This window comes from Achromobacter sp. FW305-C-30-7, from assembly GCF_058783105.1.
The window spans coordinates 1235313-1345751 of record NZ_JBYSYI010000001.1; the positions used below are offsets into that span (position 1 = coordinate 1235313).

Here is a 110439-nt window from a genome sequence, read left to right on the forward strand (position 1 = left end):
GGTGCGCTCCAGGTAGAACGCGCGGGTGATGCGCACGGCATGCACGGGCGCTTCGTCGGACAGCTGGGCGTAGCGGTCTTGCGGATATAGCGGATAGGCGCGCGCGAGCGTCTCGGGCGCCTCGTCGCTGCCCATCTGGAAGGTGCCGGCGGGCACGCGGACAAAGGTCATGCCTAGCGAATTTTCGATTACGGCGGGCGGTTCAGCCGCCCAGGAAGGCGCCGATATCAAGGTGCAGAGCAAAGCCAGGGCGGTGCGTATGCGCATGGGATTCCGGGTGACGGAGCATGAGGGTGCGCAATAGTAGAGCCGCCGCGTCCGGCCGGCCAGACGCGGGGAACCCTCATTCCGGAGCGGTTGTTCAGCCGGCGCGGCGGATGGTGAAGTTGATGCGCTGGCTGCCCAGCCGCGGGTGCGGCAGATCCTTGATGGGCATGATGCCGTGGTAGCGCAGGCGGTCGACGCCGCCCCACACGACGACGTCGCCATGGAACAGCGGCGTGCGGCTGGCCTTGTCGGTGCGTTGGTCGCCGCCGAAGAGGAACATGGCGGGCATGCCCAGGGATACGGAGACGATGGGCGCGCCGTAGTCGCGCTCGTTCTTGTCCTGATGCAGCGACAGCCGCGAGCCGGGCTCGTAGCGGTTGACCAGGCAGGCGTCCGGCTCGAAGCCGGGAAAGCCGGCTTCGGCCGCGGCGGCCTGCGCCAAGCGCAAAAAGGCCTCGGGCATGGCGGGCCAGGGCTGGCCGGAGAGCGGGTCGATGCGCGCATAGCGATAGCCGCGCGCGTCGCTGGTCCAGCCCAGCTGTCCGCAATTGGTCAGCGCGACGGACATGGTGTAGCCGCCCGGCGTGTCCATGTGGCGGAAGGGCGCTTGCGCAGTCACGGCGTCGACCCCGGCGAGCAGGGCGTCCACCACCGGCAGGGCAAAACCGCGCAGCACCACGGCTTGCGGGCCGAGCGCGACGCGTCCGCCTTGCGCCGCGCCATCGTCGCCAAACAGGTCCAGGTTGGTCGCCATGTCAGCCTACAGCAGCGGTTCCAGCGGCAGCAGCGACACGAACCATACCGATAGGCGCTGCCACACCGTGGTGCCGGGTTCGGTGTCGTGGCGTATGGTTTCGCCGTTGCGCTGTTCCAGCCAGTAGAGCTGGCCCTTGTCATCCAGGCAGACGCGGTAGGCGGACTTGGGTATGTCTTTCTCGAAGGCGTCTGCAATGTGCCGCGCCAGCGTGGGGCTGTCTATGACGAAGCCCAGTTCGGTGTTGAGCTTGGCCGAGCGCGGGTCGAAGTTGAAGGAGCCGACGAAGATGCGCTTGCCGTCGACGGCGAAGGTCTTGGCGTGCAGGCTGGAGCCTGAGCTGCCGAACGGACCCATGCTCTTGTTGCGCTCGACCTCGCCGCCCTGGCGCTTCATCTCGAAGAGCTCGACGCCGGCGGCCAGCAGGTCCTTGCGGCGCTTGGCATAGCCGGAATGCACCACCGCCACGTCTGTGGCTTCGAGCGCGTTGGTCAGCACCTTGACCTTGACGCCGCTTTGCGCCATCTGCGCGAAGGACTGGGTGCCGACCGCGGTCGGCACGAAGTAGGGCGATACCAGTTCCAGGTCGGTGCCGGGCGTGCCCAGGATTTCATGCAGCTGATGCGGCAGCATTGCCTCCGGCGGGGCGGTGCCCAGCGTTTTGCGCGGATCGTCGCTGACCATGCGGGTGTCGGCCCATTCCAGCGTCAGGTCGCCGCGCAGCAGTTGCTGGATGAAAGGCAGCTTGCGCATGGCCTCGGCGTAAGCGGCGGCTTCGGGAGAGCGCTCGACCTGGGCGGCGGCCTGCTCCAGTTCGTCCAGCTCGCCGGGGGCGGTTTTCTTCAGGATGCGGTCTACCGGATAGGCCGAGTCGCTGGCCCAGTAGCGGTCGAAATCCACCGACACGTCATTGACCGCGGCGCCGATGGACAGCACGTCCAGGTCGGTGAACAGCACGCCGCTGGCCGCGCCGAAGTACTCGTCGCCGATGTTGCGGCCGCCGATGATGGTGGCCTGGTTGTCGGCGGTGAAGGACTTGTTGTGCATGCGGCGGTTCAGGCGGCTGAAGTCCGTGACGTAGCCCAGGGGCTTGGGCCAGCGCAGCACGAAGGGGTTGTACAGCCGCACCTCGATATTCGGGTGCGCATCCAGCGCCGACAGTTCCTGGTCCAGCCCGGAGGTGCCGTTGTCGTCCAGCAGCAGCCGCACGCGCACGCCGCGGTCGGCGGCTTCATGCAGGGCCTCCAGCAGCATGGTGCCGGTCATGTCCTTGTGCCAGATGTAGTACTGCACGTCCAGGCTGCGCTCGGCGGCGCGCGCCAGCAGCATGCGGGCGGCGAAGGCGTCGTAGGCGTCGGGCAGGGGGTGGATGCCGGATTTGCCGGGATGTGCGGCGGCCAGCGGCGCGATGGCCCGGCCCAGGGCGGTATCCTGCGCCGCCTCGGGCGTCAGGGCGCGGGATTCGCTGCGGTTATCCAGCGGCGGCAAGCCGCAGCCGCTCAAAAGGCTCAGGCAGAGTGCGGTCATCATCAGGGGTTTGGCCAGGTACATGACCCGTATTGTGCCGAAATCGCGCAACGCGCTGGTTTCGGCTCCTGTCTTCCCATGGGGCTTGACGATTTTCCATATTTGAGAGAAATTCTCTTATATGGAAAACAATGCTATCCCCGAAGCCGATCTGGACCGGCGCATTGCCGGCCGGCTCAAGGCGCTGCGCCAGGAGCGCGGCTGGTCTCTGGACGAGCTGGCCGGCCGCGCCGGCCTCAGCCGCGCCACCTTGTCCCGCCTGGAAAACGCCGAGGTCAGCCCCACCGCCAGCGCGCTGGGCAAGCTGTGCGGGGCTTATGGCCTGACCATGTCGCGCCTGATGCTCATGGTCGAGGACGATTTCGCGCCCTTGGTGCCGCAGCAGGCGCAAGCCGTGTGGGTGGATGCCAGCGCCGGCTTTCGCCGCCGCTCGGTGTCGCCGCCGGCGCAGCGGCTGGCGGGCGAGGTGCTGGCCTGCGAACTGGCCGCCGGCGCGCGCATTGCCTATGGCAGTTCGCCCCGGCCGGGGCTGGAACATCATCTGCTGATGCTGGAAGGCGAGCTGGCCATCACGGTCGACGGGCAGGCGCATAGCCTGTCCCAGGGCGATTGCCTGCGTTATCAGCTGTTCGGCGCCAGCGAATTTTCAACCCCGCCGCATTGCGGCGCCCGCTACCTGCTCTTCATTGTCTGAGCCCACCATGTCCCATCCCAATCCCGAATTGATTCTTCTGTCGGCGGATGCCGCCGACGCCCTCGTGCCCGAGCTGGCCGAACTGCTGCGCGCCTGCGTGCAGGACGGCGCCAGCGTCAGCTTCGTCCTGCCGTATTCGTCCGAGGAGGCGCAGGCCTTTTGGCGCGCCAAGGTGCTGCCGGCGATCGCTGGCGGCAAGTCGGCGCTGTGGGTGGCACGGCAGGAGGGACGCATCGCGGGATCGGTGCAGCTGGATTGGGACACGCCGCCCAACCAGCCGCACCGCGCCGAGGTGCGCAAGCTGCTGGTGCATCCGGATTTCCGCCGCCGCGGTATCGCCCGGGCCTTGCTGGCCGAGACGGAAGCCATGGCGCGGCGCCAGGGCCGCAGCCTGATTACGCTGGACACGCGCACGGGCGACAGCGCCGAGCCGCTGTATGCGTCGCAGGGCTATCAGACCGTGGGAGTGATACCGGGTTTCAGCCGCGACCCGCACGATGCCGCCAAGCTGGACGGCACCACCATCATGTACAAGCAGCTGTAGGGGACGCTGCCGCCGCGGGCGGCAGCAGGGCTCAGGCCAGGGGCTTGATGCCCACGCTGTACGGCGGAGCGTTGCCGCGCGCCGGGGCCTTGATCTTCAGCATCGAGCCGCCGGGCGTGAATTCGAATTCCTGGTACGGCACTTCGAACCACTGATGAAAACTGGTGCGGGAGAATTCCGGCACCCAGACCTTGGCGCGCTTGGGATCGCAGTGGAACTCGACCAGCGTGCGGTCTATGCCCAGCGGACGCGTATTGCCGATGCGGTAGCTGACTTTCAGCTCGGCGCGCTCGGTCGAGCCGGGGCGCCAGGCCAGGCCGATGGATTCCATGAATTTTTCGATCGCCTCGATACCGCGATGCATGACTGACTCCGAATGCGGGCGGGCGCAAGGCCCGAAAAAAGTGCTGTTTCCCGCAGCGCCGCGGAAAACACCCGAATTATCCGTCATTCCGGCCCCGGGCGTCTCCCGGCTTGCATCCCGTCAATCGGCGCCATTGAACAAAGCAAATGGACGGCCGGCGGGCAAGCCCGCACCATGGCATCCATGTCCTCTATAAGACCTGCGCGGCCCGCGCTGGTCCGGACGCGAAATCCAAGGAGTCATCATGGCAAATTTCATACTGGCATTGGTCAACGCGGAACTTTCCCTTTTCGGCGTCGAGACGCCGGGTGCGGTGGCGCAGGCGCCAGCCGCGCCGCAGGCGGCCAGCGCGCCCGCCTTCGACAGCGAGCACTACCGCAGCGCGCTGGGCTGAGGCCTGTGCAAGGCTCCATGCAGTGTGCAGGGGCCGGGCTGGCGCGGAACACAGCGTTGCAGGAATAGGCAGGTTTCACGCAAGAACGAGCCTGTACGCGCAGACTCGCGATTCTTACCATCTCTTCCAAGGTCGGGGCGGCGCATTCATTGCGGATGCGCGGGTTCCGCCGGGCTGCCGGGCGCGTTGCCGGCAGCGTACGCAAGGGAAGGGAATCGCATGAATACCGAAAAAATCTGGTTGGTGACGGACGCTTCCGCGGGGTTGGGTCTGGTCCTGGTGAAGATGTTGCTGGATAGGGGTCATAAGGTGGCGGCGACGTCGCCGGATGGCGATGCGCTGCTGGACGCCGTGGGCGCCAAGCTGGAGGGGCAGTTCCTGCCCCTGACGGTGGATCTGGCCGATGCGCGCAACGTGCAGCGCGCCGTGGATGCCACGGTGACGGCCTTCGGCGGGCTGGGCGTGGTGGTGAACAACGCCGGCCATGGCCTGCGCGGCGCATTGGACAGCCTGCCGGACGAGGACCTGCGCGGCACGTTCGACATCAATGTATTCGCCACGCTGAACGTGATCCGCGCTGCCCTGCCGCGCATGCGCGCGCAGCGCAGCGGCCACGTGTTCAATATTTCTTCGATCCTGGGCTTCGATGGCGGCCGCGCCGATTGGGGCGCCTACAGCGCCGCCAAGTTTGCCGTCAGCGGCCTGACCGAAGCGCTGGCCGCCGAGGCCGCGCCTTTCGGCATCCGGGTGTCGCTGGTGTATCCGGGGGCGCTGCGCGCGCCCCGGGCCACTAGCGGCGAGCCGACGCCGGAACTGGCGGCGCGCAATGCGCAGGCGCGCGATGCGGAGGGCGATCCGGCCAAAATGGCCCAGGCGCTGATCAATGCGGCGCAGGCGCAGTACGCGCCCCTGCACCTGTTCCTGGGGCGCGACGCCTTCGATCAGGCGCGCGCCAAGATCCAGTCGGTGCAGCAGGAACTGGCCCGCTGGCGCGAAATGTCCGTGTCGATCGGCTTCGTGGACGAAAGGCGCATGGCGGCCTGACTGCCGGGCTCAGGCCGTCCAACCCTGGACGGCCTGGTAGGCGCCCAGCAGCGCCAGGCTCACCATGAAGCAGCGCTTGAAGGCTTGCTGCGACAGCTTGCCGCGCAGCCATGTGCCCAGCGCCATGCCGATCAGCGCGGGCAGCAGCATCAGCACGGACGCGCCGGCGGTTGCGGACGTATAGCCGCCATTGAGGCCCAGGCCGGCCGCCAGCGCCACGGTGGACACGGTGAACGAGATGCCCATGGCCTGGATCAGGCCATCCTTGCCCAGGTTCAGGGCCTGCAGATAGGGCACCGCAGGGATCACGAACACGCCGGTGGCAGCGGTGATCACGCCGGTGACGGCGCCGACCGCGGCGCCCGCCAGCCCTTGATGCCGCTGCGGCGCCTTGGGCGGCGAGCCGAACAGGCCCCAGGCGGCATAGGCCACCAGCGCCAGCCCCAGACACAGGCTGGCCAAGTGTCCCGAGGGCGGCCCCAGCCACAGCGCGCCGCCTATCGTGCCTGCGCAAATGCCCGCCTGCATGGCGCCGATGCGGCGCAGCATCGTGGGCAGCGTGGGCCATGGCTGCGCTTGCCAGAGATTGGTGATCAGCGACGGCACGATCAGCAGCGCCGCGGCCTGCGCCGGCGCCATGATCAGCGCCAGCATGGCCATGGAAATGGTGGGCAGGCCCAGTCCGACCACGCCCTTGACCACGCCGGCCAGGATGAAGACGGACACGGCGATTGCAAGCAGCGCGGGCGTGCTGCCGGGAAACAGATCCGGAAGCGTCATGCTGGCTCGCAGTGGGCCGTGAGGCCGGCGCGGGGGCGGCCGAACAAGGCATAGGCGACGTCGTCAGTACCCGCGCCGTCCTGGCGCGCCGCGCGCAGCAGCCATTGCCGCCCTTCGCACAGGTCGGCGCGCAGGGACTCCCCATACAGGGCCGGGCCGCCGAGCAGCGCAATGCCCAGCATGCGCTGCGCGGGCGCATGGCCGTCGCCCGCGGCGGCGCGCAGCCACTGCGCCATGGCGGCATAGTCGCCCTGGGTCTGGGCTTCCAGCGCCAGCGCGTATTTCTGCGCCGGCGTGGTGTGCGGATCCAGGCTGCCGGCTTCGGCCATGCCTGAGCCATGCAGGGTCAAGGCCAGCAGGGCGAGGGCGGGCCAGTGAACGGGGGCGCGCCGTGGTTTGAGGATATTCATGGATTTTTCCCGGATTGAAAGGGCTGGGACTTCATTTTGGTCCCCTGCGTCCTTGAACCTGTATCGGGATCTCGCGTAGCGATCCTATGGCTCAGCCTGAGGGTCGCCGTGCTACGCTTTTCGCATGCGATTCGACCTTACCGATCTGCGGCTATTCCTCAATGTGCAGGAAACCGGCTCCATCACGGCCGGGGCCCGGCGTTCCCACATGACGCTGGCGTCGGCCAGCGAACGCATCCGCGGCATGGAGGACACGCTGGGCGTGCCGCTGCTGCTGCGCGAGGCGCGCGGGGTCGAGCCCACGCCGGCGGGCCGCACCCTGGCGCACCACGCGCGCGTGGTGCTGGCGCAGATGGACCGCATGCGCGGCGAGCTGGACCACTACGGCCTGGGGTTGAAGGGGCACGTGCGCGTGCTGTGCAACACCACCGCGCTCAGCGAGTACCTGCCGCCGGTGCTGGGCGCCTTTCTCAAGGACCATCCGCGCGTCTCCGTGGACCTGGAAGAACGGCTGAGCCACGAGATTGCCGATGCGCTGCGCGCGGGGACTTGCGACATCGGCGTGCTGGCCGATACGGCCGATCTGCACGGCCTGCACACGCAGACCTTCCGGCACGACCCCTTGACGCTGATCGTGCCGCCGGACCATGCGTTGGCGGGCCGCGCGTCGGTGCTGCTGGCCGACGTGGCCGACCAGGAATTCGTGGGGCTGGTCGAAGGCAGCGCCTTGCAGGAGCACATCGCGCATCACGCGCGCCGCGGCGGCAAGGCATTGTCGTACCGGGTGCGACTGCGCAGCTTCGACGCGGTGTGCCGGATGGTGGGGCAGGGCGTGGGCATCGGCATCGTGCCGCGCGTGGCGGCGTTGCGCTATGGCCGCGCGGCGGGCGTGCGGCGCGTGGCCCTGGCCGACGACTGGGCCGCGCGCGACCTGGTGCTGTGCGTGCGCGACACGCTGCCGGCCTATGCGGCCGAACTGGTGGAGTACGCGTTGCGCGACGCGCCCGCGTCCTGAAGGCACTGCGCGACGTTCCAGCCTGCTGAGAAGATGTTGCGTGCGCGCGCATCCGCGGCGCGGGCAGCTATGAACGCGCGAACAGCCGGCGCTTGCGCAACGGCGCGCGTTCGAACCAGGAGCCCGACGCGACGGCGCCCAGGATGACCAGGCCGTAGACGCACATCGCCACTGCCGCGACCGCGAAGAACAGGCTCAGCGATCCCGTCAGGCGCAAGGCGATGCCGCCGGCGCCTATGGCAATCAGCAGGCGCAGGACCCCCGCGATCAGCGGCCATTTCAGGCGGCCGGCACCCTGCGAAGCGAAGTACATCGAGAAGCCCAGGGCAAAGAAGCCGTAGACCGGACCGACGGTGCGCAGGTAGTTGGCGCCGGCTTCCAGCATGTGGTCCTGCGCGCCGAACAGGCGCAGCCAGGCCTCGGGAAAGAACGCGGCCGCCAGGCCGATGGCCTCGGCCAGCACAAAGGCCATTGCGCCGCCGGTCAGGGCGATGCGCAGGGCGCGTTCGGGCTGGCCCGCGCCGATGTTGGACCCCACCATTGCCACCATGGGCGCGCCCAGGCCGAAGGCGATGGGCATCAGCAGGTATTCCAGGCGTACGGCGATGCCGTAGCCGGCGACCGCCGCGGTGCCGGCATAGGCGCCGACCAGGGCTGCCGTCAGCGCTACCAGCGCATTGGTCAGGAACGGGTTGATGGTGGCCAGCGCGCCCACGCTGAGGATGTTGCGCATCAGGCCCGGGTACAGGCGGCTGGGGACCAGCCGCGCCGCATTGCGTCCGCTGGCGCAGTACAGGCCCAGGATCAGCGCGCCCACGGCGTAATAGATCACCAGCGCCCAGCCGCCGCCGGCCACGCCCAACGCGGGGAAAGGCCCCCAGCCGAAGATCAGGCAGGGCGACAGCGGGATCAGCAGCAAGGCGCCGCCGCAGATCACGGCGCCAGGCACCAGCATGTTGCCGGTGCCGCGGATGGCGCTGGCGAACGCGTTCATCAGCCACATCAGGACGATGCCGCCGAAGATGACGTCGGAATAAGCCAGGGCTGCCACCAGCGCCTCGCCCTCGGCGCCCAGCTTGCGGTACAGCCACGGACCGCCCAGTAACAGCAGCGCGCAAAAGGCCAGGCCGAGCAAACCGTTGAGCACCACGGCATGCAGCACCAGCTGGTCCGCTTCGCGTTGCCGGCCGCCGCCCAGCGCCCTGGCCACCGCGGCCGAGATGCCGCCACCCATGGCGCCCTGCGACATGTTCTGCATCAGCATCAGCACCGGCACCACCAGGGCCACCCCTGCCAGCACCGGTGTGCCCAGGCGCGCCAGGAACCAGGTCTCGATCAATCCCGTGGACGATTGCGCCAGCATCATCAGGATGTTCGGCCACGCCAGGCGCGCCAGCGTGGGCGCGATGGGCGCGTGCAACATGGCCTGCAGGCGCGCGTTGGCGGGGCGAGGAGCAGCGGGCGCGGACATAGGGAAGGAACCCGTGGATGGCGTTGAGATATTTACGTGCATATGCCAATAAAAGTCAAGAATGGGCTAGACTCGGACCTAACCCGGCGGTAGCGTTGAGTCCTTGCCGTCCTCCACTTTTTTTGCGCCTCTCATGTCTGACGAACAGCCTGCCGCTACAGCCGCCCCGATTGCGCCCGATCCGCTCATCTGCAACGGCGCGGCGCTGCGCAAGGCCACCCGGCGCGTCTCGCAGCTGTACGACACGGTGCTGGCGCCTTGCGGCCTGAAGGTGTCGCAGCATTCCATCCTGGTGCACATCGCGCGCGCCGGCACGCCGTCCATGACGGACCTGGCGCGCATCATGGTGCTGGACCGCTCGGCGCTGGCGCACAACCTCAAGCCCCTGGAGCGCGACGGCTACGTGCAGATGTCACGCGACCCCTTGGACGGCCGCAGCCGCCGCGTGGCGCTGACCGAGGCGGGCCGCGCCAAGCTGGCCGAGTCCAAGCGCCTGTGGAAGGACGCGCAGCGCCGCTTCGAGGCCGCCTATGGCGCCGAGCGGGCAGCCGCGTTGCGGCGCTCGCTGGCTGATATTTTTTCCGACGAGTTCGCGCTGGCGTTCAGCCGCGGCTAGGGCCTGTGTGAGCTTGCCGGCCGTGGCGGGGAGCTTCGGGTCCGGCGCTTGGCGGCTTGCCGCGCGAGCGGACCCCGGACCAGCCCAGCGCCACCACCGCGCCCAGCACGCACGCCATGCCCGCCAGTTGCGCGGGAGCCAGGGATTCGCCCAGCAGTCCGGCGGCCAGCGCCACCGCCGATACCGGTGCAAGCGCGGTGAACAAGGCGGCTTCGGCGCCGTTGACGCGGGCCGCGCCCGCATACCAGAGCAGGAAGCCGCCTACCGTGGGCACCAGCGCGTAATAGGCTACCGCGGCCAGGGCCGGCGCGGGCAGGCCCAGGGTCCAGGGTGCTTCCGCCACGCTGGCCACGGCCGAGAACGCCAGCCCGAAACCGGTCATGAGCGTGGATAGCGCCAGCGGCGCCACCGGCTGGCGCAGCCGCTTGTTCAACAGGATGAACAGTCCCTCGCACAGCACTGCGCCCAGGATCAGCGCATTGCCCACCAACGAGCTTGCGCCGTCCGCGCCGGCCGAATGGCGCATCATCAGCCAGACGCCGAAGGCCGCCGCGACGATGGCGGCCAACGTGGCTTTGCCGGGGCGTTCGCCCAGCAGCAGCATAGCAATGGCGGCGGACACCAGCGGCAAGGTGCCCAGGATGATGCCGCCGTCCACCGCCGATGCGCGCTGCAGGCCGGCGATCAGCAGGGTGGTGTAGCCGACGCTGCCGGCGGTGGCCTGGGCCACCAGCAGCAGCCAGTCGCGCCGGTCCAGCCGCGGCAGGCGCGCGCCGGTCAATGCCATCAGCAGGACGAAGCAGGGCAGGGCGATCGCGAAGCGCAGGGCGGTCGCGGTGAAGGGGGGCAAACCCGTTCCGATGATTTTGCTGGCGGCCACCGTGCTGCCCACCAGCACCATGGCGGCTGCCAGATAGCAATAGCCCCGCATCCGATTGTTCATGACCCGATCCACGCCTTTGTGAGAGCAAGGCGCATAGGCTAAGCCGGTCGGCAAGCCCGGGTCTTGAACGAAATTGCAGCGCTCAGCTGGCGGCCAGCGCGTATCGCCGCGGCGATACGCCGTAGGCGCGCACGAACAGCCGCGTCATGTGGCTTTGGTCGGCGAAACCGACCGCGGTTGCGGCATCGGCCAGGGGCGAGCCCTGTCGGATCAGGCTGCGCGCCAGCAGCAGCCGGCGTTGCACCTGGTAGGCGTGAGGTGTGAGGCCGGTGTCGCGGGCAAAGGCCCGCAGCACCTGGTAGCGGCTGAGGCCGCTGGCCGCGGCCAAGTCGGCCAGGGACAGCGCGGCAGCCGGGTCGTCGTCGATCAGGGCGCGGGCATGACGGATGGCGTCGGGAGCGGCGCGCGGCGGCCGGGCCAGGCGCGCTGCGTCGCGGTCGCGCGCCTGCGCCAGGATGCGCAGCAGCAGCGCGTCGCAGGCCAGGGGCGCCGCGCCGGCGGTGGCCTGCGCATACAGCGCCAGCACGTCGCGCGCCAGCGCCGGGCGGTCCTGCGCCGGGTGTTCGAATTCGTAGCTGGCCCCGCTTGCACCCAGTTCGGCCGCGGCCTGGGCCACCACTTCGGCATCCAGGTACAGCATCTGCCAGGCGCGCCCGCCGTCGCCGATGGGGGCGCCGTCATGCACTTCTCCGGGGTTCACCGTGATGACGTGCCCGGGGCCGGCCTCGACCTGGCCGCGGCCGCTGGCCGAGACCTGCGCGCCCTGGCGCATGACGCCGATGCCGAACTGCTCGTGCGTGTGGCGCGCGAACGCGCGCCGGCTGTGCGCGGCCACGGCCTGCACGCCGGCGAGCGCACTGCGTTGCATGACGAACTGGCCTGGGCTCATGGGGAATGGAGAGGAAAGGGCTTGCGGGCAGTATCGCCCGCCGGCCCTGGGAGGAGCAAGCGGCAGGCGATCCTGCGGCAGGCGCTCCTGCGGCAGGCGACCCTGCGGCGGCGCTCCTGCGGTCCGCGCGTGGGCGCTCAGCCGTTCACGCTATTGCAGCCCGTTCCAGCGCGCCACCGCGGGCTCGGCCGCGGCCCACTTCCATTGGCCGCCTGGCTGCTGGCAGATCATGCTGGCATAGGCGGGCGCGGGCGCGTCCTTCTGCTCCACCGTGAACAGCACTTCGCGGCAATGGGTCAGTGGCGTGGCGATGTCGCGCACCACCTGGATGCCGCCGCGCTCATTGCCCACGGACAGCGGTTGGCGGATTTCCCATTGCCGCACCTGGCCGATGGGCAGGGCGCCGGCCGCATTGGCCATGACGTTCTGCTGGTCGTTCTTCCATTCGCGCAGCACGTACTTCACCGTGGCGTCCACCGCCGCCTGCACCGTGACGCCGATGGCATAGCCCGCCACCGGATTGGCGGTGGCGGCGCCGCTGATGGTGCCGACCACGGCGCCGGTGGCGCCGCCGATGGAAGAACTCTGGCAACCGGCCAGGCCCAGGCAGGCGGCCAGCGCCAGCAGACTTGCGGCGCGCCTCACTGCAGGGAACCCCAGCGGGCGGTGGCGGGCTCGGCGCTGGCCCAGCGCCAGTGCTCGCCGTCGCGGCAGACGGTGGTGACGTAGAACTCGCGCAGCGGATCGGCGCCGGCCTTGTCGGCGGGCGTGTCGATGGAGAAGACCACTTCCTTGCATTCCAGGTTCACGCCGCCGATCAGCCGGCTGACGGTGACCTGGCCCTGCGCATCGCTCTCGATGGGCAACTGGTGCTTGACCTGCCAGTTGGCGACCTTGCCCACTGCCAGCGGACCGGCGGCCATGGCGATGGCGTCCTGCTCTTCGCCGCGGGTCTTGCGTTGGGCATAGGCCAGCGCGGCCTTGGCGCCGGCCTGCACGCCCAGGCCGATGCCGGTGGCGACGGTGGCATTGTCAGTGACCTTGTTGGCGATGGCGGTGCCGGCGATACCGGCTGCGGCGCCCGTGCCTTCGCTCAGCAGCGAACTGCAGCCGGACAATCCGGCGAGCGCGGCCAGAGCGATGAGGGCAATCGCGCCGCGGCCCGGGTTGATAGGCGGAAGTGTGAACAAACTGCGTGCCCTCCTGCTTGTTGCTTGGCGCGGGAAGTATAGGAGCGCGCGCCGCCGCGGCGCGAGCGTATTTGCATTTGTTGGCAATTCTCTTGCCGCGCGCGGTTCAGACGGACGCGCGCGCACCCTTGGTGTAGGCCTCGCGCAGCGCGGCGGCGAACAGCGCGTCGACGTTGCGACGCAAGTCTCCGGCGCGCGTGAACAGGGCAATAGGCGGCAGGGTCCAGTCGAAGGAATACGGCACGATGGCCGCGCCGGCAATGCGCACCAGTTCGTCGGCGATGTCGGCGGGCAGGATGGCGACGGCGCGGTCGCTGGCCACGATCATTTCGCCGATCAGCTTGGACGAATCGCTCTGGACCGACGGCGTCGGGGGCGCCAGCCCGGCCCGCAGGAAGATCTCGGACACCTGCTCGCGGATCGGGCTGTCCGGCGTGCCCAGGATCCAGTCCAGGTCGGCCAGCCGGTTCCATTCCAGCTTCGATCGGCCCAGGCGGGCGGCCAGCCGGCGGCTGGCGATCAGGCGCGGCTGCTGGTGGTACAGCACTTCGAAACCCAGGTTTTCCATGTCGACCGAGGGCGTGGCCCAGCCCACCACCATGTCCAGGGTGTGGTCGCGCAACTGCCGCAGCAGCGCTGGCCCCTGGCCTTCGTGGATGGTGGCGGTAATGCGGCGGCCCTGGGGCAGGGTGCGGCTGATGGCGGACGACAGCATCTGTCCGGATACGAAAGGGATGACGCCGATATGCAGATGGGCGGCGTGGCCAGCCGCCACGGCCTCCATTTCCTGGACCAGATGGCCCAGGTCGTGGACCAGGGCGCGGGCCCGCGCCAGCACCACCGCGCCCAGGGGCGTGGGCGTCATGCCGCGCACTGAGCGTTCGAACAGGGGCACGTCGAACATGCTTTCCAGTTCCGCCAGGGCGTTGGTCACGGCGGGCTGGCTGGTGGCCATGTGCTCGGCTACCCGGGTCAGTGAGCCGTGCTGCTCGATCTGCAGCAGCAGCACCAGGTGGCGCATCTTCAGCCGCGAGGTCAGTTTCCGGATAACGAGGTCCGGATCAAAGGCTGTCATAGGCAATGCATAAGATAAAGATTATGGAACGATATTAAAAAGTAATGATCTGCTTATGTATTGAAGCCTAGAATTTTTCCTATATCAAGACAAGGAGGCTCTGCCCCATGAATACGCAATCGGACCGCCAGGCAGCACTGGACTATCACGAGTTCCCCACCCCGGGGAAGATCTCCGTCGTGGCGTCCAAGCCGCTGGTCAACCAGCGTGACCTGGCCCTGGCGTACTCGCCCGGCGTGGCGGCAGCCTGCGAAGAAATCGTGGCCGATCCGGCCAATGTGTACCGCTACACCGGCCGCGGCAACCTGGTGGGCGTGATCACCAACGGCACCGCGGTGCTGGGCCTGGGCAATATCGGCGCGCTGGCCTCCAAGCCGGTGATGGAAGGCAAGGCGGTGCTGTTCAAGAAGTTCGCCGGCCTGGACGTGTACGACATCGAGATCAACGAGACCGACCCGGACAAGCTGGTCGAGATCATCGCCGGCCTGGAAGCCACCTTCGGCGGCATCAACCTCGAAGACATCAAGGCGCCGGAGTGCTTCACCGTGGAGCGCAAGCTGCGCGAACGCATGAAGATCCCGGTCTTCCATGATGACCAGCACGGCACGGCCATCACCGTTTCGGCCGCCTTCATCAACGGCCTGAAGGTCGTGGGCAAGGACATCAAGCAGGTCAAGGTGGTGACTTCCGGCGCAGGCGCTGCCGCGCTGGCCTGCCTGGACCTGATGGTGGACCTGGGCCTGCCGCTGGAAAACGTCTGGGTCACCGACATCGAAGGCGTGGTCTACGAAGGCCGCACCGTGCTGATGGACCCGGACAAGGCGCGCTTCGCGCAGAAGACGGACGCGCGCAAGCTGGCCGAGGTGATCCAGGACGCCGACGTGTTCCTGGGCCTGTCGGCCGGCGGCGTGCTCAAGCCCGAGATGGTCGCGGCGATGGGTCCGCGCCCGCTGATCCTGGCGCTGGCCAATCCCACGCCCGAGATCCTGCCGGAAGTGGCGCAATCGGTGCGCGACGACGTCGTCATGGCGACCGGCCGTTCGGACTATCCGAACCAGGTCAACAACGTGCTGTGCTTCCCCTACATCTTCCGCGGCGCGCTGGACGTGGGCGCCACCACCATCACCCGCGAAATGGAAAAGGCGGCGGTCTACGCCATCGCCGAGCTGGCCGAGGAAGAGCAGAACGAAGTGGTGGCGGCGGCCTATGGCACCTACGATATTTCGTTCGGCCCTGAGTACCTGATTCCCAAGCCTTTCGATCCGCGCCTGATCGTGCGCATCGCCCCTGCCGTGGCCAAGGCCGCGATGGAAGGCGGCGTGGCCACGCGTCCGCTGGCGGACCTGGAAGCCTACGAAGAACAGCTGCAGCAGTTCGTGTACCACTCGGGCGCCTTCATGAAGCCGCTGTTCTCGGCGGCCAAGCGCATCGTGCGCGAAGGCGGCAAGGCGCGCATCGTGTTCACGGAAGGCGAGGACGAGCGCGTGCTGCGCGCGGTGCAGGTGATCGTGGACGAAGGCCTGGCCCGTCCCATCCTGGTGGGCCGTCCCGCGGTCCTGCTGTCGCGCATCGAGAAGTTCGGCCTGCGCCTGCGCCTGGGCGAGGACGTCGAAGTCACCAACCCGGAATACGACGAGCGCTTCCACCAGTACTGGACCACGTACTGGGAACTGATGTGCCGCCGCGGCATCACCAAGGAAATGGCGCGCGTGGAAATGCGCCGCCGCCTGACCCTGATCGGCGCGATGATGGTGCACCTGGGCGATGCCGACGGCATGGTCTGCGGCACCGTGGGCGCGTATCACGACCATCTGCGCTTCGTGGACGAAGTCATCGGCCGCCGCCCTGGCCACAACGTGTACGCCGCCATGAACATCCTGCTGCTCAACGAGCGTACGGTGGTGCTGGTGGACACGCACGTCAATGACGAGCCCTCGGCCGAGCAGATCGCCGAGTTCACGGTGATGGCGGCGCAGGAAATGGCCCGCATGAACCTGGCGCCCAAGGTCGCGCTGCTGTCGCGTTCGAACTTCGGTTCGGGCAGTTCGGCGTCGGGCGCGAAGATGCGCCGCGCGCTGGAACTGGTGCGCCAGGCCGCGCCGGACCTGGAGATCGACGGCGAGATGCACGGCGATTGCGCGCTGGATGAAGCGCTGCGCATGCGTATCCTGCCCTCGTCTTCGCTCAAGGGCCAGGCCAACCTGCTGGTGTGCCCGAACGTGGACTCGGGCAACATTGCCTACAACCTGTTGAAGACCGCGGCCGGCGGCAACGTGGCGGTGGGGCCGTTCCTGCTGGGCGCCAATGCGCCGGTGCACATCCTGACCTCCAGCTCCACCGTGCGCCGCATCATCAACATGACCGCGATGACCGTGCTGGACGCCAACCGGAACGAAGCCTCGGCTTGATCCTGTTCTTGCGTGCGCCTATTGGGCGCGCGCGCGGACACGGCGCAAAAAAGCGTGCCGCTCCATGATGGAGCGGCACGCTTTTTTTGCGCTGGCGCAGAAGTTGATTTTGCGCTGGCGCAGAAGTTGGTTTCGCGCTGGCGCAGAAGTAGGTCTCGCGCCGGAATTCAGCGCAGCGCAGCCTTAGTTGCTGCTGGCCTTCCAGGTGCCGTCAGGCTGCTTGCAGAACCAGAACTGCCACTTTTCCGTGGTGGCGCCGCGGGCGAAATCGCCGACCAGGAAGCGGCAGAGGCGATCATCCTTGACCTTGCTGGTCTGCGTGGGCGTCAGCTGCACGGTGATGGGCGGGGCCTTTTTAGGCTGGTGCGTGCTGCTCCACTGGGTGCGCTGGCCGTCGGCCGAGCTGTTCAGCGACTGCGCCACGGCTTCGTGGAACGAGGGCTGATCGCCCTTGGGGATCTGCGTGATGATGGCATTGTTCAGCATCACCGGAGGCGCGGCGAGCGCCGGCGCGGCGATGCCGCAAGCCACCAGCAAAGAGGCGAGAACGCGGGTGTGTTTCAAGATGGGCTCCCTGTTGAGTCGTAGTGTTATGCCTGATCTTGGGGCGATAGTACGCGAACAGATGGAACAGTGCTTTGCGCGACGGACTGAAACTGGCGGTTTTTGCCTTGAGGCCACACTGCGAGGCAGAAAGAGCGGTGTCATGCAGCACGGCAGCCGCCTTTCATACAGACGAAAAAAAGCCGCCAGATGCTGGCGGCCAAGGTACAACAAGGGGAGGGGTAAATCCGCGTGCGCTCAGTTGGCGTGGTAGACGCCTTGGAAGGGCACGTTGTTCGGTTCCACATCGGCCATCTGGCCGGCGGCGCGGGCGGCAGCCAGTTCGGTGCGCACTTCAGCGCGAGTCTTGCCGGTGGCGGGCGTACCGTAGACGCCTTGGAACGGCACGTTGTTCGGTTCCACTTCGGCCATCTGGCCGGCAGCCTTGGCGGCAGCCAGTTCGGCTTGCACCTGGGCGCGGGTCGGGCCTTCATACGGCGTGCCGTAGACGCCTTGGAACGGAACGTTGTTGGGTTCGATGTTGGGCGAGGCGGCGTAGGCGCCGGCGCTCAGCGCGGCCAGGGACATCATCAAAGCGGTAGCGAGGGTCTTCATGGTAAATCTCCGATTTCAAGAGCTTTGGGAGCGAATCGGCGGCCTATCCGTCTGGTTCGTTGCTGTTTCCCGATGGCTCAATAGTGCGCTGAATCGGAGTAGGGATAAACCCTTGTATTGGTAAAAGATATTCCCATCAGTGGAAAGATAGACGTTTTCTTAGGATATATCTTCCATAGATGGAATCAGGGACGCTTTATCCAGGCGAACGAAGGCCTGGAACGCGGTAGTTCCCTGAGGTTTTGGATGCAGGACGGGAAGACCGGCGCGGCGGGCGCGGCCGGTATCAGTAGTGCGGCGGTATTTCGTCGCGCAGGCTGCGGAAGGCGGCGCCGCCCTCGGGCGTCTGCTGGCGCAGGTCGGCCACTTCACGCATCAGCCGGTCTATCTGCTGTTGCTGGCGCACGATGATCTGGTTGAGCTGTTCCAGCATGTCGTCCGAGAAGCTGGCCTTGACCTCCAGCTCCAGCAGGCGGCGTTCGATGTCTTGCGAGTTATCCATGGCGGGTATTAGAACCGATTCCCGCCGCGGCCCCTACAGGAGGCGTGTTTGGCGCAGCGGCAGTGGTGGCTTACGGGCATGGGGCGTTGGGCCGTGCATGGCCTGCTGGCCTCGTTTCCAGCGGGGGCCGCCTGGGCGCAGGAGGCGGAACCGCTGATGCCCGCGGTGGTGGTGACGGGGACGCGCCTGGGCACCTCGGTGCTGGACACGCCGGCCTCGGTGAACGTGGTGGAAGGCGCGGCCATGCGTCTGCAGCAGCCGGGCATCAACCTGTCCGAAGGCCTGGCCGGCGTGCCCGGGCTGCAGATCCAGAACCGCCAGAATTACGCGCAGGACCTGCAGATATCCAGCCGCGGCTTCGGCGCGCGCTCCACCTTCGGCGTGCGCGGCGTGCGCCTGTACGTGGACGGCATACCGGCCACCATGCCGGACGGGCAAGGGCAGACGTCGAACATCGACATCGGTTCCATCGGCCGCGTCGAAGTGCTGCGCGGCCCGTTTTCGGCGCTGTACGGCAATTCCTCGGGCGGCGTGATCCAGGTGTTTACCGAAGACGGCGTGGAACCGCCGTCGCTCACGGCCAGCGGCTGGGGCGGCAGCTACGGCACATGGCGCTATGGCGCCCGCGCCAACGGCGCCAGCGGCGGACTGGACTACGTGCTGGACCTGACGCGTTTCACCATCGACGGCTACCGCGACCACAGCGCCGCGCGCAAGAACCTGGGCAATGCCAAGCTGGGCCTGCAACTGGACGACGCCAGCCGGCTGACCATCGTGGCCAACAGCGTGGACCTCAAGGCGCAAGATCCGCTGGGTTTGACGTACCAACAATTCCAGGACGACCCGCGCGCGGCTCCCCTGGCCGAACAGTTCGACACCCGCAAGACGGTCAGGCAGACCCAGGGCGGGGCGGTCTACGAGCGCATGGTGGACAGCCGCAACACCTTGCGGGTGATGGTCTATTACGGCCAGCGCGACACCACGCAATTCCAGGCGATCCCCCCTGCCGCGCAGATGGCGCCGACCCAGGCTGGAGGCGTCATCGACCTGAAACGGCAATACGGCGGCGCGGACCTGCGCTGGACCTCCGAGCTGGCGATGGCGGGCAGGCCGCTGACCCTGATCGGCGGCTTTGCCTACGATTCCATGCGCGAAGACCGCAAGGGCTACCAGAACTTCAGCGGCGAGGGCGCCAACCGCCAACTGGGCGTGCAGGGCGCGCTCAGGCGCGACGAAACCAATACCGTCTACAACGCCGATCCTTACCTGCAGGCCTCCTGGCAGATGTCAGAGCGCTGGACGCTGGACGCGGGTCTGCGCTACAGCACCGTCAGCTTCGATTCCAACGACCATTACATCGTGTCCGGCAATGCCGACGACAGCGGCGACGCGCGCTATCGCAAGGCTTTGCCGGTAGCAGCCATCCGCTATGCGCCGAATTCCGACCTGAGTTTTTACGCGTCGTATGGCCGGGGGTTCGAAACGCCCACGCTCAACGAGATCTCCTACCGTCCTGGCGGCCAGCCGGGCCTGAATTTCGGCCTGGCGCCCGCGCTCAGCACCAATCTGGAAGCCGGCGTGAAGGCCAGCATGGCGGGCGGCCTGCTGACGGCCGCCGTGTTCCATACCGGCACCGACGACGAGATCGTGTCCGCGGGCAGCACGGGCGGACGGACCACCTACCAGAACGCCGGCCGCACGCGGCGCGACGGCGTGGAACTGGGCTGGTCGGGCGAATTCGCGCGCCATGGGCGCGCGCAGCTCGCCTATACCTGGCTGAATGCGCGCTACGCCGACGACGGGCCAGGCGATATCCGCGCCGGTAACAAGATCCCCGGCATCGCGCGCCAGGCCGCCTATGCCTCGCTGGCTTGGGCGCCGCCCGAAGGCTGGCAGGCCTCGGTGGAAGGGCGTTTCCTCAGCAAGATCTATGTGAACGACGCCAACGACGGCGATGCGCCTGGCTACTTCGTGGCGGCGCTGAGCGCGGGCTACGTGCTCAAGGCGGGGGCCTGGGAGCTGAACGCCTACGGGCGTGTGGATAACCTGTTCGACCGGCGCTATGCCGGGTCCGTGATCGTCAACGAGACCAACGGACGCTATTACGAACCGGCGGCCGGACGCAGCCTGGGAATGGGCGTAGGCGCGACCTACCGGTTCTGAAGCTGGCGTTCAGTCCGGCATGTCCGGATAGCAGAAACCGTAGTCTTCGCAGGCCGGACAGCCGGGTGCGGCGGCGGGCGGCAGGCCCGCCTGCTCACAGGCGGAATAGGCCAGGAACTGCTTCCACCGCAGGTTGCGCACATTGCGCACCACCAGTCCCGGATAGTGGCGCGCCAGCAGGAAGGTCACGTCTTCGCGGCCGGACAGGCCCAGGTCCCGCCACAGATGGTCGGGCCGCAGACAGGCGTGCGCCAGCACGCTGCTGACCCAGGGCGTGGTGCTTGCGCCGGGCGCGGCCCAGGTGTCCAGCAGCGCGCGCAGCAGAGGCATGAATTCCGCCTGGGCCGCATCCATGTTGCGGGCGGGGTAGATGGCGGCCTGCTCGCGCAAGGCGGCCAGCGCGGAATCATGGCCCGTCAGCGCGCCGGGAAAGAGGCGCGCGATCAGCCCTTCCAGTTCCCGCGACGACAGGCCGCTGCGTCCCAGGTCGCCGCAGGCCAGGCTCTTGCCGATGACGGTGGCAAAGAACCCCGCGTCGGGATGGCCGGGCGGCGCATGGCGCAGCAGCGCGCTGGCGAACCGCAGGGTGGGTTCGGCGCTACAGGCCGGGGCGGCTGTGGGGGCGATGGAAACGGCGTGCATGGCGGAGGAGCGTTGGGCGCAGAATAATTAAGCTGTTAATGAAAGCGTTATGTTGTCGAATATATAACGAAAGTTGTCCGCAGTCTTTGCGGTAAAGCACCGATGGCGGGGCTTGCCAGATTGGCGCGGGAAGGCGCGTATCATCGGCCCCTTCCTATCCGTCCCCTGAAGCTTCCGCATGCCGCGTTCCTTCCGTCCGGTCGTTTCCCGCCTGTGCGGCGCCGTTGCGCTGGCGCTGGCCGGCCTTGCAGCCATGCCGCAGCCGGCCAGGGCTTTCGACATCGGCGCAGTCATCGAGGCCACCCGGCTGTCGCGCTATCCGCTGCAGGAACCGGAGAGGCGCGTGTGGGGCAGCGAGAGCGTCAAGGACGCGGTGCTGGTGGGCCAATTGGAGAACCGGCTGTACCTGTACCGATACGTGCGCGAGACGGGCAAGGAGTTCAAGCTGGATTTCCGTTCCGCGCCACTGGCGATAGATCCGGTTTCCTGGAAGGCGTCGCACGAGGAACGGGTGAGCGTCAGGACGCCGCGCAACGGCGAGACGCATTACTGGGTCGGCTATTCCTACAACGATGCGGACGAAGCGCGCGCCGCGGGCTTTCTGGTGGACGCGACGGGCGAGGCCTATGAGGTGGCCGCGGACGGCGCGCTTGCGGTGGTGACCGGCACCCGCCCTTGGGACGATGCGCGCAAGGTTGCCATTGCGTCCGCGCTGCGGCCGGCGTTGCTGGACTATCCCAACCGCCTGAAGACCTTTCCGGCGCAGGTGCGCTTCGAGCAGCGGACGCCGGTGGACGCGCAGGCCGGCTTTCTGGCCCTGCACCAGGCGGCGCGCGCCGTTCCGCGCGCCAAGGCTGCCGAGTTCGGCGCCGCGCTGGCCGCGATGCGCCGCTACGTGCTGCTGCAGGACTATCGCGAGATCGATCCTGCCGGCAAGGATGCGCAGGTACTGACCGCGTTGAACGACTACGGTTTCTGGCTGGCCGAGTCGGGCGAGGCGCAGGAGGCCGACCTGATCCTTGGCGAGGTGCTGCGGCGCGATCCGGCGCGCACTGCCGCCTATCTGAACCGCGCCGACGCCCGCTGGAAGCAGGCAGGACGGGCGGGCGAGAAGCGCGGCTACTTCGAGGCCCTGGCGCGCGAGGACTACCGCCAGTATTGTTCGCGCCGGCTGGTCGCGCAGGAGCCCATCCCCGGAAATATCTCCAGTCGCATCGCGGGGGCGCTGAGCGTCCCGGCCCTGGACGCGGCGGCCTGCCGGCCGCGCCTGGCCATCTTCCAGGCGATCCAGGCGGGCGATGCGACCGCGGTACAGGCCGAATTGGCGCGCGGGCAGGACCCCGACGGCGTTAACGAGAACGGCACATCGGCGCTGGCCGCGGCGGTATCGCGCAAGCAGCTCGCGATCGTGCGGATCCTGCTGGCGGCGGGCGCCAAGGCCGATGGCCCCAACAAAGGCTACCCGCTACTGGCCAGCGCGCTGCCGGACGGCCAGGACACGCGCCCGGCCGCCGAGCGCTATGCGCTGGCCGACACCCTGATCGCGGCGGGCGCGCCCGTGGATGCGGTGGACAGCGGCGGCACGCCGCTGCTGATGCGGCGCATTTCCTACTACAGCGGCGACAAGGACAATCTGCTTTATCTGCTGGACAAGGGCGCCAACCCGAACGCCCGCGAGAAGAACGGGCGCTCGTTGCTGCACGCCGCCATGCAGAGTCCGAAGAACTTCTGGTTCGCCGAGAAGCTGCTGGCCAAGGGCGCCGACATCAACGCCGCCTATGTCCGCATGTACTACGGCAACCGCGCCATGTGGGAGACGCCGCTGCTGGAAGCCTTGCGCGAATCCCTCAGCGGCGAGCTGGCGCCTGCCGTGGTTTATCCGGTCCCCGAACGGGTGAGTTTTGCGCTGGCCCACGGCGCGGACGCAGCCGTGGGCGGTTATGGCGCGGGCAAGGCGCTGGAGCGCAACGGCTTGAACGAAGCGCTGAGCCTGGCGGCGCGCTATATGCAGCCGGCGCTGGTAGACCAACTGGTCCAGGCGGCAGGCCAGCCACGAGAGCCGCTGACGCCCGAGTCGTTGTCCAGCCTGTTGAGCGTGTGGAACCAGGTCGAGATCCGCGCGGCGGTCAAACAGAACGGCCCCGAATGGGACGGGCTGCGGGCCCGGCTGCGCGTCACGGCCGCGCGCCTGCTGGCGGCCGGCGTACCGTTGACGCAGCCGTCCGACGCGACTGGCGTGCTGGCCGACCGCATTGCGCCGCTGAGCCTGCCGTGGCTGCCGGACGACTTGTACCTGGAATGGCTGCAAGCAGGCGCTGATGCATCCGATCGCACCGATCAGGGTATCCGTATCCAAGGCTTGGTGGACCCCGATGCGCTGCCGCTGGTCATCATGCTGCGGCTGGGGCAGGAAGCGAAGGCGAAGATGCTGCTGGAGCACGACGCCGGCCTGTACCGCACGCCCTGGCGCTGCGGCGCGGCCGTGGCGGACATGCTGGCCTGGCAACTGAGTCAGGACGGGAGCCCCTTGGGCCCGGCCGGCGCGCGTGCCGTCAGGCAGGTGCTGGACGGCGCCGAGGCCGCGCCTGCCTGCGACTTGAACCAGCGCTCGCGCGTGCAGCCTTTCGCGGGCCTTAGCGCAAGCGAACTTGCGCGCCGCGCCAATGTGACGTTGACGCTGCGGCCGGCGCCCTGAGGCCGCGGCGGGATCGCCGGATCGACGGCCAAAAAAACAGGCGCCCTCGGGCGCCTGTTTTTCTTGCTTCAACGGCAAGCCGTCATTACATGGCGTGACCCATGTTGACGTTCATGTTGTACAGCACCCAGGCGGAGCCGCCGACGATGATGGAGATGATCATCAAGGTGAAGACGAACGTGGCCAGGTTGTCGCGGGCCGACTTCGATGCGCCCATGTGCAGGAAGTACACCAGTTGCACCAGCAACTGGAGCACGCACAGCGCCACCACACCGGCGATGGTGATGGCGTGGGACAGCCCGCCGTTCATCACCAGGCCGAAGGAGCCGAAGGTGAGAACCAGCGAGAGCACGAAACCGATGATGTAGGACTTCAGGCTGCCATGGTCGGCGGCGTGATCGTCGTGGCCGTGTGCGGCCGCAGCGGAGTGCGACATCAGAGGGCTCCCAGAAGATAGACGAAGGTGAAGACGCAGATCCAGACGATGTCCAGGAAGTGCCAGAACAGGCTCAGGCACGCCAGGCGACGCTTGTTGATCGAATCCAGGCCATGGCGGCGGATCATGTCCAGCAGGACGATGATCCAGATCAGGCCGAAGGTGACGTGCAGGCCGTGCGTGCCGATCAGCGTGAAGAATGCCGACAGGTACGCGCTGCGGCCCGGGCCGGCGCCTTCGGTGATCAGGTGATGGAATTCATAGACTTCCATCGCGATGAAGCCCGCGCCGAACAGGAACGTCACCATCAACCAGCCCATTGCGCGGCTCTTGTTGTTGGCGTGCACGTTCAGGTTGGCCATGCCGAAGGTGAAGCTGGAGAACAGCAGCAACAGCGTTTCGACCAGCACGAACTTCAGATCGAACAGTTCCTTGCCCGTCGGGCCGCCCGCGGTGGCGTTGGACAACACCGCGAACGTGGCGAACAGCACCGAAAAGATCAGCAAGTCGCTCATCAGATAGACCCAGAAACCGAATACGGTCTTGGATCCATCGTCGTGATGCGCGTGATCGTCGTGACCCGCGTGGGGGTGAGTGGCTACGGCTTGAATCATGGCTCAGGCGGCCTTCTGCATTTTGTCAAAGTGAGCGTTTTCGATGCGTTCGACTTCCGCGGCCGGGACCCAGTAGTCGACGTCGCGGTCATAGGCGCGGACGATGAACGAACCGACCATGCCGACGAAACCGACGATGGACAGCCACCAGATGTGCCAGATCAGCGCAAAGCACATGACCAGGCCAAAGGCGCCGATAACCACGCCCATGGCGGTGTTGCGCGGCATGTGGATGTCTTCGTACTTGGCCGGGCGCTTGTAGGCCTTGCCGTTCTGCTTGTCTTCCCAGAACTGGTCCAGCGAGTCAACGTGCGGCACGTGGGCGAAGTTGTAGAAAGGCGCGGGCGAAGAGATGGCCCATTCCAGCGTGCGGCCATCCCAGGGATCGCCGGTGACGTCCTGGTTCTGCTTGCGCTGGCGAACCGAGACGAACACTTGCTGCAGCAGGAACCAGATGCCCAGCATGATCAGCGCGGCGCCAGCCAGCGCGACCAGCAGGTAGGGCTGCCATTCGGGGTTGTCGTAGTGGTTCAGGCGACGCGTCATGCCCTTGAAGCCCAGGATGTACAGGGGCATGAAGGCCATGAAGAAACCGACGAACCAGCAGTAGAACGAGTAGCGGCCCAGGCGCTCGTTCAGCGTGAAGCCGAACGCCTTGGGGAACCAGTAGGTCATGCCGGCGATGCAGCCGAACACCACGCCACCGATGATGGTGTTGTGGAAGTGGGCGATCAGGAACAGGCTGTTGTGCAGCACGAAGGACACGCCGGGGATGGCCAGCATCACGCCGGTCATGCCGCCGATGACGAACACGATCATGAAGCCCAGCGTCCACAGCACCGGCGTGGTGATGCGCAGGCGGCCGCGGTAGATGGTGAACAGCCAGTTGAAGATCTTCGCGCCCGTCGGGATCGAGATGATCATTGTCGCTATGCCGAAGAAGGCATTGACGTTGGCCCCCGCTCCCATGGTGAAGAAGTGGTGCAGCCAGACCAGGAACGACAGCACGCCGATGGCGGCCGTGGCGTAGACCATGGACTTGTAGCCGAACAGGGTCTTGCGGGCGAAGGTGGCCACGATTTCCGAGTACACGCCAAACGCCGGCAGCACCAGGATGTAGACCTCGGGGTGGCCCCAGATCCAGATCAGGTTCACGTACATCATGACGTTGCCGCCCATGTCGTTCGTGAAGAAGTGCGTGCCCAGGTAGCGGTCCATCGTCAACAGCGCGAGCGTGGCGGCCAGCACCGGGAAGGCAGCGACGATCAGGACGTTGGTGACCAGCGAGGTCCAGGTGAAGATCGGCATCTTCATCAGGCTCATGCCCGGCGCGCGCATGCGCAGGATGGTCACGATGAAGTTGATGCCGCTAAGCGTGGTGCCCAGCCCGGATATCTGGAGCGCCCAGATGTAGTAATCCACCCCCACGCTCGGACTGTAGTCCAGCCCGGACAGCGGCGGATAGGCGAGCCAACCGGTCGCGGCGAATTCGCCCACGAACAGCGAGATCATCATCAGCGCAACGCCGGCGCCGAACAGCCAGAAGCTCAGCGAGTTCAGGAACGGGTAGGCCACGTCGCGGGCGCCGATCTGCAGCGGCACCACGATGTTCATCAGCCCGGTGATGAAGGGCATCGCCATGAAGAAAATCATGATGACGCCGTGGGCGGTGAAGATCTGGTCGTAGTGGTGCGGCGGCAGGAAGCCGGCTGAGTCGGCGGACGCGACCGCCAGCTGGGTACGCATCATGATGGCGTCGGCGAAGCCGCGCAGCAGCATGATCAGGGCGACGATGATGTACATCACGCCGATGCGCTTGTGGTCGACCGAGGTCAGCCATTCCGTCCAGAGATACTTCCACTTCTGGAAGTAGGTGATGGCGCCGAAGACCGCTAGGCCTCCCAGGCACACGGCGGCCAGCGTAACCATGACAATGGGTTCATGGTACGGAATGGCCTCGAGGGTGAGTTTCCCGAGCATTGTTAGTTAATTCCTGCGATCAGATTGTTCGACGTGGGGGTGCACGTGGCGGAGTCCACGCCGGCCATCTTGGTCATGGTGCTGCCAAGAATGAAATCAAACATGGCGGGCGGCGCCGAGGAGTACTTGACGACCGGATTGCGCTCGCTGCGCTTGGCCAGTTCCGCATAGACCTCGGGGGTCAGCGCGGTCGGGGCGGCCTTGGCATCCTTGACCCAGTTGTCGAACCCTTCCTGAGACATGGCGATGGCCTTGAAGCGCATGCCGGAGAAGCCGGCGCCGCTGTAGTTGGCCGAGATGCCCGCATAGGTGCCGGCTTCGCGCGCGTTCAGGTGCAGCTTGGTCTCCATGCCCGCCATCGAGTAGATCTGGCTGCCCAGCTGGGGGATGAAGAAGGAGTTCATGACCGTGGCCGAGGTGATCCGGAAGTTGACCGGAACATCGACCGGGAAGGCGATCTCGTTGACCGTGGCGATGTCGTACTCGGGGTAGATGAACAGCCACTTCCAATCCAGGGAGACCACCTCGATGGTCACCGGCTTGTGTTCGGACACGAGCGGCTTGTAGGGATCCAGCGCGTGCGTCGAGCGCCAGGTGATCACGGCCAGGATGGCCACGATGATACAAGGGACGGTCCAGACCACGACTTCGATTGCCGTGGAGTGAGCCCACTTGGGCTGGTAGTCAGCTTTGGTGTTGGATGCGCGGTATTTCCAGGCAAAGGCCAGGATCATGACAATGACCGGAATCACGACGATGAGCATGAGCCCGGTCGTCGTGAACAGCAAAGTCCTTTCCTGGATGCCGATATCTCCCTTGGGGGAGAGGATTTCCATGTTGCAGCCGCCAAGCAGCATGACCGCGCCGACGCTGAGAATGCGCGTAAGGGTCGCAAGGAGGGGGTGTTTCACGTACAGCCTTGGATGGAAGGTGGGAAATGCTGCAAAGCAGCAGACTGGAATGCTGCTAGGCAGCAACGTCCATCCTATCGGCTTGATATCGGTCAAGCATGCGACGAATGGTCGCATTGCCTGGGAGGATTCCGCCCCAAGGGGGGCAGGTACAGGGTTTTCCTAGGGGAGCAGAGCCCTGTTGCAAGGTTCCAGGGTGCGACGATATGTCGCACTTGCACATCCGGGGCGTGCGACGTTTTGTCGCATCCGCACAAATTAGTCCACGAGGACTTCGCGTTCCGGCCCCGGTTTCTTGGCCAGCTTGCGCTGCAGGGAGCGCCGATGCATGCCCAAGAGGCGCGCCGCCGCCGAAACATTGCCGCCGGTTTCGTGCAGGGCCTGGTGGATGTGCTCCCATTCCAGGCGGTGCAAGGGCGTCATGGTGGTTTCGATCATAACGTTTTCCGGCTTCACCAGGCCCAGCGTGCGCAGGATCATGGGCGCCGTGGCGGGCTTGGGCAGGTAGTCGTCCGCGCCGCGCTTGATGGCCTCGACCGCGGTGGCCACGCTGGCGTAGCCGGTGACCAGCAGGATCCGCATGTCGGCGCGCAAGGCGCGCAGCGGACGGATCAGGGTCAGGCCGGAGTCCTCGCCCAGGCGCAGGTCCACCAGGGCGAAGGCGGGGCGGATTTCCTCGGCCACGCGCAGCGCCTCGGCGATGCCGGTGGCGGTTCGGGTTTCCAGGCCGCGGCGCGACAGGCTGCGCTGCAAGGTGCGCACATACAGTTCGTCGTCGTCGATCAGCAGGCCAAGATCGGTTGGGTTCATTGCACTCAAGTCCCGGTACTCCCCAGCGGGAGGTAAAAGCGAATACGCGTGCCGCCTTCCTCGGCGGCGGTCATGGTCATTTCGCCGCCCATCTGTTCCACCGTGGCGTGCGACAGCGCCAGGCCCACGCCCAGCCCTCCCGGTTTGCCGCTGTTGAACAGGCTGGTCGCCGGCAGCAGGGTTTGGTCAGGATCGAAACCCCGTCCGTAGTCCCTGACTTCGCCGCGCAGGGCGCCATAACCGTACTCCAGATGCAGGTCCACGCGCGGCACGTCGGCGGCTTCGCCAGCGTCCGCCGCATTGTTCAGCAGGGCCTGCAGCAAGTGGGCGATGGCCGGATCGACCCGCAGGCGGCCGGGCAGGGTGCCCGAGCGTTGCAGGTCGATGGTCGGCCGGATCAAACGCCATTGCCCCACCACGCGGACCAGATCCACCGCGGTTGGGACCGCCAGATTGCGGATACGTTCCCGGCACAGGGCCAGCAGCTGGCTGAGGGTGGAGACGTCGGCGCGCAGGTCCTCGTCCTTGACCTCGGCGGCGATCTCGTCGGCCAGCAGGGTCATGGTCGCCAGCGGCGTGTTCAGTTCGTGCGCCATCGCCGCGGCGTGGGTAGCCAGGGCGACGATGCCTTCGTTGCGGGTGAAGCGTTCGCGCAGCCGCGCCAGCTCGCGCTCGCGGTCGCGCAGGTCCGAGGCCAGGCGGGTCGAGAACACCAGCACCACTACCACGGAAATCAGGAAGTTGGCGCCCATGCCCCAGAGCAGCAGGGTATGGGTGTCGACGTCGCCGCGCAGGGGCTGGCCGAAGATCGCGGCCACGGCGTAACCCGAGATGCCCGCCACCGCTGCGGCCAGCGCCCAGTTGCGCGGCAGCGCCAGGGCCGCCAGCGCGGTCAGGATCAGGAACATCATGCCGAACGGATTGCTGATGCCGCCGCTCCAGCCCACCATCCAGGCCAGCACCGCCATGTCCACGAACAGATGGCCGAAGGCGGTGGCGTGGGACAGGTCGCGCCGCTGGCGCAGGCGCAGGCTGGCGTAGACGTTGAAGCCGATCAGCGCGCCGACGCCTATCCACAGCGGCTCGAGCGGCAGGGCCAGGCCCAGGACGCTGCTGGCCAGCAGGATGGTGGCGGCCTGGCCCGCGATGGCGAGCCAGCGCAGGCTGCAGAGGGTACGCAGGAATGAAAAGGCGGAACTACCGGGCATATCCAGACACAGAGGTGCCGGCTGGCTGCCGGCGGCTACGGGCGCCCGGCTGCGCGGAACGCTGGCATCCGGGGCGCGGCGGCGGGGCCGGCTGCCGCCGCGCCTGCGGGGAGGCCGGCGGTGGATGTGCAGGCATTGTATGGCGAATCAGGAGCCGCCGCCGGTCAGCGGGCGAATGATGCGTCCCTGATATGTGAGTCAACTGCCCGGGCCTGCCGTCGCCTCGCCTCTGTATTAGTGGATATCAGAGGTGCCGCTGTGGGCCATCGCGGGAGGAGGATAGTCTTCCTGGTCGGACGCCATCTGCCCCTGGATCTGCGCCTGCTGCAGTTCCTGTTCCACCTGGGCGCGGGTTTCGCTCTGGTGGGACATAACGGGAGGAGGATAGTCTTCCTGGCCGAACGAGTACTGGCCGTCGGCCTTGGATTGGGCCAGTTCGGCGCTGACCTGGGCCGAGGTCTTGGCGGCGGGGGCGGTGCGGGACACCTGCCAGTCACCATAGAGATCGCGAGAGTACTGCGTGGTCTGGGCCTGGACGGCCCCGGCGGCGGCCAAGCCGGCGCATAGCAATAAGGTCTTGCTGAGGGTCTTCATGAAACGCTCCTGGCAATCAAAGCTTGCGGCCGTGGAGGGCCGCGCCTTCGTTCGCGATGCTGCCTGCGGACGATTCCTGGATGCGGGAAAGCCTGGCCGGGCGCACCGCGAGGGCGCGCCGGGCCTTTTCCAATTCGACCCGGCGCGCGGCGCGGCGTTGCACCGCGGGCGGCCTTGTTGCAAGGAAGCTGTTTCAGCCGTGAAGTACTGCTGTCAAACCACTTTCATGGGGACGTTGTGGGCAGGGCCTCAGTGGCCGTGGCCGGCGGCGGGAGCGGCCGCCGCGTTCAGCGGGCGCGCCACCGCGTCCACCGCCACGCGGCGCTGGCGCTTGTCGGCGTCCTCGACGATGAGCGTCAGGGCGACATGGTCGCCGGGCGAGATCTGGCCGGCCAGGTCGATCAGCATCACGTGGTAACCGCCAGGCTTGAGTTCCACGGCCTGGCCCGCGGGCAGGGCGATGCCCGGCACCTGGCGCATCTTCATGACGTTGTCCTGCATTGCCATTTCATGGATTTCCACATGCTTGGCGGCCTGCGATTCCACGCCGACCAGGCGGCCCGCGTTGGCGGAGGTCAGGCGCATGAAGACGCCGGTGGCGTGCTGGCTGGGCACCGTGGAGCGCACCCAGGCGTCGTCCACCTTCAGGGCGGCGTCCTGGGCGAGCGCGGCGGGGTGGGCGCCCGCCAGGGCGCAGACGGCAAAGGCGGCGGCCGCCAGGGACTTGATCGCGGATTTTTTCATGATGGTTGCCTCTATATATAGGTTTGGGTCAGAGCACGGTGCGCAGGTCGTCCACGCATTCCTGCGCGCTTTGCTGGTGGCGCAGGGCGATGCGCAGCTTGCCGCTGGCGTCGATGACGTAGGTCAGCGCGGTGTGGTCCATGGTGTAGGACGAGCCGGTCGCGACCTTCTGGTAGAAGACCTTGAACGATTGGGCGGCGGCGCGCGTCTGCTCGGCATTGCCGCGCAGGCCGACGAAATCCGGATCAAAGGCCTGGGTATAGGCGCGCAGGATTTCCGGCGTGTCGCGCTCGGGGTCGACGGTGATGAAGAGGACGCGCAGCTTCTTGGCATCCGCGCCCAGCAGGCTCTTGATCTCGACGGCGCGGGTCAGCGCCGTGGGGCAGATGTCCGGGCACTGCGTGAAGCCGAAGAACAGCATGACCGGCTGGCCGGCGTAGTCGGCAAGCCGGCGTTCGCGGCCCTCGGTGTCCTGCAGCTGGAAGTCGCCGGCCGGCATGCCGGACAGATCCATGCCGTGCAGCTTGGGCGCGTCGGGGCCGCAGCCCGCCAGGGCCAACAGGGTGAAGGAGGACAGCAGCAGGCGGCGCCGCGGATCGGGCGCGTGGGCGCGCGGCGCGCCAGCGGGCGCGCGCAGAAGGGGGGAATGCATGAAAACCTCGTCGGTTGACGGTTCGTCCAGGGGCGCGGCGGGGCCGCGCGTGCAGGCGGAGTCAGGCGAGGAATGGCGGGGCGCGGGAACCGAGAGGCGGACCCGAGGCGGTCCGGACGGGGGGCGCGTCGCGCGCGGGCGCGGGCAGCGCATGCCGGCCGGCGGCCAGCAGCAGGGGAGTGAGCGCGGGAGCGGGCGCGGGCGCCACATGCGCCAGCAGGCCGAAGGGGCAGAGCGCGCCGGCCTCGGCGGTTTCGTGTCCGGCCTTGTTCTTGTCGCCGGGCGACAGCGCCAGCGTCAGGGCCGACAGGTCGCCGGCAGCCGAGCAGAACGTGACTTCCAGCCGGCCATCGTGCAGCGCCCGGGCGTCGGGCATGTAACCCGCGGGCACCAGCGCGCGCAGCGCCAGGGCCAGGAGCGCCAGCCATAGCACGCCCCGCGCGCGCGCGGCGCTGCCGAGGTGCTGGAGGCGGGTCAGGCGGGACATGGCGGTATTCTAGTGCGCAGGCAGGCCGTCAGGCTGCGTCCAAGCGCCGCACCAGCGCGATGTAGCGGCGCTGCGCCTGATCGGCTGGCAGGCCGGACAGCCGTTGCCAGGCGGCGTGCCGCACCTGGTCCAGCGGCGCCGCGTCGGGTTCGGGCGAGGCCGGCGCATCGCCGTGGCGCGCCTGCTGCTCGCAGGCGTACAGCCGGATGGCGATGGCGGCCGAAGGTTCGCGGGCCAGGGCCCGCCGCTCGATGAGCGCGGCTTCAAAGGCATCGGCCAGCGCTTCGTCAGCCAGGGCCTGGGTGTCCGCGTCGATGGCGTCGCCCTCGGGCTCCCGGCCGCTTGCGGCGGCCAGCCGGCGCCACATGGCATCGTCGCGCGCGGGGTCGTCGGCCTGGGCGTTGACCTTGGAGATGGCGTTGTTGCGCAGGCGCAGCGTGTGCGTGGCGCCGCCCATGTGCAACTGCGCGCCGTCTTGCACCTGGTAGCTCAGCGGCAGCGCGATGGAGCGGCCGGCGGGGGCGGGCGGCCCCACGCCCTGGATGGCGAAGGTATTGCGCGAGTAGTCCATCAGGCGCGAGAACAGGTCGATCAGCGCGCCCCGGCCTTCATAGACGCCGCTGATGGGGCTGTCGCCTGCCTCGTTCCAGACCACGTCCTCGGCGAACAAGGGAAACAGCAATTCGAATTTCCCAGCCAGCAGCGAACCGCGGTAGGCCTCGAGCAGGCGTTCGACGTCCTCGGCGCCCATGGGGGCGGCGCGTCCGGCGGCGCGCGCGGGTTGCGCCGCGGCGGGATCCTGGCCCATGAATTCGAGCACGTTGGCTGCGACCCGGTCGCGGTCGTTGTCCACGCAGATCATGTGATAGCTGTTGTCCAGCAGCACCAGCCGGCTGCCGGCGATCTCCTGGTGCAGCAGATGGGCCGAGCGCACGGAGGTGAGCTCGTCTTCGTGGGCGTGCACGATCAGGGTGGGGCAGCCGATGCGGTCCAGCCCGCGCCTGACGAAGCCGCGCAGCCGGTCGACTTCGCGCACGCAGGCCAGCGGCACCCAGCGGTAGTGGAAGTTCTCGCCGCGTTCGAACTTGGCCTTGACGATGGACCGGACCAGTTCGTTCTTGATGCCGTAGGGCTCTTCCTCTTCGACCCGCATGCGCGCGCCCAGGCCCGGAATGCGGTAGACCAGCTTGCGCAGGCCGCGATACCACGGCGTGCTCCAGCCGTCGATGAAGACCGGCGCGGCCAGCGATACCAGCTTGCCCTTCTTGTGGCCCACCCGCTTGCAGAGTTCGACCGCCAGCAGCGCGCCCAGGCACATGCCCATCACGTGCAGGGTGTCGTAGCGGTCGGCGATCTCATGGTATTTGGCGGTCACGGCGTCCAGCCAGGCCTCCGCGCGCACCGACACCAGGTCTTCCGGCGTGGTGCCATGCCCGGGCAGGGTCAGGCTGTGCGTTTCGATGCCGACGCGCCTGAGCACCTTGTGCATGGATCCCAGGTCGTACTGGGTTCCGCCCAGGCCATGGATCAGCAGCGCAGCGGTGCCGGAATTGTCTGGGCTAGCGGACATCGGCCGGCTCGCGCTCGATTTCTCCCAGGCGCCACATGCCCGCCACGACCGCGACGCTGCCGTCGAAGTCGGCCAGCGGCGAGCCGCGGTCGCTGACGACGCGCCAGCCTCCGTCCGCATGCGCCAGCCGGAACGGCAGCGGCGTGCGATCCTGCGCGCCCGCACGCCGCGCCGCCCAGTGCATCGACAGGCGGGCGCGATCGTCCGGGTGGGCAAGCGCCAGCAGCGAGTCCAGGTCGGCGATGGCGCCGGCGGACAGCCCGAACGCGTCCTGCAGGTCGCCCGCCAGCTCCAGCGCGCCGTCATGCGGATCGTAGCGGTACATGAGTTGATGGCTGCCCGCCAGCGCCAGGTCGAAGCGGCCGCGCCATTGCTCGGCGTCGGCCTGCGCCTGCTCGCGGGCGCTGCGCAAGGTATTGACCAGCAGCAGCAGGAGCGCCGTGACCACCAGGTAGACCTGGGTGGCCAGCAGCACATGCCAGGGATCGTTGGCCTCGACAAAGGGGCCTTCGCCCTGGGCGCTCTGGTATAGCGCCATCACCATCAAGGTGACCATCGCCAGCGTGCCGCCTTGCGGTCCCCACACCAGCGCGATCAGCACCGCGAACACCAGGGGCAGATAGGTCAGCTCGAACGACACGACGTAGGGCAGATTGCGGATCATGTCGCCGTCGAAGGTCATGAAGGTCGACACGATCATCAGCGCGTAGGCCACGGCCCCCAGCACGAAGTCGCGCAAGCGCGGACCGCCGGAGCGGCGCGGACGGAACTGCGCCCAGCCCGTGAAGGCCGGCGCCAGGATCAGTATGCCGGCGAGATAGGCCACCACCCAGGTGCGCAGCCGCAGCAGCGCGCCGGCCTCTTGCGTCAGCCACAGCCAGCCGCCGCCCAGCAGCGCGCTGCAGGCCGCGCCGGCCACGGCGCCGGCCAGCAGCGCGGCCACGAAGCCAGGCCCGTGCCTGCGCGGCGACAGCCGCTGCACCGTCCAGGCGGCCAGCATCGAAGACAGGCTGCCCGTGACCGCAAACACCACCGCGGTCAGGGGCTGGCCGCGCCAGACCAGGGTCAGCAGCAACTGCGCGCAGAAGAAGCCGAGCAGCAGCAAGGGCCAGTCGCGGCGCCGCGTCAGCAGGTAGGCGCCGACCGCCACGCCGGGCGGCAGCCACACGAACGAAGCATGGCTGACCGGGTCGTTCAGCAGATGCGAGAACCAGCCGCAAAGCAGGTAGGGGATGGCCCACAGCAGGCAGAGCGGGTTTCTTCTGGACGAGTCTTTCATTCCCATGAGGGTCCTTGCTGGCGCATTGATCCACGGCGAAAACCGTTCGCCCCGATCTGCGGGTTATACACGCTCCGCGTCGGCCCGCGAAGCGCTCGCGCCACACCAATCCGCCAAAATCTTGGTACCCTTGAACGCACTCAGATCCCGATACTCCACCTCAGTGCCCCAGGTTTCAGTGCTCTCCTTGTCCGCTCCGGCCTTGCCCGTTTCCGTTTCATCCACAGCCGCAGCGCCCGCCAGCGGGGGCTGGACAGGTCCGTCCGCCCGCCGCTGGTTGTGCGTCCTGGCGGTCGCGCTGCTGACGTTGCTGAGCGCCTGCGGCACCACCAAGGTCCAGCCCGGCTACTACCGCGTGCAATCGGGCGACACGCTGACCCAGATCGCGCGCAAGCAGGGCACCAGCGTGAGCAATCTGGTGCGCTGGAACAATCTGTCGAATTCCAATTCCATCGAGGTCGGGCAATTGCTGCGGGTCCAGTCGCCGGCCGGGCAGGCCAGCACCTCCACCGCGCCCAGCAAGGCACGTGGCAAGCCCGCGCCTTCGCCCAAGTCGTCGACCTCGAGCGCCAAGCGCCGCACCGCCCCGCCGGGCGCGATCTCGCTGGTCTGGCCCGCCCAGGGCAAGGTCACGCGCGGCTACGACGGCTCGGGCTCCAACGGCATCGTCATCAGCAACTCATCGGGCACGCCGGTGGTGGCCGCGGCGCAAGGCACCGTGGCCTATTCCGGCAGCGGCCTGCGCGGCTACGGCCATCTGGTCATCGTCAAGCACAACGCCAGTTTCCTGAGCATCTACGCGCACAACAGCAAGCTGCTGGTCAAGGAAGGACAGCGCGTCAGCCAGGGCCAGAAGATTGCCGAAATGGGCAATAGCGACAGCAAGCAGATCGGCCTGTACTTCGAATTGCGCTACGACGGCCAGGCGGTCGATCCGGCGGGATCCTTGCCGCCGAAGTAAGTCGCATGGCCCTGTGCCGTAGATGCGGGACAGGGTCCTAGATGTGCACCAGCTGCTTGAGCGAATCCAGCTTCAGGATGCATAGCTCGCCGCGCCGGTCCGAGATATAGCCCTGGCGCCGCCATTTGGCGAATATCCTGCTCAACGTTTCGGCGCGCATGCCCAGCTTGACCGCAATCTGCGAATGGCTCAGCGGCAGCACCACGGGCTGGCTACCCTGCGGCTTGCCCGCGCGCAGGATGTACTCAGCCAGGCGCTCTTCCGCCGAACTCGACGTCAGCCAATCGATCTGGTCCGTGTGATGACGGATCAGGTTGGCGCTGTGCGCCATGACGCGGCAGGCGAAGCGCGCGTCGTTCAGGCAGAGCTGGCGGAAGGCCTCGCCATTGAGCAGGCAGCCGTTGCCGTCGGTGCGCGCGCGCACGCAGTGCAGATGGCGCGGCGCGGCCTCGAACAGCGAGGACACCGACAGCCAGCCGCCCGGGCCGACATGGCCGAATACCTTGTCGCCGCCATCCGCGGTGTAGCGCAAGCCTTGCAACGATCCCGCACACACCAGCAGGCAGGAGGAAGCCGCCTGGCCTTCCGAAAAAATCGTATCGCCCGTACCGAACTCCAGCCAGCGGCTGCGCTCCGCCAGGGCGAGCAGGGCGGTATCGCCGACGCCATCGAACCACGGGTGCTGGCGCAGCGCCGCCATCAAGGGCGCGGATCGTGAATTGACAATAGTCATTTGGTCTGGGGGGCTGGGCCAATAAAATTAATGCGATTGATTCTTATTTGTGATCGTACCACTGCGCGGACCGTCGCCAACGGCGGGGCCGAGCGGCGCAACCAGCTCCCACATGACTTTCTCAGCGTATTTCCGCGCCGCCGTGGCGGCAGGCGCTCTCTTGTCGTCCGCCGCCGGCGCGACGCCCATCGTGTTCAAGGACATGCTGGACAATGCCGTCAGCCTGCCCGCCCCGACGCAGCGCGCGGTGACCCTGCCCATGCCCGCCGGATCGCTGCTGATCTCGCTGGACGGGGGCGCGGAGCACCTGGCCGGCATGCATCCCAGCGCCTACGGCCTGATGAAGGACGGGTTGCTGGCGCGGATCTTCCCGGCCACGGCCGCGGTGCGCACGGACATCACCCGTTCCGGTTTCGTGCCCAATGTGGAAACGCTGCTGCAGATGCAGCCCGACCTGGTGTGGCAATGGGGGCATATGGGCGACGACCTGCTCGCGCCCCTGCGCAATGCCGGGCTGCCGACCGCGGCGCTGGTGTACGGCACCGAGGACCGCACCCGCGAATGGATACGCCTGATCGGCCTGTCGCTGGGCCAGGAGGCCCGCGCGCAAGCGCAGTTGCGCTGGCGCGATCAAGTGCGGGCGGAGATCCGCGCCGTCACGGATGCCATCCCGGCCGGCCAGCGGCCAGGCGTGCTGTACCTGTCGCGCCATGCGCCGCAGCTGCGCGCCGCGGGCGGCAACACCAGCTTCGAGGATGACATCACGCTGGCGGGCGGACGCAACGTCTCCGCATCCATTGCCAGCGGCCAGACCGTGAACATCGAGCAGATCATGGCCTGGGCGCCCGAGGTTATCCTGCTGAACAATTTCGAGCCGGGGTTGACGCCGGAAACCTTGTACCGCGACCCGCTGTTCGCCGACATACCCGCCGTGCGCGAACGCCGCGTCTACAAGGTGCCGCTGGGCGGCTATCTGTGGGATCCCCCCAGCCAGGAATCGCCCTTGTATTGGCAGTGGCTGAGCCTGCTGCTGCACCCGGAAAAATTCTCCTGGCCCTTGCGGGACAACATCGCCCGGGCCTACGGCGAACTCTATGGCTATCAGCCCGGCGCGGACGAGATCGACGCGGTGCTGCGCCTGAAAATGAATCAAGGGGCCGCGGGCTATGAACGCTTCCGTTGAAACGGCGCGCGCGCCGGGCAGGGCGGTGTCCACGCGCCAGGGCGCATGGTCGTGGCCGTGGCTGCTGATGGCGCTGGCGCTGCCGCTTTCCGTGCTGGCGGCGCTCTGCGTCGGCCGCTATCCGCTCGCGCTGTCGCAGGTGTCCAGCGTCCTGGCCGGGCTCGCCTTGCCGGACGGCTTGGCGGCTTGGCTGCCGTCGGTCAGCGCCACGGAGCATCGCGTGGTCTTGCAGGTGCGCTTGCCGCGGGTGCTGCTGGCGGTGCTCGCAGGATCCAGCCTGGCCATGTGCGGTGCGGCGTTGCAGGGCGCCTTTCGCAATCCGCTGGTCGGTCCGCAGATCCTGGGCATTTCCTCGGGCGCCGCATTTGGCGGCTGCGCGGCGATCCTGCTGTTCTCGTCGCTGTGGGCGACGCTGGGCCTGGCGTTCGCCGGCGGCTTGCTGGCGGTGGCCATCGTCTATCTGCTGAGCCGCACCAACGGCCGCACGACCATTTTGATGCTGGTGCTGGCGGGCGTGGTGACCAGCGCCTTTTTTTCCGCGCTGATCTCGCTGACCACCTACTTCGCCGATCCGAATGACAGCCTGCCGGCCATCGTGTTCTGGCTGATGGGCAGTTTCGCCACCGCAACCTACACCAAGCTGGCGGCGGCCGTGCCGCCCGTCGTGGCCGGCATGGCGCTGCTGTACGCGCTGCGCTTCCGCATCAATGTGCTGTCGCTGGGCGACGAGCAGGCCAGCGCCATGGGCATTGCCGTCGAGCCCTTGCGCTGGCTGCTGTTGGGCTGCGCCACGCTGGTGGTCTCGGCCAGCGTGGCCGTATCGGGCACCGTGGGTTGGGTAGGGCTGGTGGTGCCGCACATCGCGCGCATGCTGGTCGGTCCCGACCACCGGGTGCTGCTGCCCGCCAGCGCCCTGATAGGCGGCACCTACATGGTGTGGGTCGATACCGTGGCCCGCAGCGCCACCAGCGCCGAGATTCCGCTGGGCGTGATTACCGCGCTGATCGGCGCGCCGCTGTTCGCATGGCTGTTGCGCCGCGCCCAGCGCGGGGGAGCGCAGCATGCTTGAGCTGAAGCAATTGGCCGTGCAGGCCGGCGGCCGCCGCCTCTTGAGCGATCTGTCGCTAAGCCTGTCCGCCGGACAGATCCTGGCGGTGCTGGGGCCGAACGGGCGCGGCAAGACCACGCTGCTGCGCACCATCCTCGGACTGAACTCGCCTGCCGCGGGCAGCGTCCGTCTGCAGGGCCACGCTGCCTATGTGCCCCAGCGCAGCGACACGCTCTATGCCTATGACGTGCTGACCATGGTCAGCATGGGCCGCGCGCGCCATCTGCGCTGGTACGCATCGCCCGGCGCGCACGACTGGCGCATCGCCCGCGAATGTCTGGGCGAAGTTGGCCTGGCGCATCTGGCGGACCGTCCCTTCCACGCCTTGAGCGGCGGCGAACAGCAACTGGCCTGCATCGCGCGCGCCATGGCCAGTGCCAGTCCCATGATCATCCTGGACGAGCCCGCGGCCGCCCTGGACCTGCGCAATCAGGACGTGGTCCTGTCGCTGCTGCGCCGGCTGGCGCGCGAACAGGGCCTGGCCGTGGTCTTCACCACGCACCAGCCGCAGCACGCGCAGCACATCGCCGACCAGACCCTGCTCATGCATGCCGATGGCTGCGAAGCCGGTCCGACCTCCGCTATGTGCGTCGACGAACGCCTGAGCCGCCTGTACGGCCTGCCGGTGCGCGTGGCCACCTTGCGCGGCGAAGCCGGCGACATCCTGGGCGTGATCCCTGTCTTCCGTTGAATCATGAAAAACACTATTGCCTACCTGAACAACTGGACCGGTGACGGCCCTGCCGCGCTGACTGGCGGCGCCGCGCCGCGCGCCGCCTGCCTGCCGCTGTATCAGCTGCATGAACGCGATCTTTCCGGCTACCGCGCGCTGTTGGTCCCGGCGCACACCGACCAGCGCTACTTGCTGGAGCACAGCGCGCTCCTGGAAGACTATCTGGAAGCGGGCGGCATGCTGGTCTTCAACGGCCATGTCGCCTATCCCTTCCTGTGCTGGCTGGCGCCCTTCGTGCCGGGATCCGGCGCAGGCATCGCGGGCCTGCGGGTGCAGCGTGCAACGCCCCATCCGGTGTTCGACGGCGTGGACCCCGAACACCTGACGTTCCGGCGCGGCGTGGCGGGTTTCTATGCGCGCGGCGGCAATCCCGCGCCGGACGGCGCGCAGGTACTCAACACGCTGGGTCCCGATGACCAGCCCATCGACTGGGTCCTGGCCCTGCCAGGAGGCGGACGCCTGCTGGTGCATTCCGGCAATGACCTGTGGATGTACGCCGGCAGCGCCGACAGCGCCGGCCGCATCGTTCCCCAACTGTTCGACTGGCTGCAGGGAGACGCGGCATGACCGCAGGACGCACCCCCGTGATCGCGGCGCTGGACGCCGGCACCTACTACCACCATCGCACCTTCCGTACGCCGGACCTGATGCCTCACATCGACCGGACTATATATCTCCGCGACCTGGACGAGGCCTCGCTGCGGGGCTGCGACGCGTTGATCGTGTCGTGCCGCAGCAATCCGGATCTGCTGGTGCCGCACCGCGATCTCTGGCGCCGCTTCCTGGCCGCCGGCAAGACCCTGGTCGCCATGGGCGAAACCCATTCCGAGCGCTGGCTGGACGGCGTGCGCTGGACCCCGTCCGAAGTGAATTTCTGGTGGTGGAAAGAGCCGGGCGCCGATTCCGGCCTGCGCCTGGCGGCGCCCGCGCATCCGCTGTTCAGCACCCTGACGCTGGCCGACGCCACCTGGCACCAGCACGGCTCCTTCGAACCGCCGCCAGGCGCGCTGTCCTTGATCGACAAGGCCGGCGCCGGATCGGTGCTGTACGAGGACAGGCACAGCACGCCGGGTCGCCTGATCGTGACCTCGCTGGACCCGATGTATCACCACGGCAGCTACTTCATGCCCGCTTCCAGCCGGTTCTTGCGTGGCTTCCTGCCCTGGCTGAGGGATTCCACGCCGGCCATCGATCAAGACCTGCCTCCCGCCTGACGAGGCGCGGACCGCCGCGCCCATTCCGATTTTGCCCCCTCTCTTGTGTGCATGTATGCAACGCTCCTATCTTTATGCCCCCTTGGTCGGCGCCGGACTGCTGACCGCCGCCATCGCCGCGCCCAGCGCCGCGGCCGACGTAGCGCAATTGCCGTCGATCCAGGTCACGGCCGACGGCCAGCCCGATGACGGCCGCCTGCGGCCCATGGGGGCCACGCCGCCCGCGGCCTCGATCGACCACAACGTCACGCAAGCCGTCAGCGTGGTCGACAGCCAGGACATCGATCGGCTGAACACGATGAGCACGCTGGACCTGCTGGGCCGCGTGCCCAACGCCACCGTCAGCCGTAGCGGCGGCATCGCCGGCACGCTGTTCCTGCGCGGACTCAATACCAACGACATGCGGGTGCCGATGTTCATCGACGGCGACCGCTTCCGCGGCCGCAACACCTTGCAGTTCATGCTCATCAGTCCGACCGAGATCGAACAGGTCGAGGTGGTGCGCGGGCCGAACTCCTCGCGTTTCGGCAGCGACGGCCTGGGCGGGCTGGTCAACTTCGTCACCAAGCGGGCGCATGGCAATCTGAGCCAGCCCTTCGGGTTGAATGGCGGCGAAGCCTCGGTCACGTACAACACCAACGGCAATGGCGTGCAGAGCAATGTGGCGCTGGAAGGCGCCGGCGACGGCTTCGACCTGCGCGTCTACGCCACCGGACGCCGCGCCAGCAACTACGACAGCGCGGCGGGCGAAGTGCCCAACAGCGACTTCCGCGGCGCGGGCGGCGGCATCGTGCTGGGCTACATGCCCGATGCGCGCCAGCGCATCGAGGCCAGCGCGCGCGTGGCCTATGTGAAGGACGGCGCGGCCGGCACGGTGCCGCAGTATCCCTTGAGCTACAGCCGCCGCGATCCGCTCAAGGTCAAGCAGGGCAGGCTGGCCTACAGCGGCGAGTTCGATGGCGTCATCAGCGCGCTCAAGGCCAGCGTCTATGTGAACGAGTTCGGCACCGTCATGGCCACGCACAACCAGACCAATCCGGCGCGCGTGGTGGATGCGCGCAGCAATGTGATCGGGCCGGTGGTGTGGGGCGGCAGCGTCGCGGCAACGGTGCCGTGGGCCGACACCAATACGACTTTCGGCCTGGACTTCATGCATGAGCGCCGTCCCGGATCGGAATCGCGCAGCGACATCACCGTGCGCCGCCCCAACGGCACCACCACGACCACCAGCACGTCCTATGCCAAGACCGGCCCTGACCAGTACCAGACCAACGTCGGCGCATTCCTGACCACCGAATGGAAGCCCGCGCCGAAATGGACCGTTACGGCAGGCGGCCGCTTCGACTGGTTCAAGTCCGACGTGGGGCTGGAGCCCTTGCCCTCGCCCAATCTGCTGCCCGCGTTCCGCGCCGCGCAGAACGCCACCGAAACCGCCACCACCGGCAGCCTGGGGCTGGCCTACCGCGCTACCGAGGTGGTCGAATTGCTGGGCAGCGTGGGCAGCTCGTTCCGCATGCCGTGGACCTCGGAAATGTTCAGCAGCGGCTATACCGGAACCAGCTACACCATTCCGAACCCCGGCCTGAAGCCGGAACGCGGCGTCACCGTGGAAGCCGGCACCCGGCTGCACTTCGAGCAGGCCACCGTCGGCCTGACCGCCTTCCGCAGCAACTACAGCGACTTCCTGGAGAACGTCACTACCTCCTATGAAGGCCTGCCCGCCACGCAGCGCCGCAACGTCGGCCGGGCGCGGATCCAGGGCCTGGAACTGGACTGGCGCTGGCAGCTGAGCCGCGAGGTCAATCTGTACGGCAACGCCAGCTACCTGCACGGCACCAACCGCACGACGGACACGCCGCTGCAATCGATCGCGCCCTTCAGCGGCCTGCTGGGCGTGCAATACATGAGCCCCAACGAGGCCTATGCGCTCAGCGGCGAACTGCAGTGGGCCAAGGGCCAGAGCCGCTACGCCGAGCGCACCGAGTATCCGGCCGCGGGCTTCGGCGTCGTGAACCTGTACGCCCAGTTCCAGCTGGATCGCCTGGGGCTGCCGCAGGCCGGCAATACCCAGGTCGTGCTGGGCGTGAACAACCTGTTCGACCGCGCCTACCGCACGGCGGCGACCTCATCCAACGTGGCCTATGCCATGACCGATCTGAATCCGCTGCTGGAACCCGGCCGCAGCTTCAGCCTGACGCTGCGCACGCGCTTCTGAATTCGCCAGCCCACCTGGGCGCGCCCTGGCGCGTCCTTCAACCCTAGACCCATCTTTGCGCCAGCGGGCCGCCATGGCGGCGGTCCGTGACCGCGCACGACACGGAGATATTCCATGACTACCCCCGAACAACGCGCTTCCTCCTTGACCGTGACGGCCGAGGAGGGGCCGCTGCCCATCTGTTTCGACGCCGTCCAGGCCTACCATGGCCACGGGGCGCTGGCCATGCTGGCGCTGACCTTCCAGGGCCTGCGCGGCGCGTTGCCGAAGCTGGAGCAGGACGGCGTGCCGGCGCCGCGCAAGGAATTGTCCGTCATTAGCGGACATCCCGGTCCGGGCGTGCGCGACGCGTTCGAATTCGTCACGCGCGCCGTCACGCGCGGCTGCTACACGGTGGACCTGACGCTGCCCGAAGCGCGCTATAGCCGCAGCGCGGACAAGTCGTATAGCTTCCATCTGCGCCGCGGCGCGCGCAGCGTCCAGGGCGTGCTGCGTCCCGGCGTGCTGCCGCCGGAATTCTTTGATTTGCTCGGTAATCCGGCGCCTGACGCGCAGCGCGTCCACGCCCAGTTGCGGCGCGACATCGCCGCGCGGGTCGTCGTCGCCGAACCGGAATCGTTGTTCGATTATGTCGTGACGGACAGCGAAAACTGAGGCGGCACGGGCGGCGGGCCGGGCGGGACTTCCGCCGTCCTACAGCGCCGCTTCCTGCGTCAAGGTCGAAATGAACGCGGCCGTGCGCGGGTCCGCCGGCTGGCTGAACAGCGTGCGCGAATCGCCGGACTCGACCACCGTGCCGTCCAGCAGGAACACCACCTCGCGCGACACGCTGGCCGCCAGGCGCAGGTCATGGGTGGCCATCAGCATGGTCATGCCTTCGGCTGCAAGCTGGCGCAGCACGTCCACCACTTCGGCCGCCAGGCCAGGGTCCAGCGCCGAGGTCGGCTCGTCGCACAACAGCACGCGCGGCGCGGGCGCCAGCGCGCGGGCGATGGCCACGCGCTGCTGCTGGCCGCCCGACAGATTGGCGGGCCAGGCGTCGCGCTTTTCCAGCATGCCGACCTTGCGCAGCAGTTCCTCGGCGCGGGCGCGCGCGCGGTCCTGCGGCCACTTCTGTACCGTCAGCAGCCCTTCCATGACGTTGCCGATGACGGTCTGGTGCGGGAATAGCTGGAAGTTCTGGAACACCATGCCGGTCTGCTTGCGCACGCGCTGGACCTGATCGCGCGAGAGCTTGCGGCCGGGCTCGAATTGCACCGTCTCCGGTCCGATCTCCAGCGTGCCGCGGTCGGGAACTTCCAGCAGGTTCACGCAGCGCAGCAGGGTGCTCTTGCCGCTGCCGGAGGGACCGATCAGGGCGGTGACGCTGCCTTCGGCGATGCTCACATCCACCTGCTTGAGCACGGGATTGCCGCCGAACGCCTTCTCTATCTTTTCCAGGCGGATCATCGGTTTTTCTCGTTAAAGACCGCATGCTGGCCGAAGCGCCGTTCCAGGCGGACCTGCGCGGCGGACAGCACGGAGCTGAACACCAGGTAGATCAGCGCGGCCTCGGTGTACAGGATCAGCGGTTCATAGGTGACGGCGGCGATGCGCTGCGCGGCCTGGAAGATCTCGGGCACGGTCAGCACCGCCGCCAGCGAGGTGTCCTTGACCAGCGCGATGAAGGAGTTGGACAGGGGCGGCACCGCCACCCGCGCCGCCTGCGGCAGGATGGTCCGGCGCAGCGCCTGCGCGCGCGTCATGCTCAGCGAATAGGCCGCTTCCCACTGGCCCTTGGTGATGGACTCGATGGCGCCGCGTATCACTTCCGAGTTGTACGCGCCGACGTTGAGGGTGAAGCCGATCAGCGCGGCGGGCAGCGGGTCCAGCACGATGCCGACGCTGGGCAGGCCGTAGAAGATCACGAACAACTGCACCAGCAACGGCGTGCCGCGGATCAGCCAGACGTAGAAGCGCACCAGGGCCACCAGCGGCGCGGGGCCGAACAGGCGGATCAGCGCCACCACGAAGGCCAGGGCCAGGCCCAGCGCGAACGACATCAACGTCAGCGGGACCGTGAACATCAGCCCCGCGTGCAGCAGCGGCCAGAACGAGTCCAGCATCAGCTGTACCCAGGCCGGCACCGCCCAGTTGCCGAGTTGCGCCAGCAGCCAGTCGGGCAGGACGGATTGCAGCCAGGGGGGTAGCGTCATGTGCGCTCCGCTCGCTTATTGCGCCGACAGGTCCGTGCCGAAGTACTTGACCGAGATGGTCTTGTAGGTGCCGTCCGCCTTGATGTCGGCCAGCGCCTTGTTGATGGCGGCCTGCAGCTCGGGGTTGCCCTTGCGGATCAGCACGCCCGAATTGCTGAATTCGGCGGTCTTGTCGGTGGCGGCGATCTTTACGCGGGCGTTGGGCTTCTGCTTCTTGAAGTCCAGGAACGACAGGTTGTCGTTCACGGTGGCCTCGACCCGGCCCGAGGTCAGCAGGTCGATGGCTTCATTGAAGCCCTGCACCGCGATCACTTCCGCGCCGTGCTGTTGCGCCAGCTTGCCGAAGTTGCTGGTCAGCGTGTTGGCGGACTTCTTGCCCTTCAGGTCGTCGAAGGACTTGATGCTGGTGTTGTCGTCCCGCACGATCAGCACCGCGGCCGACGAGATGTAGGGATCGGAAAAATCGTATTTGGCGCGGCGCGCGTCGGTGATGCCGACCTGGTTGATCACCGCGTCGTAGCGCTTGGCGTCCAGGCCGGCGATCAGGCCGTCCCACTTGCCTTCGACGAATTGCGCCTTGACGCCCAGGCGTTCGGCGATGGCGCGGCCGATGTCCACGTCAAACCCGGTAAGCTGCCCGGATGCGTCGTGGAAAGTGAAGGGGGCGTAGGTGCCTTCGGTGCCGATCTTGAACACGCCGGCGGATTTGATCTGGTCCAGTCCGGATTGGGCGTGGGCCGCGGACAAGGCGGCGACCTGGACCAGGCCGGCGACGAACAGCGTACGGAAGAGTTTCATGGCGGTGCTCCACGGATGGCAGATATCTCGGTGGAGAGCATCCGTGCCTGCAATGCCCTCCGGCGTAGCCGCACTCTAACAACGCGTCTATTTTTCCACAAAGCATAAGGAATAGTAAAAATATAGCTGCAAGTCATATGACGATACCCATGCCCCGGCGCCCGGCGACCGGGGTTCATCCAGGCAGGACTTCGATGGAGAGCGGTGTGGAACAGCAATGGAACAGGCGGGCTTTCATGATGGCGGCCGCAGGCGCGGCGGCGGCAAGCGCAATGCCCGCCCAGGCCGCGGACGGCACGCGGCCGATGCCGGGCAGCGGCAGCATCACGCAAGTGGCGGGGCTGCGGGTGGGGCACTACACCGACACGCGCCGCCCGACGGGCTGTACCGTCATCATCGCCGAGGCCGGCGCGACCGCCGGGGTCGATGTGCGCGGCGCGGCGCCCGGCACACGGGAAACCGATCTGCTCAATCCCGTGAACATGGTCGAAAAAGTGCACGCGGTGGTGCTGTCCGGCGGCAGCGCCTTTGGCCTGGACGCGGCCTCGGGCGTCATGCGCTATCTGGAAGAAAAGAAGATCGGCTTCGACGTGGGCGTGGCGCATGTGCCCATCGTGCCCTCGGCCATCCTGTTCGACCTGGGAGTGGGCGACGCCTCGATCCGGCCGGATGCGGCGGCCGGCTACCAGGCCTGCAAGTCGGCCACCGACGCCGCGCCGCAGGAGGGCAACGTGGGCGCCGGGGCCGGAGCGACGGTGGGTAAGCTGTACGGCCCCAAGCGCGCCATGAAGGGCGGCATCGGCAGCGCGTCGCTGACCGTGGCGGGCGTGACCGTGGGCGCCATTGTCGCGGTCAATGCGGTGGGCGACGTGGTGGACCCGGCCACCGGACGCATCCTGGCCGGCGCGCGCACCTCTGACGGCAAGATGCTGCTGGATACCCGAGCCGCCATCCTCGCGGGCGACCTGCCCAAGTCCATGCGGCCGGGCACCGCCACCACCATCGGCCTGGTCGCGACGGACGCCAAGCTGACCAAGGCGCAGGCGCAGAAGATCGCCGGCATGGCGCACGATGGCCTGGCTCGCACCATCAATCCCATCCACACCATGCTGGACGGCGACACCATCTTTGCGCTGGGCACCGGCACCTCCGGCAAGCCGGGCAACGTGATGCTGCTGGGCGTGATGGCCGCCGAGGCCATGGCGATCGCGGTGCAGCGCGCCATTCTCTCGGCGCGCGCGCTGGAAGGCTATCCGGCGGCGGTGGACTTCGTCGCCTGACGCCATGCCGCCCTGACCTCGGCTTGTCACACAACCGGACCATCATGGGTGGCGCCGGCGCGTGGCCGGCGGGCGGAGGGCGTGCATGTACAAGGGCGAACGATTCAACGGCGCGACGCACCTGGCCGGCCTGGCGCTCGCCGTGGCGGCCTCGGGCGCGCTGATTGCCCGCGCCGCCGAACTGAAGGTGGACACGCGGCAGGTCGTTGCCTGCGCCGTGTTCGCCGCGTCGATGATCGCGGTCTATGCCTCGTCGGTGCTGTTCCATTGCACCCGCGGCCGCCGCAAGGCGTTATGGGCCAAGGCCGACCATTGCGCGATCTACCTGCTGATCGCCGGCACCTACACGCCGCTGGCCTACGGGCCGGTGGAGCACGGCTGGGGCGCGGCCATGGGCGTGGCGATCTGGGCGCTGGCCGCGGTCGGCATCAGCCGCGAACTGTGGTGGGCGCGCGGCGCGGCGCCGGCCCTGCCGCTGTATCTGGCGATGGGCTGGTTGGGCGTGATGTTTGCAGCGCCGATAGCGGGCGCCTTGTCCGCGGCCGGGCTCGCCTGGCTGCTGGCGGGCGCGGCGGTCTATACCGCCGGCACGCTGTTCTACGTCAACGACCAGCGCTGGCCGCACGCGCACGGCATCTGGCACCTGTTCGTCATGGGTGGCACGGCCTGCCATTTCGTGACGGTGTTCGGCTTTCTGCGGTTGGGCCCGGCCTGATCGGGCCCTAGCGCCAACTGGCCAGCGGCAGCATGCCGCCGCGGTTCTTCACTTTGCGCATGACGATATGCGAGGACAGATTCCGCACGCCCGGGATCTTGCTGAGCTTGTCTTCGACGAACAGTGAGAACGCCTTCAGATTGCGCGTGCTCACTGTCAGGATGTAGTTGGACGCGCCGGTCACGATGCTGGCCTCGGTGATCTCGTCATGCAGCGCGATGCCGGCCAGGAACTCCTCGTGCCAGCCCGGGCGCGACTGGTCCAGCGACACATGGACGATGGCCTCCAGCTCGAAACCCAGCTTTTCCGCGTCCAGCACGGCGCGATAGTTGCGGATCAGTCCGCTTTCCTCCAGGGCGCGCACCCGCCGCAGGCAGGCCGAGGGCGACAACGCCACCTGCTCGGCCAGGTCCTGGTTGCTGAGGTGGCCGTCTTCCTGCAGCCGGTAAAGAATGCGCTGGTCTATGGCGTCGATCTGCATGGTGCAATCAAATTCCAAAAATACGGATTACGTGCAATTCAATGCGGAAACCTAGGGTATTCCGCGCCTGATTTTGCAATTTATCAGCCCGATCGCGCTGATAGTATGTACCCAGAATATAGCCTCTTGGAGCAGAAAATGAACACCCGCGACGCCTGCGTCAACGCCGACCGCCAGGACCCCCTGGCGCCCCTCAAAGACCGTTTCGACCTGCCGCCCGGCGTGCTCTACATGGACGGCAATTCCCTGGGTGTGCTGCCCAAGGAGGCCGCCGCCCGCGCCGCCGCCGTGATCGGCCAGGAATGGGGCACGGGCCTGATCCGCAGCTGGAACACCGCCGGCTGGTTCGAACTGCCCGCCCGCCTGGGCGACAAGCTGGGCCGCCTGCTGGGCGCGCGCGAAGGCGAGCTGGTCGTGACCGACACGACCTCGCTGAACATCTTCAAGGCGCTGGCCGCCGCCCTGCGCATCCAGCAGCACCAGCACCCGCAGCGCCGCGTCATCCTGTCCGAACGCGACAACTTCCCCACCGATCTCTACATGATTCAGGGCATGATCGACCTGCTGCAGCAGGGCTACGAAATGCGCCTGATCGACGACGAACTGCCCCTGGAAAAGGCGCTGGACGAGTCCGTGGCGGTGATGCTGCTGTCGCACGTGAACTACCGCAGCGGCCAGATGCACGACATGGCCGCCGTGACCGCGCTGGCGCATGAGCGCGGCGCGCTGGCCATCTGGGACCTGGCGCACGCCGCGGGCGCGGTGCCGGTGGACCTGAACGGCGCCAACGCCGACTTCGCCGTGGGCTGCACCTATAAGTACCTGAACGGCGGTCCGGGCTCGCCCGCCTTCATCTGGGTGGCGCCGCGCCACACCAAGGACTTCTGGCAGCCGCTGTCCGGCTGGTGGGGCCACACGCGGCCGTTCGACATGGCCGTGGCCTACGAGCCGGCGGGCGGCGTGCGCCGCTATCTGTGCGGCACCCAACCCATCGTGTCGCTGTCGCTGGTGGAATGTGGTCTGGACGTGGCGCATGCTGCCGACATGGCCGAGGTGCGTAAGAAATCGCTGGCATTGGGCGATCTGTTCATCGCGCTGGTCGAAGAGCGCTGCGCCGACCACCCCTTGACGCTGGTGACGCCGCGCAAGCACGCCGACCGCGGCAGCCACGTCAGCTTCCGCCATCCCAACGGCTTCGAGGTGATGCAGGCGCTGATCGCGCGCGGCGTGATCGGCGACTACCGCGAGCCCGAGGTGCTGCGCTTTGGCCTGACGCCGCTGTACTTCGGCTACGCCGACGTATGGGACGCCGTCGACATCCTGAAGGACGTGCTGGATACGCGCTCCTGGGACAGGCCGGAATTCAAGCACCGCGCCGCCGTGACCTGAACGCCGCAACGCAACCGTATTGCGCGGGCCGAACCGGCCCTACATCCACAAGAGAGCGCAGGACCTGGAGGAGACAATGCAACAACAGAAAGGATTCGGCCAGATCGCCGAACGCGAGCAGGGCTTGAAACGGCGGCTGACCTCGGGGCAGATGAGCATGATTGCCATCGGCGGCGCCATCGGCACGGGCCTGTTCCTGGGCAGCAAGTTCGCCATCGGCTTCGCCGGACCCAGCGTCATCATCAGCTACGCCATCGGCGGCCTGATCACGCTGCTGCTGATGGGCTGCCTGGCGGAAATGACGGTGGCGCATTCCACCTCGGGCTCGTTCGGCGCCTACGCCGAGCACTACGTCGGCCCGCTGGCGGGCTTTCTGGTGCGCTATGCGTACTGGTCCTGCGTGGTGCTGGCGGTGGGCACGGAAGTCACCGCCGTGGCGGAGTACATGAAGTTCTGGTTCCCGGACGTGCCGGGCTGGCAGTGGGTCTGCCTGTTCTCGGCGGTGCTGATCTTCATCAACGCCATGAGCGTCAAGACCTTCGGCACGGTCGAATACTGGTTCTCCACCATCAAGATCACCGCCATCGTGGCCTTCATCATCCTGGGCGCCTATGTGGTCTGGGGCAATCCGCAGTACGGCACGGCGCTGTACACCTCGCACGGAGGCTTCTTCCCGAACGGCGTCTGGGGCATGTGGATCGCCGTGGTCATCTCGATCTTCAGCTACCTCAGCGTGGAGATGATTGCGGTGGCGGCGGGCGAGGCCGAAGATCCCGAGCGCGCGGTCAAGCAGGCCTTCCGCGCCACCATCGTCCGGCTGGTGGTGTTCTACTTGCTGACGCTGGCGCTGATCCTGGCCATCGTGCCCTGGGACGAGGCCGGCAAGGGCGGCAGTCCCTTCGTCAAGGTGATGCAGGCGCTGGAGATTCCGGGGGCCGCGGGCGTCATCAACTTCATCGTGCTGGTGGCGGCGCTGTCGGCCATGAACAGCCAGCTGTACATCACCACCCGCATGATGTTCAGCCTGTCGCGCGCCGGCCATGCGCCGTCCGCCTTCGGCCGGCTGAGCCGCAACGGCACGCCGCTGAACGCGTTGCTGCTGTCGACCAGCGGCATCGCCATCGCCGCGGTGCTGAACGTGCTGTACCCCGAGACCTCGTTCACGCTGATGATGGCGATTTCGATGTTCGGGGCGCTGTTCACCTGGATGATGATCTTCGTGACCCACTACTGCTTTCGCCGCCGCTGGGCGCGCGAAGGCGGGGGCAAGCTGTCGTTCCGCATGCCGGGCTTTCCGGTGCTGACCCTGCTGGGCGCGGGCGCGATGCTGGCCATTCTGGCCACCACCTACTTCACCAGCGTCTTCAAGATGACGCTGGTGTTCGGCGTGCCGTTCCTGCTGGTGCTGGCCGTGTTGTACCAGCTGCTGTTCCGCCGCCGGGGCGAAACCGTGGCGCTGACCCCGCGCGATCAGCGCTCCTGATGTTGCCGCGCCGGGTTCGGGCGCAAGCCTAATTTGGGGGCCGAGGCGGGAGCCTCAGGCCCCCGTTTCATATGCGCGCGTCAGGCACTGGCCATGGCGGGCGCGTGCTGCTCCGCGGCCTGCTCCTGCGGCGCCGGGGCGAACACGCGCAGTCGGTGGCCGTCGGGGTCCAGCGCCACGAAGGTGCGGCCGAAGTCCATGTCGGTGGGCGCTTGCAAGATGGGCAGGCCGCGCAGGCTCCAGTCCAGGTGGCGGCGATCCAGCGCCTGCGCGTCGGGGACGGTGAAGGCCAGTTCGGTCGCGCCGCCGCGGCCGGCGGCGGCCGGTTCCACGGTGTAGCGCGACCACAGGCCCAGCATCAGGCCGGAATCCAGCCTGAACAGCGCGAAGGTCGGGGAGCTTTCGACGGGCGGACGCTGCAGCAGGGCGCTATAGAACGCGGCGCTGGCGGCGGGCTTTTCGACGTAGAAAATGACGAAATTGGTGTCTGACATGATGCGCTCCGGGTGGTAGACGCGCTCATCTTAGACAGGGGTACTGTCAGTTTTTGGCAGTAGCTTGCATCAGGATTTCTTGGGCGTATGTTCGATTGCGCGCCACTCTTTGAGCAGGGCATGCCGGCGCTTGGGATAGCGCGGGCCGGGCGTCAAGGTGGCGATGCGGTCGGTGCGGAAATGGCGGAAATCCTGGCGCAGTTCGCACCAGGCCATGACGATGCGCACACTGTCGAAGAACCCCAGCGCAAACGGCCAGATCAGGCGCGCGGAATCGGCGCCCTTGTCGTCGCGGTAGGTGATGTCGATTTTCTGTTCGCAGCGTATGGCGTGGCGGATCAGCGCCAGGTCCACCCGATCTATTACCCGCATCGAACTGGGGCCGACCAGCAGCGGTATCGCATCCAGCCCGTCGCGCAGCTCTCCCGGCAGCACCGCCCCGATCTTGGCCAGCGCATTGCTCGCAGCCTGCGCCAGGCGCGGATCGGCGCGGTCCGCCACCCAGCGGGTGCCCAGCACCAGCGCTTCGATTTCCTCGGTGCTGAACATCAGCGGCGGCAGCATGAAGCCGGGGCGCAGCACGTAGCCCACGCCCGGCTCGCCCTCGATTTCGGCGCCCTGCGCTTGCAGGGTGGCGATGTCGCGGTACAGCGTGCGGATGCTGACGCCGAGGTCGGCGGCCAACTGGCGGCCGCTGACGGGGCGGCGATGGCAGCGCAAGGTCTGCAGCAGGCCCAGGAGGCGTTCGGTGCGGGACATGGGGCGGGCGGGGAGGGCGGATCCGTAATGCTGCCATGAAATGACAGCATCAGGGGCCGCGGCGATCAGCGGATCGCGCTTTCATGCTGCGCGCCGCCCGTCGGTACGTTGGAACTTTATAGCGGGAACGGCGAGGCCGCTCCCGCAACTGGCGTTTAGGACCCGACCTTCTTGCCCGTGGCCACGTCGATGGCCGAGCCGTCCTCCAGGCTGACGCGGTAGATCTCGCGCACCACGTTGCCGGCGAAGCCGATTTCGACGATGGAGACGTCCTTGAAGGTGGTGTTGATGCCGTCGGGCAGCACGGCGTTGAACTTGTCGGACTCCTGCTTCATGGCGTCCTGCAGGCGCGTGTCGTACAAGGCCATGCTGTAGACCAGCGTGGTGTGCGGGTTGTGCGCGCGCACTTCCTTGCCGTCCTGCATGATGTTCACGCCGCTCACGCCCATGGTCTTGACCAGGTCCTTTCCGGCATCGCCCATCTTGGCGTAGACCGGGCCGGTGACGCGCGGCAGCGGGCCATCGCGCAGCGGCGCCAGGGCGGCGGTGGCGACGGTGTTGTAGCGCATCATGTCCTCGAAGCCCTGGCCGCTCTTGACCACGCCCAGGTCCAGCCACCACGGGTGGCCCGCGCCCTTGGCGGCTTCGGTCGGATAGAAGTTCTTCAGCGTGACCTGCAGCGGGGCCGGCGGCTTGGGCAGGGCCTTCAACATGCGGGCGGGCGTTTGCGGGTCGGCGCTGTGGATGTGCACCACCGTCACGTGCGGCATGTTGGGCGTTTCGGCTTCGGTCTTCAGGCCCAGCTTGAGCAGGTCGGCCTTCAGCGTGGCGTTGATCTTGGCGTCCAGGGTGGCATTGACGTCCTGGGGCAGGCGGTAGACCACGCCGTAGGTGGCCTTGTGCTCGCGGAATTCCGGTTTGTCCAGGGCGCTGTTGTCGATGGGGGCCGCGGCATGCGCGGCCGAGGCGGAGGCGAACAGGCCGAGGGCGGCCAGTTGGAAGACACGCTTGATCATGGAGATTCCTTTTGTTTGTGTAGGCCCGCGAGAGTCACCCGCAGTGTGGCCAGCGCGGATGTACTGCGTATTGCACCAAGCAAAAGAATTCCGATACCAGCCTGCGCATGCCCGATAGCTGGCGCCCGGCGGCTGATATCCGCCTACACCAGAAAGACGATGGCCACGATGGCGATGCCCAGCAGCAGGTTGATGCCGACCCAGCGGCGTATGCCCGCCATGGCTTGCCCGCCCTGCGGCCAGGCGGATGCGGCGACCGCCGCCCGCAGCTGCGGGTAGAGCACGAAGCGGATATAGGCGTAGATGGCCGTCATGACCAGGCCGCCCGAGGCCATGAGGGTCCAGCTGCGCGGCATGAAGAAAGCGCCGCCCGTTTGCGCCGCCTGGCTGGCTTCCTGGCCGATCATTGCCGCGCCGGTCGCCAGGATCAGCAGGATGGCCGCCAGCACTGCATTCAGGAACGGACCCAGCACCGACGCCATCAGCGGCAGCCGGACCGGCGGCTCCAACTGCGCGGCCGCCGGCCGCAGGAAACAGTGCGCAAACAGCATGCCCCCGACCCAGAGGATCACGGCCATCAGGTGGATGAATTTGAGCGCGGCGTAGAACATGAGGCAGGCCTGTAGGGAGGAATCCGTCCCCATCATATCCCCGTCAAGCGCGGCGCGCGGACTTGACCGGAATCATGGTTTTGCATTTAGAATGAGATTGATTTCTATTTGTGATTGTTAGTTCAGGGAGCCCTCCGTGCCGAATCCTGCGGTCGCCGCCAGCGACAACGTCCATTTGTTGTACCGCGCTCACCATGGGTGGCTGCACGGCTGGCTGCGCGCCAAGCTGGGCAACAGCTTCGACGCGGCCGACCTGGCGCAGGACACATTCGTGCGGGTGCTGCGCCACCGCCATGAACTGGACGTACTGCGCGAGCCGCGCGCCTATCTGACCACCATCGCCAAGCGCCTGCTGCTCAACCACCACCGGCGGCGTTCGGTGGAGCAGGCCTACCTGGAAGCCCTGGCGCTGATGCCAGAGGCCCTTGCGCCCTCGGCCGAGCAGCGCCTGATCATCCTGGAAACGCTACAGGAAATCGACGAGATGTTGGCGGGCCTGTCGCTGCCGGCCCGCCAGGCATTCCTGATGGCGCAGCTCGAAGGCCTGAGCCATGGCGAGATCGCCGCCCGCCTCGACATATCGCTGCGCACCGTCCACCGCTACATCGCCAAGGGATTCGAGCAATGCATCATGGCATCGATCTGAGCGCGCCGGTCGAAGCGGCGACCGAGCTGCCCGCCGTCGAACGTAGCGTGGCGCGCGAGGCCGCGCGCTGGCTGCTGCGGCTGAGTTCCGGCCGCGCCACCGATGCCGACCAGCGCGCCTGTGCGCTGTGGCGCGCCAGCAAGGCCGAGCACGAGCATGCCTGGCAGCGTGCGCAACGCGTGAACGAGCGTTTCGGGCTGATTCCGGCGGCGCTGGGCATGGCGACCTTGAACCGGCCCGAACTCAGGAACCGCCGCGCCGCGCTCAAGACGCTGGTGGCGCTGGTGGTGGCCGGGCCCGTGGGCTGGGCCGCCTGGCGCGCCGATCCGCTGGACTGGACCGCGGACTATCGCAGCGCGCCGGGCGAGCGGCGCGAAGTGGCCTTGGCGGACGGCTCCACGCTGCTGCTGAACACGGCCAGCGCCGTCGACGTAATGTTCAGTTCCACTGCCCGCCTGCTGCGCCTGCGCGCGGGCGAGATCGCGGTGCACGCCGTGGCCGACACGGCGCCGCAGGCGCGCCCGTTCGTGGTGCGCACCAGCCTGGGCGATATCGAGGCGCAGGCCTCGCGCTTCTGTGTGCGCCAGGAAGGCGGGCTGTGCCGGGTCAGCGTGCAGGAAGGGCGGGTTCGCGTTGGCAGCGCCGCGCAGCCGCGCGGCCTGGTCAGCCTGGAGGCTGGCGAACAGAGCAGCCTGACGGCCGGGGGCGTGTCGCCGCCGTCTCCCGCCGATCCGCACGCCAGCGACTGGCAGCGCGGCGTGCTGTACGCCCAGCGCATGCGCCTGGACGCCTTCGCGGCGGAACTGGGCCGCTACCGCCCCGGCATTTTGCGGTGCGATCCCGAAGCCGCGCACCTGCGCATCTCGGGTGCGTTCCAGGTGCGCGACACCGATGCGGTCCTGGCGGCGCTGCCCGCGACCTTGCCGGTGCAGGTGCGCTACCGCACGCCGTACTGGGTGACGATCACCGCGCGCGCGGCCGCCGAGGCCTGAATCCGCGCTGTTACAAAAAACTGGAGGGCCAGCTGTCCGATTCGGATTTCACGAGGGTCATGGTCAGTAGAGGCAAACGAATGCCGCCACCGTTTGGATCGAAAGGACGACCATGGCTTATCTACCCGCCGGCCGCGCAAGCGGCTCCCGACCCGCCCGAGGCCTGCAATGCCGCATGACCCGCGTCGCAGCCGCCGTGCATGCCGCGCTGGCGTTGACCACGCTGTCCGCCGCCCTGCTGCCTGCAAGCGGCGCATGGGCCCAGTCTGCGCAGCAGACCCAGGCGCGCGGCTATCGCATTCCCGCGGGCGCGCTGGCCGAGGCGCTGCCGCGCTTTGCCGACAGCGCGGGCGTGACCGTGCTGTTCGACGCGGCGCTGGTGGGACAGCGCCGCACGCCGGGTCTCGATGGCGTTTATTCCGTGAATGAAGGCTTCGCGCGCTTGCTGGCCGGCAGCGGCCTGGGCGTGCAGGAGCGCAGCGCCCGGGTCTACGTGTTGCAGGCGGTGACGGCCGCGGACGTGACGCAGCTGGCGCCGGTCCAGGTGGATGGCGACGGTGCGCCGGTCGCGCCAGCCTGGGAAACCAGCACCGACCGCAAGCGCCTGGATGACCTGCAAGTCAGGAACTGGAGCGACTTCGGCAAGCGCGCCGAACCGGGTGTGAATTTCAACCGCACGAGCAACAGCATCAACATCCGCGGCCTGGACCAGGACCGCGTACTGACGCGCGTAGACGGCATCCGCCTGCCGTGGCTGGACGACGGCGCGCGCGGCCTGAAGGGCGGCCTGGAGGCGGTGGACTTCAACAGCCTGTCGCGGCTGGACATCGTGCGCGGCGCCGACGCCAGCGGCGGCGGCTCCGGCGCGATTTCCGGGATCGCGGACCTGTACACGCTGCAGCCCTCGGACCTGCTGACCGACGGCAAGACCTTCGGCGCGCTGGCCAAGACCGACTACGACACGGCCGACAGCAGCTGGGGCGCCAACGCCGCGCTGGCCGGCCAGATCCACAGCAACACGTTCTGGCTGGTGCAGGCCGGCGTGCGCAACGGCCACGCATTGGACAACCGCGCCGACGTGGGCGGTTACGGTTCCAAGCGCAGCGAGCCCAGCCCCGAAGACTACGATCAACGCAGCTTCCTGCTGAAGTTGCAGCAGCGCGTCGAAGGTGGCCATCGCTTCGGCCTGACGGGCGAATACTTCAAGCGCAATGCCGACATCGACAATATGTTCGAGCAGGGCGCGGGCACCAGCTATCTCTACGGTGAAAACAGCACGCGCAAGGAAACCGAGCGCCAGCGCGTGTCCTTCGACTACTCGTACAAGGCGCCCGGCGAGGGCAGCCTGATCGACACGGCCACCGCGGTCGTCTATTGGCAGCGCCTGCAGCTGGACAGCTCGCTGAGCGGCGTGCGCAGCGTCGATTCCCGGGCCTATGCCAGGCCCGGCGATCCCTACTATTACGGCTATCCCAGCGGCCCCTATGGCCGCAGCAATTCCATTCGCCAGACCATGTTCGGCGCCAATGCCGAAGTCACGAAACGCCTGGCCGGCGCGACCGTGTCGCAGCTCTGGACAGCGGGCGCGGAATGGTACGGCAACAAGACCGAGCAGTACTCCAGCGGCTACGACAATTGCCCCGCGATTCCCTCCGGCACGCCGGCGCCCATGGGCCCGCGCCTGTGCGACATGCTGCACACCAACCAGGCCGACGTGCCGCAGTCCAAGGGCAATCAGTGGGCCCTGTGGGTGCAGGACGAATTCAGCTTCGCCGACGGCCGCTACACCATCATGCCGGCGCTGCGCTACGACCACTACGAACAGAAGCCGCAGTCCACCGCCAGCTACGAAAGCAACCCGAACGCGGGGGCGCTACCGCCATCCAACAGCGGCAGCCGTTTCTCCCCCAAGCTGCTGGCCACCTGGAAGGCCGCGGAAGAACTGAGCCTCTACGCCCAGTACGCCTACGGCTTCAAGGCGCCCAGCCCGACGCAGCTCTACACCAACTACGGCGGCCCCGGCACCTACCTGCGCGTGGGCAATCCCTATCTGAAGCCCGAAACCAGCAAAGGCTGGGAGCTGGGCGCCAAGATCGGTTCCGATTCCCTGGGCGGCGCGGTATCGTTGTTCGACAACCGCTACCAGAACTTCATCGACGGCGACGTGCCGCTGAACGCATCGTCGCCGCAGTGGCAGCCGGGCTGGGCCGGCCAGTATCCCTTGGGCGTGACCGGCAACGTCAACCGCGCCAAGGTGCGCATCTACGGCGCCGAAGCCAGCGCACACTGGAAGTTCTCGCCGGGCTGGCGCACCTGGGGCTCGCTGGCGTGGGCCGTGGGCAAGGATGAAGGGACGGGGCAGTACTTGAACTCGGTGGCGCCGCTGAAGGCGGTGCTGGGCCTGGGCTACGGCCGCGACGTGTGGGGCGTGGACGCGATGTTGACCACCGCCTTGAAGCGCAACAAGGTCGAGTACCCCGAGCCCACGGCCACGGCGCGCAATGCCGACTTCCAGGCGCCCGGCTATGGCGTGGTGGACCTGATGGGCTACTGGCGTCCGGCCGCGGTGAAGGGGCTGCAGGTGCAGGCAGGCGTTTTCAACCTGTTCGACAAGAAGTACTGGGAGGCCATCAATGTGCCGACCGCCGGCGCCATCGCCATTCCGCGTCCGGTCGATTGGTACACGGAACCGGGACGCAGCCTGCGCGTCTCACTGACATACCAGTATTGATCCAGACCCCGCCGCCGGTCCGGTCGATACTGGAGCGGCGGCGGTCTACGCAAACCTTAGCAACGGCCGGAGGGCCTCACGATGAGCAATACCGATTTCACGTCCCGCGCCCAGGAACTGCGCGCCCGCAACGACGCGCTGGCGGCCTCGCAACCCGCGCTGCGCGCCCGCAACCTGGCGCAGGCGCTGGGCGTGTCCGAAGCCGAATGGGTGGCGGCGGAATGCGGCGGCCTCAAGGCCGCGGCCCTGCACGGCACGCCCCAGGAGATCTTCCGCGAACTGGGTACGCTGGGTTCGGTCATGGCGCTGACGCGCAACGACTGGTGTGTGCACGAGCGTCACGGCGTGTATGAGGACATCCAGGCCGAAGGTCCGGTAGGCCTGGTGCTGGGGCCGGACATCGACCTGCGCGTCTTTTTCACGTCCTGGAAGTCGGCCTGGGCGGTCGAGCAGGACGGCCGCCACAGCCTGCAGTTCTTCGACGGCGCGGGCGTGGCGGTGCACAAGGTCTACCGCACCGAGGCCACCGACGCGGCCGCCTACGACGCCCTGGTCGCGAAGTTCGCGGGCGAGGCGCAATGGCCGGAAACCCAGTCCTATGCGCCCGCCGCCGACGCCGACCGGGTCGAGGACAGCGCGCAATGGCGCGAGGCCTGGCTGGGCATGCAGGACACGCATGAATTCTTCCCCTTGCTGCGCAAGTTCAAGGTGTCGCGCCTGGCCGCGCTGGTGGCCGCGGGCGAGGACCTGGCGCAGCAGGTGCCGGCCGACGCCGTCGAGCGCATGCTGGAATCCGCGGCGCAGTCCGGCTTGTCCATCATGTGTTTCGTGGGCAACCGGGGCATGATCCAGATCCACACCGGCCCGGTGCAGCAATTGCGGCGCACCGGCCCCTGGTACAACGTGCTGGACCCGAAGTTCAACCTGCATCTGGACACCACCGCCATCGCCTCGGCCTGGGTGGTGAACAAACCGACCTCGGACGGCTGGGTCACCTCGCTGGAGCTGTATTCCGCCACCGGCGACCTGATCGCGCAGTTCTTCGGCGAACGCAAGCCGGGCAAGCCGGAACTGGCCGGCTGGCGCGAACTGATGACCGGCTTGTGCAGCGTGCCGCTGGCCGCCTGATTCCATAAGGACGTAGCGATGAAAAAATGGCTGGCAATGGCGGCGGGCTGGGCATTCGCGTTCAGCGTGCACGCCGCGCCGCCCACCCGGGTGGTGACCCTGGGCGGCAGCGTGACCGAAATCGTGTATCAGTTGGGGCAGGGCGACAAGCTGGTGGGAGACGATCTCTCCAGCCTCTATCCCGAGGCCGCGACCAAGCTGCCGCGCGTCGGCTACTACCGGGCCGTGCCGGTGGAAGGCGTGCTGTCGCTCAAGCCTGATCTGGTGCTGGCGTCCGAGCAGGCGGGGCCGCCGGATGCGCTCAAGCGCCTGGCGGACGTCGGCTTGCGGGTCGTCACCGTGTCGGACGCGCCGTCGGTGGACTCGCTCAAGTCGCGCATCCGCGGCATTGCCGACGCGTTGGGCGTGGCGCCCGCGGGCGAACGCATGGTGGCAGAGGTCACGCGCGAACTCGCGCGCGCCGAGGCGGTGCCCGCGACGCGCGCGCGGGCCCTGCTGCTGATCAACCGCACGGGCTCGCCGCAAGGCGCTGGCCGCGATACCGCTGCCAACGAAGTCATGCATCTGGCGGGATTGGTGAACGTGCTGCAAGACCAGCAGGGCTACAAGCCCCTGTCGGCCGAAGCCTTGGGCGCGCTCGCACCTGACCTGATCGTGGTCACGCAGGCGTCGCTGGACGCGGGCGGCGGCATGGAAGCCTTCCTGCGCATGCCCGGTATCGCGTCCACCCAGGCCGCCGCAAAGCGGCGGATCGTGGTCATGGACGACCTGCTCATCCTGGGCATGGGGCCGCGCCTGCCGCTGGCGCTGACCCAGCTCAAGCAGGAGGTCGCGCATGTCATGGCGCGTTAGCGCGCCGCTGGCATTGGGCTTGCTCGCCGTGGCCTTGGCGGTCGCGGTGGTGGCCGCCACCGCCAACGGCGCGGTGGCGATTCCTTTGCGCGAGCTGCCCTCCCTGCTGTGGGACGCGCCGACGCCGGAAAACGCCTTGTGGCGCAATGTGCTGATCGACATCCGCCTGCCGCGCGTCCTGTTCGCGCTGGTGGCGGGCGCCGGACTGGCGGTATCCGGCGCGGCCATGCAGGCGCTGTTCCGCAATCCGCTGGCCGAACCCGGGCTGATCGGCATATCGGCTGGCGGCGCGCTGGGCGCGGTGGCCGCCATTGTGCTGACATCCGGCGGCTTCTGGATCACCGCGCCTTCGGCCTTCGCCGGCAGCCTGGTCGCCACGCTCTGCGCCTATGCGGTCGGCCGGCGCGTGCCGGGCGTGGCCGGGCTGCTGCTGGCGGGCGTGGCCATCACGGCCATGGCGTTCAGCCTGATCGGCCTGTTCACCTTCGTTGCCACCGACGCGCAACTGCGCGACCTGACCTTCTGGAACATGGGCAGCCTGGGCGGCGCCAACTGGAAAGTGCTGTCGTTCCTGGGGCCATGGGTGCTGCTGGTCAGCCTCTGGCTGACGAGCCAATGGCGCGTCATGAACGCTTTGCTGCTGGGCGAGCGCGAAGCCCAGCACCTGGGCTACACGCTCAAGCGCGTGCGGGCCAGGCTGGTGCTGGCCAGCGCGCTGATCGTGGGGCCGCTGGTCGCCGCCACGGGGACGATCGTCTTCGTCGGGCTGGTGGTGCCTCACCTGGTCCGCATGACGCTGGGCGCCAACCACCGCTGGCTGCTGCCCGCCACCATTCTGGCGGGAGGGCTGGCGCTGATACTCGCGGATTGGCTGGCGCGCACCGTGGTCGTGCCGGCGGAACTGCCTATCGGCCTGGTGACCGGCCTGGTCGGCGGACCGTTCTTCCTGTGGCTGCTGGCGCGCGGACGGAGGATCGGATGACGCTTTCCGCACAGAACCTGACCGTGAGCCGCGGCGGTGCGCGCATCCTCACCGATGTGTCGCTGGACATCCGGCCGGGAGAGGTCGTGGGCTTGCTGGGCGCCAACGGCGCCGGCAAATCCACCTTGCTGGGCGCGCTGTCGTCGGAACTGACGCCCGATGCCGGCCAGCTGAGCCTGAGCGCGACCCCGCTGGCCGCGCTGCCGCACCGGCAGCAGGCGCGCCAGCGCGCCGTGCTGCCGCAAAAGCCCGGGCTGACTTTCGACCTGAGCGTGCACGAGGTGGTCGCCATGGGCGCCTATCCGTTCCCGGAGTTGCCGCCGCAGGCGGTGGACGAATTGGTGACGCAGGCGCTGGGCCAGGCCGATGCGGCGCATCTGGCGGGCCGGCGCTATCCGGAGTTGTCCGGCGGCGAACAGCAGCGCGTGCAGTTCGCCCGCGTGCTGGTCCAGTGCCATGCCGCGCGCGGGCAGGGCGAGCCGCGCTACCTGTTGCTGGACGAACCCACCGCCAGCCTGGATCCCAAGCACCAGGGCGATTTGCTGCGCCGCGCCTGGGAGCTGGCCCACAGCGCCCATACGGGCGTACTGGTGATCCTGCACGACATGAACCTGGCCGCGCGCTGGTGCGATCGCCTGCTGCTGCTCTGCGGCGGGCGCGGTATCGCGCAAGGCACGCCGGCGGAGGTCCTGACGCCGGCCAATCTGTATCTGGCTTACGGCATCGACGCCCAGGTGATTCCGCATCCCCTGCAAGCCGGCCGCCTCCTGGTGCTGATGGCGTGACGCGGGCTGCCGGGTCGGTAAAATAGGCGATACGCTTGTATTCGCCTTTTTCAACATCTACCCAACAGGATCCCGTGTCATGCCTACTTTTGACGTCGTCTCCGAAGTCGACAAACACGAACTCTCCAACGCTGTCGACCAGGCCAACCGCGAACTGGCCACCCGCTTCGATTTCAAGGGCACCGAGGCCAAGTTCGAACTCGACGAGTTTGTCGTGACCCAGGTCGCTTCCAGCGCGTTCCAGCTCAAGCAGATGCTGGACATCCTGCGCGGCCGCCTGTCGGCGCGCGGCATCGACGTGCGCTGCCTGGACGTGGCCGATCCCCTCGAAAACCTGGGCGGCGCGCGCCAGAAGGTCACCATCAAGCAAGGCATCGAGCAGCCAGTGGCCAAGAAGCTCATTGCCGCCATCAAGAACGCCAAGCTCAAGGTGGAATCGCAGATCAACGGCGACAAGCTGCGCATCAGCGGCAAGAAGCGCGACGACCTGCAGACCGCCATCGCGCTGCTGAAGAAGACCGACGTCGACCTGCCGCTGCAGTTCGAGAACTTCCGCGACTGATCCGCCCCGCGCCAGGGCGCGCGGCGCCCTGCCGACCTCGAGGGGGGCCATGGGACATTCCAATGAGTTGCAGCTGGTGGTCGAACTGGTGCGCGCCGGCGGCATGTCCGCCGCCGCCCGCGAGCTCGGCGTCACGCCGGCCGCGGTCAGCAAGCGGCTGGCCCAGATCGAGGCGCGGCTGGGCGTGCGGCTGGTCAATCGCAGCACGCGGCGCCTGAGCCTGACCGCCGAAGGCGAGGTCTACCTGGAGAACGCCCGCCGCATTCTGGGCGAGATCGAGGATCTGGACCAGTTGATCGCCAGCCGCCAGGACAGTCCGCGCGGCTTGCTCAAGGTCAACGCGCCGCTGGGTTTCGGCCGCAGCTACATCGCGCCCGCGATTGCGGAATTTGCCCAAGCCTATCCCGAGGTGTCGCTGCAATTGCAGCTGACCGACAGCCCGGCGGATTTCGTGCAAGACGCCTTCGACGTGGCGGTGCGCTTCGGCGACCTGCCCGACACCCGCCTCATCGCCCGCAAGATCGCGCCCAACCGGCGTCTGGTCTGCGCATCGCCGGGCTACTTGAAGACCCATGGCGTTCCCGTCACGCCGCACGACCTGGCGCGGCACCAGTGCATTGTGTTGCGGCAGAATGAAGCCGCGTACGGCTTGTGGCGTTTCACCAAGGGCCGCCGCAGCGAGACCGTGAAGGTGCGCGGCAATCTCAGCAGCAACGACGGCGAAGTGACGCTGACCTGGGGCCTGGCCGGCCTGGGCATCCTGCAGCGCGCCGAATGGGACCTGGCGCGTTATCTGCGCAGCGGCAGGCTGGTGCAGGTGCTGGAAGACTACGCCTTGCCGCAAGCCGACATCTACGCGGTCTTTCCGGAAAGGCACCACCTGTCCGCCAAGGTGCGCGTATTCGTGGACTTCCTGGTGGCGTATTTTAGGAAGGGCGCGGACAGCCGGTGGTGATGGCCGGCCCGGCTCAGGCCGACCACAGGTGCTGCGCCGCGTAGGCGCGCCAGGGCCGCCACGTCTCGGCGCGGGCCAACAATTGCACGGGCGTGTAGGCCCGTGATTCCAGTTTCTCCAGCGCCCGTATCAACCCGATGTCGGCGGACGGGAACGCATCCGGCTCGCGCAACTGGCGCAGGGCGATGTATTGCGCCGTCCATTCCCCCACGCCGCGTATGGTGCGCAGCCGGCGCACCGCGTCCTCCAGGCCGCCGGCCGCATCGAATAGATGTTTGTCCGCCACCGCCGCCGCGGCCACCGCCGACAAGGTCGCCGCGCGGCTGCGCGGCATGCCCAACGGCGCCAGCTCGGCGGCCGCCACGGCTTCGGGCAAGGGAAACACATGCGTCAGCCCGCCTTCGGGACGCGCCATCGCCGCCCCGTGCGCGGCCACCAGCTTGCCTGCCAGGCGGATGGCCGCGACCACCGTGATCTGCTGGCCCAGCACGGCGCGCATGGCCAGCTCGAAGCCGTCCCAGGCCCCGGGCACGCGCAGGCCGGGCCGCGCTCGGATCAGCTCGGTCATGATAGGGTCGCTGGCGAATTGCGCGGCGATGGCGACTGGATCGCTGGCCAGGTCGAAGACGCGGCGCAGGCGCGCGATGATGGCCGGCAGCGCCTGCAGCCGGGGAAAGCGCACCGTGGCTTCGAGCGCATCGCCGCGGCCCGGGCGCACCGTCACCGTGCCCTGGTGGCCGTCGAGCAGGACGGTGCGCGCATAGCTGTCCTCCGTGACCTGCTCGATGCCGGGGATCGCACGCAGCCGCAGGAAGCCCAGCATCGCGTCCCAGTCGTAGGGCGGACGGTAGCGCAGCAGCAGCTTGATCTCGCCTTCTTGCGCCGCGGACACCTCGGGCTTGCCGGAACGCCGCAGGTCTCCGGGCGCGCGCGCGAACAGGTCGTGGAAGATCTCGTTGAAGCGGCGGATGCTGCCAAAGCCCGAGGCGAAGGCGATTTCCGCCATTGGCAGCCGGGTTTCGTGGATCAGCTGCTTGGCCAGCAGCACGCGCCGCGTCTGCGCCACGGCCACGGGCGAAGCGCCCAGGTGCTGGCGGAACTGGCGCCGCAGCTGGCGTTCGCCCACGCCCAGGCGCTGCGCCAGCACGTCCACGCCGTCTTCGTCCAATGCGCCCAGTTCGATCAGTTGCAGCGCGCGGGCCACGCTGTCCGGCAGTTCATGTCCAGGTCCCAGTTCGGGAGCGGTTTCCGGTCGGCAGCGCAGGCAGGGGTGGTAGCCGGCCTCCTGCGCCGCCGCCGCGGTGGCGTAGAACGCCACGTTCTTCGACAGCGGCGTGCGCGCCGGACAGACCGGGCGGCAATAGATGCGCGTGGTCTTCACAGCGGTAAAGAAGCGGCCGTCGTAACGGGCGTCGCGCACTTGGATGGCGCTGTAGCAGGCGTCGTGGTTCAGGTCCATGGGATCATGCTACTGCCGCTGCGGGCGCCGGATCTAGCGGTTTTCGGACAGTGTTGTGGATGTGGCATTCCTGTCCGAAAACCGCCAGCGCAAGTTTCGCGCGCCAGCCTATAGTGCTTTCATCGATCATCGTCGCAGGAGCCCGTCGCATGTCCGCCCGAACCCAGGCCTTCTTTCTTGAACGCGTTCCCACCCCCATCGGCCTGATGCTGGTCCTGAGTGACGAGCAGCAGCGCTTGCGCGCGGTGGACTGGGAAGACTATGAATCGCGCATGCACCTGCTGCTGCGCAGGCAGTACCGCAACCAGGCCGTGGAACTGCATGATGCCGCCCAGGCCTCGCCCGCGCGGCGCGCGCTGCTGGACTATTTCGACGGCGACGTGCGCGCCATCGACACCTTGGACGTGGCCACCGGCGGCACCGATTTTCAGCGCGAGGTGTGGCGGGCCTTGCGGGAAGTGTCGGGCGGCCAATCGGTCAGCTATGGCGCCCTGGCGCAGCGCATCGCGCGACCCGCCGCCGTGCGCGCGGTGGGAGCGGCCAATGGGGCGAATCCCATCGGCATCGTGGTGCCTTGCCACCGGGTCGTGGGCGCGGATGCTTCCCTGACCGGTTATGGCGGGGGGCTGCATCGCAAGCGCTGGCTGCTGGATCACGAGCAGAGATGGCTTGAAAATTCTTGTGACAGGGCTGAATAGATTTGTAGCGTGTTAAGCATCTGAAAGGCATATCATCCGTCCCCTTCAGAGCAACCCGCAACAGGAAACAAAGATGTTTATGCCGCGCCCCTTGCGCATGTCCGCCGTTCTGGCCGTCACGCTGGCGCTTGCCGCGTGTGGCGACGATAGCGCCAAGAAGGAAGCGAAAGCGTCCGAGCCGACCACCGCCCAGGCCGAGATCATCAAGTACAACCAGTACGTCGACACCGCCAATGGCCTCTCCACGACTTTCGAAGAGGCGCTGGACCGCTACCAGACGCGTGTCGTCCCGGCGCTGAAGGATGGCAAGCCGCTCAAGGATTTCTCCATCAGCAACGATTCCAGCATCCAGCGCACCAAGGAAAAACTCGACGGCGCGCTGGCGATGAAGACGCCGATTGCCGAGATCGATGCGCCTGCCAAGGAATTTTCGGACGCGCTGGGCAAGCTGGCGCCGCTGAGCAACGAATTGCAGAACTACGCGGCAGCCAAGACTTTCCTGTCGGACAACGGCGCGCTGGCCCGCGAGAAGAGTCCGGCCTACGTCGCGGCGCTGACCGAAGTGGTGAAGGCCGAAAACGGCTTCTATCGCGGCATTTCCATCAGGGACACGGCCAATACCAAGGCAGCGTTCGAGAAGGCCGAGAAGGACACTGTCGCCTATTACCGCGCCGGCCTGGTCTATTACGGCAAGGCCACGATGGACAAGGCGTCGGGCGTGTTCGACGGCACGGGCCTGGGCGCCGACCAGGAGGCGTTCAAGCAGGAGCTGGACAAGATGAACGAGATGGCGCTGGGCTTTGACAAGAAGACCCGCGAGGCCGATCCCAAGGGCTGCTCCAGCATGATGATGAACGTCAACAGCTTCCTGGCTTCCGGCCGCAAGATCCTTGAAAACACCAGCAGCGGCCGCTACAAGGAAGAAGCGGCGCGCACTGGCGCATTCAAGATGATCCGCCTCACCATCGAGATGGACGCCGGCAGCCTGCGCCAGAACTTCAACAACATGATCTCTACCTTGAACGTCGGCCGCTGCTGACGGCAGCGCCCGCCAGCGGCCGCGACATGGCCGCAGCCCGAAACAGCGCCCCATGCGGGCGCTGTTTTATTTGCGCGTTCAAATCGGCGCCTGCGCATTCCACCTTCAACTCCAGGTAAAAGATGTTTTGAATTCCACTGCGCCCGCCGCCCTCGGGCGTCAGTACAGTGCCGACAGCATCTCACCAGCAAGGAGCCCAGTCGGCCCATGAAGACCTATCGCATCGCAACCATCCCCGGCGACGGCATCGGCAAGGAAGTGATTCCCGCCGGACAGCGCATCATGCAGGAACTGGCCCGGGACGGCGGCCTGAGCTTCGAATTCGAGGACTTCGACTGGGGCGGCGATTATTACCGCCAGCATGGCGTCATGATGCCGGCCGACGGCCTGGACGCGCTGCGCGGCAAGGATGCCATCCTGTTCGGTTCGGCGGGCGACCCGCATATTCCCGACCACATCACCCTGTGGGGCCTGCGGCTGAAGATCTGCCAGGGCTTCGACCAGTACGCCAACGTGCGCCCGACGCGCATCCTGCCGGGTATCGACGCGCCGCTCAAGCGCTGCGCGCCGAGCCAGCTGGACTGGGTCATCGTGCGCGAGAACTCCGAAGGCGAATACTCCGGCGTGGGCGGCCGGGTGCACCAGGGCCACCCGCTGGAAGCTGCGACCGACGTCTCCATCATGACCCGCGCCGGCGTCGAGCGCATCCTGCGCTTCGCCTTCAAGCTGGCGCAATCCCGTCCGCGCAAGCTGCTCACGGTGGTGACCAAGTCCAACGCGCAGCGCCACGCCATGGTGATGTGGGACGAGATCGCCGTGGAGGTCAGCCGCGAGTTCCCGGACGTGACCTGGGACAAGGAACTGGTCGACGCCGCCACCGCCCGCATGGTGAACCGTCCCGCTACGCTGGACACCATCGTCGCCACCAACCTGCATGCCGACATCCTCAGCGACCTGGCGGCGGCGCTGGCCGGCAGCCTGGGCATCGCGCCCACCGGCAACATCGATCCCGAACGCCGCTATCCGTCCATGTTCGAACCGATCCACGGTTCGGCCTTCGACATCATGGGCAAGGGGCTGGCCAATCCGGTCGGCACGTTCTGGTCCGTGGTCATGCTGCTGGAGCACCTGGGCGAAACGCAGGCCGCCGCGCGGCTGATGCAGGCGATCGAAAGCGTGACCGCCGATCCCTCGCTGCATACGGGCGACCTGGGCGGAACCGCCACTACCGCGCAGGTCACGGCGGCGGTCTGCGCCAAGCTGGCGGCCGCGGCCAGGGCCCGGGCCGCGTAGACGGAACAGGCACGAAGCAGGCCCGTAGCGGGACCGGGGCGCTAGACCTCAGGCCGGCTCCGGGCTCCACGACAAGAAGCGAATTCCATTCGTACCGAGGAGACAAGCATGCACAAGAGAACGATATCCGCGCGCGTCCTGGCGCTGGCCTGCCTGGCCGGCCTGTCCTTGGCCGGCGGCGCGCAGGCACAGAGCTATCCGGTCCGGCCCGTGAACCTGGTCGTGCCGTTTCCGGCCGGCGGCACCACCGATGTGCTGGCGCGCGCGCTGGGCCAGGAACTGGCCAAGAGCTTGGGCCAGCCGGTGGTGGTGGAGAACAAGCCCGGCGCGGGCTCGACGCTGGGCGCCGACTACGTGGCCAAGGCCGCGCCCGACGGCTACACGCTGCTGATGGGCGCCGTGCACCACACCATCGCCACCAGCGTCTACAAGAGCCTGCATTACGACTTCCAGAAGGATTTCGCGCCGGTGACCACGGTGGCCCTGGTGCCCAACGTGCTGGTGGTCAATCCCAAGCTGCCGGCGCAGAACGTGCAGGCCCTGCTGAAGCTGGCGCAAGGCCAGCCGGGCAAGCTGACCTATGGCTCAAACGGCATGGGCACGGGACAACACCTGATCGGCGCGCAGTTCGAAAAGGAAGGGCATGTGCAGCTGCTGCACGTCCCTTACAAGGGCAGCGGCCCCTTGACCACCGACCTGCTGGGCGGCCAGATCGACATGTCCTTCGATACCGTGACGCCGGTGCTTGCGCACATCCAGAGCGGCAAGCTGCGCGCGCTGGCTGTCACCACCAATCAGCGCTCGGCCGCGCTGCCCGACGTGCCCACCATGGAGGAGGCCGGCCTCAAGCCCTTCAACATGGGGACCTGGTTCGGTGTGCTGGCGCCGGCGGCGACGCCCGCGGACGTGGTGGCGCGCCTGAATGCCGAGATGGTCAAGATCATCCGTTCGCCCGACTTCTCGCGGCGGATGGCAGAGATTGGCGCGGTGCCGATCGGCGACACGGCGGCCGAGATGAAGGCGCGTATCGGCGCCGACACCGAGAACTACGCCAAGCTGGTCAAGGACGCCAAGGTAGCGATCAACTGAACGCGGCGTCCGTTCAGGCGCGGATCCAGCCGCGCGCGATCGGCAGCGCCAACACCTTGCGGTACAGGCTTTGCGCCACGCCCGTGAGGGGCTCGCCATAGCGGCTCCATGCGATCGCGGCGAGTCCGGCGGCCACAGGCGCCAGCAAGAGCCCGCCCAAGATGTCCAGCGGGAAGTGCACGCCCAGGTAGACGCGCGACGCGCCCACCAGGACGGCCGCGGCCAGTGTCAGCCAGCCCCAGCCGGCCCAGCGCCGATCGTGGATCAGCGTGCATGCCAGCGTGGCGATGATGATGGTGTGGTTGCTGGGGAACGAGGACGTCGCCTTGTGGGGAAAGAACGCATGTCCCAGGCCCATGACGAAGGGCCGGGCATGCGGCCACAGGGCGCCGCACAGATAGCTGGCGAACAGCGCCACGGCAATGCCGGCCAGCGCCTTCAGCGCCAGGTCGCGCTGTGGCCGGCCGCCCCACAGCCACAGGGCGGCCAGGACGGCCGGCACCAGCAGGATCAGCCGGTTGGCCACCAGCATGGCGGCGTGGATCTGCCAGACAGGGGTGGCCGGATCGGCGTTGATCCAAAGAAAAAGGGACTGGTTGAGGCCTTCGAGAGAATTCATGACTGGTCATTGCGGCGTAATAAAGCGATTGCCGCGATGGTAAAGAACCCAGCCTTCAGTCCGCTTGCAAAAAGGCGCCGGACTGCGTCCTTTTACTTCTGGATGCGTTTGCCCTGCGCGTCGATCACGGCTTCGCCGTCTTCCTTGCTGAACGCGCCTTGCTGCGGCGCCGGCAGGAGATCCAGCACCAGTTCGGAGGGACGGCACAGGCGTGCGCCCAGCGGCGTCGAGACAAAGGGACGGTTCAGCAGGATGGGGTGCTGTTCGATCGCGTCCAGCAGCGCGTCGTCAGAGAGCGAGGCGTCGTCCAGGCCCAGTTCCTGGTAAGGCGTGCCTTTCTCGCGCAGGGCCTCGCGCACGCTGACGCCAGCCTTCTTGAACAGTGCCTTAAGGGCGGCGCGCGAGGGCGGCGTTTCCAGGTACAGCACCACTTCGGGTTCGATGCCGGCGTTGCGGATCATGGCCAGGGTGTTGCGCGAGGTGCCGCACTTGGGGTTGTGGTAGATGGTTACGTCGGACATGGAAGCTCCTCTTTCCGGTGTGTCGTCATGCGTCATGCAAGGCTGTGAGCATAGTGCATTGGCGCTAGCGCTTCAGGCCCGCAGCTTCTTGCCCAGCCGCCGCCAGCCTATCACCGCGCCGGTCAGGCTGAGCGCCGCGCCGCCCAGGCTCAGGAATACCAGCAGGGCGTCCCATAGCGGGCGGCGCGACAAGAGGCCGGTCCAGTCCCAGCTATGCAGGAAGGCGAACAGCCAGCGGCTCGCGCGCGAACCGCTGTCCTGCCGGCTGACGATCTGTCCCGTGCGCGGGTCCAGATAGACCCAGGTCGCTTGGGGATCGTCATAGGCCAGGCGCCACACAGGCAAGGGCTTTTCGACATGGCCCAGCATCGCGTGCTCGTCGCGGGCGTAGTAGTAGAAGTCGTAGGCCTCCAGTGTTTCGGCGCTGGCGAGCCGCGCGCCGGGAACCAGCCGGGCGGCGGCGGCGCGCAGGGCCGCCCGGTCGAACGCATGGGGTTGCGCATCGCGGGCCGACAGCACCATGGGGGCGCCGGCGGCGCTGCGCGCCAGCACCACGTCCTGGCCGTCGGCGCGGGCCCAGCGCAGTTCGCGCGGCGTGGCGGGCAGGGCCGCGATCAGCTCGCCGGGCGCGGCCAGGCTGGCGCCCGGCGCGCCGGCATAGGCTGCCTGGGCCAGGGGCGGGGCGCCGCTGCTGAACAGCTTCCACGGGTTCATCGACATCAGCCCACTGAAGATCCAGGTGATGGTGATGGCCGCGAACAGCAGGCCGCTCCAGTGGTGCCAGCGCATGATGTTCTCGCGGTAGGGCGAGCGGCTGCCGCTGGCATAGGGCCGCGAAAAGCGCCAGCGCAGGATACCGACCACCGTCCCCGTCACTGCCAGCAATACGCCGGCCACCGACAGCCACACCACGATGTCTTGCCACCAACCGTCCAGCGCGTTGCCGCGGAACGGATACAGCCAGTGGATCCAGGCGCCCGCGTAGTTCCAGACGCGCTCGGCGCGGGTGGCGTCCAGCACCACCATGCCCGTGGCGGACGAGATATAGAGCCGCGTGCGCGCCGGATCGTCCAGGTCCACCCGGTGCAGCGGCCGGTCGGGACCGAGCGCGCGCGAATGGGTATAGGCGTCCTCGTCCACCGTGCCTTGGTAATGGGCGGCATACTGGCCGCCCGACCAGGCGCGGGCCGTGGCCAGCGCGGCCGCGGCGTCGGCCGGGGGCAGCAGCGCGCCGCTGGCGGCGTCCACCACCTTGGGCGCGCGGCGCGCCTCGGTCGGAACCAGATAGACCGGTGCGCCGCCGCGGGCCGCAGCCAGCACCAGGCCAGCGGAGTCCTTGGTTCCCGCCGCTGTCAACGCCTGCGCGGGCGTCACGGCGATCGTGGCGGCGTCCAGCGCGGGCAGGTGCGCCAGGCGTTCCTGCGGCGTGAGCTTGGGATAGCCCACGTACATCATCACCACGCCGGAGATGAACCACATGGCGAAGAACAGGCACAGCACGATGCCCGTCCAGCGATGGATCAGGTACAGCCAGCGCTTGGCGCGCGCCGACAGCGGCGGACCGGCGCGATGCCGGGACGGGGAGGGGAGTGTCGTGTTCATGGCGGTCTGTCCCGGCGCGCCGCTCAGAAGCGGGCCTGCAAGGTGAGCTCGACCGAGCGCGGGGCGCCCAGGTAGTACATGGTAGGCGTCGCGTTCGCGGCGTAGACCTTGTCGGTCAGGTTGCGCACGCGCGCCGTCACGCTGAGGTTGCGGTTGATGCGGTGCGACAGCGCCGCGTCGAACACGGTGTAGGACGGCGTCCAGACGGTATTGGCGGCGTCGGCATACATGCGGCCCACGTAGCGCGCCGCCATGCTGGCGGTCCAGTCGGGCAGGAAGGCGTAATCCAGCCAGACGTTGGCGAGGCGGCGCGGGGTGTTGGTCGGCACGTTGCCATTGCGCGAGACCGCCACGCCGCCCACCGATTGCGAGAAGTCGTCGTACTGGGGATCGACGAAGGCGACGTTGCCTTGCAGGGACAGCTGGGAAGTCAGCTGCAGGCCGCCGGCCAGTTCGATGCCGCGCGCCGATTGCGCGCCCACCGGCACACTGACGCCGGGGTTGTTGGGGTCCGAGGTTGCTATGTTCTTGCGCTTGATCTCATAGACCGCCACGGTGGCCGTGCCGCGGCCGTCCCAGAAGTTGAACTTGCCGCCCACTTCGGCCTGCCTGCCGGTACTGAGCTTGTCATTGCTCAGCACGTCGGCGAACGAGGCCGTCGCCAGGATGCCCGACGGGGGATCCGCCGCGGTGGCGTACTGCGCGTACAGCGTAGCTTCCGGGCTCAGCTCCCAGTTCACGCCCAGCCGTCCGGTCAGCGGAGAGTAGCTGCGCTGCGCGCTGGCGGGCGAGGTCGCGGTGACGGCGCGGCGGTTGGTCAGGTCCAGGTCGATGAAGTCCTTGCGCAGCGCCGACACGATGGCCACGCCGGGCAGCACCGTGGTGCGATTCTCCATCGTCAGCGCCAGCGTGCGGATGCGGTTGTCGCGGTCGGCGACATGGCCGCGCTTCATGCCGGGGATGTCGTAGAAATCGCCGGCCGAGAAGTCGTAGGGATCCACCGCGTCCACCTGGGCGGGCAGGCTGGTGGGATAGCGGGTGATCTTGTTCTGGCTGACGTCCACACCAAAGGACCAGTCGCTGGGCAGGCCGGCCAGGGTCGAGCGGTACAGCCCTTCCACGCGGTTGCCGATCAGGCTTTGCTCGTGGCGCTGCAGCAGCGCGCCGGAGCGCAGCACCAGGCTGTTGCCAGCGTTCAGGCGGTAGCTTTCCAGGTTGCGATAATCGCGTTCAGCGCGATAGTAGTAGAGCGTGTTCTTGAAGGTCAGATTCGAGCCGGCGCGCCATTCGGTCAGGGAGCGCGCCCACAGCACCGACTGCTCGTACAGGCCATCGTTGACGTTGTAGTTCTTGAAGCGTGTGCCATCCAGGATGCGGCCCGTGCCCTGCACCACACCGTTGGCGCCGGTTTTCAGCGGCGTGCCCCAGTAGGGGCGGTCGACCTGTTCGCGCTGGTACTCGAAGGCGAAAGTCTGGGTCACGTCAGCGCCCAGGTCGGACAGCAGCGAGGCGGCCACCTGGCTGGCGCGGGAATGGTTGCCGTCGACCCAGCCGTGGCTGGAATCGGTATTGGCGTCGATGCGCAGATAGTGGCCGCGGCCGCCAGGCTCGCCCGTCAGCTGCTGGTTCAGGCCGACCGATAGCTGGCGGCTGTCGAACGAACCCAACCGCAACTGGCCGTCGTAGAAAGTGTCGCGCTCGGGCAGCTTGGTGACGTAGTTGATGGCGCCGCCCACCGCGCCCGCGCCGAACAGGAAGGTGGAGGGGCCGCCTATCGCTTCGACCCGGTCATAGATCCAGCTGTCCACCGGCCGCGCTGCGATCGAGTCGTACTGCACGGAGATGCCGTTGAACAGTTGCGAGACCTGGCCGCCGGAGAAGCCGCGGTAGCTGACCGCGCCGGCATTGCCGGGCGGCGAGGCGTTGTCCACGCCGGGGATGCCACGGGCGATCTCCTGGGTGTTCAAGGAGCCGCGCGCCTCGATCTGCTCGCGCGAGATCACGGTGACGCTGGCCGGCGTTTCGCGCAGGGTCAGGCCCAGGCGGCTGCCGGTGCTGTCGCGCGCGTTCAGATTGATGGGGCCGTTGGGGGCGGGCGCTTCGGCGCTTGCGCCATGCACGGTGGTGGGCGCCAGGGTTTGCACGGCGGGTTCCGTGGGCTGGGCCTGGGCGGAGCCGCTGGCGAGCGCGCCCAGCAGCAGGGTGTAGGTCGTGGTTTTCTTCATGTCTGGAACCGGTGGTCCGGCCCGCGCGCCCCGCTGCCCTCCGGGGACGGGCGGGGCTGGTCGGGGCGCATGAGCCTGAATGACGGCACGCCTCTGGACGCGCGGTCGGCGCGGACGGAAGGTGGCGGCGGGGTAACAGCGTGCGGACGCGGACCGGCCGCCGTCAGGCGGCGGGGCGCGCCGGCTCAGACTGCTGGCGGTGCGCGCGGCTGCGCCGCGCTCCAGGCATGAAGAGGATGCGCCGCGAGGAAGAACAGCGGCGGATAGGTGATGGCGCGCCCGAGCGGGGCGGGTACGACGGGAACGGGCGCGGGCAGGATGCCCACGTCGGCACCAGGGTTGCGGCACAACGGGCAGTGATGGCTGTCGCCGTGACTGTCCGCCTGGCTGCCGTCATCGTTGTTGCCCGGCACCTCCAGGGAGAATGAGGCTTGTCCCGCGCCTTCGCTGGTGCAGAAGTCGACGCTGATGCGATGGGCGTTGTGGCTGGCCGGAGACAGGCTCAGCGCATTCGCCAGCGACGGCGCCAACGACGCCCACAGGATCGCGACGAGCGCGATCCAGACGGCAGGGCGGGTCAGGTAGGCAGCGGAGCACATGGCGCCCGATTATATCGGAGCAGATGGGGCTGCCGTCCAGCGTATGCCAGGAATAATCGAGGCCCGGCTCAGGCCCTAGACCGACAGATGCCGCCGCACGTCCTCGCCATCGATCGCACCGCGGTCGCCGCGCGCCACCACCTCGCCGCGGGACAGCACCACGAACTGGTCCGCCAGCTCGCGGGCGAAGTCGAAGTACTGCTCGCACAGCAGGATGGCGATGTCGCCGCGCTGGCGCAGCATGTGGATGACGCGGGCGATGTCCTTGATGATGGACGGCTGGATGCCTTCGGTGGGCTCGTCCAGGATGATGAGCTTGGGCTCGGCCACCAGGGCGCGGGCGATCGCCAGTTGTTGCTGCTGCCCGCCGGACAGGTCGCCGCCGCGGCGCGACAGCATGGTCCGCAGCACCGGGAACAGCTCGTACACCTCTTCCTTGATACGGCGGGCGCGCGCCGCCGGCTTGGCCGCCATGCCCATCAGGATGTTCTCTTCCACCGTCAGCCGCGCGAAGATGTCGCGGCCTTGCGGCACATAGGCCATGCCGCGCGCGGCGCGCTGGTGCGGCTCCAGGCGCGTGACGTCGGCGCCGTCGAAGGCGATGCCGCCGCGCGCCACCGGCAGCACGCCCATCACGCATTTGAGCAAGGTGGTCTTGCCCACGCCGTTGCGGCCCAGCAGCGCCAGGCATTCGCCCTGGCGCAAGGACAGCGACACGCCGCGCAGGGTGTGGCTGCCGCCGTAGTATTGGTCGATCGCGTTCACGTCCAGCATTTCAGCGCCCCAAATAAACTTCGATGACGCGCGGATCGGCCTGCACCTTGCTCATCGGTCCTTCGGCCAGCACCGAGCCTTCATGCAGCACCGTGACCTTGCCGTTGCCCGCGATCTGGTTGACGAAGTCCATGTCATGCTCCACCACCATCAGCGAATGGCGTCCGCGCAGCTCGTTGAGCAGCTCGCCGGTGCGTTCGGTCTCGGCGTCGGTCATGCCCGCCACCGGTTCGTCCAGCAGCAGCAATTGCGGCTCCTGCATCAGCAGCATGCCGATCTCCAGCCACTGCTTCTGGCCGTGCGATAGCAACCCGGCGGGCAGCGCCGCTTCCGGCCGCAGCCGGATCAGGTCCAGCGTCTCGCCGATCTTGTCGGCCTGTTCGCCGCTCAGCCGCGCGAACAGCGTGGGCCGCACGCGCTTGTCGGTCTTCATCGCCAGCTCCAGGTTTTCGAACACGCTGTGCTGCTCGAACACCGTGGGCCGCTGGAATTTGCGGCCGATGCCGGCATGCGCGATCTGCGCTTCGTTGAGCGTCGCGAGGTCTATGCTCTGGCCGAAGTAGGCCGTGCCCGAAGTGGGCCGGGTCTTGCCAGTGATGACGTCCATCATGGTGGTCTTGCCGGCGCCGTTGGGGCCGATGATGCAGCGCAGTTCGCCTACGCCTATGTCCAGCGTCAGGTCGTTGAGGGCCTTGAAGCCGTCGAAACTGACCGTGATGCCTTCCAGGTAGAGGATGGCGCCGTGGCTGGTGTCCAGGCCCTTGGGGTTGACGCGGCCATAGCCGGCGTCGCCGCTGGGGCCGCCGTCGAGCGCGGCGGATTCGATATGCGTGCTGCTCATGCCTTGTTCCCCTGGATGCGGGCGGAGATGCGGCGCGCCAGGCCGACGATGCCGGTGGGCAGGAACAGCGTCACCAGTACGAAGATCAGGCCCAGCGCATACAGCCAGAACTCCGGCAGCACGCTGGTGAACCAGGTCTTCAGGCCGTTGACGGCGCCTGCGCCGATGATGGGGCCGACCAGCGTGCCGCGCCCGCCGGTGGCGACCCAGATCACCATTTCGATGGAGGTCTCGGTGGACATCTCGCTGGGGTTGATGATGCCGACCTGCGGCACGTAGAGCGCGCCGGCGATGCCGCATAGCACTGCGGACAGGGTCCAGACGAACAGCTTGAAGCCCAGAGGGTCGTAGCCGATGAAGCGCAGGCGGCTTTCGGCGTCGCGCACGGCGGTCAGTACGCGGCCCAGCTTGCTCTGCGTGACCAGCCGCGCCAGGATCAGGGCGCCGGCCAGCGCCGCCAGCGTGATCCAGTACAGCGCGGCGCGCGTGCCCGGCGCGGTGATGTCGAAGCCCAGGATGCGCTTGAAGTCGGTGAAGCCGTTGTTGCCGCCGAAGCCTGTGTCGTTGCGGAAGAACAGCAGCATCGCGGCGAAGGTCAACGCCTGCGTGATGATGGAAAAGTACACGCCCTTGATGCGCGAGCGGAAGGCGAAGTAGCCGAACACGAAGGCCAGCACGCCCGGTACCAGCACCACCAGCAGCATGGCGTACCAGAAGTGTTCGGTAAAGGACCAGTACCAGGGGTAGCTCTTCCAGTCCAGGAATACCATGAAGTCGGGCAGATCGCTCTGGTAGACGCCGTCGCGGCCGATGGCGCGCATCAGGTACATGCCGTGCGCATAGCCGCCCAGCGCGAAGAACAGGCCGTGTCCCAGCGACAGGATGCCGGCATAGCCCCACACCAGATCCAGCGCCAGCGCCGCCATGGCGTAGCACATGAACTTGCCCAGCAGCGCCACGGCATAGGCCGACACATGCAGCGCATGGCCGGGCGGGAAGACGAGATTCAGCCAGGGCAGCAGCGCCAGCAGCGCCACGGCCGCGGCCAGGGCCGCCCATACGCGGCCCGAGTACAGCGGGCGGCGGGTCAGCAGATTGAGGTCAGTCAGCGCGTTCTGTTTCATTCGACACTCCGGCCGCGGGGGGCGAACAGGCCTTGCGGCCGCTTTTGGACGAACAGCACGATCAGCGCGAGGATGGTGATCTTGGCCATGACGGCTCCCGTGTAAGGCTCCAGGAATTTATTGACGCCGCCCAGGCCTAGCGCGGCGATGACGGTGCCGGCCAATTGGCCCACGCCGCCCAGCACCACCACCATGAACGAATCGACGATGTAGCCGCGGCCCAGGTCCGGTCCCACATTGCCCAGTTGGGACAGCGCCACCCCAGCCAGCCCGGCGATGCCGGAGCCCAGGCCGAAGGCCAGCATGTCGACGCGGCCGGTGGGTACGCCCACGCAGTCGGCCATGCGGCGGTTCTGTGTGATGGCGCGCACGAACAGGCCCAGGCGGGTATGGTTCAGCAGCGCCCACACCAGGAACACCACGAAGAAGGCGAAGCCGATGATGACCAGGCGGTTGTAGCTCAGCACCAGTCCGCCCAGCACCGTGACGCCGCCGGACATCCAGCCGGGATTGCCCACCTCGACGTTCTGCGCGCCGAACAGCGTGCGCACGCCCTGCATCAGGATCAGGCTGATGCCCCAGGTGGCCAGCAGCGTTTCCAGCGGCCGGCCATAGAGCCAGCGTATGACGGTGCGCTCCAGCGCCATGCCGACCAGCGCGGTCACGGCAAAGGCCAGCGGCAACGCGGCCAGCACGTACCAGTCCAGCCAGCCCGGCAGCCAGGCGCGGAACGCCGTCTGCACCACATAGGTCACGTAGGCGCCTATCATCAGCAGCTCGCCGTGCGCCATGTTGATCACGCCCATCAGGCCGAAGGTGATGGCCAGGCCCAGCGCCGCCAGCAGCAGCACGCTGCCCAGGCTGATGCCGTAGAACAGGTTGCCGGCCCATTCGATGGTGGTCAGGTGGCGGTCGATCTGTTTGAGCGCACGGCCGGCGGCCTCACGCACGCCGGCGTCGGGCTCGGCGTAAGCGCCGTCGCGTTCCTCGGCCAGGGCGGCCAGGGTGGGGCGGAAGGCGGCGCTGCGGGTGCCGCCCAGCAGCTCCACCGCGTGGCGCCGCTTGGCAGGATCGCTGCTCTTCAATTCCAGGTTGGCCTGCGCGATCAGCAGCGCGTCGCGCACGGCCTCGTTCTTTTCCGCGGCCAGGGCCTTCTCCAGCATGGGCAGGCGCGCCGGGTCGCCGGTCTGTTGCAGGCGGCGAGCCGCCGCCAGACGCTCGGCGGGTTGTTCGGAGTACAGGCGTGAGCCGGCCAGCGCGGCCTCGATGGCGCGGCGCAGGCGGTTGTTGATGCCTATGGCGCCCGCGTCCGCGGGCAGCTCGGCGGCGGCGCCCGTGGCCGCGTCGGTGGCGCGCGCGCCGCCGTTGCCGATCAGCACGCGGCCATCGGGGGCGGCATAGAGCCGGTCCTCGCCCAGCGCCTGCAGCACCGCTGCCGCTTCGGGTTCGGGCAACTGGCCCAGCGCGGCAATCGCCTGGAGCTTGGCGTCCGTGTCGTCGCCGGCCAGCGGCGCCAGCAGGGCTGGGTCCACGCCGCCGGCCGCCGCCGGGGCGGCAGCGAGCGGCAGGGACACCAGCCAAGCCAGCAGGAAACGACGCAAGTAGAGTGCGATTGCCGCGATGCGCATGGCTGCTTGTTCCCAGTGCGTTAGAGACCTTGCTTGCCTTCGTTGCCCGGGATGTACGGGCTCCAGGGCTGGGCGCGGATCGGACCCTTGCTCTTCCACACCACGCTGAACTGGCCGTCCGCCTTGATCTCGCCGATGTAGACCGGCTTGTGCAGGTGGTGGTTGGTCGGGTCCATCTCGATGGTGTAGCCGTCGGGCGCATTGAACTTCTGGCCGCCCATGGCCGCGATTACCTTGTCCACGTCCGTGGTCTTGGCTTGTTCCACCGCCTGCTTCCACATGTGGATGCCGATGTAGGTGGCCTCCATCGGATCGTTGGTCACCACCGTATTGGCGTTGGGCAGGTTCTTGGTCTTGGCATAGGCCTTCCACTTCTGGATGAAGGCGTCGTTGACCGGGTTCTTGACCGACTGGAAGTAGTTCCACGCGGCCAGGTGGCCTACCAGCGGCTTGGCGTCGACGCCGCGCAATTCCTCTTCGCCGACCGAGAACGCCACCACCGGCACGTCGGTGGCCTTCAGGCCGGCATTGCCCAGCTCCTTGTAGAAGGGCACGTTGGAGTCGCCGTTGATGGTTGAGATGACGGCCGTCTTGCCGCCGGTGGCGAACTTCTTGATGTTAGCGACGATGGTCTGGTAGTCGGAATGGCCGAAGGGCGTGTAGACCTCGTCGATGTCGCTGTCCTTGACGCCCTTGGAATGCAGGAAGGCGCGCAGGATCTTGTTGGTGGTGCGCGGATAGACGTAGTCGGTGCCCAGCAGCACGAAGCGCTTGGCCCCGCCGCCGTCTTCGCTCATCAGGTATTCGACGGCGGGTATGGCCTGCTGGTTGGGCGCGGCGCCGGTGTAGAACACGTTCTTTTCCAGCTCTTCTCCTTCGTATTGCACCGGGTAGAAGAGCAGGCCGTTGAGCTCCTTGAACACCGGCAGCACGGACTTGCGCGACACCGAGGTCCAGCAGCCGAAGACGACCGCCACCTTGTCCTGGGACAAAAGCTGGCGCGACTTCTCGGCGAACAGCGGCCAGTTCGACGCGGGGTCCACCACCACGGCTTCGAGCTTCTTGCCCATCACGCCGCCATTGGCGTTGATTTCCTCGATGGCCATCAGGGCAACGTCCTTCAGCGACGTTTCCGAGATTGCCATCGTGCCCGAGAGCGAATGCAGGATGCCGACTTTGATGGTGTCTTCGGCGGCGTGTACCTGGGGCATCCATCCAGACATGGCCAACAGGCTCACGGCGGTCAGTTGCTTAAGGGCTAGTCTGCGTTTCATGGTGACTCCTGATGGAAATGTGCCGGTCGCGCCGGCGAGAACGATCTGAACAACACCCGACGACCAGAACCTCAAAGCAAAAGGCATGCCAACCACGCACTGACGTGCGGTCCGCTATATGCAGGGGGGATGGGACGCGAGCATCGTGGAGCGCGGCGCGCAAGACGCCAGTGATCGATCTGGTGCCGCATGCACAACATGGGTGCGCGCGGCGCTCGTTGGCGGTGCGTGCGGGGCGGGGCGTCGTCATGCGCGCCTGGCGGCTTGGAGCGCGCCGCCACAGGAGAAGGGGGAAAACGCGGGGCGGCGGCCAACATGGCACGCCGATTGCTTGGGAATCCGTACTTGTATACAAGAAAGGACTCCAGCATGAACGCCGTAGCAACGCACAAAGGCCCCGTCGCATGGACGATCGCGCAATGGCAGGCCGCCTACCGCGATGAGGGCGCCACGCCCGAGACTCTGCTGGCTGCATGGGCCGAACGCGGCGGCCAGCCGGACAATGCCTGGATCAAGCGCGTGGACGGTGCCCTGCTGGCGCGGCAGCTCGATGCCCTGCATGGGTTGCTGGAAGCCGCCGGCGGCGATCTGAAGCGGCTGCCGTTGTATGGCGTGCCGTTTGCGATCAAGGACAACATCGACGCCGCAGGCTGGCCCACCACGGCGGCCTGCCCGGAATTCGCCTATACGCCTGAGCAGGACGCCACCGTCGTCGCCCGGCTGCGCGCGGCGGGCGCCATCCTGGTGGGCAAGACCAACCTGGATCAGTTCGCCACCGGACTGGTGGGCACGCGTTCGCCGCTGGGCCCCGTGGCCAATACCTTCAATCCGGAATACGTCAGCGGCGGCTCCAGTTCGGGCTCCGCGTCCGTCGTAGCGCGTGGCCTGGCGGCGTTTTCGCTGGGTACCGACACCGCAGGTTCGGGTCGCGTGCCGGCGGGCTTTAACAACATCGTCGGCCTCAAACCCACCAAGGGCCGGCTCAGCACGGCCGGCGTGGTACCGGCATGCCGCACGCAGGATTGCGTGTCGGTGTTCGCGTTGACGGTGGATGACGCGGAATTGGTGGCCGATATCGCGGCCGGCTTCGACGAGCGCGATCCCTATTCGCGCGCCCAGCCGGCAGGCAGCGTACATCCGTGGCCGGCGCAGCCCAGGCTGGCGATACCCGCGCAGCTGGAATTCTTCGGCGATGCGCAGGCGGCGGCCGCGTTCGACGCGGCGGTACGCGTCCTGAAGGCGTCCGGCGCGACGGTCGAGCCCATGGACTTCACGCCGTTCAGCGAGCTGGCGGCGCTGCTGTATCAGGGGCCCTGGGTGGCCGAGCGCTTTGCCGCCGTGGAAGCACTGTGGCAGAAGAACCCTGGCGCCATCCATCCGGTGGTGCGCGGCATCGTCGAGCAGGCCGCCAACTACAGCGCGCTGGACGCGTTCAAGGCGGAGTACCGGCGCGCGGATCTGGCGCGGCGCATCCTTCAGTCGCTGGCGGGCTTCGACGCGTTGGTCGTGCCGACCGCGCCGTCGATCTACACCATCACCCAACTGGACGCCGATCCGGTGGCGCTGAATTCACGGCTGGGGATCTACACCAACTTTGCGAACCTGGCGGACCTGTCGGCGCTGGCGCTGCCCGCCGGCATGCGCGACGACGGCCTGCCCGCAGGCATCACGCTGATCGGGCTGGCGTGGCAGGACCATGCCCTGGCGCAGTTTGGCCGCCAGTGGCAGGCGCGTCTCGGCCTGCCGCTGGGCGCCACCGGCGCACCGCTGCCCGCCATCAGCCCTGCCCGGGCGCCGGCGGGCGACACGGTGCGTGTGTCCGTGGTCGGCGCGCACTTGCGCGGCATGCCGCTGAACCATCAGCTGACCTCGCGCCGCGCGGTGTTCGTCGAGCAGACGCACACAGCCGGCGATTACCGCCTGTATGCCCTGGCAAAAACATCGCCGCCCAAGCCCGGCCTGGTGAAGTCCGCGAGCGGCGCGCCCATCGAGGTCGAGCTCTGGGATGTGCCGCTGGCTGCCTTCGGCGCCTTCGTGGCCGAGATCCCCGCGCCGCTGGGCATCGGCACGCTGGAGCTGGCGGACGGCCGGCAGGTCAAGGGCTTCATCTGCGAGCCGCGCGGCCTGGAGGGCGCGCGCGACATCACGGAGTTCGGCGGCTGGCGCGCCTACCTGGCCAGCCTGGCCTGATCTCCGCTTTCGATAACCCCCGCAAGAAACCTGGGAGTCGCACCGTGTTCGATACCGTTCTGATTGCCAACCGCGGCGAGATCGCCGTCCGCGCCATCCGCACCCTCAAGCGGCTGGGCATCCGCAGCGTGGCCGTCTACTCCGACCCGGACCGCAATGCCGCCCACGTGCGCGCGGCCGACGTGGCCGTGGCGCTGGGCGGCGAGAAGGCCGCCGACAGCTACCTGCGCATGGACCTGCTGCTGGCCGCCGCCCGAGAGCATGGCGCGCAGGCCATCTACCCCGGCTACGGCTTCCTGTCCGAAAGCGCCGAGTTCGCGCAGGCCTGCGAGGACGCCGGCATCGCGTTCGTCGGCCCGACGCCGCTGCAGATCCGCGAGTTCGGCCTGAAGCACCGTTCGCGCGAACTGGCGGCCGAGGCCGGCGTGCCGATGACGCCGGGCACGGGCTTGCTGGGCAGCCTGGGCGAAGCGCTGTCGCAGGCTGAGCGCATAGGCTATCCGGTGATGCTCAAGAGCACGGCGGGCGGCGGCGGCATCGGCCTTTCGCGCTGCGACAACGAGGCCGAGCTGACTGCGGCCTTCGATAGCGTGCAGCGCATGGGCGAGCATTTCTTCAGCGACGGCGGCGCCTTCATCGAGCGCTACGTCGACAATGCGCGCCACGTCGAGGTGCAGATCTTCGGCGACGGCGCCGGCCGCGTGCTGGCTTTGGGCGAACGCGATTGCTCGGTGCAGCGCCGCAACCAGAAGGTAATCGAAGAGACGCCCGCGCCGCTGCTGCCCGTCGCCACGCGCCAGGCGTTGCACGCCGCCGCCGTGCGGCTGGGCGAGTCGGTCAACTACCGTTCCGCCGGCACCGTGGAGTTCATCTACGACGCGGCGCGCGACAGCTTCTATTTCCTGGAGGTCAATACCCGTTTGCAGGTCGAGCATCCCGTGACGGAAGCCGTCACCGGCCTGGACCTGGTGGAATGCATGTTGCGCGTGGCCGCGGGCGAGCCGCTGGACTACGCCGCCATGTCGCGCGCGCCGCAGGGCGCGTCGATCGAGGTGCGCCTGTACGCCGAGGATCCGCTGCGCCAGTTCCAGCCGTCGCCGGGCGTGTTGACCGATGTGTTCTTTCCGCAAGGCCTGCGGGTGGACGGCTGGGTCGCAACCGGCACCGAGGTGCCGGCGTTCTACGACCCCATGCTGGCCAAGCTGATCGTGCACGCCGGCACGCGCGAGGCCGCGCTGGACAAGCTGGCGCACGCGCTGGCCCGCACCCGCCTGCATGGCATCGCCACCAACCTGGACTATCTGCGGCAGATCGTGGATGACGCGCGCTTTCGAGCCGGAGAGCTGTCCACGCGCTTCCTGGAAACCTTCACGTACCGGCCCGCGGCGATCGAGGTGCTGGCCGCTGGCACCTACACCAGCGTGCAGGACTATCCGGGGCGGGTAGGCTACTGGGACATCGGCGTGCCGCCCTCGGGACCGATGGACGACTATGCCTTCCGCATGGCCAACCGCATCGTCGGCAATGCGCCCGATGCAGCCGGCATCGAGGCCACGCTGGTCGGCCCTACCTTGCGTTTTCACGGCGATGCCATCGTGGCACTGACGGGCGCGGCCTGCGCAGCCACGCTGGATGGCGTACCCATGCCCATGTGGACGCCGGTGACCGTGCTGTCCGGCCAGGTGCTGGCAGCCGGCCGTGCGCTGTCGGGCTGCCGCAGCTATCTGGCCGTGCGTCACGGCCTGGACGTGCCGGTCTATCTAGGCAGCCGTTCGACCTTTGCGTTGGGCCAGTTCGGTGGCCATGCCGGCCGTACTTTGCGCGTGGGCGACATGCTGCCACGGGTCCGCCCCGGGCTGGCCAATGACGCCGGCGAGCCCATGTGCGAACCCCAGGCCGCGCCCGCCGAACTGATCCCGGCGTACGGCAACGCCTGGGAAATCGGCGTGCTCTACGGCCCGCACGGCGCGCCGGATTTCTTCCGGCCCGAAGCCATCGAAACCTTCTTCGCCGCGGACTGGGAAGTGCATTACAACTCCAACCGGCTGGGTGTGCGCCTGATCGGTCCCAAGCCGACCTGGGCGCGCGAGGACGGCGGCGAGGCCGGCCTGCATCCGTCCAACATCCACGATTGTGAGTACGCCATCGGCAGCATCAACTTCACCGGCGACAGCCCCGTCATCCTGACGCGCGACGGCCCCAGCCTGGGCGGCTTCGTTTGCCCCGTCACCATCGCCCGCGCCGAATTGTGGAAGGTCGGGCAGGTCAAGCCGGGCGATCGTATCCGTTTCGTGCGGATCGATTATCAACAGGCTGTGGCGCTGGAGGCGGCGCAGGACCGCAGCGTGGCCGAGCTGGCGGCGCCCGCGCAAGCCCGGGCCGCCGACATGCCCCGGCACGCTGACGCCGCCGCAACGCATGCCGCGCCGGCGGAACCCATCGTGGCGGCGCTGGCCGCCGCGGGCACGCGCCCCTCGGTGTCCTACCGCCAGGCGGGCGACGGCTATCTGCTGCTGGAATACGGTGACAACGTGCTGGATCTGGCGTTGCGCATGCGCATCCACCTGCTGATGGAGGCGCTTAGCGCCGATCCCATCGCCGGCGTGCTGGAGCTGTCGCCGGGCGTGCGTTCGCTGCAGATCCGCTACGACAGCCGCGTTGTCCTGCAAGGCGCGCTGATCGAACGTCTGCTGCGGATCGAGACCGGCCTGGCCGATGTGGCCACGCTCAAGGTGCCGACCCGCGTGGTCTATCTGCCGATGGCGTTCGAGGACTCGGCCACGCTGGGCGCGGTGCAGCGTTATCAGGAAACAGTGCGCGCCAGCGCGCCCTGGCTGCCGAACAACGTGGACTTCATCCAGCGCATCAACGGCCTGGCCAGCCGCAAGCAGGTCCGCGATATCGTGTTCGACGCCAGCTATCTGATCATGGGCCTGGGCGACGTCTACCTGGGCGCGCCTTGCGCGGTGCCGATAGACCCGCGCCACCGCCTGCTGACCTCCAAGTACAACCCGGCCCGCACGTTCACGGCCGAAGGTACCGTGGGCATAGGCGGTGTGTACATGTGCATCTACGGCATGGATTCGCCCGGCGGCTATCAGTTGGTCGGACGCACCTTGCCCATCTGGAACAAGTTCCTGAAGAACCCGGTGTTCCAGGACGGCAAGCCCTGGCTGCTGCGCTTTTTCGATCAGGTGCGCTTCTACCCGGTGACCGAGGCTGAGCTCGATCTGCTGCGCGAGGACTTCCGCGAAGGCCGGACCACGATCCGCATCGATGAAGAGGTGTTCGACTTCGCCGCGCACCAGCGCTTCCTGGCGCAAGAGGCCGACAGCATTGCGGCGTTCCAGATGCGCCAGAAGAGCGCCTTCGATGCCGAGGTCGCCTTGTGGAAAAGCGAGGATGCCGCGGTGGAGCAGGACGCGGCTGCGCCCGAGCCCGAAGCCGAGGCGGCATTGAAAGAAGGCGAAAGCCTGGTCAGCGCCGACATGTGCGGCAACATCTGGAAGATTCCGGTTCAGGTGGGCCAGAGCGTTGCGGCCGGCGACACGCTGGTGGTGGTCGAAGCCATGAAGATGGAACTATCGGTCATTGCGCCCGCTTCCGGCACCGTTGCCGCGATCCGCTGCGTGCCGGGCAAACCCGTGAACGCCGGTGACCCGCTCATCGTGCTGGCCGAAGACGCGACCTGCCCCGTGGTTTGAGCATGCGTCTGGAATCCGAGCAGGCCGCTCCGGCCATCCGCCAGGCGCCGGCCTTGGCCGGCTCGCTGGCCGATCAGGTTTATCAGCGCCTGAAGGACGACCTGTTCGACTTCCGAGTGCTGCCGGGCGAGCGCTTCACCGAGGCCGAGGTGGCGGCCCGACTGGGTGTCAGCCGCACGCCGGTGCGGTTGGGACTGGCGCGGCTGGAGCGCGAGGGCTATGTGCTGCCGCGGCCGCGCAGCGGCTGGCAGGTGCGGCCCTTCGACTTCGAACGCTTCGAGGCGCTGTACGACGTGCGGGTGGTGCTGGAGCAGGCTGCGGTGGAACGGCTGTGCGCGCGCGAGCACATGGACGAGGCCGGCATTCTGGGCGCGCTGAAGGACGTGTGGCTGGCGCCGCCGCGGCAGCGCATCCTGGACGGACGCTTGGTGGCGCAACTGGACGAGGCCTTCCATTGTGCGCTGGTGGCCGCCGCCGGCAATCCCGAGATGGCGCAGATCCATCGCGACGTGACCGAGAAGATACGCATCGTGCGGCGGCTGGACTTCACCAAGGATTTCCGCGTCGACGCCACCTACGACGAGCACGCGGCCATCTTGCGGGCGGTGCTGGCGCGCCGCGCCGACGAGGCGGCACGCATGCTGCGTTCGCATATCGGCATTAGCCGCGCCGAGGTCCGCAAGATCACGCTGCATATGCTGCACGAGGCGCGCGAGCGCGCCGGCGGGCGGGGGCAGGCGTCTGCAGGCGCGGATACGCCCTAGCCCTGCAACTGCTGGTAAACCTCCTGCGACACGCGCAGCAACTCGTCGCGGCTGACTGCGCCCGACAGCGCGTAGCCGAACTGGCCTTCGACCCAATAGAACACCCGCACCGGACCCTCCTGGGTGAACTGGAAGGCGGTCTGCCCACCGGCAGCCTCGCGGGTGACGTACAAGGTCAGGCGCTGGCCATCGGCTGCGCCGTACATGAAGAGCGCAACCGGCCCCGCGCCGCCGGGCAGCAGGCGTCCGCCCACCAGCTCATAGCCGGCCTGCGACAGGGACGGCGGGCGCATGGTCGCGCCCATGCGCTTGGTCAGCCAGGTGACCAGGCCCTTCTCGTTGTCGGCGCCGACTTCCACGGGGCGGCCCATGTCGGGCGCATAGACCGCGTGGGCGATGGCGGCGCGCTGGGCATAGCCGCCCGCGACGCGCTCCGGGCTGGCGGTGGCCAGCACCGCTTGCAGATGGCGCGCATCCATGGCGCCGCGCGTGATCCAGGCGGCGCTGGCGCTGATGGCAGCGATCGTCACGCCCGCGGCCAGCGCGCGCCAGGGCCAGGGGGTGGCGGGCCGCGCCAGGGGCAGGCGCAGCGGCAGCGGCTCGTCCAGCACCGGGTCCAGCATGGCGTGCAGCAGGCGCCGCTGTTCGCGCCATTCGTCGACCCGGGCCTGGTCCTGCGGATGCGCGTCCAGGAAGGTCTCGACCTCGGCGCGGCGCGCCGGCGGCAACTGGCCGTCCGCATAGGCATGCAGGTCGGCTTCGGTAATCGGGGTGCCCGCGCCGGGCACTGCGTGGAGGCGTTTCTCGTTCATGTCATTTCACGCGATGAAGCTTGCTGACGGTGTCGCGCGCCTGCATCAGCGCGCCCAGCTTCTCGCGGGCGCGTGACAGGCGCGACATGACCGTGCCCATCGGCACGTCCAGTATCCGGGCGGCTTCCTGATAGGACAGGTCTTCCACGCATATCAGCAGCAGCACTTCCCGCTGTTCCGCGGGCAGGGCTTGCAGGCAACGGTCCAGGTCGCGCACCTCCAGGTGGTCTGTCTGCGTGGCGCGCACCGGCGTGTCCGGCAGTTCGCCCGGGGCGGTCTGCTCGGCCCGCCGGCTGCTGGCGCGCACGCCGTCGATGAAATGGTTGTGCATGATGCCGAACATCCAGGCGCGCAACTCGCCGCGCCGTTGCCAGCGCGAATAGCGACTCCATGCGCGCTCCAGCGTGTCCTGGACCAGGTCGTCGGCCCGGTGGGGATCGCCCGTCAGCCCGCGGGCGTAGCGCCGCAGGCTGGGGATGCAGGCCAGGATCAGGGCTTCGTCTTCGGCGCGCATGGATTGCTGCGTTTGCTGGCGGACACGGGCTCAGGGCTTGGCGACGTGCCAGACTTCCTTGAAGTTGTCGCCCGTCTTGTCGCCGGCCTTGGCATCCTTGGCGTAGGTGTACAGCGGCTTGCCCTTGCTGGCCCATTGCTTGGTGCCGTCGTCGCGGGTGATGACGGTCATGTCGCCCATGGGCTTGGCGTCGGCGCTGGCCATGACGGGCGGCCAGATCTTGGCGCACTGGTCATTGCAGGCGCTCTTGCCGCCGGCATCCTTGTCGAAGGTGTAAAGCGTCATGCCGGCGCTGTTGACCAGCATGCCGTCCTGGGTCTTGACGGCCTGGGCCTGGGCGCCGGCCGAAAACAGGGCGGCGGCGGAGATGGCCAGGGCTGCGGCGATGTGTTTGCGCATGGTTTGCCTCGTACGTAGATAGGGAAAGTGGGGGACTGCCCTCTACAGACGCTGCCGGCCCGGGCTTTATTCCCGCCGGGCGGAAAGAAGTTGCAAAGGGTCAGCCTGCCGGCCGGACCGCGCCGGGTTCGTAACGCATTTCGTGTTCCAGTTCGGTTTCCTCCACGGGGGTGAAGCCCAGCGCTTCATACAGGCGGCGGGCGGGGTTGCCTTTCAGCACGCTCAGGGTGACTGGGATGCCTTCGGCGTCGGCCTCGTCCAGCACGCCTTCCAGCAGGCGGCGGCCCAGCCCGCGGCCCTGGAAGGCGGGGTCGATCTGGATCTGCACGATGCGCCAGCTGGCCGCGTCCCGGCTATGTTTGAACAGCCCGGCGGGCCGGCCGTCCAGCCAGACGATGCGGGCGTCCTCGAAGCGGTAGAGGATGCGGGCCAGATGGTAGTCGTCGTCCTGTGGCGCGCCCGCGCGCCGCAGGTGCTCGTGCATGGTGGTCTTGCGCAGGGCAAGCAGGAAGGGCAGGTCGTCTTCGGTGGCGGGCTGCAGCGCCAGGGAGCAGGTCTGGGTCATGGAAGCGGGGGAGGTAGGAGGCGTCCGGCTGCCGTGCCGGCCCGATTATCAGGTTATAGAGCGGTTGCGCCCCGGGCGCCAGCCCGGCCGACGGCGGCCGGCTCATTGACCCGGCTCCTCAACCAGGTCCTTTGATCCTGTTCTTCAATCCGCGCCGCCGCTGCGCGCGCACTCCCACCCCAGCTCGGCCAGCGGCGCCACCTTGGCGCCCATGGACTGGGCGTCGTCGGCGGCCGCGTTGCCGCCAGAAGCGCGCGCGGCGACCCCCTGCAGGATGGCGGCCATGCGGAAGAAGCTGTAGGCCAGGTAAAAGCCCCAATCGGCGACACCGGCAAGCCCGCGCGCCCGGCAGTACGCCGCCACGACCTCGTCCTCCGTGGGGATCCCCAGCGCGCCGAGATCGGATCCGGCCACGCCGCGCCACAGCTGCGGCGACACTCGCCAGCACATGCAGTAATAGGCCAGGTCCGCCAGCGGGTGCCCCAGCGTGGAAAGCTCCCAGTCCAGCAAGGCCAGGGCGCGGGGCTCGGTGGGGTGGAAGATCAGGTTGTCCAGGCGGAAGTCGCCATGCACCAGCCGCGTTTCGTCGCTGGCGGGAATGTTGCGGGGCAGCCAGTCGATCAGCGACTCCATGGGGGGCAGGTCCGCCGCGGGCCGGCTTTCGCGGTACTGCCGCGTCCAGCGCGAGATTTGCCGGGCATAGTAGTTGCCGGGCCGGCCGTAGCTTTCCAGGCCCAGGGCCACGTAGTCCAACTCATGCAGGGCCGCGAGCACGCGGCTGGTTTCGGCGTAGATCGCGCCGCGCTCGGCCGGGTCCAGGCCTGGCAGGGTCGGGTCGACAAAGGTGCGCCCCTGCACATAGTCCATCAGGTAGAAGGGAGTGCCCAGCAGGCTGTCGTCGGCGCAATAGTCCAGCATGCGCGGCACGGGCACGTCGCTGCGCTCCAGCGCCCGCATGACCCGGAACTCGCGGTCGATGGCGTGCGCCGAGGGCAACAGCTTGCCCGCCGGCTGCTTGCGCAGCACATACTGGCCGCGGGCCGTGGCCACGATGTAAGTCGGATTCGATTGGCCGCCGGCCAGGCGGCGCAGCGCCACTTCGCCGGCTTGTCCGGCATAGCCCGCGCGCACCAGATAGGCGGCCAGCGCGTCCTGGCCAGCAATCGTCTCCACTGTCGCGCCCGTCACGATTGCGCCCCGGCCTGTTCCTGCGCCTGCCAATGCCAGAACTCGTCGCCCTCGTCCATCAGGAATCGCGCCAGCACCATCTTGTGCACTTCGGATGCCCCATCGACCAGCCGCGCCTGGCGCGCGTAGCGGTAGATCCAGGCCAAGGCCGTATCGCGCGAATAGCCGCGCGCGCCGGTCAGCTGGATGGCGGTATCGACCGCCTTGTGCAGCGTTTCGGAGACGACGATCTTCGCCATCGAGACTTCCTTGCGCGCGTAGCTGCCCTGGTCCAGGGCGACGGCGGCGCGCATCGTCAACAGGCGGCCGATCTCGATCGCCATGGCGCATTCGCCCAGCATCCATTGCACGCCTTCGCGCTCGGCCAGCGCGGTGCCGAAGCTCTGCCGGGTCGCCACGTAGTCGCGCGCGATGGCCAGGGAGCGGCGGGCCAGTCCCAGCCAGCGCATGCAATGCGTCAGCCGCGCGGGTCCCAGGCGGATCTGCGTGACCTTCAGGCCGTCGCCCACGCCGAGCAGGCGGTTTTCATCGGGGATTTCCAGTCCGTCGAACACCAGTTCGCAGTGGCCGCCGTGTTCCTCCGGCCCCATGATGGGGATGCGCCGTTCGATACGCCAACCGGGCTGGTTCGCGTCGAAGAGGAAGGCCGTCAGGCCCTTGCGCGGATCGTCCGAGGTCTTGGCCATCAGGATGAAGTGCTGCGCCACGCCGGCGCCGGTGATGAACCACTTCTTGCCGTGGATGCGCCACTTGCCGTCTTTCAGGGTGGCGCTGGTGAGCATCATGGATGGATCCGAACCGCTGCCCGGATGCGGTTCGGTCATGGCGAACGAGGAGCGTACCTTGCCGTCCACGATGGGCTGCAACCAGCGCGCCTTCTGCGCGTCGGTGGCGACCTTCTCCAGCACCATCATGTTGCCGTCGTCGGGCGCCGCGCTGTTGAACACCACGGGTCCGAAGATCGACACGTTCATTTCTTCGTAGCAGGCCGCCATGCCGACGCGCGACAGCCCCTGGCCGCCGCGTTCGCGCGGCATCTGCAGCGCCCACAGCCCGGCCTCGCGGGCGCGGCGGCGCAGCGGCTGCAAGACTTCCTCGCGGATGTTTTCGTGTTCGTCGTAGGAGGCAGGGTCGGCCTCCACCGGCAGGATGTGGGTCTCTACAAAGTCCTTGATGCGCAGGCGGTAGCTTTCGATTTCTGGCGTGAGGCTGAAGTCCATGTTGCGTCCCGGAGTCAAAGCGTGGAAATGAGATGTCCGCCGTCCACGACCAGGACGGAACCGGTCATGAAGGAAGAGGCGTCGGAAGCCAGCAGCAGCAGCGGGGCCGACAGCTCCCGCGCCTGTCCGAGCCGGCGCTGCGGCACGCGCCGGATCAGCGCCTGTCCCGCGTCGCTGGCGAAGAATTCGCGGTTCAGGTCGGTTTCGATATAGCCGGGCGCGAGCGCATTGACGCGGATGCCGTGGCGCGCCCATTCCAGCGCCAGGGCCTGCGTCAGCTGGATCAGTGCGGCCTTGGAGGCGGCGTAGGCGGGTACCTGCTGGGCCACGCGCAGCCCCAGGATGGAGGCGATGTTGATGATGCTGCCGCCGCCGTGCGCCTGCATGTGGCGGCCTGCCGCCTGCGCCACGCGCCAGGTGCCGTTCAGGTTGACGTCGATCACGTCGCTCCAATCGGCCTCGGTATGTTCCAGCGCCGGACGGGTAGTGGTGATGCCGGCGTTGTTGACCAGGATGTCGATGGCGCCGTCCAGTTTCTCGGACGCGGCATCGAACAAGCCTGCGACGCTGTCGGGTTGGGTCACGTCCAGCGCGATGGCGCAGGTGCGCCGGTCCGCGGCGGCCAGTTCCGCGGCCAGTTCCGCGGCCAGTTGCTCGCCGGCCTGCAGCCTGCGTCCGGCCAGGGCCACGTGCGCGCCGGCGGCGGCCAGGGTGCGCGCGAATTCCGCGCCCAGTCCGCCGAAGGCGCCGGTCACCAGGGCCCGCTTGTTGCGTAGGTCCTCGAACATGCTCACTCTCCTTCGGGCGATGCCGCCGCGGGGGTCATGCAGGCTTGTACGCCGACGCTTCCACTTCGATCAGCCATTCCGGCCGCGCCAGGGCCCGCACTACGACCAGGGTCGCGGCGGGACGGGCCTCGCCCAGATAGGCCAGCCTGACGGGGCCGAGCTGCGGCAGCTGGCTTTCGTCGGTGATGTAGGTTACGACCTTGACCAGGTCGCCCGCATTCATCCCCGCGGCCTCCAGCATGGCCTGGATGTTGCGCCAGGCAGCGTGGGCCTGGGCTTCGAAGCCTGCTGCGAGCTCGCCCTCGGACGATACTCCCACCTGGCCGGCAATGTGCAGCCAGCGCCCGGCGCCTTCAGTCAGCACGCCCTGGCTATAGGGGCCCAGGGGGGCGCAGACGCCCGCGGGATTGAGTGGTTGGCCTGCCATGTGGACTCCTCGTGAAAGATCAGGCCCGGCCCGCGCCGGGCAGCAGCAGATCGAGCGTCTTGTTGAACAGCGGATAGCCGCCGCCGGCGAAATCGGTCAGCAGATCGAAATGGTTGCGTTGCGGCACCACCAGGTTTTCGACCTGGTAGCCGTGGCTGGCGCAATGCTGTGAAAAATCCCGGCTTTGCCCGCGAAAGCCCTCGGTTTCCAGGGCGCCGGCCGCGAACACCATGGGGACTTGGTACAGCGCGGCGCGCTGGTACATCCCCAGGTTGCGGGCTTCCGACACGCTCATATGGAGATCGCGGTTGATGGAAGTGCGCAGCAGCGGCTCCAGATCGAACAGCCCGCTCAGCCCGACGTAGCCGCGTATCCGGCCGGCCAGCGCGGGAACCAGGTCGCGGCACAAGGCCCTGGCGGCCATATGCCCGCCCGCGGAGTGGCCGGACAGCACGATGCGGCTGGCGTCGTAGCCGTGGCGCTCGCCCTGCGCGGTCAGCCAGGACACGGCCGTGCAGGCCTCGTCGACGATGTCGGAGACGCTGGCGTGCGGCGCCAGCGTGTAGTTGGGCAGCGCCACCGCCACGCCGCGCGCCAGGTACTCGTCGGCGATAAACGAAAAGCCGTGCTTGTCCAGGGCGCGCCAGTAGCCGCCGTGGATGAAGACCAGCAGCGGCGGCGCCGGCACATGCTCGGGCACAAACAGGTCCAGCACGCTGGAAGCCCGCTGGCCGAAGCGCAGGTCCAGGCGGGCCTCGGGCCGGCTACGCGTGTCCGCGCTGCGGCGCGCATAGGTAAAGTAGATTTCCTCGCGTTCGGGATGCCGGGCGCGCAGGTTGTACTGCGCTTCCTGCTCCGGATCGATCGCCTGCTCCTGGGAAGAACACGTCATCGCTTCACCTGTCTCCTGTCAGGCGCCCAGGTAGGCAGCCTGTACCCGTGTATCGTCGCGCAGCGCCTGGGCGCTGCCCGAATACGCCACCCGGCCTTCCTGCAGCACGTAGCCGTAGTCCGCGGCGCTCAAGGTCAGCCTGGCGTTCTGTTCGGCGATGAACAGCGTCAGCCCTTCCTGCTTGAGCCGCCGCAGCGACAGGAAGATATCCTTCACGACCAGGGGCGCGAGGCCCATGGAGGGTTCGTCCAGCATCAGCAGGCGCGGGCTGCTCATCAGCGCCCGGCCTATCGCAACCATCTGCTGTTCGCCGCCCGACAGCGTTCCGGCGGGCTGGCGGGCGCGTTCGGACAGCCGTGGGAACAGGTCCAGGACGAAGTCGAGATTGCGGCGGAACTCCGTCTGGCGGCGCTGCTTCAGCAGCTTGTAGCCGCCCATCTCCAGGTTTTCGCTGACCGACAGGGGCGCGAACACGCGCCGGCCTTCCGGCACCAGCACGATGCCGCGGTCGACGATGCGGTCCGCGGTCAGCGCCTCGATCGCTTCGCCTTCGAAGCGGACGCTGCCGCGCAGGGGCCGTAGCAGGCCGCTCAGGCTGCGCATGACCGTGGTCTTGCCGGCGCCGTTGGCGCCGAGCAGGCAGCCGATCTGCCCGGCGGGAATCTCCAGGCTGGTTTCGCGCAGCACGTCGCCCGCGCCATACGAGGCGCACAGGTTGGTGATTTCAAGCATCGGGCATGTCCTCCCCGAGATAGGCCTGCAGCACCAGGGGATCGGCGCGCACCGCGTCGGCCCGGCCTTCGGCGATCTTGCGGCCGTAGTTCAGCACCAGGATGTCGTCGCACAGCTGCATGACGAAGCTCATGTTGTGCTCGACCAGCAGCACGGTCACCCCGCTGGCGTTCACTTCGCGTATGACCTGCGCCACCTGCGCCACTTCGGCATGCGGCACGCCGGCGACGGGCTCGTCCAGCAGCAGCAGGGTGGGGTCGGCGGCCAGGGCGCGCGCGATTTCGAGGATCTTGGCCTGGCCGAAGCTCAGGTCCGCGGCCAGCACGTCGGCGTGGCGGGCCAGGTGCAGCTGCTCCAGCCGCTGCATCGCGATGTCGCGCATCTGCCGTTCGTCACGGCGCTGCCTGGGCGTGCGCAGCATGCAGGCCCACAGGCCGGAGCCGAAGCGCGCATGGCAGCCCACCATGACGTTCTCCAGCACCGTCAGGTCCTTGAAGATCTGCAGGTTCTGGAAGGTGCGGGCGATGCCCAGCCTGACGCGCTGGTGCGGCGGCAGGCCGCGTACCGGGCGGCCGCGAAAGCACACCTCGCCGCGCCCCGGGTGCAGCAGGCCGGCGACGATATTGAACAAGGTGCTCTTGCCCGCGCCGTTGGGGCCGATCAGGCCCTTGATCTGGCCTTGCTTCAGGTCGAAGGACAGGTCGGCAAGCGCGGCCAGTCCGCCGAAGTTGATGCCCAGGTCCCGCACCGACAGGAAATCGTGATCAGCCATGGCGCACCTTGCCCTTTGTTGCCGTCACCGGGGTAGCCGGCAAGCTTCTGGGACGCCGGCACAGCCGCTGCGCCAGTCCCGCCAGTCCTCCCGGAAAGAACATCAGGACCAGGATCATGCCCAGCCCGAACAGCAGCAGTTCGACGTCATGGAAGGCGCGCAGCAACTCCGGTACGGCGGTATAGACCAGCGCGCCGAACAGCGGTCCCCAATACTTGCCCCAGCCGCCGACCGCGACCATGACCAGCAGCAGCACCGAGGCCGAGAAGCTGAAGGTCTCCGGCGACGCGAACTGGTTGAAGTGCACGTAGAAAGTTCCCGCCAGGGCCGCCACCGCGGCGCAGAGCACGAAGATCGCCACCTTCAGCGCATAGGTGTTGATGCCGAGGCTGGCCGCGCCGACCTCGCTGCCGGCCACGCTGATCATGGCGCGGCCGATGCGCGAGCGGGTCAGGTTCAGGAAGCCCCACATCAGCAACAAACCGGCGGCCCAGGCCAGGTAGAAGAAGCGGCGGTCGGTATCGAAGGCGTAGCCCGCGACGGTGATGGGCTCGACCCCCGACAGGCCGTTGGGGCCGCCGGTAAAGTCCACCAGTTCGACGAACAGCACCGACAGGATGGCGTTGAATCCCAGCGTCGCCATCGCCAGATAATGTCCGCGCAGCCGCAGCACGGGCAGGGCGATGAGCAGCGCCGCCGTGCTTGCGACCGCCAGCGCGGCCGGGATGCTGGCAAGCGCCGGAACGCCGTACTTGGCCGACAAGGCGCCGCTGACATAGGCGCCCAGGCCGAAGAAGCCGGCCTGGCACATGGAGATCTGCCCGCAGTAGCCCATCAGCAGGTTGAGGCTGGCGATCAGCATCAGGTTGATGCTGAACGTCACCGCCAGGCCCACGGCATAGCTGTTCGGCGCCACCAGCGGAAACAGCAGGAAAAGGCCCCACAGCGCCAGCAGGATACGCAGGTCGCGGTGTCCGCCATCCCCGTGCGGGTGGATTTCTGATTTCATCTTCACCCCCTTCAGACCTTGTTGATTTCGGCTTTGCCCAGCAAGCCCTGGGGACGGTAGAACAGCACCAGCAGCAGCACGATGAAGGACAGCGCGTCCTTGTACTGCGAGGAGATCAGGCCGCCTCCCAGCGCCTCGATCACGCCCAGCAGCAGGCCGCCGAGCAAGGCGCCCTGCAGGCTGCCCAACCCGCCCAGCATGGCTGCGCTGAAGCCCTTGAAGCCGAGCATGGTGCCGTGGTCATAGGAGGTGAAGGTCAGCGGCGCGATGATCACGCCGGCGATGCCGCCGGCCAGTGCCGCCAGCACGAAGGCCACCGTCACCGAACGCCGCACGTTGATGCCGACCAGGGCGGCGGCGTCGCGGTCGATGGCCGTGGCGCGCAGGGTCTTGCCCAGCAGCGTGCGCTCGAAGAAGAAGTGCGTCCCCAGCATGAAGACCAGCGCCACGCCCATCACCCAGAAGCTTTGCGGCGGAATCTGCGCGCCCGCCAGCGGCACGGGCGCGTCGCCGGAAAACGCGGGATAGCCCATGGGGGTCTTGCCCAGCCCCAGCATCACCAGGCTCTTGGTGCAGATGGCCAGGCCGATGCTCAGCAGCGTCACCAGCAGCGGCGCGGGCTTCTTCAGTGGATGGATCACCAGGCGTTCGGACAGGCCGCCCGCCAGGGCCACCAGGGCTACCGCCGCCAGACAGGACAGCCATAGCGGCAGTTCGGCCACCGCGTAGCAGGCCGCCGCCACCATGCCGCCCATCATGACCCATTCGCCCTGGGCGAAGTTGATGGCGTCGGTGCTCTTGAAAATGACGTTGAACCCCACCGCCACGATGGCGTAGATGCTGCCGGTGGTGATCCCGGCGACGAGCAGTTGGACGATTTGCGCGGACATATCCATGGCGGGGTTCCGTGCTGGCTCAGTTGGGCCGGCGCGCAGCCAGCGCGATGCCCGGCAGTTCGACGCCGAATTCGGCCAGACGCCGCGTCACCGTTTCCAGGTACGACCACAGGATCTCGTATTCCTTGTCTGCGGATACGGCGCCCAGGCCGGCTGCGGCCGTCAGGGCGTTGGCCTGGCTTTCGGGACCATCGGGTTCGGCCAGCCAGGGGCAGTGATAGCCCCGCAGTTCGACCTCGTTCAGATAGCCCGACACGGCCCCGGCCACGGCGTTGCGGTCGGCGTCGGACCAGGCGGCGGCGCGTTCCGCGACGTAGAGCCAGCCGAAGGTGGCGTGGCGTTCCTTGGCCTGCACGCACTGCTCCAGGATGCGGCGCGCCACGGGCTCGCGGGCGTTCTCCAGGTAGGCCCGGAACAGTTCGAGTTCCAGTCCGTCTTCGACCGCCGCGTGCGCGGTGAAGAAGGCGTCGGCATGGCAGGCGGCGTCCAGCACCTGGCGGTGCCGGCATTGGTTGAAGATGGCTTCCTGCTGCGGGCTGGGCGGGCGGTTCAGGTAGCCGCCCAACAGCGTGGCGTAGCGGTGGAAGCACTCGATCTGCCAGGCTTCCTCGGTGTTGCGCACGGTGAGGAAGTACTTGGGATCGGATTCGCGGCCGCTCTCCAGGCACAGGCGCACCAGCAGTGCCGGCGTTTCGCTCAAGCCCGCGTATTCCACCCAGGCGCGGCGGCTCCAGGTCAGGCGGGCCGCGTCACGGGTCCGGGCGTCGAGCGCGCCGATGTCGAAGCTGGCCCAGGGAATGTCGGTTTCGGGCGCCCAGCGCTGCTGCTTGCCGGTTTCGTACAGTTCGCGGATCGAGGTGATGGACTGCTTGAGCGTCAGCGGGAAGCGGCGCTCAACGGGAATTCTGGTCGTAGCTGCGTTCATGACAGGTCCTTGGATTCAGAATTCGCCGATCTTCGGGTGATGCAGCAAGGGCAGGTGCACGCCCCAGGGCTCCATCTGGCGCCGCACGCGCTGCACCGTTTCCACGAACAGGGGCTTCTCCAGTTCCTCGACCGTGGAGCCCAGGCCGGCTTCCCAGGTGACCCGGTCCACCTCCATCTCGGCGCGCGAGGCCGGGTTGTCGGGCGCCAGCCACGCGCTGTGGTAGCCGTTGAGCTCGACTTTTTCCATCATGTTGATCACGGCGTTCTCCACCACCTTGATCTCGGCGGGCGACATCTGCGGAATGCGGTGGTCGAGGAAGCGCCAGCCGAACGCGCAGTGCCGCACCTCGTCGCGCATAATGCGGGCGCAGATCTGCTTGGCGACGGGATCGCGGGTGATCTCCACCAGGTGGCGGAAGACGTCGAACGCGATTTCCTCGGCGGCGCAGACCAGGGCCGCAAGGATCGCCTCGACCGACACCTCGGGGTCCAGCGCCATCTTGCGCACGCCGTGGGTGGCGACCGAACCCTGGTACGCGGCCTGGGCCGGCTGTTCCATGTAGCCGCCCAGGGCTTCGGCCATGCGAAAGCAGGCCTCCGCGTGGCGGCTTTCTTCCTGCGAGCGGATGGTGAAGAACAGCCGCAGGTCGGGCTCGCACTTGTCGTGGCAGAAGCGGATCTGCAAGGCAGGGCTTTCCGAAATGGCGCCGTACTCGCTCCAGGCGCGGCGGCTCCAGTACTGTCGGGCCGCATAGCGCTGTTCAGGCGTGTACTGCGAGGCATCGAACAAATGCCAATCGATGTCGGTGCGCGGGTCCCACTGCTTGACCGTCGCCAGGTGGTAGAGATCGCGGATCTTGGGGATCCGGGTGTCCAGGTCCAGCGGAAAGATGCTTTCCGGATCGTCCAGGATGGTACGCGGCTCGGCGCTTGCTACGTTCATGACTGCACTCCCAGGTTTGCCGCGCCGGCGGCGCGCGTGAGTGGAGGTTGCGGAGATGGACTGCTTACTTGTAGTCGGCCAGCCGGAATTGACCGTCCCGGTAGCCGAGCATGACGATGTCGTCCTTGTCCAGGCCGGAGTGGCGCTGGGGCGAGAAATTGAAGACCCCGCCCACGCCCTGGTAGCCGGTGATGGCGGTCAGCTGTTCGCGGGTCTTTTCCTTGTCGCCGCCGCTTTTTTCCAGGGCGGCGCGGGCCAGCATCATGGCGTCGTAGGTCTGGGCCACGAACTGGTTGGGCTTGCGTTTGTAGCGGGCCTCGAAGCGCTTGCTGAGGTCCACGATGCGGGTCTTGATGGGATCGGCATCGGGCAGATCCTGGCCCACCGGGAACTTGACGCTGACCAGCAGCAGGTCCTTGACCGAGTCGCCCGCCAGTTTCATGTAGCGCTGGTCGACGAAGCCGTAGCTGTGCACCAGCGTGAGCTTGTCCAGGCCCAGTTGCTGGGCCTGCTTGATGAACACCACGCCAGCCGGGGTGACCGTCCAGCAGATGATGGCCTGCACCGACGCGTTCTTGATGCGCGTGAGCTGCGGGGTCAGGTCGGTGTCGGCGGGGTTGAAGGATTCATAGGTGATGTCGATGCCGCGCTTGGCGGCCAGCCGCTTCATCTGCTCGACGGCGCTCTGGCCGAAGCCGCTGTTGTCGGCCAGCAGGGCGGCGCGCTTGATGCCTTTCTTGTCGAAGTAGTCCAGCACCCGGTCGATCACCTGATCGTCGTCCACGGTACTCTTGAACACGTACTTGCGTTCCGCCACCGGCATCACGATCTGCATCGAGCCTTCGGTGGAAATGAAGGGGGTAGCGGCCTTGTCGACCATCGGCACCATGGCCATGGCGATGCCGCTCATGTTGCCGCCGCCGACGATGATGTCGACCTTGTCCTGGGACAGCAGGCGCTTGGTGGCGTTGATCGCCTTGGCGGTCTGGCTCTCGGCGTCGTAGAACACCCATTCGACCTTCTTGCCGCCGATGCCGCCGGCGGCGTTGATGTCGTCGATGGCCATTTCCATGCCGGCCTTCATGTCTTCGCCGAGGAAGGCGGCGGGACCGGTCACGGACAGGATGGACCCGATCCGTACCGCGTCCTGCGCGCTGGCGGCGTGCATGCCCAGCATCAGCGCGGCGGCCGGCAGCGCGATGGCTGCGCGCCGCGAGAACTCCAGAAACGTCTTTATGCAAGTCATGGTGCTACTCCTGTACCTGATGCGGGATTTGGGGTGTGCAGCAACTTCCACGAACAGCGAAAACGTAGTCGGGCTAGTCCCCTACGCCTGAGGGGTTGCGGAACTCGAGCGAGTCCGACACCTGGTCCGTCTTGCCTGCGCCGTTCTGCAGCGGCACGCGCACCGAGTACCGGACCTGGTCCGCGCGGTAGTGGGACAGGCCGGACATGACCGGCCGATCCTGTTTGTCGAAATACACGAGGTGCCGCGTCAGCACCGGGTCTCCGGGCAGCAGGCTGAGGTAGTCGGCATGTTCGGCCTGCACCGCGCCGCCTTCGATCTTGAGGTTGCCGTAGGCCAGCTCGACCTGGCGGCCGATCAGTTCCAGCAGGGAACCGGCCTCGGCCTGGCGGGCGTCGATGTGCGGGATGCGGTCGACGCGCACATAGCGGTAGTCGATCGAAATCGGCACCTGCTGAACCGTGCGCAGGCGCAGAATGCTCCAGACCGGCGTGCCCGGCGTCACGTCCAGCTCGCGCGCCACGGCGTTGGAGGCGGGCTCCTGGGCGCAGTGCAGCACCCGCAGGCTGAGGGGGCGGCCGTGCGCCGACCATTGGTCGATGAAGTCCATGGCCGGGCTGAACTGCTCGTCGATCTTGGGGGCGCAGACGAAGGTGCCGGACCCGCGGACCCGCCGCAGATAGCCCTCGTCCACCAGTTCCTGGATGGCCTGCCGCACCGTCATGCGGCTGACGTCGAATTGCTCGCTCAGCTCATGATCGGTGTGGAAGCGGTCGCTTTCCTGCTGCCAATTCAGGATCATCATCAGCACGCGCCGCTTGATCTGCACATAGAGCGGCAGAGGGGAGTCCCGGTCCAGCGCCACAGGGCTGGCGACGGGGGGCTCGCTGCGTACGTTCGTAATAGTGGACATGACAGCTGGGTTCCGGGATATGTATATAGGATTTGTATATTTGTCTAGTTAACTAGACTTTATGATATATTGATTTCGAAAGTCAAGTACGGATTAGCGATATGAATATTTCTACGCTCGACCTTGCGTTGGCACTCGCGCCCCATGGCCTGGATGCCGTCCTGTCCTTTGATCAGCCCGCGTCGCTGGACCGGGCGGACGTGCTCATATGGGATCCCGCCGGGCTGTACCCGGTGCTGGAGGCCGCCTGCGAACGCACCGATCCGCCGGTGTTGGGCGTGGGCGCCTCGGAATGGCTGCTGGCCACCAGCCGCCACTGGCGCGAGCAGTTCAAACGCCTGCTGGGCGCGGGCGGCACGCTGGTCGTCCTGGTTCCCGCGCCGCGCACGGTGGGCGTGCATACCCTGCAAGACATCCTTCCCTACGATTGGTCCGAGCCTCTCCTGCCCCGGACGGTGAGCAGCCAGGCGCTCGAGGGCGACGCCGCGCCACGGCAGGCGGGCGAGCCTTTCCGCACGCTCTTCACCGAAGCCGCGCGCTGTTTTCAGCCTGGCGCGACCTTGTCTGCGGCGCCGGGCGCGAGCATTCTGGAGACAGGGTCGGGCATGACGCTGGCCAGCTACGCCAGCGAACCGCCCGGCCGCCTGCTGCTGCTGCCGGCGCTGGCGCCGGGGTTGGCCCAGGACGAGGCGGGCGCGGCGCTGTTCCTGCGGGAATTGCGCCGCTGCATAGAACGCCTGGGCCAGCGCAGCGGCGTGCGCCTGGCGGCGTGGCTGGATCTGCAACGCGGCGCGGCGGATGAGCAATTGCATGCCCGCCGCGCGCAGTGCCTGCGCGAACGCCATGCGCTCGACCTGGAGCTGCAGGAACTGGATCGCGCGATGGCCGAGCGGGATTTCTTCAAGCAGCTGCTTGCCGGCGAAGGCCTGGGAGCGGGGTTGGCGGCCGCGGAAGTCTTCCGCCGCAAGAACGTGCCGGTCCATGCGGATTGGGTCGAGAAAGACCTGCACATCGTCGAACTCGACCAGCGCAACGTGCTGCTCAAAGTGCGTCTGGCGGATGAACCGCTGGATGCCGCGGCACTGCGCCGGCTCGAGCAAGCCCGCGCGCGGGTGGCGGATTATTTTTCCAAGCCGACTTCCATTCTGGTGGCGGACTGCGCCGACAATGCCTTGCCGCCGTCCGCGCGCGCGCCGCGCCGGAATGCCGTCCTGGAAGGCCTGGACGATGCCTACGTGCTGAACGGGCTGCACCTGTACGGCTGGCATCTGGAAACTTCCGGCGATAGCCCTGATCGCCTGCTGCGGCGTTTGATGCAGGCGGACGCGGACCTGAGCGATTCCCTGCTGCGCGCCACGCTGCGCGGCCTGTCCCCGCAAGCCGCCGCCTGAAGGGCGCGGTGAGCGCTACGCCTCTGTGAGACTCCGATGCCCGCCGACACACCCGACCATCATGTCCTGGATATCGCACGCAACAGCGCCAACCACCTGGCGCTTACTCCGCTGACATTCATCGAGCGCGCGGCCAAGGTCTATCCGGAGCGCACCGCCATCATCCACGGCGCGCTGCGCCAGAGCTGGCGACAGACCTACGCGCGCTGCCGCCAGCTGGCCAGCGGGCTGGCGCGCCTGGGCGTGCGGCCTGGCGATACGGTAGCCGTGATGGCGCCCAACATCCCGGCGCTGTACGAAGCCCATTTCGGCGTCGCCATGGCGGGCGCGGTGCTCAATGCCCTGAATACCCGGCTGGACGCGGAAACGTTGTCCTTCATCCTGGAGCACGGCGCGGCGACGGTGCTGCTGACGGACCGCGAGTACGCGCCGGTCATGGCACAGGCGTTGGCCAAGATTCGCAGGCCGATCCGGGTGGTGGACATCGACGACCCCGAGTACGGCGGGCCGGGCGAGCTGATCGGGGAAATGAGCTACGAGGCGCTGCTGGCGTCGGGCGATGCGCAGGCCGGATTCCTCTGGCCGGCGGACGAATGGCAGTCGCTGTGCCTGAACTACACCTCCGGCACCACCGGCAGCCCCAAGGGCGTGCTGTACCACCATCGCGGCGCTTACCTGAATGCGATGGGCAACGCCTTGGCCTGCGACATGCGCCAGCATGCCGTGTACCTGTGGACCTTGCCGATGTTCCATTGCAATGGCTGGAGTTTTCCCTGGACCATTGCGCTGCTGGCCGGAACCAACGTGTGCCTGCGGCGGGTCGAGGCCGGCGCCGTCTTCGATGCCATTCAGGCGCACGGGGTCGATTATTTCTGCGCCGCGCCGGTGGTGCTGGGCATGCTCATCAACAGCCCGCCAGAAATCAAACGCCGCACCGCGCGTCCGGTGCAGGTGCTTACGGGCGGCTCGCCGCCGCCGGCCGCCGTGATTGCGGCGATGGATGAACTGGGCATAGACGTGACGCACCTGTATGGCCTGACCGAGAGCTATGGTCCGTCGATCAGCTGCGCCTGGCACGAGGCCTGGAGCGATCTGCCGCTGGAGGAACAGGCCGCGCTCAAGGCGCGCATCGGCGTGCGCAAGCACACGATGGAACAGGTCCGCGTGCTGGATCCCGCCACCCTGGACCCCGTGCCGCCGGACGGCGTCACCGTGGGCGAAATCATGATGCGCGGCAACACGCTGATGAAGGGATATCTGAAGAACCCCCAGGCCACCGCCGAGGCCTTCGCGGGCGGCTGGTTCCATACCGGCGATCTGGCCGTGGTGCACCCCGATGGCTACATGCAGATCAAGGACCGTGCCAAGGACATTGTCATTTCCGGCGGCGAGAACATCTCGACGGTAGAGGTCGAGGATGCCTTGTACGCGCACCCCGCGGTGCTGGAAGCGGCGGTGGTGGCGCGGCCCGACGCCAAATGGGGCGAGACGCCCTGCGCCTTCGTCACGCTGAAGGACGGCTGCGCGGCAAGCGCGGACGAATTGACCGGCTTCTGCCGCACCCGGCTGGCGGGCTTCAAGGTGCCGCGCACCTTCGTGTTCGGCCCGCTGCCCAAGACCGCCACGGGCAAGATCCAGAAGTACCTGCTGCGCGAACAGGCGCGGCAGCTATGAGCCCGCCGCTGCCGGCGCGGCCCTAGGCGCGCGGCAGCAGGTCCAGCGCCTGCGCGTCGAAGCGCCGCAGGTTCGGGAACACCAGGCCCAGATCCTCGCGGCCAGCGCCGAACCAGGCGCCCAGGGACGCGCCCAACTGGTCCACGGCCAGGGTGGGCAAGAGGCGGCCGTTGTCGACGAAGCCAGGGCCGTCCAGGGCGATTTCCGGATGGCTGCCGTAGTAGCGGCCGCCCTGGACGGCGCCGCCCAGCACGAAGTGGTGCGAGCCCCAGCCATGGTCCGAGCCGTTGCCGTTGGAACCCAGGGTGCGGCCGAATTCGGATGCGGTGAAGGTGGTCACCTGGTCGGCCACGCCTATCGCCGACAAGGCCTGCTGGAACGCGGCCAGGGCCTGGCCCAGTTCCTTGAGCAGGGCGGGGTGGGTGTCGTTGAGGCCCGCGTGATTGTCATAGCCGTTCTGCGACACGAAGAAGACCTGGCGGCGCGCGCCCAGCGCCTGCCTGGCGGCGATGATGCGGGCGATGATCTTCAACTGCTGCGCGAGTGGCGATGAGAAATCGCCGGGCACGGCCACGTCCGCAAGCGCTGCGCGCAGGCGCGTGTCGGCGTCGATGGACTGCGCGGCGATGCGCGACATCTCGCGTTCCATCAGATGCTCGCGCGGCTGCGTGATCAGTTGGCGCAGCAAGGCGGTGCAGGCGCTGGAGCCATACATGTCGCGGGTCAGCAGGTCTATCTGCGTGGAACCATGGATGCCCACGCGGTATCCGGCGATCTTGCGCCCGGCCAGCAGCACGCTGCTGCCGCCCGCGGTAATGCCTGTGAAGGTGCGTTGCGCGTTGGCATCGGCGTACAGGTCCGTCAGCCTTCCGGCCCAGCCCGATGCGGCGCCTTCCGGCGCCAGCGCCTGCCAGTACGACTGCTGGTCGTTATGCGAGAACAGCTTGGGCGGCAAGGGCACGCGCGCGCCTATGTATTCCTGCTTGGACGTGGGCACGACCAGCGGGCCTATGTTCAGCAGCACCGCCATGTCGCCGCTTTCGTACAAGGGCTTGAGCGGCGCCAGCGACGGCGCCAGCGAGAACTGCACGCCGCCGGGCGCGGGCTGCTTGCCGCGCAGCGCGGTGGCCTGCAGGGCGTCGCGCGGCAGCGCGATGTCAGTGCGCGCCTGGGCATACGCCTTGTATGAAGCCGCGTCGTAGGGCACCAGCGAGTTGTAGGGGTCGTTGCCGCCATACAGGAACACGCAGACCAGCGCCTTGTAGGAAGAGGCTGGCGTCGATTGCGCCGCCGCCGCGCCCAGCGCCGCCAGGTTCAGCGCCAGCGGCGCGGCGGCCCCGGTGGCGCCCAGCGCGCAGGCGCGCAGCAGGAATTCGCGGCGACTGGTCTGCGCATCGGAGCGGGAGCTCTTCATTTCTGCACCAGGTATTCGGGGCTGGCGGCCACCAGCATGATAGAGGCGCGCACCCGGTCGCGCGGCCGGCCCGCGGGTATCGTGGCTACGGCGCGAGCGATGGCGGCGGCGGTCTCGGCGGAGTAGGCGTCGCCCGCCAGCAGCAGCGCCACCCGCGCCACCAGCGCGGACGGATCCTGGGCCAGCGCGATCTCGGCGCTGTAGGGGGTCTGCAGATCCTCCCAGCCCCGGTCCACATAAATGGCCAGGAAGTTCAGGTAGCCGGCGATGCTGGTCTCGTCGGTGATCTGCAGTTCCGGCGCCACCAGGTGCTGGCGCGCCAGTTCCGTCACGGGTGGCACGTAGCGCGGGCGGAAGAAATTGAAGACGCTGGCCGAACGCATCGGGCTCTGGGCCAGCCGGATCGTGTTGTCGGTGGTGTCCGGCATGGCCCAGGCGCCGTTGTTGGAGGTGGCGCCAAAAGCCCGCGCCCAGGCCGCAAAGCGCACGATGGGTTCGCGCACCTTGCCCCAGCCGGGGGCGGCCAGGTCGGGGTTGCGCGCCTCGGGGTCGAGCAAGACTGCGCGCACCACCGCCCTCAGGTTGCCGCGCGCGCCGGCGCCATCGTCGTTGAAGGCGGCGGACACGCGTCCGACATAGGCGCGGCTGGGATTGCTGGTGACCAGCCGCTGGATCAGTTGTGTGCCAATGAAGGGCGCCACGTTGGGGTGGGCGCAGATCACGTCCATGGCGCGCTTGAGCGACAGGTGGCCGTCGGTGCCCGCCGGCACCACCGCGCCCAGGAAGCGCTTTTCAGCCAGGGAATGCAGTCCGTTGTTCAGGGCCATGGGCCGGCGGTGGAACTCCACATCGGTTTCCGGGCCGTTGATGTCCCAGCCGGTGAAGACCTTGGCCAGGCCCTGCACGTCGGCATTGTCATAGGTTTCCACCGGCGCGCCGTTCACCATCCTGACGGCGCCGTCCGGCTCCAGCTCCAGCAGGCCGATGCTGAACAGCTGCATGACCTCGCGGGCGTAGTTCTCGTCGGGATGGCGGCCGGTCTTGGGATCTTCCTTGCGGTTGCCGCGATAGGTCAGCATGCAGCCCATGGACAGGTTGCGGGTCACGGCCGTCAGCAGCTGCTGATAATTGCCCAGGGCATGCTCGGCCAGCAGGTCCATGAAGCCGGCGGCGCCGAACAGCGGCCAGGACGCGGTGATCGACGACACGCCCACCACGAAGATCTCGGACAGCGCGAACGCCACCCGCGTGCGCACCTGGTCCGGCGCGGCGATGAACTTGCGCCATAGCGTGGATTCCAGGGGCGCGTTGATGCCGTTGCCCTTGAACTCCTCGGTGTTCTTTTTTTGTTGCAGCAGCCAATCGAAGTGGGTCTGCGACGGCGGCATGGCCAGCTGCGCGTCCAGCCAGGCCGCGTAGCCGTCGCGCACCACGGCGTCGATGTCGGCGGGCGTGGGGCCGAACGTGGCCTGCGCCAGGAAGCGCGAGGCCTGGCCCGGGGTGGGTTTGCGGTGGGAGAGATCGGCGGACTGCGGCGCAGCCGCTGACGGCGTAGCGGACATGCGCAGGCACCTCGTCGAATGCGAAAACCTACGGTACTGAAGCCCAGGGCGGGCTTCAATACCGTCATTCGGACGAGGGACTAGTCCAAAAGCATGGGATTCAGACCGAGCGCGTGATGCCGCCGTCGATGCGGATGTTCTGGCCGGTGATGTAGGAAGAGGCGTCGGAAGCCAGGAAGGCGATCAGATCGGCGACCTCTTCGGCGGTGCCGTAGCGACCCATCGGGATGCGCGTGCGGCGGTCTTCCTTTTCAGGCAGGCTGTCGATGAAGCCCGGCAGCACGTTGTTCATCCGCACATTGTGTTCGGCGTATTCGTCGGCGAACACCTTGGTGAAGGCGGCCAGCCCGGCGCGGAACACGCCAGACGTGGGGAACAACGCTTCCGGCTCGAAGGTGGCATAGGTCGAGATATTGACGATGGCGCCGGATTTCTGCTGCTTCATCACCGGCGCGACCAGGCGCGCGATGCGCACCACGTTCAGCAGGTAGAACTCCATGCCCAGGTGCCAGTCCTCGTCGCTGATTTCCAGCAGCGGACCCTTGGGGCCGTGGCCGGCGCTGTTGACTACCGCGTCGATCCTGCCCCATTTCTGCAGGGTGGCGTCCACCAGCCGCGCCAGGTCTTCGGGCGAGCGGTTGGACCCGGTGATGCCCAGGCCGTCCAGTTCCTGCGCCAGGGCCTCGCCCTTGCCGGAGGAAGACAGGATGGCCACGCGCCAGCCGTCGGCCGCCAGTTTGCGCGCCGCCGCCGCGCCCATGCCGCTGCCGCCGGCGGTGACGATCGCCACTTTTTCCGTGCTCATGCTCACTCCTGGTCTTGAATTATTGGGGAGCGGCCATTGTAGAAGCGGGACCGACCCGCCACACCACATTGCCGACGTCGTCCGCCACCAGCAGTCCGCCCTGGCGGTCTATGGCTACCCCTACCGGCCGCCCCTGGGCTTCGCCGCTTTGGTTCAGGAAGCCCGTCAGCACGTCGCGCGCGGCGCCATCGGGCTTGCCGTCGCGGAAGGGCACGAATATGACCTTATAGCCGCTGCGCGGATCGCGGTTCCAGGAACCGTGCTGGCCCACGAACATGCCGTCGGTGTAGGGCGCGGGCAGCTTGGAGCCACCCGACCAGGCCAACCCCAGCGAGGCCGTGTGCGGACCCAGCGCGTAATCGGGCACGATGGCGCGCGCAACCAGGTCCGGGCGCGGCGGCTGCACCCGGGTGTCGACGTGCTGGCCGAAGTAGCTGTAGGGCCAGCCGTAGAAGCCGCCGTCGCGCACCGAGGTCATGTAGTCGGGCACCAGGTCGCTGCCAAGCTCGTCGCGTTCGTTGACCGAGGTCCACAACGTCTTGCCGTCGGGCGCCCAGGCCATGCCCACCGGGTTGCGCAGGCCGGTGGCATACAGGCGCTTGTTGCCGCTGGCCACGTCGATCTCCCAGATGGCGGCGCGTCCCTCTTCGATGTCCATGCCGTTTTCGCCGACGTTGCTGTTGGAGCCTACCGACACATAGAGCTTGCTGCCGTCCGGGCTGGCCAGCAGGTTCTTGGTCCAGTGGTGGTTGATGCCGGCCGGCAGGTCGGTGACCTTCACGCCAGCGGCGCTGATCCGTTGCTGCCCGGCTTCATACGGAAAGCGGACCACGGCGTCGGCATTGGCCACGTAGAGCTGATTGCCGATCAAGGCCATGCCGAATGGCGAATTCAGGCCCTCCAGCAGCACGCTACGGGCGTCGGCGACGCCGTCGTGGTTGGTGTCGCGCAGCAGGGTGATGCGGTTGGCGCTGTCGGTCCTGGCGCCGGCGCGTTTCATGACCAGGCCGGCGACCCAGCCCTTGAATCCGCCCGAGGCCGATTCGGGCTTGGGCGGTGCATTGGTCTCTGCCACCAGCACGTCGCCGTTGGGCAGCAGGTACAGCCAGCGCGGATGGTCAAGGCCGCTGGCGAACTCGGTCACCGCCATGCCATCGGCGGCCACGGGATGCACGCCTGCGGGCCAGCCCACGGCCTTGGCGGTCTTCACGGTGGGTATGGTGGTGGGATTGGGGGCGGGCAACTGGGGCGACGGGCCCATGCCGGCCTCGACCGGCAGCGTGGCCATTTCGCCGCAGGCATTGAGGGTGGCGACGGCCATCGCGGCGGCCAGCAGAAGGCGTGGTGTGGGCATGATGCATGCTCCGGGGGGGGTGAGGTCCATCATACGCTTGGGCCTGCGCCGGCCCGGGGATGATCAGCGCATCTCGAACGCTTCCTGATGCCAGTGCACGTGCGCGCCGCCCAGCTTGCGCAGCCCGCGCCTGAGCGCATCCGCCAGGCCGGTGGGTCCGCAGAACCAGACGTCGGCGACGCGGCCCGCGGCCACCTCGCCCTGCGCCAGCGCGCCGGCCGTCAGCGTGTTGCCGTCACGCGCGCTGTGTATCGTCAGCGTCACACAGTCCAGCGCGGCGCAGCGCTCCCGCAGCAGCGGCACGAAGGGATCGGTCGCGGCGTCGCGCACGCAGTAGTGCAACCACACGCGCGGCGGCTGCGCCCGGCCGGCCTGCAACGCTTCCAGCCACGCGAGGAAGGGGGTGACGCCTATGCCGCCCGCAACCCAGACCTGCGCGGCGCCAGCCGCGTCGGGCTCCAGCTGAAAGCGGCCATAGGGTCCTTCCACGGCGACATCCTGACCGATGCGCAGCGTGCGGGCCAGCGTGCGGGTGTAGTCGCCCAGGGCCTTGATCTGGAACGTCACGCGGCGCTCGCCAGGCACGGGGGCGCTGGCGATCGTGTAGGGGTGGGCGCCTTCCTTGCGGTCGAAGGTGACGAAAGCAAATTGCCCCGCATGGTGATGCCGCCAATCGGCGTCGAGATCGCAGCTGACCTCCATGATGCCGTCCGGCTGGTGTG

At 67.8% G+C, this 110439-nt stretch carries 109 protein-coding genes (2 of these 109 running past the window's edge); 39 read left to right on the plus strand and 70 right to left on the minus strand.

Annotation, left to right across the window (positions count from 1 at the left end):
- The 3 genes from AC3WOB_RS05690 to AC3WOB_RS05700 form a co-directional block, all read right to left on the minus strand.
- Positions 1-267, minus strand: the beginning of a protein-coding gene (locus AC3WOB_RS05690) for a formylglycine-generating enzyme family protein (protein WP_492274459.1). It extends 726 nt beyond the left edge of the window; the window shows 267 of its 993 coding nt (coding positions 1-267); it begins with the start codon at positions 265-267; its stop codon lies off the left edge, out of view.
- A 94-nt stretch (positions 268-361) separates the two neighbouring features.
- On the minus strand, positions 362-1021 hold the full coding sequence (gene alkB, locus AC3WOB_RS05695) for a DNA oxidative demethylase AlkB (RefSeq protein WP_492274460.1): 660 nt from the start codon (positions 1019-1021) through the stop codon (positions 362-364).
- Positions 1022-1027: 6 nt separating this feature from the next.
- The gene (locus AC3WOB_RS05700) at positions 1028-2572 is read right to left on the minus strand and encodes a phospholipase D family protein (RefSeq protein WP_492274461.1); all 1545 of its coding nucleotides are present in this window, start codon (positions 2570-2572) and stop codon (positions 1028-1030) included.
- A 97-nt stretch (positions 2573-2669) separates the two neighbouring features.
- Here AC3WOB_RS05700 and AC3WOB_RS05705 point away from each other — a divergent pair, with 97 nt between their 5' ends.
- Positions 2670-3242: a helix-turn-helix domain-containing protein gene (locus AC3WOB_RS05705; RefSeq protein ID WP_492274462.1), complete on the plus strand. Its 573-nt coding sequence runs from the start codon at positions 2670-2672 to the stop codon at positions 3240-3242.
- Positions 3243-3249: 7 nt separating this feature from the next.
- Complete coding sequence (locus AC3WOB_RS05710) at positions 3250-3786, plus strand: GNAT family N-acetyltransferase (protein WP_013395914.1); 537 nt, start codon at positions 3250-3252, stop codon at positions 3784-3786.
- Between the two features lie 31 nt (positions 3787-3817).
- On the opposite strand, the gene AC3WOB_RS05715 is transcribed toward AC3WOB_RS05710, so the two are convergent.
- A complete protein-coding gene (locus AC3WOB_RS05715) occupies positions 3818-4150 on the minus strand; it encodes a hypothetical protein (RefSeq protein WP_013395913.1) in 333 nt (110 codons plus the stop codon).
- Positions 4151-4394: 244 nt separating this feature from the next.
- Between AC3WOB_RS05715 and AC3WOB_RS05720 the strand changes: the two genes are divergently transcribed.
- On the plus strand, positions 4395-4544 hold the full coding sequence (locus AC3WOB_RS05720; protein ID WP_492274463.1) for a hypothetical protein: 150 nt from the start codon (positions 4395-4397) through the stop codon (positions 4542-4544).
- Positions 4545-4763: 219 nt separating this feature from the next.
- Positions 4764-5588: an SDR family NAD(P)-dependent oxidoreductase gene (locus tag AC3WOB_RS05725; RefSeq protein ID WP_492274464.1), complete on the plus strand. Its 825-nt coding sequence runs from the start codon at positions 4764-4766 to the stop codon at positions 5586-5588.
- 9 nt (positions 5589-5597) lie between these two features.
- On the opposite strand, the gene AC3WOB_RS05730 is transcribed toward AC3WOB_RS05725, so the two are convergent.
- Both AC3WOB_RS05730 and AC3WOB_RS05735 read right to left on the minus strand, forming a co-directional pair.
- Complete coding sequence (locus AC3WOB_RS05730; protein ID WP_492274465.1) at positions 5598-6368, minus strand: sulfite exporter TauE/SafE family protein; 771 nt, start codon at positions 6366-6368, stop codon at positions 5598-5600.
- Positions 6365-6778 carry an SEL1-like repeat protein gene (locus tag AC3WOB_RS05735; RefSeq protein ID WP_041654287.1) on the minus strand — a complete coding sequence of 138 codons (414 nt, stop codon included), beginning with the start codon at positions 6776-6778 and terminating at the stop codon, positions 6365-6367. The genes AC3WOB_RS05730 and AC3WOB_RS05735 overlap by 4 nt, the downstream gene beginning before the upstream one ends.
- Positions 6779-6902: 124 nt before the next feature.
- Here AC3WOB_RS05735 and AC3WOB_RS05740 point away from each other — a divergent pair, with 124 nt between their 5' ends.
- Entirely contained in the window at positions 6903-7793 is an 891-nt protein-coding gene (locus AC3WOB_RS05740; RefSeq protein ID WP_492274466.1) for a LysR family transcriptional regulator, read from the plus strand.
- Positions 7794-7860: 67 nt separating this feature from the next.
- Here the strand turns inward: AC3WOB_RS05740 and AC3WOB_RS05745 are convergent, their stop codons facing one another.
- Positions 7861-9264 carry an MATE family efflux transporter gene (locus tag AC3WOB_RS05745; protein WP_492274467.1) on the minus strand — a complete coding sequence of 468 codons (1404 nt, stop codon included), beginning with the start codon at positions 9262-9264 and terminating at the stop codon, positions 7861-7863.
- A 133-nt stretch (positions 9265-9397) separates the two neighbouring features.
- Between AC3WOB_RS05745 and AC3WOB_RS05750 the strand changes: the two genes are divergently transcribed.
- Positions 9398-9880 carry a MarR family winged helix-turn-helix transcriptional regulator gene (locus AC3WOB_RS05750; RefSeq protein WP_013395906.1) on the plus strand — a complete coding sequence of 161 codons (483 nt, stop codon included), beginning with the start codon at positions 9398-9400 and terminating at the stop codon, positions 9878-9880.
- Here the strand turns inward: AC3WOB_RS05750 and AC3WOB_RS05755 are convergent.
- The 5 genes from AC3WOB_RS05755 to AC3WOB_RS05775 all read right to left on the minus strand — a co-directional run bounded on the left by AC3WOB_RS05755 (position 9867) and on the right by AC3WOB_RS05775 (position 13977).
- A complete protein-coding gene (locus AC3WOB_RS05755; RefSeq protein WP_492274468.1) occupies positions 9867-10823 on the minus strand; it encodes a DMT family transporter in 957 nt (318 codons plus the stop codon). The genes AC3WOB_RS05750 and AC3WOB_RS05755 overlap by 14 nt on opposite strands.
- 82 nt (positions 10824-10905) lie before the next feature.
- The gene (locus AC3WOB_RS05760) at positions 10906-11712 is read right to left on the minus strand and encodes an AraC family transcriptional regulator (protein ID WP_492274469.1); all 807 of its coding nucleotides are present in this window, start codon (positions 11710-11712) and stop codon (positions 10906-10908) included.
- Between the two features lie 150 nt (positions 11713-11862).
- Complete coding sequence (locus AC3WOB_RS05765; protein WP_013395903.1) at positions 11863-12357, minus strand: hypothetical protein; 495 nt, start codon at positions 12355-12357, stop codon at positions 11863-11865.
- Positions 12354-12902 (minus strand): hypothetical protein, encoded by a 549-nt coding sequence (locus AC3WOB_RS05770; RefSeq protein ID WP_013395902.1) that lies wholly within the window; start codon positions 12900-12902, stop codon positions 12354-12356. The genes AC3WOB_RS05765 and AC3WOB_RS05770 overlap by 4 nt, the downstream gene beginning before the upstream one ends.
- A gap of 106 nt (positions 12903-13008) precedes the next feature.
- Positions 13009-13977: a LysR substrate-binding domain-containing protein gene (locus AC3WOB_RS05775; RefSeq protein WP_013395901.1), complete on the minus strand. Its 969-nt coding sequence runs from the start codon at positions 13975-13977 to the stop codon at positions 13009-13011.
- Between the two features lie 107 nt (positions 13978-14084).
- Here AC3WOB_RS05775 and AC3WOB_RS05780 point away from each other — a divergent pair, with 107 nt between their 5' ends.
- Positions 14085-16385: an NADP-dependent malic enzyme gene (locus AC3WOB_RS05780; RefSeq protein ID WP_492274470.1), complete on the plus strand. Its 2301-nt coding sequence runs from the start codon at positions 14085-14087 to the stop codon at positions 16383-16385.
- Between the two features lie 183 nt (positions 16386-16568).
- On the opposite strand, the gene AC3WOB_RS05785 is transcribed toward AC3WOB_RS05780, so the two are convergent.
- The 3 genes from AC3WOB_RS05785 to AC3WOB_RS05795 form a co-directional block, all read right to left on the minus strand.
- Positions 16569-16949 (minus strand): hypothetical protein, encoded by a 381-nt coding sequence (locus AC3WOB_RS05785; protein ID WP_013395899.1) that lies wholly within the window; start codon positions 16947-16949, stop codon positions 16569-16571.
- Positions 16950-17186: 237 nt separating this feature from the next.
- The gene (locus AC3WOB_RS05790; protein ID WP_492274471.1) at positions 17187-17543 is read right to left on the minus strand and encodes a DUF4148 domain-containing protein; all 357 of its coding nucleotides are present in this window, start codon (positions 17541-17543) and stop codon (positions 17187-17189) included.
- A gap of 286 nt (positions 17544-17829) precedes the next feature.
- Positions 17830-18045, minus strand: a complete 216-nt coding sequence (locus tag AC3WOB_RS05795; protein WP_013395897.1) for a SlyX family protein — start codon at positions 18043-18045, stop codon at positions 17830-17832.
- 78 nt (positions 18046-18123) lie between these two features.
- On the opposite strand from AC3WOB_RS05795, the gene AC3WOB_RS05800 reads away from it, so the two are divergent.
- Complete coding sequence (locus AC3WOB_RS05800) at positions 18124-20208, plus strand: TonB-dependent receptor domain-containing protein (RefSeq protein WP_492274615.1); 2085 nt, start codon at positions 18124-18126, stop codon at positions 20206-20208.
- Between the two features lie 9 nt (positions 20209-20217).
- On the opposite strand, the gene AC3WOB_RS05805 is transcribed toward AC3WOB_RS05800, so the two are convergent.
- Entirely contained in the window at positions 20218-20850 is a 633-nt protein-coding gene (locus AC3WOB_RS05805; protein WP_013395895.1) for a nitrogen fixation protein NifQ, read from the minus strand.
- 178 nt (positions 20851-21028) lie between these two features.
- Here AC3WOB_RS05805 and AC3WOB_RS05810 point away from each other — a divergent pair, with 178 nt between their 5' ends.
- On the plus strand, positions 21029-23545 hold the full coding sequence (locus AC3WOB_RS05810; RefSeq protein ID WP_492274472.1) for an ankyrin repeat domain-containing protein: 2517 nt from the start codon (positions 21029-21031) through the stop codon (positions 23543-23545).
- Between the two features lie 85 nt (positions 23546-23630).
- On the opposite strand, the gene cyoD is transcribed toward AC3WOB_RS05810, so the two are convergent.
- From cyoD to AC3WOB_RS05870, 12 genes are all read right to left on the minus strand, one after another.
- The gene (cyoD, locus tag AC3WOB_RS05815; protein ID WP_332013848.1) at positions 23631-23981 is read right to left on the minus strand and encodes a cytochrome o ubiquinol oxidase subunit IV; all 351 of its coding nucleotides are present in this window, start codon (positions 23979-23981) and stop codon (positions 23631-23633) included.
- Positions 23981-24595 carry a cytochrome o ubiquinol oxidase subunit III gene (cyoC, locus tag AC3WOB_RS05820; RefSeq protein ID WP_129529981.1) on the minus strand — a complete coding sequence of 205 codons (615 nt, stop codon included), beginning with the start codon at positions 24593-24595 and terminating at the stop codon, positions 23981-23983. The genes cyoD and cyoC overlap by 1 nt, the downstream gene beginning before the upstream one ends.
- A gap of 3 nt (positions 24596-24598) precedes the next feature.
- Positions 24599-26575, minus strand: a complete 1977-nt coding sequence (cyoB, locus tag AC3WOB_RS05825; RefSeq protein WP_013395891.1) for a cytochrome o ubiquinol oxidase subunit I — start codon at positions 26573-26575, stop codon at positions 24599-24601.
- Between the two features lie 2 nt (positions 26576-26577).
- Positions 26578-27486 (minus strand): ubiquinol oxidase subunit II, encoded by a 909-nt coding sequence (gene cyoA, locus AC3WOB_RS05830; RefSeq protein WP_013395890.1) that lies wholly within the window; start codon positions 27484-27486, stop codon positions 26578-26580.
- Positions 27487-27744: 258 nt separating this feature from the next.
- The gene (locus tag AC3WOB_RS05835; protein ID WP_492274473.1) at positions 27745-28296 is read right to left on the minus strand and encodes a response regulator transcription factor; all 552 of its coding nucleotides are present in this window, start codon (positions 28294-28296) and stop codon (positions 27745-27747) included.
- Between the two features lie 5 nt (positions 28297-28301).
- Positions 28302-29504 carry an ATP-binding protein gene (locus tag AC3WOB_RS05840; RefSeq protein ID WP_013395888.1) on the minus strand — a complete coding sequence of 401 codons (1203 nt, stop codon included), beginning with the start codon at positions 29502-29504 and terminating at the stop codon, positions 28302-28304.
- Between the two features lie 234 nt (positions 29505-29738).
- Positions 29739-30098, minus strand: a complete 360-nt coding sequence (locus tag AC3WOB_RS05845; RefSeq protein WP_492274474.1) for a DUF4148 domain-containing protein — start codon at positions 30096-30098, stop codon at positions 29739-29741.
- Positions 30099-30347: 249 nt separating this feature from the next.
- Positions 30348-30842 (minus strand): copper chaperone PCu(A)C, encoded by a 495-nt coding sequence (locus tag AC3WOB_RS05850; RefSeq protein ID WP_492274475.1) that lies wholly within the window; start codon positions 30840-30842, stop codon positions 30348-30350.
- Positions 30843-30870: 28 nt separating this feature from the next.
- Positions 30871-31494, minus strand: coding sequence for an SCO family protein (locus AC3WOB_RS05855; RefSeq protein ID WP_492274476.1), 624 nt, complete (start codon positions 31492-31494; stop codon positions 30871-30873).
- Positions 31495-31555: 61 nt separating this feature from the next.
- Complete coding sequence (locus AC3WOB_RS05860) at positions 31556-31981, minus strand: DUF2946 family protein (RefSeq protein WP_207465778.1); 426 nt, start codon at positions 31979-31981, stop codon at positions 31556-31558.
- A gap of 28 nt (positions 31982-32009) precedes the next feature.
- On the minus strand, positions 32010-33551 hold the full coding sequence (locus tag AC3WOB_RS05865; RefSeq protein WP_492274477.1) for an acyl-CoA-binding protein: 1542 nt from the start codon (positions 33549-33551) through the stop codon (positions 32010-32012).
- Complete coding sequence (locus AC3WOB_RS05870; RefSeq protein ID WP_492274478.1) at positions 33541-34830, minus strand: MASE1 domain-containing protein; 1290 nt, start codon at positions 34828-34830, stop codon at positions 33541-33543. Before AC3WOB_RS05870 ends, AC3WOB_RS05865 begins: the two co-directional genes overlap by 11 nt.
- Positions 34831-35107: 277 nt before the next feature.
- Between AC3WOB_RS05870 and AC3WOB_RS05875 the strand changes: the two genes are divergently transcribed.
- A complete protein-coding gene (locus AC3WOB_RS05875; protein ID WP_492274616.1) occupies positions 35108-35791 on the plus strand; it encodes a peptidoglycan DD-metalloendopeptidase family protein in 684 nt (227 codons plus the stop codon).
- Between the two features lie 37 nt (positions 35792-35828).
- Here AC3WOB_RS05875 and AC3WOB_RS05880 read toward each other — a convergent pair whose 3' ends face one another.
- Positions 35829-36524 (minus strand): Crp/Fnr family transcriptional regulator, encoded by a 696-nt coding sequence (locus tag AC3WOB_RS05880; RefSeq protein WP_492274479.1) that lies wholly within the window; start codon positions 36522-36524, stop codon positions 35829-35831.
- A gap of 112 nt (positions 36525-36636) precedes the next feature.
- Here AC3WOB_RS05880 and AC3WOB_RS05885 point away from each other — a divergent pair, with 112 nt between their 5' ends.
- From AC3WOB_RS05885 to AC3WOB_RS05915, 7 genes are all read left to right on the plus strand, one after another.
- On the plus strand, positions 36637-37707 hold the full coding sequence (locus AC3WOB_RS05885; protein WP_492274480.1) for an ABC transporter substrate-binding protein: 1071 nt from the start codon (positions 36637-36639) through the stop codon (positions 37705-37707).
- Positions 37691-38776, plus strand: a complete 1086-nt coding sequence (locus AC3WOB_RS05890) for a FecCD family ABC transporter permease (protein WP_492274481.1) — start codon at positions 37691-37693, stop codon at positions 38774-38776. The genes AC3WOB_RS05885 and AC3WOB_RS05890 overlap by 17 nt, the downstream gene beginning before the upstream one ends.
- The gene (locus tag AC3WOB_RS05895) at positions 38769-39506 is read left to right on the plus strand and encodes an ABC transporter ATP-binding protein (protein ID WP_492274482.1); all 738 of its coding nucleotides are present in this window, start codon (positions 38769-38771) and stop codon (positions 39504-39506) included. Before AC3WOB_RS05890 ends, AC3WOB_RS05895 begins: the two co-directional genes overlap by 8 nt.
- Positions 39507-39509: 3 nt before the next feature.
- Positions 39510-40115 carry a hypothetical protein gene (locus tag AC3WOB_RS05900; protein WP_492274483.1) on the plus strand — a complete coding sequence of 202 codons (606 nt, stop codon included), beginning with the start codon at positions 39510-39512 and terminating at the stop codon, positions 40113-40115.
- A complete protein-coding gene (locus AC3WOB_RS05905; RefSeq protein WP_492274484.1) occupies positions 40112-40762 on the plus strand; it encodes a hypothetical protein in 651 nt (216 codons plus the stop codon). The genes AC3WOB_RS05900 and AC3WOB_RS05905 overlap by 4 nt, the downstream gene beginning before the upstream one ends.
- A gap of 55 nt (positions 40763-40817) precedes the next feature.
- Complete coding sequence (locus AC3WOB_RS05910; protein WP_492274485.1) at positions 40818-42977, plus strand: TonB-dependent receptor; 2160 nt, start codon at positions 40818-40820, stop codon at positions 42975-42977.
- A gap of 114 nt (positions 42978-43091) precedes the next feature.
- Positions 43092-43631, plus strand: coding sequence for a hypothetical protein (locus AC3WOB_RS05915; protein ID WP_492274486.1), 540 nt, complete (start codon positions 43092-43094; stop codon positions 43629-43631).
- A gap of 39 nt (positions 43632-43670) precedes the next feature.
- On the opposite strand, the gene AC3WOB_RS05920 is transcribed toward AC3WOB_RS05915, so the two are convergent.
- From AC3WOB_RS05920 to AC3WOB_RS05930, 3 genes are all read right to left on the minus strand, one after another.
- On the minus strand, positions 43671-44426 hold the full coding sequence (locus tag AC3WOB_RS05920; protein ID WP_492274487.1) for an amino acid ABC transporter ATP-binding protein: 756 nt from the start codon (positions 44424-44426) through the stop codon (positions 43671-43673).
- A complete protein-coding gene (locus AC3WOB_RS05925; protein WP_041656162.1) occupies positions 44423-45103 on the minus strand; it encodes an ABC transporter permease subunit in 681 nt (226 codons plus the stop codon). Before AC3WOB_RS05925 ends, AC3WOB_RS05920 begins: the two co-directional genes overlap by 4 nt.
- A gap of 84 nt (positions 45104-45187) precedes the next feature.
- Entirely contained in the window at positions 45188-45970 is a 783-nt protein-coding gene (locus AC3WOB_RS05930; protein WP_492274488.1) for an amino acid ABC transporter substrate-binding protein, read from the minus strand.
- 194 nt (positions 45971-46164) lie between these two features.
- Between AC3WOB_RS05930 and AC3WOB_RS05935 the strand changes: the two genes are divergently transcribed.
- On the plus strand, positions 46165-47250 hold the full coding sequence (locus AC3WOB_RS05935; RefSeq protein WP_492274489.1) for a P1 family peptidase: 1086 nt from the start codon (positions 46165-46167) through the stop codon (positions 47248-47250).
- An 85-nt stretch (positions 47251-47335) separates the two neighbouring features.
- Complete coding sequence (gene trhA, locus AC3WOB_RS05940) at positions 47336-47965, plus strand: PAQR family membrane homeostasis protein TrhA (RefSeq protein WP_492274490.1); 630 nt, start codon at positions 47336-47338, stop codon at positions 47963-47965.
- A 7-nt stretch (positions 47966-47972) separates the two neighbouring features.
- On the opposite strand, the gene AC3WOB_RS05945 is transcribed toward trhA, so the two are convergent.
- A complete protein-coding gene (locus AC3WOB_RS05945; RefSeq protein WP_013395867.1) occupies positions 47973-48446 on the minus strand; it encodes an Lrp/AsnC family transcriptional regulator in 474 nt (157 codons plus the stop codon).
- Positions 48447-48584: 138 nt separating this feature from the next.
- On the opposite strand from AC3WOB_RS05945, the gene kynU reads away from it, so the two are divergent.
- Positions 48585-49835 (plus strand): kynureninase, encoded by a 1251-nt coding sequence (gene kynU, locus AC3WOB_RS05950; RefSeq protein ID WP_492274491.1) that lies wholly within the window; start codon positions 48585-48587, stop codon positions 49833-49835.
- Positions 49836-49911: 76 nt separating this feature from the next.
- On the plus strand, positions 49912-51318 hold the full coding sequence (locus tag AC3WOB_RS05955) for an amino acid permease (protein ID WP_492274492.1): 1407 nt from the start codon (positions 49912-49914) through the stop codon (positions 51316-51318).
- A gap of 80 nt (positions 51319-51398) precedes the next feature.
- Here AC3WOB_RS05955 and AC3WOB_RS05960 read toward each other — a convergent pair whose 3' ends face one another.
- From AC3WOB_RS05960 to AC3WOB_RS05975, 4 genes are all read right to left on the minus strand, one after another.
- Positions 51399-51812 (minus strand): VOC family protein, encoded by a 414-nt coding sequence (locus tag AC3WOB_RS05960; RefSeq protein WP_492274493.1) that lies wholly within the window; start codon positions 51810-51812, stop codon positions 51399-51401.
- A gap of 69 nt (positions 51813-51881) precedes the next feature.
- Positions 51882-52571 carry a helix-turn-helix transcriptional regulator gene (locus tag AC3WOB_RS05965; RefSeq protein WP_013395863.1) on the minus strand — a complete coding sequence of 230 codons (690 nt, stop codon included), beginning with the start codon at positions 52569-52571 and terminating at the stop codon, positions 51882-51884.
- 155 nt (positions 52572-52726) lie between these two features.
- Positions 52727-53587: a hypothetical protein gene (locus tag AC3WOB_RS05970; protein ID WP_492274494.1), complete on the minus strand. Its 861-nt coding sequence runs from the start codon at positions 53585-53587 to the stop codon at positions 52727-52729.
- 143 nt (positions 53588-53730) lie between these two features.
- The gene (locus AC3WOB_RS05975) at positions 53731-54198 is read right to left on the minus strand and encodes a CopD family protein (protein WP_492274495.1); all 468 of its coding nucleotides are present in this window, start codon (positions 54196-54198) and stop codon (positions 53731-53733) included.
- Positions 54199-54334: 136 nt separating this feature from the next.
- Here AC3WOB_RS05975 and AC3WOB_RS05980 point away from each other — a divergent pair, with 136 nt between their 5' ends.
- The 9 genes from AC3WOB_RS05980 to AC3WOB_RS06020 all read left to right on the plus strand — a co-directional run bounded on the left by AC3WOB_RS05980 (position 54335) and on the right by AC3WOB_RS06020 (position 63831).
- On the plus strand, positions 54335-54844 hold the full coding sequence (locus AC3WOB_RS05980) for a sigma-70 family RNA polymerase sigma factor (RefSeq protein WP_492274496.1): 510 nt from the start codon (positions 54335-54337) through the stop codon (positions 54842-54844).
- Positions 54823-55836, plus strand: coding sequence for a FecR domain-containing protein (locus tag AC3WOB_RS05985; protein WP_492274497.1), 1014 nt, complete (start codon positions 54823-54825; stop codon positions 55834-55836). The genes AC3WOB_RS05980 and AC3WOB_RS05985 overlap by 22 nt, the downstream gene beginning before the upstream one ends.
- Before the next feature lie 175 nt (positions 55837-56011).
- The gene (locus AC3WOB_RS05990) at positions 56012-58567 is read left to right on the plus strand and encodes a TonB-dependent receptor (RefSeq protein ID WP_492274498.1); all 2556 of its coding nucleotides are present in this window, start codon (positions 56012-56014) and stop codon (positions 58565-58567) included.
- Between the two features lie 81 nt (positions 58568-58648).
- On the plus strand, positions 58649-59695 hold the full coding sequence (locus AC3WOB_RS05995) for a hemin-degrading factor (RefSeq protein ID WP_492274499.1): 1047 nt from the start codon (positions 58649-58651) through the stop codon (positions 59693-59695).
- Positions 59696-59713: 18 nt separating this feature from the next.
- Positions 59714-60547, plus strand: a complete 834-nt coding sequence (locus AC3WOB_RS06000; RefSeq protein ID WP_492274500.1) for a heme/hemin ABC transporter substrate-binding protein — start codon at positions 59714-59716, stop codon at positions 60545-60547.
- Positions 60531-61529: a FecCD family ABC transporter permease gene (locus AC3WOB_RS06005; RefSeq protein ID WP_492274501.1), complete on the plus strand. Its 999-nt coding sequence runs from the start codon at positions 60531-60533 to the stop codon at positions 61527-61529. The genes AC3WOB_RS06000 and AC3WOB_RS06005 overlap by 17 nt, the downstream gene beginning before the upstream one ends.
- Positions 61526-62314, plus strand: coding sequence for a heme ABC transporter ATP-binding protein (locus tag AC3WOB_RS06010; RefSeq protein ID WP_013395854.1), 789 nt, complete (start codon positions 61526-61528; stop codon positions 62312-62314). The genes AC3WOB_RS06005 and AC3WOB_RS06010 overlap by 4 nt, the downstream gene beginning before the upstream one ends.
- Before the next feature lie 79 nt (positions 62315-62393).
- Complete coding sequence (locus AC3WOB_RS06015) at positions 62394-62876, plus strand: YajQ family cyclic di-GMP-binding protein (protein ID WP_013395853.1); 483 nt, start codon at positions 62394-62396, stop codon at positions 62874-62876.
- Between the two features lie 49 nt (positions 62877-62925).
- A complete protein-coding gene (locus AC3WOB_RS06020) occupies positions 62926-63831 on the plus strand; it encodes a LysR family transcriptional regulator (protein WP_013395852.1) in 906 nt (301 codons plus the stop codon).
- A 13-nt stretch (positions 63832-63844) separates the two neighbouring features.
- Here the strand turns inward: AC3WOB_RS06020 and AC3WOB_RS06025 are convergent, their stop codons facing one another.
- The gene (locus AC3WOB_RS06025) at positions 63845-65290 is read right to left on the minus strand and encodes an AlkA N-terminal domain-containing protein (RefSeq protein ID WP_492274502.1); all 1446 of its coding nucleotides are present in this window, start codon (positions 65288-65290) and stop codon (positions 63845-63847) included.
- A 149-nt stretch (positions 65291-65439) separates the two neighbouring features.
- On the opposite strand from AC3WOB_RS06025, the gene ogt reads away from it, so the two are divergent.
- From ogt to AC3WOB_RS06045, 4 genes are all read left to right on the plus strand, one after another.
- Positions 65440-65988, plus strand: coding sequence for a methylated-DNA--[protein]-cysteine S-methyltransferase (gene ogt / locus AC3WOB_RS06030; RefSeq protein ID WP_492274503.1), 549 nt, complete (start codon positions 65440-65442; stop codon positions 65986-65988).
- A gap of 73 nt (positions 65989-66061) precedes the next feature.
- Entirely contained in the window at positions 66062-67027 is a 966-nt protein-coding gene (locus tag AC3WOB_RS06035; protein ID WP_492274504.1) for a DUF3829 domain-containing protein, read from the plus strand.
- A 207-nt stretch (positions 67028-67234) separates the two neighbouring features.
- Positions 67235-68320 carry a tartrate dehydrogenase gene (locus tag AC3WOB_RS06040; RefSeq protein ID WP_492274505.1) on the plus strand — a complete coding sequence of 362 codons (1086 nt, stop codon included), beginning with the start codon at positions 67235-67237 and terminating at the stop codon, positions 68318-68320.
- Between the two features lie 108 nt (positions 68321-68428).
- Complete coding sequence (locus tag AC3WOB_RS06045) at positions 68429-69409, plus strand: Bug family tripartite tricarboxylate transporter substrate binding protein (RefSeq protein WP_492274506.1); 981 nt, start codon at positions 68429-68431, stop codon at positions 69407-69409.
- Positions 69410-69422: 13 nt separating this feature from the next.
- On the opposite strand, the gene AC3WOB_RS06050 is transcribed toward AC3WOB_RS06045, so the two are convergent.
- The 10 genes from AC3WOB_RS06050 to urtA form a co-directional block, all read right to left on the minus strand.
- A complete protein-coding gene (locus AC3WOB_RS06050) occupies positions 69423-70028 on the minus strand; it encodes a phosphatase PAP2 family protein (RefSeq protein WP_492274507.1) in 606 nt (201 codons plus the stop codon).
- 92 nt (positions 70029-70120) lie between these two features.
- Positions 70121-70549, minus strand: a complete 429-nt coding sequence (arsC, locus tag AC3WOB_RS06055; RefSeq protein ID WP_013395845.1) for an arsenate reductase (glutaredoxin) — start codon at positions 70547-70549, stop codon at positions 70121-70123.
- A gap of 72 nt (positions 70550-70621) precedes the next feature.
- A complete protein-coding gene (locus AC3WOB_RS06060) occupies positions 70622-72151 on the minus strand; it encodes a PepSY domain-containing protein (RefSeq protein WP_492274508.1) in 1530 nt (509 codons plus the stop codon).
- Between the two features lie 23 nt (positions 72152-72174).
- Positions 72175-74376, minus strand: a complete 2202-nt coding sequence (locus tag AC3WOB_RS06065) for a TonB-dependent receptor (RefSeq protein WP_492274509.1) — start codon at positions 74374-74376, stop codon at positions 72175-72177.
- Between the two features lie 185 nt (positions 74377-74561).
- On the minus strand, positions 74562-74975 hold the full coding sequence (locus tag AC3WOB_RS06070; RefSeq protein ID WP_013395842.1) for a DUF2946 domain-containing protein: 414 nt from the start codon (positions 74973-74975) through the stop codon (positions 74562-74564).
- A 75-nt stretch (positions 74976-75050) separates the two neighbouring features.
- Entirely contained in the window at positions 75051-75749 is a 699-nt protein-coding gene (urtE, locus tag AC3WOB_RS06075) for an urea ABC transporter ATP-binding subunit UrtE (RefSeq protein ID WP_013395841.1), read from the minus strand.
- 1 nt (position 75750) lies between these two features.
- On the minus strand, positions 75751-76590 hold the full coding sequence (gene urtD, locus AC3WOB_RS06080; RefSeq protein WP_013395840.1) for an urea ABC transporter ATP-binding protein UrtD: 840 nt from the start codon (positions 76588-76590) through the stop codon (positions 75751-75753).
- Positions 76587-77714, minus strand: a complete 1128-nt coding sequence (gene urtC, locus AC3WOB_RS06085) for an urea ABC transporter permease subunit UrtC (RefSeq protein WP_013395839.1) — start codon at positions 77712-77714, stop codon at positions 76587-76589. Before urtC ends, urtD begins: the two co-directional genes overlap by 4 nt.
- Complete coding sequence (gene urtB / locus AC3WOB_RS06090) at positions 77711-79342, minus strand: urea ABC transporter permease subunit UrtB (RefSeq protein ID WP_492274510.1); 1632 nt, start codon at positions 79340-79342, stop codon at positions 77711-77713. Before urtB ends, urtC begins: the two co-directional genes overlap by 4 nt.
- A gap of 20 nt (positions 79343-79362) precedes the next feature.
- Positions 79363-80616, minus strand: a complete 1254-nt coding sequence (gene urtA, locus AC3WOB_RS06095) for an urea ABC transporter substrate-binding protein (RefSeq protein ID WP_013395837.1) — start codon at positions 80614-80616, stop codon at positions 79363-79365.
- A 369-nt stretch (positions 80617-80985) separates the two neighbouring features.
- On the opposite strand from urtA, the gene atzF reads away from it, so the two are divergent.
- The 3 genes from atzF to AC3WOB_RS06110 are packed head-to-tail and all read left to right on the plus strand — an operon-like array spanning position 80986 to position 87274.
- Entirely contained in the window at positions 80986-82806 is a 1821-nt protein-coding gene (gene atzF, locus AC3WOB_RS06100; RefSeq protein WP_492274511.1) for an allophanate hydrolase, read from the plus strand.
- 44 nt (positions 82807-82850) lie between these two features.
- Positions 82851-86510 (plus strand): urea carboxylase, encoded by a 3660-nt coding sequence (gene uca, locus AC3WOB_RS06105; RefSeq protein ID WP_492274512.1) that lies wholly within the window; start codon positions 82851-82853, stop codon positions 86508-86510.
- Between the two features lie 2 nt (positions 86511-86512).
- Positions 86513-87274 (plus strand): GntR family transcriptional regulator, encoded by a 762-nt coding sequence (locus tag AC3WOB_RS06110; protein WP_013395834.1) that lies wholly within the window; start codon positions 86513-86515, stop codon positions 87272-87274.
- Here AC3WOB_RS06110 and AC3WOB_RS06115 read toward each other — a convergent pair.
- The 17 genes from AC3WOB_RS06115 to AC3WOB_RS06195 all read right to left on the minus strand — a co-directional run bounded on the left by AC3WOB_RS06115 (position 87271) and on the right by AC3WOB_RS06195 (position 101517).
- Positions 87271-88086, minus strand: a complete 816-nt coding sequence (locus tag AC3WOB_RS06115) for an anti-sigma factor family protein (protein WP_492274513.1) — start codon at positions 88084-88086, stop codon at positions 87271-87273. The two genes, AC3WOB_RS06110 and AC3WOB_RS06115, sit on opposite strands and share 4 nt — an antisense overlap.
- A 1-nt stretch (position 88087) precedes the next feature.
- On the minus strand, positions 88088-88600 hold the full coding sequence (locus AC3WOB_RS06120) for an RNA polymerase sigma factor (protein ID WP_332013008.1): 513 nt from the start codon (positions 88598-88600) through the stop codon (positions 88088-88090).
- 30 nt (positions 88601-88630) lie between these two features.
- On the minus strand, positions 88631-88999 hold the full coding sequence (locus tag AC3WOB_RS06125; RefSeq protein ID WP_013395831.1) for a COG4315 family predicted lipoprotein: 369 nt from the start codon (positions 88997-88999) through the stop codon (positions 88631-88633).
- Positions 89000-89099: 100 nt separating this feature from the next.
- A complete protein-coding gene (locus AC3WOB_RS06130) occupies positions 89100-89564 on the minus strand; it encodes a GNAT family N-acetyltransferase (protein ID WP_013395830.1) in 465 nt (154 codons plus the stop codon).
- Positions 89565-89708: 144 nt separating this feature from the next.
- The gene (locus tag AC3WOB_RS06135) at positions 89709-90752 is read right to left on the minus strand and encodes a phosphotransferase (RefSeq protein ID WP_492274514.1); all 1044 of its coding nucleotides are present in this window, start codon (positions 90750-90752) and stop codon (positions 89709-89711) included.
- Complete coding sequence (locus AC3WOB_RS06140) at positions 90749-91972, minus strand: acyl-CoA dehydrogenase family protein (protein WP_492274515.1); 1224 nt, start codon at positions 91970-91972, stop codon at positions 90749-90751. The genes AC3WOB_RS06135 and AC3WOB_RS06140 overlap by 4 nt, the downstream gene beginning before the upstream one ends.
- 14 nt (positions 91973-91986) lie before the next feature.
- A complete protein-coding gene (locus tag AC3WOB_RS06145) occupies positions 91987-92760 on the minus strand; it encodes an SDR family NAD(P)-dependent oxidoreductase (protein WP_492274516.1) in 774 nt (257 codons plus the stop codon).
- A gap of 34 nt (positions 92761-92794) precedes the next feature.
- On the minus strand, positions 92795-93187 hold the full coding sequence (locus AC3WOB_RS06150) for a RidA family protein (RefSeq protein ID WP_492274517.1): 393 nt from the start codon (positions 93185-93187) through the stop codon (positions 92795-92797).
- A 19-nt stretch (positions 93188-93206) separates the two neighbouring features.
- On the minus strand, positions 93207-94079 hold the full coding sequence (locus AC3WOB_RS06155; protein ID WP_492274518.1) for an alpha/beta hydrolase: 873 nt from the start codon (positions 94077-94079) through the stop codon (positions 93207-93209).
- Between the two features lie 18 nt (positions 94080-94097).
- Positions 94098-94811 carry an ABC transporter ATP-binding protein gene (locus AC3WOB_RS06160; RefSeq protein ID WP_207465698.1) on the minus strand — a complete coding sequence of 238 codons (714 nt, stop codon included), beginning with the start codon at positions 94809-94811 and terminating at the stop codon, positions 94098-94100.
- Complete coding sequence (locus AC3WOB_RS06165) at positions 94804-95583, minus strand: ABC transporter ATP-binding protein (RefSeq protein WP_013395823.1); 780 nt, start codon at positions 95581-95583, stop codon at positions 94804-94806. Before AC3WOB_RS06165 ends, AC3WOB_RS06160 begins: the two co-directional genes overlap by 8 nt.
- Positions 95576-96592, minus strand: a complete 1017-nt coding sequence (locus AC3WOB_RS06170; RefSeq protein ID WP_492274519.1) for a branched-chain amino acid ABC transporter permease — start codon at positions 96590-96592, stop codon at positions 95576-95578. Before AC3WOB_RS06170 ends, AC3WOB_RS06165 begins: the two co-directional genes overlap by 8 nt.
- An 11-nt stretch (positions 96593-96603) precedes the next feature.
- Positions 96604-97488, minus strand: coding sequence for a branched-chain amino acid ABC transporter permease (locus tag AC3WOB_RS06175; RefSeq protein WP_013395821.1), 885 nt, complete (start codon positions 97486-97488; stop codon positions 96604-96606).
- 19 nt (positions 97489-97507) lie between these two features.
- Positions 97508-98413: a hypothetical protein gene (locus AC3WOB_RS06180; RefSeq protein ID WP_492274520.1), complete on the minus strand. Its 906-nt coding sequence runs from the start codon at positions 98411-98413 to the stop codon at positions 97508-97510.
- Between the two features lie 15 nt (positions 98414-98428).
- Complete coding sequence (locus AC3WOB_RS06185; RefSeq protein WP_013395819.1) at positions 98429-99358, minus strand: ferritin-like domain-containing protein; 930 nt, start codon at positions 99356-99358, stop codon at positions 98429-98431.
- Between the two features lie 64 nt (positions 99359-99422).
- Positions 99423-100604: an ABC transporter substrate-binding protein gene (locus tag AC3WOB_RS06190; protein ID WP_013395818.1), complete on the minus strand. Its 1182-nt coding sequence runs from the start codon at positions 100602-100604 to the stop codon at positions 99423-99425.
- A 73-nt stretch (positions 100605-100677) separates the two neighbouring features.
- Positions 100678-101517, minus strand: a complete 840-nt coding sequence (locus AC3WOB_RS06195) for a GntR family transcriptional regulator (protein ID WP_492274521.1) — start codon at positions 101515-101517, stop codon at positions 100678-100680.
- 101 nt (positions 101518-101618) lie between these two features.
- Between AC3WOB_RS06195 and AC3WOB_RS06200 the strand changes: the two genes are divergently transcribed.
- Entirely contained in the window at positions 101619-102908 is a 1290-nt protein-coding gene (locus AC3WOB_RS06200; RefSeq protein ID WP_492274522.1) for a hypothetical protein, read from the plus strand.
- 36 nt (positions 102909-102944) lie between these two features.
- Positions 102945-104582 carry an acyl-CoA synthetase gene (locus AC3WOB_RS06205; protein WP_492274523.1) on the plus strand — a complete coding sequence of 546 codons (1638 nt, stop codon included), beginning with the start codon at positions 102945-102947 and terminating at the stop codon, positions 104580-104582.
- Positions 104583-104604: 22 nt separating this feature from the next.
- On the opposite strand, the gene AC3WOB_RS06210 is transcribed toward AC3WOB_RS06205, so the two are convergent.
- The 5 genes from AC3WOB_RS06210 to AC3WOB_RS06230 form a co-directional block, all read right to left on the minus strand.
- Positions 104605-105996, minus strand: coding sequence for a DUF1501 domain-containing protein (locus AC3WOB_RS06210; protein ID WP_492274524.1), 1392 nt, complete (start codon positions 105994-105996; stop codon positions 104605-104607).
- Entirely contained in the window at positions 105993-107558 is a 1566-nt protein-coding gene (locus AC3WOB_RS06215; protein ID WP_492274525.1) for a DUF1800 domain-containing protein, read from the minus strand. Before AC3WOB_RS06215 ends, AC3WOB_RS06210 begins: the two co-directional genes overlap by 4 nt.
- Before the next feature lie 100 nt (positions 107559-107658).
- Positions 107659-108363: an SDR family oxidoreductase gene (locus AC3WOB_RS06220; protein ID WP_013395812.1), complete on the minus strand. Its 705-nt coding sequence runs from the start codon at positions 108361-108363 to the stop codon at positions 107659-107661.
- Between the two features lie 19 nt (positions 108364-108382).
- Positions 108383-109717 carry a PQQ-dependent sugar dehydrogenase gene (locus tag AC3WOB_RS06225; protein ID WP_492274526.1) on the minus strand — a complete coding sequence of 445 codons (1335 nt, stop codon included), beginning with the start codon at positions 109715-109717 and terminating at the stop codon, positions 108383-108385.
- Positions 109718-109780: 63 nt separating this feature from the next.
- Positions 109781-110439, minus strand: partial view of a ferredoxin reductase family protein gene (locus AC3WOB_RS06230; RefSeq protein ID WP_492274527.1) — the final stretch only. The gene runs 685 nt beyond the window's last position; 659 of the gene's 1344 nt are visible here — the last part of the coding sequence; the start codon falls outside the window, past its right edge — the gene reads right to left on this strand; the stop codon is at positions 109781-109783.

Coding starts and splice junctions, on each gene's coding strand:
- AC3WOB_RS06170 (WP_492274519.1), bottom strand. CDS start 96,592: ATGAAATCAGAAATCCACCCGCACGGGGATGGCGGACACCGCGACCTG.
- AC3WOB_RS06115 (WP_492274513.1), bottom strand. CDS start 88,086: ATGAACGAGAAACGCCTCCACGCAGTGCCCGGCGCGGGCACCCCGATT.
- AC3WOB_RS05855 (WP_492274476.1), bottom strand. CDS start 31,494: ATGCATTCCCCCCTTCTGCGCGCGCCCGCTGGCGCGCCGCGCGCCCAC.
- urtA (WP_013395837.1), bottom strand. CDS start 80,616: ATGAAACGCAGACTAGCCCTTAAGCAACTGACCGCCGTGAGCCTGTTG.
- AC3WOB_RS05965 (WP_013395863.1), bottom strand. CDS start 52,571: ATGTCCCGCACCGAACGCCTCCTGGGCCTGCTGCAGACCTTGCGCTGC.
- AC3WOB_RS06070 (WP_013395842.1), bottom strand. CDS start 74,975: ATGTGCTCCGCTGCCTACCTGACCCGCCCTGCCGTCTGGATCGCGCTC.
- AC3WOB_RS05710 (WP_013395914.1), top strand. CDS start 3,250: ATGTCCCATCCCAATCCCGAATTGATTCTTCTGTCGGCGGATGCCGCC.
- AC3WOB_RS06225 (WP_492274526.1), bottom strand. CDS start 109,717: ATGCCCACACCACGCCTTCTGCTGGCCGCCGCGATGGCCGTCGCCACC.
- AC3WOB_RS05905 (WP_492274484.1), top strand. CDS start 40,112: ATGACCGCAGGACGCACCCCCGTGATCGCGGCGCTGGACGCCGGCACC.
- AC3WOB_RS06205 (WP_492274523.1), top strand. CDS start 102,945: ATGCCCGCCGACACACCCGACCATCATGTCCTGGATATCGCACGCAAC.
- AC3WOB_RS06010 (WP_013395854.1), top strand. CDS start 61,526: ATGACGCTTTCCGCACAGAACCTGACCGTGAGCCGCGGCGGTGCGCGC.
- AC3WOB_RS06155 (WP_492274518.1), bottom strand. CDS start 94,079: ATGACGTGTTCTTCCCAGGAGCAGGCGATCGATCCGGAGCAGGAAGCG.
- AC3WOB_RS05845 (WP_492274474.1), bottom strand. CDS start 30,098: ATGAAGACCCTCAGCAAGACCTTATTGCTATGCGCCGGCTTGGCCGCC.
- AC3WOB_RS06125 (WP_013395831.1), bottom strand. CDS start 88,999: ATGCGCAAACACATCGCCGCAGCCCTGGCCATCTCCGCCGCCGCCCTG.
- AC3WOB_RS05895 (WP_492274482.1), top strand. CDS start 38,769: ATGCTTGAGCTGAAGCAATTGGCCGTGCAGGCCGGCGGCCGCCGCCTC.
- AC3WOB_RS05935 (WP_492274489.1), top strand. CDS start 46,165: ATGGAGAGCGGTGTGGAACAGCAATGGAACAGGCGGGCTTTCATGATG.
- cyoD (WP_332013848.1), bottom strand. CDS start 23,981: ATGTCGCACTCCGCTGCGGCCGCACACGGCCACGACGATCACGCCGCC.
- trhA (WP_492274490.1), top strand. CDS start 47,336: ATGTACAAGGGCGAACGATTCAACGGCGCGACGCACCTGGCCGGCCTG.
- AC3WOB_RS06040 (WP_492274505.1), top strand. CDS start 67,235: ATGAAGACCTATCGCATCGCAACCATCCCCGGCGACGGCATCGGCAAG.
- AC3WOB_RS06015 (WP_013395853.1), top strand. CDS start 62,394: ATGCCTACTTTTGACGTCGTCTCCGAAGTCGACAAACACGAACTCTCC.
- AC3WOB_RS05850 (WP_492274475.1), bottom strand. CDS start 30,842: ATGAAAAAATCCGCGATCAAGTCCCTGGCGGCCGCCGCCTTTGCCGTC.
- AC3WOB_RS05975 (WP_492274495.1), bottom strand. CDS start 54,198: ATGTTCTACGCCGCGCTCAAATTCATCCACCTGATGGCCGTGATCCTC.
- AC3WOB_RS05725 (WP_492274464.1), top strand. CDS start 4,764: ATGAATACCGAAAAAATCTGGTTGGTGACGGACGCTTCCGCGGGGTTG.
- AC3WOB_RS05740 (WP_492274466.1), top strand. CDS start 6,903: ATGCGATTCGACCTTACCGATCTGCGGCTATTCCTCAATGTGCAGGAA.
- AC3WOB_RS05865 (WP_492274477.1), bottom strand. CDS start 33,551: ATGTCCGCTAGCCCAGACAATTCCGGCACCGCTGCGCTGCTGATCCAT.
- AC3WOB_RS06000 (WP_492274500.1), top strand. CDS start 59,714: ATGAAAAAATGGCTGGCAATGGCGGCGGGCTGGGCATTCGCGTTCAGC.
- AC3WOB_RS05920 (WP_492274487.1), bottom strand. CDS start 44,426: ATGATCCGCCTGGAAAAGATAGAGAAGGCGTTCGGCGGCAATCCCGTG.
- urtD (WP_013395840.1), bottom strand. CDS start 76,590: ATGAGCAGCACGCATATCGAATCCGCCGCGCTCGACGGCGGCCCCAGC.
- AC3WOB_RS06110 (WP_013395834.1), top strand. CDS start 86,513: ATGCGTCTGGAATCCGAGCAGGCCGCTCCGGCCATCCGCCAGGCGCCG.
- ogt (WP_492274503.1), top strand. CDS start 65,440: ATGTCCGCCCGAACCCAGGCCTTCTTTCTTGAACGCGTTCCCACCCCC.
- AC3WOB_RS06005 (WP_492274501.1), top strand. CDS start 60,531: ATGTCATGGCGCGTTAGCGCGCCGCTGGCATTGGGCTTGCTCGCCGTG.
- AC3WOB_RS06190 (WP_013395818.1), bottom strand. CDS start 100,604: ATGACTTGCATAAAGACGTTTCTGGAGTTCTCGCGGCGCGCAGCCATC.
- AC3WOB_RS06035 (WP_492274504.1), top strand. CDS start 66,062: ATGTTTATGCCGCGCCCCTTGCGCATGTCCGCCGTTCTGGCCGTCACG.
- AC3WOB_RS06020 (WP_013395852.1), top strand. CDS start 62,926: ATGGGACATTCCAATGAGTTGCAGCTGGTGGTCGAACTGGTGCGCGCC.
- AC3WOB_RS06050 (WP_492274507.1), bottom strand. CDS start 70,028: ATGAATTCTCTCGAAGGCCTCAACCAGTCCCTTTTTCTTTGGATCAAC.
- AC3WOB_RS05720 (WP_492274463.1), top strand. CDS start 4,395: ATGGCAAATTTCATACTGGCATTGGTCAACGCGGAACTTTCCCTTTTC.
- cyoB (WP_013395891.1), bottom strand. CDS start 26,575: ATGCTCGGGAAACTCACCCTCGAGGCCATTCCGTACCATGAACCCATT.
- AC3WOB_RS05890 (WP_492274481.1), top strand. CDS start 37,691: ATGAACGCTTCCGTTGAAACGGCGCGCGCGCCGGGCAGGGCGGTGTCC.
- cyoC (WP_129529981.1), bottom strand. CDS start 24,595: ATGATTCAAGCCGTAGCCACTCACCCCCACGCGGGTCACGACGATCAC.
- arsC (WP_013395845.1), bottom strand. CDS start 70,549: ATGTCCGACGTAACCATCTACCACAACCCCAAGTGCGGCACCTCGCGC.
- AC3WOB_RS05990 (WP_492274498.1), top strand. CDS start 56,012: ATGACCCGCGTCGCAGCCGCCGTGCATGCCGCGCTGGCGTTGACCACG.
- AC3WOB_RS05705 (WP_492274462.1), top strand. CDS start 2,670: ATGGAAAACAATGCTATCCCCGAAGCCGATCTGGACCGGCGCATTGCC.
- AC3WOB_RS05760 (WP_492274469.1), bottom strand. CDS start 11,712: ATGAGCCCAGGCCAGTTCGTCATGCAACGCAGTGCGCTCGCCGGCGTG.
- atzF (WP_492274511.1), top strand. CDS start 80,986: ATGAACGCCGTAGCAACGCACAAAGGCCCCGTCGCATGGACGATCGCG.
- AC3WOB_RS05945 (WP_013395867.1), bottom strand. CDS start 48,446: ATGCAGATCGACGCCATAGACCAGCGCATTCTTTACCGGCTGCAGGAA.
- AC3WOB_RS05885 (WP_492274480.1), top strand. CDS start 36,637: ATGACTTTCTCAGCGTATTTCCGCGCCGCCGTGGCGGCAGGCGCTCTC.
- AC3WOB_RS05810 (WP_492274472.1), top strand. CDS start 21,029: ATGCCGCGTTCCTTCCGTCCGGTCGTTTCCCGCCTGTGCGGCGCCGTT.
- urtB (WP_492274510.1), bottom strand. CDS start 79,342: ATGCGCATCGCGGCAATCGCACTCTACTTGCGTCGTTTCCTGCTGGCT.
- AC3WOB_RS05930 (WP_492274488.1), bottom strand. CDS start 45,970: ATGAAACTCTTCCGTACGCTGTTCGTCGCCGGCCTGGTCCAGGTCGCC.
- AC3WOB_RS06175 (WP_013395821.1), bottom strand. CDS start 97,488: ATGGATATGTCCGCGCAAATCGTCCAACTGCTCGTCGCCGGGATCACC.
- AC3WOB_RS06180 (WP_492274520.1), bottom strand. CDS start 98,413: ATGAACGCAGCTACGACCAGAATTCCCGTTGAGCGCCGCTTCCCGCTG.
- urtC (WP_013395839.1), bottom strand. CDS start 77,714: ATGAAACAGAACGCGCTGACTGACCTCAATCTGCTGACCCGCCGCCCG.
- AC3WOB_RS06160 (WP_207465698.1), bottom strand. CDS start 94,811: ATGCTTGAAATCACCAACCTGTGCGCCTCGTATGGCGCGGGCGACGTG.
- AC3WOB_RS06130 (WP_013395830.1), bottom strand. CDS start 89,564: ATGACCCAGACCTGCTCCCTGGCGCTGCAGCCCGCCACCGAAGACGAC.
- AC3WOB_RS05835 (WP_492274473.1), bottom strand. CDS start 28,296: ATGAACCCAACCGATCTTGGCCTGCTGATCGACGACGACGAACTGTAT.
- AC3WOB_RS05995 (WP_492274499.1), top strand. CDS start 58,649: ATGAGCAATACCGATTTCACGTCCCGCGCCCAGGAACTGCGCGCCCGC.
- AC3WOB_RS06215 (WP_492274525.1), bottom strand. CDS start 107,558: ATGTCCGCTACGCCGTCAGCGGCTGCGCCGCAGTCCGCCGATCTCTCC.
- AC3WOB_RS06045 (WP_492274506.1), top strand. CDS start 68,429: ATGCACAAGAGAACGATATCCGCGCGCGTCCTGGCGCTGGCCTGCCTG.
- AC3WOB_RS06065 (WP_492274509.1), bottom strand. CDS start 74,376: ATGAAGAAAACCACGACCTACACCCTGCTGCTGGGCGCGCTCGCCAGC.
- AC3WOB_RS06195 (WP_492274521.1), bottom strand. CDS start 101,517: ATGTCCACTATTACGAACGTACGCAGCGAGCCCCCCGTCGCCAGCCCT.
- alkB (WP_492274460.1), bottom strand. CDS start 1,021: ATGGCGACCAACCTGGACCTGTTTGGCGACGATGGCGCGGCGCAAGGC.
- AC3WOB_RS05750 (WP_013395906.1), top strand. CDS start 9,398: ATGTCTGACGAACAGCCTGCCGCTACAGCCGCCCCGATTGCGCCCGAT.
- AC3WOB_RS05775 (WP_013395901.1), bottom strand. CDS start 13,977: ATGACAGCCTTTGATCCGGACCTCGTTATCCGGAAACTGACCTCGCGG.
- AC3WOB_RS05755 (WP_492274468.1), bottom strand. CDS start 10,823: ATGAACAATCGGATGCGGGGCTATTGCTATCTGGCAGCCGCCATGGTG.
- AC3WOB_RS06220 (WP_013395812.1), bottom strand. CDS start 108,363: ATGAGCACGGAAAAAGTGGCGATCGTCACCGCCGGCGGCAGCGGCATG.
- kynU (WP_492274491.1), top strand. CDS start 48,585: ATGAACACCCGCGACGCCTGCGTCAACGCCGACCGCCAGGACCCCCTG.
- AC3WOB_RS05805 (WP_013395895.1), bottom strand. CDS start 20,850: ATGCACGCCGTTTCCATCGCCCCCACAGCCGCCCCGGCCTGTAGCGCC.
- urtE (WP_013395841.1), bottom strand. CDS start 75,749: ATGCTGGACGTGAACGCGATCGACCAATACTACGGCGGCAGCCACACC.
- AC3WOB_RS06165 (WP_013395823.1), bottom strand. CDS start 95,583: ATGGCTGATCACGATTTCCTGTCGGTGCGGGACCTGGGCATCAACTTC.
- AC3WOB_RS05730 (WP_492274465.1), bottom strand. CDS start 6,368: ATGACGCTTCCGGATCTGTTTCCCGGCAGCACGCCCGCGCTGCTTGCA.
- AC3WOB_RS06140 (WP_492274515.1), bottom strand. CDS start 91,972: ATGGACTTCAGCCTCACGCCAGAAATCGAAAGCTACCGCCTGCGCATC.
- AC3WOB_RS05780 (WP_492274470.1), top strand. CDS start 14,085: ATGAATACGCAATCGGACCGCCAGGCAGCACTGGACTATCACGAGTTC.
- AC3WOB_RS05860 (WP_207465778.1), bottom strand. CDS start 31,981: ATGTCCCGCCTGACCCGCCTCCAGCACCTCGGCAGCGCCGCGCGCGCG.
- AC3WOB_RS06210 (WP_492274524.1), bottom strand. CDS start 105,996: ATGAAGAGCTCCCGCTCCGATGCGCAGACCAGTCGCCGCGAATTCCTG.
- AC3WOB_RS06145 (WP_492274516.1), bottom strand. CDS start 92,760: ATGTTCGAGGACCTACGCAACAAGCGGGCCCTGGTGACCGGCGCCTTC.
- AC3WOB_RS05700 (WP_492274461.1), bottom strand. CDS start 2,572: ATGTACCTGGCCAAACCCCTGATGATGACCGCACTCTGCCTGAGCCTT.
- AC3WOB_RS06200 (WP_492274522.1), top strand. CDS start 101,619: ATGAATATTTCTACGCTCGACCTTGCGTTGGCACTCGCGCCCCATGGC.
- AC3WOB_RS05915 (WP_492274486.1), top strand. CDS start 43,092: ATGACTACCCCCGAACAACGCGCTTCCTCCTTGACCGTGACGGCCGAG.
- AC3WOB_RS05960 (WP_492274493.1), bottom strand. CDS start 51,812: ATGTCAGACACCAATTTCGTCATTTTCTACGTCGAAAAGCCCGCCGCC.
- AC3WOB_RS05910 (WP_492274485.1), top strand. CDS start 40,818: ATGCAACGCTCCTATCTTTATGCCCCCTTGGTCGGCGCCGGACTGCTG.
- AC3WOB_RS05795 (WP_013395897.1), bottom strand. CDS start 18,045: ATGGATAACTCGCAAGACATCGAACGCCGCCTGCTGGAGCTGGAGGTC.
- AC3WOB_RS06120 (WP_332013008.1), bottom strand. CDS start 88,600: ATGCGCGCCGAAGACGAAGCCCTGATCCTGGCCTGCATCCCCAGCCTG.
- AC3WOB_RS05985 (WP_492274497.1), top strand. CDS start 54,823: ATGCATCATGGCATCGATCTGAGCGCGCCGGTCGAAGCGGCGACCGAG.
- AC3WOB_RS05715 (WP_013395913.1), bottom strand. CDS start 4,150: ATGCATCGCGGTATCGAGGCGATCGAAAAATTCATGGAATCCATCGGC.
- AC3WOB_RS05800 (WP_492274615.1), top strand. CDS start 18,124: ATGGGGCGTTGGGCCGTGCATGGCCTGCTGGCCTCGTTTCCAGCGGGG.
- AC3WOB_RS05790 (WP_492274471.1), bottom strand. CDS start 17,543: ATGAAGACCCTCGCTACCGCTTTGATGATGTCCCTGGCCGCGCTGAGC.
- AC3WOB_RS05735 (WP_041654287.1), bottom strand. CDS start 6,778: ATGAATATCCTCAAACCACGGCGCGCCCCCGTTCACTGGCCCGCCCTC.
- AC3WOB_RS05840 (WP_013395888.1), bottom strand. CDS start 29,504: ATGCCCGGTAGTTCCGCCTTTTCATTCCTGCGTACCCTCTGCAGCCTG.
- AC3WOB_RS05880 (WP_492274479.1), bottom strand. CDS start 36,524: ATGACTATTGTCAATTCACGATCCGCGCCCTTGATGGCGGCGCTGCGC.
- AC3WOB_RS05870 (WP_492274478.1), bottom strand. CDS start 34,830: ATGAAAGACTCGTCCAGAAGAAACCCGCTCTGCCTGCTGTGGGCCATC.
- AC3WOB_RS06185 (WP_013395819.1), bottom strand. CDS start 99,358: ATGAACGTAGCAAGCGCCGAGCCGCGTACCATCCTGGACGATCCGGAA.
- AC3WOB_RS06025 (WP_492274502.1), bottom strand. CDS start 65,290: ATGGACCTGAACCACGACGCCTGCTACAGCGCCATCCAAGTGCGCGAC.
- AC3WOB_RS06060 (WP_492274508.1), bottom strand. CDS start 72,151: ATGAACACGACACTCCCCTCCCCGTCCCGGCATCGCGCCGGTCCGCCG.
- AC3WOB_RS06150 (WP_492274517.1), bottom strand. CDS start 93,187: ATGGCAGGCCAACCACTCAATCCCGCGGGCGTCTGCGCCCCCCTGGGC.
- AC3WOB_RS05745 (WP_492274467.1), bottom strand. CDS start 9,264: ATGTCCGCGCCCGCTGCTCCTCGCCCCGCCAACGCGCGCCTGCAGGCC.
- AC3WOB_RS05970 (WP_492274494.1), bottom strand. CDS start 53,587: ATGATCAAGCGTGTCTTCCAACTGGCCGCCCTCGGCCTGTTCGCCTCC.
- AC3WOB_RS05955 (WP_492274492.1), top strand. CDS start 49,912: ATGCAACAACAGAAAGGATTCGGCCAGATCGCCGAACGCGAGCAGGGC.
- AC3WOB_RS05900 (WP_492274483.1), top strand. CDS start 39,510: ATGAAAAACACTATTGCCTACCTGAACAACTGGACCGGTGACGGCCCT.